At 64.3% G+C, this 112557-nt stretch carries 112 protein-coding genes (2 of these 112 only partly in view); 53 read left to right on the plus strand and 59 right to left on the minus strand.

From position 1 onward, the window contains the following. Together IQ25_RS08010 and rpe are read right to left on the minus strand one after the other, a co-directional pair. Window positions 1-1603, minus strand: the 5' portion of a protein-coding gene (locus IQ25_RS08010) for a heparinase II/III family protein (RefSeq protein WP_181447204.1). It extends 296 nt beyond the left edge of the window; the window shows 1603 of its 1899 coding nt (coding positions 1-1603); the start codon lies at window positions 1601-1603; the stop codon falls past the left edge of the window. A 1-nt stretch (window position 1604) separates the two neighbouring features. Further along, window positions 1605-2276: a ribulose-phosphate 3-epimerase gene (gene rpe, locus IQ25_RS08015; RefSeq protein ID WP_144904582.1), complete on the minus strand. Its 672-nt coding sequence runs from the start codon at window positions 2274-2276 to the stop codon at window positions 1605-1607. A gap of 342 nt (window positions 2277-2618) precedes the next feature. Here rpe and IQ25_RS08020 point away from each other — a divergent pair, with 342 nt between their 5' ends. After that, window positions 2619-3113: a DUF2141 domain-containing protein gene (locus IQ25_RS08020; protein WP_144904584.1), complete on the plus strand. Its 495-nt coding sequence runs from the start codon at window positions 2619-2621 to the stop codon at window positions 3111-3113. 34 nt (window positions 3114-3147) lie between these two features. Here IQ25_RS08020 and IQ25_RS08025 read toward each other — a convergent pair whose 3' ends face one another. From IQ25_RS08025 to IQ25_RS08045, 5 genes are all read right to left on the minus strand, one after another. Continuing rightward, window positions 3148-3906, minus strand: coding sequence for a phosphocholine cytidylyltransferase family protein (locus IQ25_RS08025; RefSeq protein WP_144904586.1), 759 nt, complete (start codon window positions 3904-3906; stop codon window positions 3148-3150). Between the two features lie 93 nt (window positions 3907-3999). After that, entirely contained in the window at window positions 4000-5100 is a 1101-nt protein-coding gene (locus IQ25_RS08030) for an inositol-3-phosphate synthase (RefSeq protein WP_144904588.1), read from the minus strand. A gap of 276 nt (window positions 5101-5376) precedes the next feature. Continuing rightward, a complete protein-coding gene (locus tag IQ25_RS08035; RefSeq protein WP_144904590.1) occupies window positions 5377-6060 on the minus strand; it encodes an HAD family hydrolase in 684 nt (227 codons plus the stop codon). Further along, a complete protein-coding gene (locus IQ25_RS08040) occupies window positions 6057-6776 on the minus strand; it encodes a phosphocholine cytidylyltransferase family protein (protein WP_144904592.1) in 720 nt (239 codons plus the stop codon). Before IQ25_RS08040 ends, IQ25_RS08035 begins: the two co-directional genes overlap by 4 nt. Window positions 6777-6957: 181 nt before the next feature. Beyond that, complete coding sequence (locus IQ25_RS08045) at window positions 6958-8055, minus strand: CDP-alcohol phosphatidyltransferase family protein (RefSeq protein ID WP_144904594.1); 1098 nt, start codon at window positions 8053-8055, stop codon at window positions 6958-6960. A 144-nt stretch (window positions 8056-8199) separates the two neighbouring features. Here IQ25_RS08045 and IQ25_RS08050 point away from each other — a divergent pair, with 144 nt between their 5' ends. After that, entirely contained in the window at window positions 8200-9132 is a 933-nt protein-coding gene (locus tag IQ25_RS08050; protein ID WP_144904596.1) for a CDP-alcohol phosphatidyltransferase family protein, read from the plus strand. Here the strand turns inward: IQ25_RS08050 and IQ25_RS08055 are convergent. Together IQ25_RS08055 and IQ25_RS08060 are read right to left on the minus strand one after the other, a co-directional pair. Next, on the minus strand, window positions 9129-10631 hold the full coding sequence (locus IQ25_RS08055; protein WP_144904598.1) for a lipopolysaccharide biosynthesis protein: 1503 nt from the start codon (window positions 10629-10631) through the stop codon (window positions 9129-9131). The two genes, IQ25_RS08050 and IQ25_RS08055, sit on opposite strands and share 4 nt — an antisense overlap. A gap of 82 nt (window positions 10632-10713) precedes the next feature. Continuing rightward, a complete protein-coding gene (locus IQ25_RS08060) occupies window positions 10714-12036 on the minus strand; it encodes an MFS transporter (protein ID WP_246415721.1) in 1323 nt (440 codons plus the stop codon). 144 nt (window positions 12037-12180) lie between these two features. On the opposite strand from IQ25_RS08060, the gene IQ25_RS08065 reads away from it, so the two are divergent. Then, on the plus strand, window positions 12181-12807 hold the full coding sequence (locus tag IQ25_RS08065) for a class I SAM-dependent methyltransferase (protein WP_144904600.1): 627 nt from the start codon (window positions 12181-12183) through the stop codon (window positions 12805-12807). 16 nt (window positions 12808-12823) lie between these two features. On the opposite strand, the gene IQ25_RS08070 is transcribed toward IQ25_RS08065, so the two are convergent. Then, window positions 12824-13645 (minus strand): glycerophosphoryl diester phosphodiesterase membrane domain-containing protein, encoded by an 822-nt coding sequence (locus tag IQ25_RS08070; RefSeq protein WP_144904602.1) that lies wholly within the window; start codon window positions 13643-13645, stop codon window positions 12824-12826. Between the two features lie 98 nt (window positions 13646-13743). Here IQ25_RS08070 and lipB point away from each other — a divergent pair, with 98 nt between their 5' ends. Together lipB and IQ25_RS08080 are read left to right on the plus strand one after the other, a co-directional pair. Then, complete coding sequence (gene lipB, locus IQ25_RS08075) at window positions 13744-14415, plus strand: lipoyl(octanoyl) transferase LipB (protein ID WP_144905045.1); 672 nt, start codon at window positions 13744-13746, stop codon at window positions 14413-14415. After that, a complete protein-coding gene (locus IQ25_RS08080) occupies window positions 14412-14693 on the plus strand; it encodes a hypothetical protein (RefSeq protein ID WP_144904604.1) in 282 nt (93 codons plus the stop codon). Before lipB ends, IQ25_RS08080 begins: the two co-directional genes overlap by 4 nt. Here IQ25_RS08080 and IQ25_RS08085 read toward each other — a convergent pair. Both IQ25_RS08085 and IQ25_RS08090 read right to left on the minus strand, forming a co-directional pair. Then, window positions 14676-15557, minus strand: coding sequence for an HpcH/HpaI aldolase/citrate lyase family protein (locus IQ25_RS08085; protein WP_144904606.1), 882 nt, complete (start codon window positions 15555-15557; stop codon window positions 14676-14678). The genes IQ25_RS08080 and IQ25_RS08085 overlap by 18 nt on opposite strands. 25 nt (window positions 15558-15582) lie before the next feature. Beyond that, entirely contained in the window at window positions 15583-16689 is a 1107-nt protein-coding gene (locus IQ25_RS08090) for an alkene reductase (protein ID WP_144904608.1), read from the minus strand. A 73-nt stretch (window positions 16690-16762) separates the two neighbouring features. Between IQ25_RS08090 and IQ25_RS08095 the strand changes: the two genes are divergently transcribed. Beyond that, window positions 16763-17656 carry a DMT family transporter gene (locus tag IQ25_RS08095; RefSeq protein WP_144904610.1) on the plus strand — a complete coding sequence of 298 codons (894 nt, stop codon included), beginning with the start codon at window positions 16763-16765 and terminating at the stop codon, window positions 17654-17656. Between the two features lies 1 nt (window position 17657). Here IQ25_RS08095 and nadA read toward each other — a convergent pair whose 3' ends face one another. The 6 genes from nadA to IQ25_RS08125 form a co-directional block, all read right to left on the minus strand. Beyond that, on the minus strand, window positions 17658-18656 hold the full coding sequence (gene nadA, locus IQ25_RS08100) for a quinolinate synthase NadA (RefSeq protein WP_144904612.1): 999 nt from the start codon (window positions 18654-18656) through the stop codon (window positions 17658-17660). Window positions 18657-18712: 56 nt separating this feature from the next. Further along, a complete protein-coding gene (locus IQ25_RS08105; RefSeq protein ID WP_144904614.1) occupies window positions 18713-19444 on the minus strand; it encodes an adenylate cyclase in 732 nt (243 codons plus the stop codon). Between the two features lie 77 nt (window positions 19445-19521). Then, window positions 19522-20178, minus strand: a complete 657-nt coding sequence (locus IQ25_RS08110) for a DUF4230 domain-containing protein (protein ID WP_144904616.1) — start codon at window positions 20176-20178, stop codon at window positions 19522-19524. Then, complete coding sequence (locus IQ25_RS08115) at window positions 20160-21077, minus strand: MBL fold metallo-hydrolase (RefSeq protein ID WP_407070588.1); 918 nt, start codon at window positions 21075-21077, stop codon at window positions 20160-20162. The genes IQ25_RS08110 and IQ25_RS08115 overlap by 19 nt, the downstream gene beginning before the upstream one ends. A gap of 79 nt (window positions 21078-21156) precedes the next feature. Further along, window positions 21157-21699, minus strand: coding sequence for a DUF1465 family protein (locus IQ25_RS08120; protein WP_258536984.1), 543 nt, complete (start codon window positions 21697-21699; stop codon window positions 21157-21159). Between the two features lie 70 nt (window positions 21700-21769). After that, window positions 21770-21967 (minus strand): YdcH family protein, encoded by a 198-nt coding sequence (locus tag IQ25_RS08125; RefSeq protein ID WP_144904618.1) that lies wholly within the window; start codon window positions 21965-21967, stop codon window positions 21770-21772. A gap of 233 nt (window positions 21968-22200) precedes the next feature. Between IQ25_RS08125 and IQ25_RS08130 the strand changes: the two genes are divergently transcribed. The 6 genes from IQ25_RS08130 (at window position 22201) to ftsH (ending at window position 30084) form a co-directional block, all read left to right on the plus strand. After that, window positions 22201-22359: a DUF465 domain-containing protein gene (locus IQ25_RS08130; protein WP_144904620.1), complete on the plus strand. Its 159-nt coding sequence runs from the start codon at window positions 22201-22203 to the stop codon at window positions 22357-22359. Window positions 22360-22508: 149 nt separating this feature from the next. Further along, window positions 22509-24782, plus strand: coding sequence for a phosphoenolpyruvate--protein phosphotransferase (gene ptsP, locus IQ25_RS08135; RefSeq protein ID WP_144904622.1), 2274 nt, complete (start codon window positions 22509-22511; stop codon window positions 24780-24782). Between the two features lie 149 nt (window positions 24783-24931). Beyond that, a complete protein-coding gene (locus IQ25_RS08140) occupies window positions 24932-25936 on the plus strand; it encodes a helix-turn-helix domain-containing protein (RefSeq protein ID WP_246415702.1) in 1005 nt (334 codons plus the stop codon). Between the two features lie 105 nt (window positions 25937-26041). Then, window positions 26042-27064 carry a tetratricopeptide repeat protein gene (locus tag IQ25_RS08145; RefSeq protein WP_144904623.1) on the plus strand — a complete coding sequence of 341 codons (1023 nt, stop codon included), beginning with the start codon at window positions 26042-26044 and terminating at the stop codon, window positions 27062-27064. Between the two features lie 76 nt (window positions 27065-27140). Continuing rightward, window positions 27141-28028 (plus strand): tRNA lysidine(34) synthetase TilS, encoded by an 888-nt coding sequence (tilS, locus tag IQ25_RS08150; protein ID WP_258536985.1) that lies wholly within the window; start codon window positions 27141-27143, stop codon window positions 28026-28028. Window positions 28029-28149: 121 nt separating this feature from the next. Next, on the plus strand, window positions 28150-30084 hold the full coding sequence (gene ftsH / locus IQ25_RS08155; protein WP_144904626.1) for an ATP-dependent zinc metalloprotease FtsH: 1935 nt from the start codon (window positions 28150-28152) through the stop codon (window positions 30082-30084). 66 nt (window positions 30085-30150) lie between these two features. Here the strand turns inward: ftsH and IQ25_RS08160 are convergent, their stop codons facing one another. After that, window positions 30151-31272: a DUF3667 domain-containing protein gene (locus IQ25_RS08160; protein ID WP_258536986.1), complete on the minus strand. Its 1122-nt coding sequence runs from the start codon at window positions 31270-31272 to the stop codon at window positions 30151-30153. Between the two features lie 53 nt (window positions 31273-31325). Here IQ25_RS08160 and IQ25_RS08165 point away from each other — a divergent pair, with 53 nt between their 5' ends. Genes IQ25_RS08165 through IQ25_RS08180 form a run of 4 tightly spaced genes read left to right on the plus strand, consistent with a single transcriptional unit; the run spans window position 31326 to window position 34769 of the window. Then, window positions 31326-32879: a M23 family metallopeptidase gene (locus IQ25_RS08165; RefSeq protein WP_258536987.1), complete on the plus strand. Its 1554-nt coding sequence runs from the start codon at window positions 31326-31328 to the stop codon at window positions 32877-32879. A 58-nt stretch (window positions 32880-32937) separates the two neighbouring features. Beyond that, window positions 32938-33930, plus strand: a complete 993-nt coding sequence (gene hemB / locus IQ25_RS08170) for a porphobilinogen synthase (protein ID WP_144904627.1) — start codon at window positions 32938-32940, stop codon at window positions 33928-33930. Between the two features lie 4 nt (window positions 33931-33934). After that, window positions 33935-34504, plus strand: a complete 570-nt coding sequence (locus IQ25_RS08175; protein WP_144904628.1) for a gamma carbonic anhydrase family protein — start codon at window positions 33935-33937, stop codon at window positions 34502-34504. Next, complete coding sequence (locus IQ25_RS08180) at window positions 34485-34769, plus strand: DUF167 domain-containing protein (protein ID WP_144904629.1); 285 nt, start codon at window positions 34485-34487, stop codon at window positions 34767-34769. Before IQ25_RS08175 ends, IQ25_RS08180 begins: the two co-directional genes overlap by 20 nt. 10 nt (window positions 34770-34779) lie before the next feature. Here IQ25_RS08180 and IQ25_RS08185 read toward each other — a convergent pair whose 3' ends face one another. From IQ25_RS08185 to IQ25_RS08205, 5 genes are all read right to left on the minus strand, one after another. Further along, complete coding sequence (locus tag IQ25_RS08185; protein WP_144904630.1) at window positions 34780-35418, minus strand: YoaK family protein; 639 nt, start codon at window positions 35416-35418, stop codon at window positions 34780-34782. Between the two features lie 35 nt (window positions 35419-35453). Next, on the minus strand, window positions 35454-35861 hold the full coding sequence (locus tag IQ25_RS08190) for a group II truncated hemoglobin (protein ID WP_144904631.1): 408 nt from the start codon (window positions 35859-35861) through the stop codon (window positions 35454-35456). A 72-nt stretch (window positions 35862-35933) separates the two neighbouring features. Further along, on the minus strand, window positions 35934-36122 hold the full coding sequence (locus IQ25_RS08195; RefSeq protein ID WP_144904632.1) for a hypothetical protein: 189 nt from the start codon (window positions 36120-36122) through the stop codon (window positions 35934-35936). Window positions 36123-36184: 62 nt separating this feature from the next. Further along, complete coding sequence (locus IQ25_RS08200) at window positions 36185-37780, minus strand: cisplatin damage response ATP-dependent DNA ligase (RefSeq protein ID WP_144904634.1); 1596 nt, start codon at window positions 37778-37780, stop codon at window positions 36185-36187. Continuing rightward, the gene (locus IQ25_RS08205) at window positions 37780-38796 is read right to left on the minus strand and encodes a ligase-associated DNA damage response exonuclease (RefSeq protein ID WP_144904636.1); all 1017 of its coding nucleotides are present in this window, start codon (window positions 38794-38796) and stop codon (window positions 37780-37782) included. Before IQ25_RS08205 ends, IQ25_RS08200 begins: the two co-directional genes overlap by 1 nt. A gap of 133 nt (window positions 38797-38929) precedes the next feature. On the opposite strand from IQ25_RS08205, the gene IQ25_RS08210 reads away from it, so the two are divergent. After that, window positions 38930-39445: an EF-hand domain-containing protein gene (locus IQ25_RS08210; protein WP_158637710.1), complete on the plus strand. Its 516-nt coding sequence runs from the start codon at window positions 38930-38932 to the stop codon at window positions 39443-39445. Between the two features lie 60 nt (window positions 39446-39505). Here IQ25_RS08210 and clpA read toward each other — a convergent pair whose 3' ends face one another. Beyond that, entirely contained in the window at window positions 39506-41869 is a 2364-nt protein-coding gene (gene clpA / locus IQ25_RS08215) for an ATP-dependent Clp protease ATP-binding subunit ClpA (RefSeq protein ID WP_144904641.1), read from the minus strand. A gap of 168 nt (window positions 41870-42037) precedes the next feature. Further along, entirely contained in the window at window positions 42038-42274 is a 237-nt protein-coding gene (locus IQ25_RS08220) for a DUF1192 family protein (RefSeq protein WP_338113535.1), read from the minus strand. 74 nt (window positions 42275-42348) lie between these two features. Here IQ25_RS08220 and IQ25_RS08225 point away from each other — a divergent pair, with 74 nt between their 5' ends. After that, window positions 42349-43347, plus strand: coding sequence for an NAD(P)H-quinone oxidoreductase (locus IQ25_RS08225; RefSeq protein WP_144904643.1), 999 nt, complete (start codon window positions 42349-42351; stop codon window positions 43345-43347). Window positions 43348-43469: 122 nt separating this feature from the next. Here IQ25_RS08225 and IQ25_RS08230 read toward each other — a convergent pair whose 3' ends face one another. The 3 genes from IQ25_RS08230 to IQ25_RS08240 all read right to left on the minus strand — a co-directional run bounded on the left by IQ25_RS08230 (window position 43470) and on the right by IQ25_RS08240 (window position 45847). Then, on the minus strand, window positions 43470-44174 hold the full coding sequence (locus IQ25_RS08230) for a DUF1013 domain-containing protein (RefSeq protein ID WP_144904645.1): 705 nt from the start codon (window positions 44172-44174) through the stop codon (window positions 43470-43472). A 142-nt stretch (window positions 44175-44316) separates the two neighbouring features. Further along, window positions 44317-44721, minus strand: coding sequence for a bactofilin family protein (locus IQ25_RS08235; protein ID WP_407070589.1), 405 nt, complete (start codon window positions 44719-44721; stop codon window positions 44317-44319). Then, window positions 44675-45847 (minus strand): peptidoglycan DD-metalloendopeptidase family protein, encoded by a 1173-nt coding sequence (locus IQ25_RS08240; protein WP_144904646.1) that lies wholly within the window; start codon window positions 45845-45847, stop codon window positions 44675-44677. The genes IQ25_RS08235 and IQ25_RS08240 overlap by 47 nt, the downstream gene beginning before the upstream one ends. A 252-nt stretch (window positions 45848-46099) precedes the next feature. Here IQ25_RS08240 and IQ25_RS08245 point away from each other — a divergent pair, with 252 nt between their 5' ends. From IQ25_RS08245 to IQ25_RS08285, 9 genes are all read left to right on the plus strand, one after another. Continuing rightward, window positions 46100-47377 carry a glutamate-5-semialdehyde dehydrogenase gene (locus tag IQ25_RS08245; protein ID WP_144904648.1) on the plus strand — a complete coding sequence of 426 codons (1278 nt, stop codon included), beginning with the start codon at window positions 46100-46102 and terminating at the stop codon, window positions 47375-47377. Further along, a complete protein-coding gene (locus IQ25_RS08250; protein ID WP_144904650.1) occupies window positions 47341-48045 on the plus strand; it encodes a nicotinate-nucleotide adenylyltransferase in 705 nt (234 codons plus the stop codon). The genes IQ25_RS08245 and IQ25_RS08250 overlap by 37 nt, the downstream gene beginning before the upstream one ends. Window positions 48046-48154: 109 nt before the next feature. Next, complete coding sequence (gene rsfS / locus IQ25_RS08255) at window positions 48155-48562, plus strand: ribosome silencing factor (protein WP_144904651.1); 408 nt, start codon at window positions 48155-48157, stop codon at window positions 48560-48562. 170 nt (window positions 48563-48732) lie between these two features. Then, window positions 48733-49158: a 23S rRNA (pseudouridine(1915)-N(3))-methyltransferase RlmH gene (locus tag IQ25_RS08260; RefSeq protein ID WP_144904653.1), complete on the plus strand. Its 426-nt coding sequence runs from the start codon at window positions 48733-48735 to the stop codon at window positions 49156-49158. An 8-nt stretch (window positions 49159-49166) separates the two neighbouring features. Beyond that, entirely contained in the window at window positions 49167-50381 is a 1215-nt protein-coding gene (locus IQ25_RS08265; protein WP_144904655.1) for a murein hydrolase activator EnvC family protein, read from the plus strand. A gap of 131 nt (window positions 50382-50512) precedes the next feature. After that, on the plus strand, window positions 50513-51856 hold the full coding sequence (locus IQ25_RS08270; protein WP_144904657.1) for a S41 family peptidase: 1344 nt from the start codon (window positions 50513-50515) through the stop codon (window positions 51854-51856). A gap of 13 nt (window positions 51857-51869) precedes the next feature. Beyond that, window positions 51870-52352 (plus strand): disulfide bond formation protein B, encoded by a 483-nt coding sequence (locus IQ25_RS08275; RefSeq protein ID WP_144904659.1) that lies wholly within the window; start codon window positions 51870-51872, stop codon window positions 52350-52352. 1 nt (window position 52353) lies between these two features. Continuing rightward, window positions 52354-52863, plus strand: coding sequence for a demethoxyubiquinone hydroxylase family protein (locus IQ25_RS08280; protein ID WP_144904660.1), 510 nt, complete (start codon window positions 52354-52356; stop codon window positions 52861-52863). A gap of 81 nt (window positions 52864-52944) precedes the next feature. Continuing rightward, a complete protein-coding gene (locus IQ25_RS08285) occupies window positions 52945-53520 on the plus strand; it encodes a hypothetical protein (RefSeq protein ID WP_144904662.1) in 576 nt (191 codons plus the stop codon). Window positions 53521-53573: 53 nt separating this feature from the next. On the opposite strand, the gene fabI is transcribed toward IQ25_RS08285, so the two are convergent. Genes fabI through IQ25_RS08300 form a run of 3 tightly spaced genes read right to left on the minus strand, consistent with a single transcriptional unit; the run spans window position 53574 to window position 56395 of the window. Next, a complete protein-coding gene (gene fabI, locus IQ25_RS08290; RefSeq protein WP_144904664.1) occupies window positions 53574-54377 on the minus strand; it encodes an enoyl-ACP reductase FabI in 804 nt (267 codons plus the stop codon). Continuing rightward, window positions 54374-55420: a YihY/virulence factor BrkB family protein gene (locus tag IQ25_RS08295; RefSeq protein ID WP_144904666.1), complete on the minus strand. Its 1047-nt coding sequence runs from the start codon at window positions 55418-55420 to the stop codon at window positions 54374-54376. The genes fabI and IQ25_RS08295 overlap by 4 nt, the downstream gene beginning before the upstream one ends. Window positions 55421-55435: 15 nt before the next feature. Then, window positions 55436-56395, minus strand: a complete 960-nt coding sequence (locus IQ25_RS08300; RefSeq protein WP_144904668.1) for a DnaJ C-terminal domain-containing protein — start codon at window positions 56393-56395, stop codon at window positions 55436-55438. A 223-nt stretch (window positions 56396-56618) separates the two neighbouring features. Between IQ25_RS08300 and pdxH the strand changes: the two genes are divergently transcribed. The 3 genes from pdxH to IQ25_RS08315 are packed head-to-tail and all read left to right on the plus strand — an operon-like array spanning window position 56619 to window position 59045. After that, entirely contained in the window at window positions 56619-57230 is a 612-nt protein-coding gene (gene pdxH, locus IQ25_RS08305; protein ID WP_258536989.1) for a pyridoxamine 5'-phosphate oxidase, read from the plus strand. Window positions 57231-57240: 10 nt separating this feature from the next. Then, the gene (locus IQ25_RS08310) at window positions 57241-58233 is read left to right on the plus strand and encodes a cation diffusion facilitator family transporter (protein ID WP_144904672.1); all 993 of its coding nucleotides are present in this window, start codon (window positions 57241-57243) and stop codon (window positions 58231-58233) included. Continuing rightward, on the plus strand, window positions 58230-59045 hold the full coding sequence (locus IQ25_RS08315) for a PhzF family phenazine biosynthesis protein (protein ID WP_144904674.1): 816 nt from the start codon (window positions 58230-58232) through the stop codon (window positions 59043-59045). Before IQ25_RS08310 ends, IQ25_RS08315 begins: the two co-directional genes overlap by 4 nt. A 12-nt stretch (window positions 59046-59057) precedes the next feature. On the opposite strand, the gene IQ25_RS08320 is transcribed toward IQ25_RS08315, so the two are convergent. After that, window positions 59058-60182, minus strand: coding sequence for a serine hydrolase domain-containing protein (locus tag IQ25_RS08320; protein WP_144904676.1), 1125 nt, complete (start codon window positions 60180-60182; stop codon window positions 59058-59060). Between the two features lie 32 nt (window positions 60183-60214). Here IQ25_RS08320 and IQ25_RS08325 point away from each other — a divergent pair, with 32 nt between their 5' ends. After that, window positions 60215-60586, plus strand: a complete 372-nt coding sequence (locus IQ25_RS08325; protein WP_144904678.1) for a hypothetical protein — start codon at window positions 60215-60217, stop codon at window positions 60584-60586. Window positions 60587-60590: 4 nt separating this feature from the next. Here IQ25_RS08325 and mnmA read toward each other — a convergent pair whose 3' ends face one another. Next, entirely contained in the window at window positions 60591-61730 is a 1140-nt protein-coding gene (gene mnmA / locus IQ25_RS08330; protein ID WP_144904680.1) for a tRNA 2-thiouridine(34) synthase MnmA, read from the minus strand. A gap of 528 nt (window positions 61731-62258) precedes the next feature. On the opposite strand from mnmA, the gene sciP reads away from it, so the two are divergent. The 5 genes from sciP (at window position 62259) to IQ25_RS08355 (ending at window position 69115) form a co-directional block, all read left to right on the plus strand. Then, window positions 62259-62558: a CtrA inhibitor SciP gene (gene sciP / locus IQ25_RS08335; RefSeq protein WP_144904682.1), complete on the plus strand. Its 300-nt coding sequence runs from the start codon at window positions 62259-62261 to the stop codon at window positions 62556-62558. 347 nt (window positions 62559-62905) lie between these two features. Next, complete coding sequence (locus IQ25_RS08340; RefSeq protein WP_144904684.1) at window positions 62906-64075, plus strand: efflux RND transporter periplasmic adaptor subunit; 1170 nt, start codon at window positions 62906-62908, stop codon at window positions 64073-64075. A gap of 9 nt (window positions 64076-64084) precedes the next feature. Then, window positions 64085-67264, plus strand: coding sequence for an efflux RND transporter permease subunit (locus tag IQ25_RS08345; RefSeq protein WP_144904686.1), 3180 nt, complete (start codon window positions 64085-64087; stop codon window positions 67262-67264). A gap of 58 nt (window positions 67265-67322) precedes the next feature. Continuing rightward, window positions 67323-68585: a DUF445 domain-containing protein gene (locus IQ25_RS08350; RefSeq protein WP_407070590.1), complete on the plus strand. Its 1263-nt coding sequence runs from the start codon at window positions 67323-67325 to the stop codon at window positions 68583-68585. Continuing rightward, window positions 68582-69115, plus strand: a complete 534-nt coding sequence (locus IQ25_RS08355) for a GNAT family N-acetyltransferase (protein ID WP_144904688.1) — start codon at window positions 68582-68584, stop codon at window positions 69113-69115. Before IQ25_RS08350 ends, IQ25_RS08355 begins: the two co-directional genes overlap by 4 nt. On the opposite strand, the gene IQ25_RS08360 is transcribed toward IQ25_RS08355, so the two are convergent. The 4 genes from IQ25_RS08360 to IQ25_RS08375 all read right to left on the minus strand — a co-directional run bounded on the left by IQ25_RS08360 (window position 69099) and on the right by IQ25_RS08375 (window position 74452). After that, on the minus strand, window positions 69099-70766 hold the full coding sequence (locus tag IQ25_RS08360; RefSeq protein ID WP_258536990.1) for an ATP-binding protein: 1668 nt from the start codon (window positions 70764-70766) through the stop codon (window positions 69099-69101). The two genes, IQ25_RS08355 and IQ25_RS08360, sit on opposite strands and share 17 nt — an antisense overlap. Window positions 70767-70927: 161 nt before the next feature. Continuing rightward, window positions 70928-72571, minus strand: a complete 1644-nt coding sequence (gene groL / locus IQ25_RS08365) for a chaperonin GroEL (RefSeq protein ID WP_144904690.1) — start codon at window positions 72569-72571, stop codon at window positions 70928-70930. Window positions 72572-72620: 49 nt separating this feature from the next. After that, window positions 72621-72908 (minus strand): co-chaperone GroES, encoded by a 288-nt coding sequence (gene groES / locus IQ25_RS08370; protein ID WP_144904692.1) that lies wholly within the window; start codon window positions 72906-72908, stop codon window positions 72621-72623. Between the two features lie 167 nt (window positions 72909-73075). Continuing rightward, complete coding sequence (locus IQ25_RS08375) at window positions 73076-74452, minus strand: MATE family efflux transporter (protein WP_144904694.1); 1377 nt, start codon at window positions 74450-74452, stop codon at window positions 73076-73078. 192 nt (window positions 74453-74644) lie between these two features. On the opposite strand from IQ25_RS08375, the gene IQ25_RS08380 reads away from it, so the two are divergent. Further along, window positions 74645-76060, plus strand: coding sequence for an ATP-binding protein (locus IQ25_RS08380; RefSeq protein WP_246415700.1), 1416 nt, complete (start codon window positions 74645-74647; stop codon window positions 76058-76060). Between the two features lie 71 nt (window positions 76061-76131). Here IQ25_RS08380 and rplL read toward each other — a convergent pair whose 3' ends face one another. The 6 genes from rplL to IQ25_RS08405 all read right to left on the minus strand — a co-directional run bounded on the left by rplL (window position 76132) and on the right by IQ25_RS08405 (window position 78968). After that, on the minus strand, window positions 76132-76503 hold the full coding sequence (gene rplL / locus IQ25_RS08385; protein WP_144904696.1) for a 50S ribosomal protein L7/L12: 372 nt from the start codon (window positions 76501-76503) through the stop codon (window positions 76132-76134). Window positions 76504-76566: 63 nt separating this feature from the next. After that, entirely contained in the window at window positions 76567-77079 is a 513-nt protein-coding gene (gene rplJ / locus IQ25_RS08390) for a 50S ribosomal protein L10 (RefSeq protein WP_144904697.1), read from the minus strand. 288 nt (window positions 77080-77367) lie between these two features. Further along, the gene (locus IQ25_RS08395; RefSeq protein WP_144904699.1) at window positions 77368-77595 is read right to left on the minus strand and encodes a helix-turn-helix domain-containing protein; all 228 of its coding nucleotides are present in this window, start codon (window positions 77593-77595) and stop codon (window positions 77368-77370) included. Then, complete coding sequence (locus IQ25_RS08400) at window positions 77595-78206, minus strand: DUF2975 domain-containing protein (RefSeq protein WP_158637711.1); 612 nt, start codon at window positions 78204-78206, stop codon at window positions 77595-77597. Before IQ25_RS08400 ends, IQ25_RS08395 begins: the two co-directional genes overlap by 1 nt. Beyond that, entirely contained in the window at window positions 78154-78300 is a 147-nt protein-coding gene (locus tag IQ25_RS21000; protein ID WP_158637712.1) for a hypothetical protein, read from the minus strand. The genes IQ25_RS08400 and IQ25_RS21000 overlap by 53 nt, the downstream gene beginning before the upstream one ends. 215 nt (window positions 78301-78515) lie before the next feature. Further along, window positions 78516-78968, minus strand: coding sequence for a hypothetical protein (locus IQ25_RS08405; RefSeq protein WP_144904703.1), 453 nt, complete (start codon window positions 78966-78968; stop codon window positions 78516-78518). A 238-nt stretch (window positions 78969-79206) separates the two neighbouring features. Here IQ25_RS08405 and IQ25_RS08410 point away from each other — a divergent pair, with 238 nt between their 5' ends. From IQ25_RS08410 to IQ25_RS08425, 4 genes are all read left to right on the plus strand, one after another. Further along, the gene (locus IQ25_RS08410; RefSeq protein WP_144904704.1) at window positions 79207-79455 is read left to right on the plus strand and encodes a hypothetical protein; all 249 of its coding nucleotides are present in this window, start codon (window positions 79207-79209) and stop codon (window positions 79453-79455) included. A 421-nt stretch (window positions 79456-79876) separates the two neighbouring features. Next, complete coding sequence (rpoB, locus tag IQ25_RS08415) at window positions 79877-84052, plus strand: DNA-directed RNA polymerase subunit beta (protein ID WP_144904706.1); 4176 nt, start codon at window positions 79877-79879, stop codon at window positions 84050-84052. Window positions 84053-84142: 90 nt separating this feature from the next. Then, window positions 84143-88426, plus strand: a complete 4284-nt coding sequence (rpoC, locus tag IQ25_RS08420; protein WP_144904709.1) for a DNA-directed RNA polymerase subunit beta' — start codon at window positions 84143-84145, stop codon at window positions 88424-88426. Window positions 88427-88603: 177 nt separating this feature from the next. Further along, a complete protein-coding gene (locus IQ25_RS08425) occupies window positions 88604-90406 on the plus strand; it encodes a methyl-accepting chemotaxis protein (protein ID WP_144904710.1) in 1803 nt (600 codons plus the stop codon). A 60-nt stretch (window positions 90407-90466) separates the two neighbouring features. Here IQ25_RS08425 and glpX read toward each other — a convergent pair whose 3' ends face one another. Further along, on the minus strand, window positions 90467-91459 hold the full coding sequence (gene glpX / locus IQ25_RS08430) for a class II fructose-bisphosphatase (RefSeq protein WP_144904712.1): 993 nt from the start codon (window positions 91457-91459) through the stop codon (window positions 90467-90469). A 205-nt stretch (window positions 91460-91664) separates the two neighbouring features. On the opposite strand from glpX, the gene IQ25_RS08440 reads away from it, so the two are divergent. Further along, the gene (locus IQ25_RS08440) at window positions 91665-92135 is read left to right on the plus strand and encodes a hypothetical protein (protein WP_144904716.1); all 471 of its coding nucleotides are present in this window, start codon (window positions 91665-91667) and stop codon (window positions 92133-92135) included. Between the two features lie 14 nt (window positions 92136-92149). Here the strand turns inward: IQ25_RS08440 and IQ25_RS08445 are convergent, their stop codons facing one another. After that, the gene (locus IQ25_RS08445; protein WP_144904719.1) at window positions 92150-93457 is read right to left on the minus strand and encodes a homoserine dehydrogenase; all 1308 of its coding nucleotides are present in this window, start codon (window positions 93455-93457) and stop codon (window positions 92150-92152) included. Between the two features lie 85 nt (window positions 93458-93542). Next, on the minus strand, window positions 93543-94436 hold the full coding sequence (locus IQ25_RS08450) for a hypothetical protein (protein WP_144904721.1): 894 nt from the start codon (window positions 94434-94436) through the stop codon (window positions 93543-93545). Window positions 94437-94782: 346 nt separating this feature from the next. Between IQ25_RS08450 and IQ25_RS08455 the strand changes: the two genes are divergently transcribed. The 4 genes from IQ25_RS08455 to IQ25_RS08470 all read left to right on the plus strand — a co-directional run bounded on the left by IQ25_RS08455 (window position 94783) and on the right by IQ25_RS08470 (window position 97415). After that, complete coding sequence (locus tag IQ25_RS08455) at window positions 94783-95445, plus strand: energy transducer TonB (RefSeq protein WP_144904723.1); 663 nt, start codon at window positions 94783-94785, stop codon at window positions 95443-95445. A gap of 82 nt (window positions 95446-95527) precedes the next feature. Beyond that, window positions 95528-96283: a MotA/TolQ/ExbB proton channel family protein gene (locus IQ25_RS08460; RefSeq protein ID WP_144904726.1), complete on the plus strand. Its 756-nt coding sequence runs from the start codon at window positions 95528-95530 to the stop codon at window positions 96281-96283. Between the two features lie 118 nt (window positions 96284-96401). Beyond that, on the plus strand, window positions 96402-96929 hold the full coding sequence (locus IQ25_RS08465) for an ExbD/TolR family protein (protein ID WP_144904728.1): 528 nt from the start codon (window positions 96402-96404) through the stop codon (window positions 96927-96929). Window positions 96930-96974: 45 nt separating this feature from the next. Further along, a complete protein-coding gene (locus IQ25_RS08470; RefSeq protein ID WP_144904729.1) occupies window positions 96975-97415 on the plus strand; it encodes an ExbD/TolR family protein in 441 nt (146 codons plus the stop codon). Between the two features lie 972 nt (window positions 97416-98387). Here the strand turns inward: IQ25_RS08470 and IQ25_RS08475 are convergent. Together IQ25_RS08475 and IQ25_RS08480 are read right to left on the minus strand one after the other, a co-directional pair. Next, complete coding sequence (locus IQ25_RS08475) at window positions 98388-98735, minus strand: arsenate reductase (protein WP_144904731.1); 348 nt, start codon at window positions 98733-98735, stop codon at window positions 98388-98390. Next, window positions 98732-99043, minus strand: a complete 312-nt coding sequence (locus tag IQ25_RS08480; protein WP_144904733.1) for an antibiotic biosynthesis monooxygenase family protein — start codon at window positions 99041-99043, stop codon at window positions 98732-98734. Before IQ25_RS08480 ends, IQ25_RS08475 begins: the two co-directional genes overlap by 4 nt. Window positions 99044-99118: 75 nt before the next feature. Here IQ25_RS08480 and aroC point away from each other — a divergent pair, with 75 nt between their 5' ends. Together aroC and IQ25_RS08490 are read left to right on the plus strand one after the other, a co-directional pair. Next, window positions 99119-100186, plus strand: coding sequence for a chorismate synthase (gene aroC, locus IQ25_RS08485; protein WP_144904735.1), 1068 nt, complete (start codon window positions 99119-99121; stop codon window positions 100184-100186). An 88-nt stretch (window positions 100187-100274) separates the two neighbouring features. Beyond that, a complete protein-coding gene (locus tag IQ25_RS08490; RefSeq protein WP_144904737.1) occupies window positions 100275-101594 on the plus strand; it encodes a dicarboxylate/amino acid:cation symporter in 1320 nt (439 codons plus the stop codon). Between the two features lie 3 nt (window positions 101595-101597). Here the strand turns inward: IQ25_RS08490 and IQ25_RS08495 are convergent, their stop codons facing one another. From IQ25_RS08495 to dapB, 3 genes are read right to left on the minus strand one after another with little or no spacing between them, the layout of a single operon-like run. After that, a complete protein-coding gene (locus IQ25_RS08495; RefSeq protein ID WP_144904739.1) occupies window positions 101598-102002 on the minus strand; it encodes a DUF6491 family protein in 405 nt (134 codons plus the stop codon). Then, complete coding sequence (gene nth / locus IQ25_RS08500) at window positions 101999-102709, minus strand: endonuclease III (RefSeq protein WP_144904741.1); 711 nt, start codon at window positions 102707-102709, stop codon at window positions 101999-102001. Before nth ends, IQ25_RS08495 begins: the two co-directional genes overlap by 4 nt. Window positions 102710-102728: 19 nt before the next feature. Next, entirely contained in the window at window positions 102729-103457 is a 729-nt protein-coding gene (dapB, locus tag IQ25_RS08505) for a 4-hydroxy-tetrahydrodipicolinate reductase (protein WP_144904743.1), read from the minus strand. A 35-nt stretch (window positions 103458-103492) separates the two neighbouring features. On the opposite strand from dapB, the gene IQ25_RS08510 reads away from it, so the two are divergent. Then, entirely contained in the window at window positions 103493-104206 is a 714-nt protein-coding gene (locus IQ25_RS08510) for an NAD-dependent deacylase (protein WP_144905068.1), read from the plus strand. A gap of 70 nt (window positions 104207-104276) precedes the next feature. Beyond that, window positions 104277-104684 carry an acyl-CoA thioesterase gene (locus IQ25_RS08515; protein WP_144904745.1) on the plus strand — a complete coding sequence of 136 codons (408 nt, stop codon included), beginning with the start codon at window positions 104277-104279 and terminating at the stop codon, window positions 104682-104684. Here the strand turns inward: IQ25_RS08515 and IQ25_RS21480 are convergent. The 4 genes from IQ25_RS21480 to ubiG all read right to left on the minus strand — a co-directional run bounded on the left by IQ25_RS21480 (window position 104587) and on the right by ubiG (window position 106514). Further along, the gene (locus IQ25_RS21480) at window positions 104587-104820 is read right to left on the minus strand and encodes an SEC-C metal-binding domain-containing protein (RefSeq protein WP_221236713.1); all 234 of its coding nucleotides are present in this window, start codon (window positions 104818-104820) and stop codon (window positions 104587-104589) included. The two genes, IQ25_RS08515 and IQ25_RS21480, sit on opposite strands and share 98 nt — an antisense overlap. Window positions 104821-104980: 160 nt before the next feature. Beyond that, window positions 104981-105367 carry a hypothetical protein gene (locus tag IQ25_RS08525; RefSeq protein ID WP_144904749.1) on the minus strand — a complete coding sequence of 129 codons (387 nt, stop codon included), beginning with the start codon at window positions 105365-105367 and terminating at the stop codon, window positions 104981-104983. A gap of 223 nt (window positions 105368-105590) precedes the next feature. Beyond that, window positions 105591-105773, minus strand: a complete 183-nt coding sequence (locus IQ25_RS08530; RefSeq protein ID WP_144904751.1) for a hypothetical protein — start codon at window positions 105771-105773, stop codon at window positions 105591-105593. A gap of 3 nt (window positions 105774-105776) precedes the next feature. Beyond that, window positions 105777-106514 carry a bifunctional 2-polyprenyl-6-hydroxyphenol methylase/3-demethylubiquinol 3-O-methyltransferase UbiG gene (gene ubiG, locus IQ25_RS08535; RefSeq protein ID WP_144904753.1) on the minus strand — a complete coding sequence of 246 codons (738 nt, stop codon included), beginning with the start codon at window positions 106512-106514 and terminating at the stop codon, window positions 105777-105779. A gap of 84 nt (window positions 106515-106598) precedes the next feature. Here ubiG and IQ25_RS08540 point away from each other — a divergent pair, with 84 nt between their 5' ends. Further along, window positions 106599-107855: an aspartate kinase gene (locus IQ25_RS08540; protein ID WP_144904755.1), complete on the plus strand. Its 1257-nt coding sequence runs from the start codon at window positions 106599-106601 to the stop codon at window positions 107853-107855. 95 nt (window positions 107856-107950) lie between these two features. On the opposite strand, the gene IQ25_RS08545 is transcribed toward IQ25_RS08540, so the two are convergent. Beyond that, complete coding sequence (locus IQ25_RS08545) at window positions 107951-108625, minus strand: pentapeptide repeat-containing protein (RefSeq protein ID WP_144904757.1); 675 nt, start codon at window positions 108623-108625, stop codon at window positions 107951-107953. 306 nt (window positions 108626-108931) lie between these two features. On the opposite strand from IQ25_RS08545, the gene IQ25_RS08550 reads away from it, so the two are divergent. Together IQ25_RS08550 and IQ25_RS08555 are read left to right on the plus strand one after the other, a co-directional pair. Then, window positions 108932-109942: an NAD(P)H-dependent flavin oxidoreductase gene (locus IQ25_RS08550; protein WP_144904759.1), complete on the plus strand. Its 1011-nt coding sequence runs from the start codon at window positions 108932-108934 to the stop codon at window positions 109940-109942. A 4-nt stretch (window positions 109943-109946) separates the two neighbouring features. Beyond that, window positions 109947-111191 (plus strand): TCR/Tet family MFS transporter, encoded by a 1245-nt coding sequence (locus tag IQ25_RS08555; RefSeq protein WP_144904761.1) that lies wholly within the window; start codon window positions 109947-109949, stop codon window positions 111189-111191. Here the strand turns inward: IQ25_RS08555 and IQ25_RS08560 are convergent. After that, a complete protein-coding gene (locus IQ25_RS08560) occupies window positions 111164-111799 on the minus strand; it encodes an HNH endonuclease (protein WP_144904763.1) in 636 nt (211 codons plus the stop codon). The two genes, IQ25_RS08555 and IQ25_RS08560, sit on opposite strands and share 28 nt — an antisense overlap. A gap of 174 nt (window positions 111800-111973) precedes the next feature. Next, window positions 111974-112557: the 3' portion of a M20/M25/M40 family metallo-hydrolase gene (locus tag IQ25_RS08565; RefSeq protein WP_144904765.1), read on the minus strand. Its footprint extends 835 nt past the window's final position; only the last 584 of its 1419 coding nucleotides appear in the window; the start codon falls outside the window, past its right edge; its stop codon occupies window positions 111974-111976.

Raw genomic sequence — 112557 nt, forward strand, 5'->3', positions numbered from 1 at the left:
CCTCGCCGCGCAGTTCGGTGCCATCGTCGCGCAGGATCAGGATGCGGCGGTGGACCAGACCGTAGCGCCCGACATAGCCGTTGTGGCTCGCCTCGATCCGCGTTGCACCCGGCCCGGTGCCTTCGGCTGAAAGCGTCCTCCGATCGACTTCCACTTCCGAAACGCCCGATCCCAGACGCCCGTTGATCAGCACCGCCGTCGAATTGAAATCGTCGATCGTCAGCGTCGAATGCGCCGCCGTTGCGCGCAGGCCCTGTTCGAGCCGCAGCGGAATCAGGCCGCCCGCAAAAGCCGCGCCGCCGCAATTGACGATCAGCCGCTCAGGTCCGTGGCTGAATTCGAAGGCCAGCGTGGAGGCGCAGCCATCGCGGGTGTGGCGGGCGACTGGCGGCGGCCCGGCATCGAACTGCAGCACCGCCTTGCCCGCGCTCGTGCGCTGGTATCCCCACTGCCGCGCATCGCGCAAAGGCCGCGTGCGCACGCCGCTGGCACGCACGACCTGTTCGATCCGCTCGGCAGAAACCGCGCCCGCGCCCTGCCAGTTGCCCAGCGCGCCATCGCCGTGGAGCAGCGCCAGCAGTGGCGGCACCAGCAGGGTCAGCATCGTCTGGATCTGCGGCAAAGGCTCGGCCCGCACCGCCTCGTAGCAGGCGCGCAACGAGACCAGCAGTTCGATCGCCTCGATCTGGCAGAGCGGGCTACGCGACAGCACGCCGCCATCGTCGCCCACCAGTTCGCCCAGCGCGCGCACCAGCCCGGCCTCGCCATAGAGGCGACGCGGCTTGCCATCGGCCATGAGCAGGCCCACCGCCACCAGCGCGCACCAACCCGCCACTTCCGAAAGCCGGTCGTCCGCCTTGCCCACCCGCCGGTCGAGCCAGCGCGCGGTATCCTCGATGGTGTGCAGCACCCTGGACCGGAACGCGCGGTCCTGTCCCGACAGCAACAGCGGCGCATGGACCATCCAGCCCAGCAACCGGTGCCCGACGTTGCCCACGTCCCACGCAGGCGTCGGGTCCGGTTTGGGATTGGCGGCAAGCCAGGTGGCGAGGATGCGTTCGGCCACCTGAGCGCACTGCGCCCGCGTTCCACCCGATTCCAGATCGCGCAACCAGCGGAAGCCATGGACCATGCGCTCGAATGCGGGCGGCAGGCGCGGGCCTGAGAATGCCGTGTCGGCGATGGGAGACTTGAAGCCGTGGATCAGGAAATGCCCCGCCCGCAGCGCCTTGCCGGCAGCAGGATCGCCCGGCAGGGGCGGCGTGACGGTGGCGGTCAGCCGGGTCTTGCCCCGCTTGCGGAACGGATGAACCGCGCCTGCCGGAAGCCCCAGCCCATAGGCAAAGCGCACCAGCCTGTCGCCCGCACCCAGCGATGGCGGCGCGAAATCGGCGAGCGCGAGCGCGCGTCCCGGCTCGATGATCGAAGGGTCGGGCCGCTCTTCGTCGAGTGCAACGTAGCGCACCGCAGGCTCGTCACTGACAGGGGGCGTTTCGGCCAGCGGTTCCTCCTTCGTCGCATCAAGCGGGATGGCCCGTGAGCCAGCAGCGGACGAGTTGTCCGCCGGGCGGCTTCCGAGGTCGGGGAAGCCGCGCGTTGCCATCTCAGCCCTGCGCCTCGCCCAGCGCCTTCAGCGCCGCAATGTTCGCGGCATATTGCGAAGGCCCGCCCTTGAATGATGCGGTCCCGGCAACCAGCACGTCTGCGCCCGCATCTACGCAGGAGCGGATGGTGCGCGTATCCACGCCGCCATCGACTTCAAGGTGAATGTCCCGGCCCGACTTGTCGATCATCTTGCGCACTGCCTCGATCTTGCGAAGCTGGCTCGAAATGAAGCTCTGCCCGCCAAAGCCGGGGTTCACGCTCATTATCAGGACCAGGTCGACGTCGTCGATCAGGTAATCCAGCATCTTGGCAGGCGTTCCCGGATTGAGCGAAACGCCCGCCTTCTTGCCGAGGCCCTTGATCGCCTGCACCGTGCGGTGGATGTGCGGCCCGGCTTCGGGATGGACGGTGATGATGTCCGCCCCGGCATCGGCGAAGGCCTGCAAGTAGGCATCGACCGGCGAGATCATCAGGTGCACGTCGAACGGCTTGGTCGTGTGCGGACGCAGTGCCTTCACCACCATCGGCCCGATCGTGATATTGGGCACGAAATGGCCGTCCATCACGTCGACATGGATCCAGTCGGCCCCGGCAGCATCGATGGCGCGCACTTCCTCGCCCAGTCTGGCGAAGTCGGCGGAAAGGATCGACGGCGAAATCAGCGGAGTCATCTGGTTCTTCCTGCGACGGGTGGCAGGCAGATTGCGCACGCACAGGCGCTCAGGCTACGGCCACCCCACGCCTTGCGCTTACCTTTCGCGAATCGGGCGAACAAGCGTTTTGCGGGTCCTTATCCACACGGAATGTCCCGGATTGGATGGGGTTGGTTTCCTGAACGCTTGGCGCGCACGAAATTCAGCCGTTATTCACGGCACGAATCGTACTTAACGGATGAGAAATCTGCCGGTAATGGTCCGGTGGGGCAGGTAATCAGCGCTGCACCACGGTGCAGCAAGGAGCTATCCGGAAGCGCGGATTACCTGAAAGACACATCGAAATCGGGGCTTTTGAACATGACCAAGCCGAGACGGTTACGCGCCGCGGCCGTGATTACTGCCAGTGCTTTTGCTGCAATTGTCGGCGGTAGCACGGCTGCAAGCGCCAATGGCCCCAACTGCGCCGGGCCTGTCAGCGATACTTACATCAACGTGACGATCGACGGCGTGCGCAACGGCAACGGATTGATGGCGGTCACGCTCTATGCGGACGAGCCACGCAAGTTCCTTGTCAAGAAGGGCTCGATGTACGTTGGCCGCGTTGATGCCACGGCGCCCGAGACGCGCATGTGCCTCTATGTGCCCAAGCCCGGCGTCTATGCGCTGGCGGTGTACCATGACGAGGACGCGAGCAAGAACCTGAAGCGCAGCGGCGTCCTCGGCCTGCCCGAGGAAGGCTTCGGCTTTTCCAACAACCCGCCGACGATCGCCAGCATCCCCTCGTTCCGCTCGGTACGCCTGAATGTCTCGAAATCGGGCCTATCGACCCGAATTCATCTCAAGTACCCTTGAGGCCGGTGCGGGAGCGGCAACGCTCCCGTTCTGGTCACTCGCCCGCAGGTACGCCGATATCGGCGAAGGTCCGCGCGAGGTGCCATGGCGCAAGCTCTTCGGCGAGCGCGTGCGCACGTGGGTCGTCCACGTCCATCCACCACGCATCCTCGATATCCATTGTCCCCGCACGTCCCGCGTCGGCCAGGCGCTGCATGCCGTCGGACAGGCTCCCGGGCTTTCCCTCGGCGATGGCATCACGGATTGCCAGCGCGAGTTCGGGCGTGGCGAGGAATGCGCCACAGTCGACCGCATCATAAGGTGTGATGGTCTTGCCGATGGCGGTGATGCGGCCTTCGTCGTCCATCCGCACCCAGGTCGCGTCATCGGGATCGACCAGCGGATTGTCGACGCGGCGGTCGACCGCCAGCGTCACCCCGCGATCCGGGCCATCCTCCAGCATCAGCCGTTCGAGGATGTCGGCGTCGAACATGTGATCGGCCATCATCAGCAGGTAGTTGCCGTCGCACCGTGTCGCGCCGGCCATGACCGAATGGCCGTTGGGCGTGGACCAGTTGCTCAGCCGCACCGGCACGATCTCGATCCCGGCGCGCAGCGAAAGATCGGCGAGGAAAGCCTCGAGCATGTCGGCATGATGGCCGGTCACCACCACCACCCGGGTCACCCCAGCCAGCATCGCCTGGCGCACGCCGATCTCGATCAGCGGCACGCCCGCAACGGGAGTGAGCGGCTTCGACGGCGAAAGCTCGGCAAGGCGGCTGCCGTATCCGGCAGCGATGATCAGGGCATCCATGGTCGATCCGGGTAGAGGTTTCGCGCACAAATGAAAAGGCCGACCAGACGCAGAGTCCGGTCGGCCTTTTCGATTTTGCGGAAAAGCGGTCGCTTATTCGGCGGCCAGCTTCTCGACCGACGCGTACTCGTCAACCATCTGAGCGGCGACGTCGTCGTTGAACTGCTGCGGCGGGTGCTTGCAGAAGTAGGCCGACGGACCGATCAGGGCACCGCCCTCACCGCGCTCGAGCGCAACCTTGCAGCAACGAATCGCGTCCATGACGCAAGCGGCCGAGTTCGGGCTGTCTTCAACCGAAAGACGCAGTTCCAGATTCATCGGAACGTTGCCCCACTGCTGGCCTTCCATGCGGATGAAGCACAGCTTGTTGTCCTTCTGCCAGGGAACATAGTCCGAAGGACCGACGTGGATGTTCTCGTCCTCGAGACGCGTGGCGAGCATGGCCTGCACTGCTTCGGTCTTCGATTCCTTCTTGCTGCCCAGACGCTGGCGGTCGAGCATGTTCATGAAGTCGGTGTTGCCACCGGTGTTGAGCTGGTAGGTGCGCTCGACGTTCACGCCGCGGGCGGCGAAGAGGCTGGAGAGCACGCGGTGGACGATGGTTGCACCGACCTGCGCCTTGATGTCGTCGCCGACGATCGGGATGCGCTTCTCGCGGAACTTCGCTTCCCATTCCGGGGTCGAAGCGATGAACACGGGCATGCAGTTGACGACGGCAACGCCGGCTTCAAGTGCGCATTCCATGTAGAACTCGGTGGCTTCCTGCGACCCGACGGGGAGGAAGTTGAGGAGTACTTCAGCGCCCGAATCCTTCAGAGCCTTGACGATGTCGGCCTGGGTGGCTTCGGGCTGGTCGGCCACGATGAAGCCCTTTTCACCGACCGAGGTCATGTGCGCGGCAACGCCGTCGGACACGCGACCCATGATCACCTTGGCGCCGGTCTGCGGCACGTTGGGCTGGAACACGGTGGTGTTGTTCGGAGCGGCGAAGATGGCTTCGGCAATGTCCTTGCCGACCTTGCGCGCGTCAACGTCGACGCCGAGCACGAAATCGACGTCACCGGCGCCATAGCCGCCAATGCGGTCGTGGATGAGGCCCTGCGACGAATTGTTGTTGCGATAGTAGGCTACACCCTGCACCAGCGAACTAGCGCAGTTGCCCACGCCGATCACGGCGACCTTGATTGGCTTCATGAATAACGATCCCTTCAGACAGGCGCCCTGAGGCGGCTGTAATCAAACTGACTCAAAATACCGAAATGCCGTCGAATGCAAGCCGATTCCTCAGTCCGTCACGACGAAGCGGGGAATGGCAGGTCGATAAAACCCACCTTGATCCTCGCTCCCTACTCGCAATCCCGCCACCTGCACTGCACCAAAGTACGGGCGCGCAGGCTACAGCAAGTTCCGATGGGACGCGGCCCTTAACCGAAAAATGCGGCCTGCGATAGTGCGTTTCCACAAGAGGGCTCAGATCACGGCAACCGATGCCCCGATCGTGGCAATATGGTCACCAAGGTCTTCCAGCGAGGCCAGGGTCCGGGTTCCCGGCACAGCCCTCTCGAAATCCTCCTGCGAGAACGCGTCGGTCAGGAGGGCCCGAAACCGGACTCCTGCGGCGGCCGCGATGTGGGCGTCGTTCGGTGAATCTCCGGTGAACAGAAATCCGGTGCGGCTCACGCCGAAACGCTCTTCCAGCCTCCTGAAGTGCGCCTCGCCCTTGGCAAAGCCGGGATCGCCGGCATTTGCGGCGCGATATCCGAGCGCGCAATCCACCGGCCAGTCACGCGCCAGACGCTCGACATAGCATTCGAGATTGTTCGAAGAGATCGCGACGAGAAAGCCCGCATCGCGCCAGCCCTGCAGCAGCGCAGCGGTTTCGGGCGCGATGGCGATGCCGGTCAGGTAGCCATCCTTCCACTGCTCGAAGCGCTCGGCCACCGGATCGGTGTCCTGGCCGGGGTAGAGTTGGCGCAACTGCCGCTCGAACGGCAGCCCCGATGTGGCAAAATAGGATTTGCGCGCCTGATCGAAGGGCGTGCCGAACGCTTCCTCCATCAATTGCGCGGCGCGATCGGCATAGTCGTCCATCGTCGGGACCAGGGTCCCGTCGAGATCGAACACCAGCACCTTGACCTTGCTATCGACGCTCACGCAATCAGGCTTTCACGGGCGATGGCAAGGTCTTCGGGCGTATCCACCTCGAACCACTTGAGCCCGGACAGCCAGCAGACCTGCGGCGCGCTCTGCGGGTCTTGCGCCAGTTCGTGGAGCACCATCTCGACCGAGGCGCTGGCAAGATCGCGGCTGGCAAGGACATGGTCGAACGCGGCCCAGTAGGTTGTCTGGCTGTCCGCGCCGATCCGGGTCGTGCCTATATAGGCGCCGTCGTACTTGGGCAGCGTCTTGGAGATCGCGACGAGCGCACCGTCCTTCTCGATCACCTTCATCTCGTCGGGCAGCACCGGCCGCTCGCGCTCGCAGGCAATCGCAATGCCAGCGTCTGCCCTGGGCGCGAAGTGCCGGGTGTACATGTCGGCGGGAAACAGGTGGTCGGCGTTGGTCAGCACGAACGGCGCATGGCCGATCAGCGGACGCGCGGCGCCGAGAGAGGTCAGGTTCCCGGCCTCGAGCATGGTGTTGCGCACGGTGCGTACCGGCGCGTCCGGCCAGTGCGCGGCAATGTGGTCCTCGATAAGATGGGCGCGGTATCCGGTGACGACGATGACCTCCTCGACAACGGCGAGGAGCGCTTCAATCGCGAAATCGAGGCAAGTGCGGCCTGCAACGGTCATCAGCGGCTTGGGCAGGGACTCGGTCGCATCGCCGAGCCGGCTTCCGCGGCCCGCAGCCAGGATAACACCCTTCATCGATTCCCTCGGTTCCCAGTTGCGGTCGGACGCGTGCAATTTGGGGGAAGGTGGCCCGTCGCGCAAGGGGTGGGGCTAATTGCACCCGCCATGCACCCCCAAAGCCTGCGGGAGTTGCCGCTTTGCCCCCGAGAGTTGCCCGTCCGCTCCCGAGAGTTGCGGTAGAGTTGGAGACGTGGATTCAGAGCTGTCGCATGTGTGGCGGGAGCAGCGATCCCTCGCTGTCCCGGGCGATCAGTGGTGCACACCAGGCCACTGCGCCGAGCCAGATGCACAGGCCACCCAGGAGCATCCCGGGCAGGAGCCAGGCAAGGCCAAGCAGGCAGAACACGCAGGCGACCATCACATAGACATCGCGCTTGAACAGCCGCTCCAGCGTCAGCGTGACCGTCTGCAATACCGGCCGACCGTCAAGCTTGCGCTCCAGCGCTGCGCGCAGAACGTCGAAGCTGCCGCGCCTTGGTCCCATGCGTACAAGGATGCTCATGGCGATTATGCCGCTGACCAGCAGGACCACGCAGGCAAGCGCAATCCACGCGTAATCAATACCATAGGTGCGGATCACGCCGGTCATCAGCCCGATCACGAAGCCGAGATTGGCCACCATATCGCAGGCGGTATCGAGCAGCGCGCCACGTCGGCTCATCGCCCAGGAAACGCGGGCAATGTCGCCATCGACGCAATCGGTGACCGAAACCGCCTGGAACAGGAAGCCGCCAAGCGCCAGCCATTCGACGCCGCCCTGGCCGAGGATCACCGCCATGACCATGGCCAGCGCCAAAGTGAACCAGGTGATCGGATCGGGCCCGAGGCCCAGCTTCATCGCCACGGCCGACATGCGGAACGAGATCGGCCGGTTGATCCAGCGGCCGACCGGGCCTTCGGTTGGCTTGAGCGTCGCGCGTAGCAGCGCCAAGACCGTGGCGTGGTCGCTCGGCTCCCGGATAAGGCGCGGATCGCCCGGCGCGAGAACCAGCGCGGGATCATCGCGCAACGCTTCGAGCGCGGCCCTGGTAGGCTGGGCTTCGGCGGGCAGGTGCGCGGTACCGGTCGGCAGAGGCGTTCCGGGCACGACCACGGTGACCTGCGGCAAGGGCCGCGCGCGCATCGAAAAGCTGCGGCGCCAGTCCTCATCGACCGGTGCGTCGGCGACGATCGTAATGGTCTGTGCGCCGACCAGATCGGCCAGAATCACCCCTCGCGCGATTCCGCTTATCCCGCCGATGCGTCGGCGCAGATAGGAACTTGCTGGAATCGCGACAGAAAACGAGGTATTCAAGCGTGTCTGCCTTGCCGAGAGCACTTCAGGCCCTTTCCTCGGCCTATAGACACGGCTACCTGTTGCGCCAAGACGGCACACGCGGGCGGGCTGATCGGGAGCGCTGCCCGTGTCCTGCAGGCAACGGATTAAGGGGTCGCATCAGTGAACGCGGGAAATCGGACCGGGGCAATCGAGCGGCCCAAGCGTCCGCGTGAATTGCAGGACGGGCTGAACTATCACCTCTACCATCCGCTGGCATGGCGGCTGGCAAGGCTGCTGGCGCACACCCCGCTGACCCCGAACATGGTCTCGGTATTCGGCGGCCTTCTCGTCGTTGCCGCGGGCGTCGTCTATTTCAACATGGATTCGACCGGCGGCACATGGGCGCTGGGCTGGCCGATGGGCGCGATGCTGGGCATGGCGCTGCACATGAGCTGGCACGTGGTCGATGGCGCGGACGGCGATCTCGCGCGGATCACCGGCAAGTCCAGCCCGATCGGCGAGATGGTCGACGGCATCTGTGATTATGCCAGCCACATCGTGCTCTACGTTCTTCTGGCCTTCGTGTTGACGCGCCAGATCGGATCGGGCCCGGCCTGGGCGTGGACGCTGGGCGCGGGCGCCAGCCACATCGTCCAGTCCAACCATGTCGAGGTGCAGCGCCGGTTCTACCAGTACTGGACCTATGCGGTTCCGTGGCTGAACAACGCCAAGGACAATCAGGCGGGCCTTTTCGGCAGCCAGTCGCTGTTCTCGCGTCTTTTCGAACCGATTGCACGGGGATACCTGTTCCTTGCTGCGGGCATGACCCCGCATGCGCGCCGGATCGACGAAGCGGTCCGCCAGTCGCTTGCATCTGACGACAAGCCGAGGCTCGATGCGATCCGGGCCGAAGTGGCGCGCGAACAGAAGCCGCTCCTGAGCTTCCTCAAGCTGCTCGGACCCAATCCGCGCGCTATCGTGCTGGGACTGGCAATGATCGCCGGAAGCCCGGTCTACTACTTCTTCTATCAGGTGGTGGTGCTGAACCTGCTCCTGCTGATCTCGGTCCAGCTGCACAACCGCGCGGCACAGCGCACTGCGTCGAGAATCTAGCTGACGCGGTAACGGTCGAGCGAGAGCACGCCCGGGTGCGCCTTGCGCCAGAGGGCGACGAAGGCACCGTAGAAGACCAGCGCGATCAGCGGGGCGAGTGCCTTGATCACCATCGGATGGGCGCCTGCCAGGGCCGTGCCCGCCGCAAGCCCGCCAAGCCAGAGGCCGAGGAGGACAGATGCGCCTGCAGCCAGCATCGGGATGCCAGCATGAAACGGGTGCGGACGCACGCCAAGCCCTGAAAGCCAGTGCCTGCGGATGAACGAGGCGACGAGCGCGGCCAGCAGCATCGCCAGGCCTGCGCCGAAGATTCCGTATTCCGGGGTGAGCAATGGAATCGTGATGCCCGCGATCAGGATCAGGATCAGGTTGACTTGCAAGGCGAGGGCAGGGCGGCGGTAGTAGAGGATCAGTTCCGACACGCCGAACGCGCCGTTGACGGTTTCAGCCAGAACCATCGCCAGCAGCGCGGCGTAGCTCCCGGCATAGTGCGCGCCGAACAGGTCGAGCAGCGCCTCGCCGGTTGCCGCCATGAGCAGGACGACGGCGAGCTGGAACGTGAGGATCACGCGCGTTGCCGCGGCGGTAGCCTTGCCGGTGGCGACATCGCCGTCAGCCATCATCGTGCGCGCGGTGAGCGGGGTGAGGATGCCGTCGAAGGCCTGCCGCACTTGCAGGATCGGCGTGCGCAACTGGCGCAGCACGCCATAGACGCCGACCGCCGCATCGCCAAGCAGGAAGCCGACGAGATAGAGATCGATGCGCTGCGCCAGCGTGGTCAGGAAATCGCTGCCACTGGCGGGTACAAGCGAACGAGCGCGGGCCAGCAGCGCGGCAGGATTCGGTCGCCAACGGCGCAGGTGCAGCGAGCCGAGGCAGTGGCGCGCGCTCCACACAGAGAACAGCGCCAGCGCAATCGAACCGGCCCAATAGCCGAAAACCATCCCGGTCTGTTCGAGACCGAGATACCATGCTCCAAACGCGACCGCGGCCAGCACGTATGGCTCGACGAGGCCGCGCGCGAGCACTTCGTAGCGCATCTTGTGGGTCCAGCGCGTGGCGGCCAGCGCGATGTCGCCGAAGATCTGGCCGAGCACGGCAGGGGCGATCAGGGCGAGGGCAAGGCGCAACTCGTTGGAGACAAGCCGATCGGGCAGGGCCTGAGCGCCGAAGACAAGCACTGCCGAGACGAGCACGCCGGCAAAAAGGGCAAGCAGCAGAGCATCGAGCAGGACATGGGTGGCAAGGCGCAGGTTTTCGCCTGTCGTCGCTTCTTCGAGCCAAGGGAAGATCATGCGCTTGAGGCCGAGGCTGGCGACCGGCACGGCCAGTTCGACCATGGCACTGGCCATGGTGAAGACGCCAAAGCTTGCCGCGCCATAGAGCCTCGCGCCAACATACAGGAACGAGGCGCGTGCGGCGAAACGGATGACGAAGCTCAGCGCGTTTGAACCCGCGCCGCGCGCAATTACCGTCTGGGAGCCTCGGGACGCGGTCATTTCGCTGCGGCGCTTGGCGGGTAATGCCCTGATTGGCAAGAGCACGGCGGTTGTCGAGAAGCAGCAAGCGCCAGATCCAGGATCAGACCTTGTCCTTCTCGAGGGCGAAGATGCAGAGCACGACGACCAACAGCGACAGTGCTTCCATCACGCCCCATGCCAGCCACTGCGAGTGGCTGTAGAGCCAGACGCCGATGGCCGGCGCGGCGATATAGGCCGCGCCATTGGCCGAGGTGACAATGCCGGCGGACTGGCCCTGTTCTGCGGGCGAGACGGCAAGGCTGGCACCCGAGGTGAAGCCGGGACGGAACAGGCCGAAGCCGATCGAGGCAATGGCGAAGCCGACCGCGATGGTGTGGAGATCGCGACCGGTAGCGACCGGGATGATGCCGACGGTCGCAAGGCCCATGCCCCAGAGCGTCGAAGTGCGTGGCCCGAGCCCGAGCATGGGGATGAGGCCCCATTGTGCGAGCAGGGTGGCCACCGCGCCCGACATCAGCACAAGGCCGATGGGCCCGGCACCGGCATCGGGATTGCCGCGCAGGCCAAGCCGGTCGAGCAGCAGGAAGCCGATGACGCCGAGCAGCATGGCCTGGGCATGCCCGCCAATTAGGCCCGCGGCGAGCCAAGGACGCAGGCGGCGGTCGGTCCAGCGCAGACGATCGGCGCCTGCGTGCTGCGGTTCGGCTTCGGGCAGTTCGTCGGGCGTACCGTCAGGTTGCTCCTCGACCATGCGCGGATTGGACGAAGCGCTGAAGGGAGCGGCCATGACCTCGCCACGCCCGGCAAAGCGCGGGTCGTCATTTGGCAGGCGCGTGCGCAGCAGCACCAGAACTACCACGCCGAACAGCGCGAACAGGGCGAACGGGCCGACCAGGCCAAGTCCGGGGAGAATCAGCAGCGGCGCAAGGGCAGGGCCGAGCACGGTGCCGAGACCAAAGCTTGAGGCGACCAGCGACAGTGCCTTTGTGCGATCGGCCCGCCCGGTGCGGCTGGCGACATAGGCCTGCACGGCTGGCGGTGCGGCCGAACCGAAGCCGCCGTAAAGCGAGCGGGCAATGGCAAAGAGCCCCATGGTCATGCCGGCGCTCAACCAGCCATCGAGCCCGAAGTGCAGGACCATGCCGCACAGCGCGAAGGACAATATGAAGCCCAGCACGCCAAGCGCCATCATCGCCTTGCGCCCGCGCCGGTCCGAACGGCGCGCCCAGAACGGGGCCATCATCACCCACAGCAGGGCCGACCACGAATAGGCAAGGCTCACCCAGACGTCGGCAATGCCAAGCCGCGTGCCGATCGAGGGCATGACCGATTGCATCGCGGTATTGCCTGCAGCGGTGACCAGCATGACCGCAAAGAGCAGCGCCATGCGCTCATTCGACACGCGAATCGGGCCATCGGTCATGCCGTTGTGCTTTCCCGGCGGCGCGCCATTGTCCACGACTGGTTCATCCAATCCTGACTAGTGTCCGCTAACGGTGCTTGCAATGGCAGGCCAAATTTGCGACCCGCTTGGGCCAGCTTGACCGGCAGAGGACCATTTCCTGCAATGACTTCGACCCAAGTGGCGCGTGAGCCTCTTCTTCAGCGGGCAAAACGCAAGGCAGAGCGTGTGCTTGGTCCGGCCGGAATATTCTTCAAGGGCTTCCTCAAGCACCCGGCCATGGTCGGCGCGATCGTGCCCTCGTCCAACCGCACGATCGAGCGCGTGCTCTCGGTGGTGGACTGGGAAGAATGCCGCCTTTTCGTCGAATATGGCCCCGGCGTGGGCACTTTCTGCCGTCCGGTTCTGGAAAAGCTGCGCCGCGATGGCCGGCTGATCGTGATCGACACCAACCCCGATTTCATCGCCTATCTGCAGAAGACGATCGGCGACAGCCGCTTCATCGCGATCCATGGTTCGGCAACCGACGTGGAGGACATCGTCAAGGCGCATGGCTTTGACCATGCCGACTACGTGCTGTCGGGCCTTCCGTTCTCGAACCTGCCCGAAGGCGTTGGCCCTGCGATCATGGGAGCGACGCATCGCGTGCTGCGCCCCGGCGGCGCGTTCCTCGTCTATCAGTACACCGCTCGTGCGCGCGATCTGATGAGCCAGTTCTTCCGCCGCATCGACAAGGGCTTCGAGCCGGTCAACGTGCCCCCTTGCGTGATCAGCTGGGGCTGGAAGGAATAGGTCGGACGCTCGGCCTTCAGTCGAAGACCGAAGTGATTTCCGCCGTCGGGTCTCCGGCCATCTGGCGGTAGACCGCTGCCAGCATTGCCACGAAATAGACGAGCGCCGCAGCGGTGATCGCGCTTGAGACGGCAGCGGTCAGCACGCGCTGCAGTTCACCACCGGTGGTGAGCACCAGAACCACGCCGACCAGCATCATGGCCAGGCCATAGACCACCGCGAAGACCAGTCCTGCAAGGATGAAGAAGGCGAGCAGACGGCCGGAATTGCCCCGGGTCAGCTCCCACGAGCGGCGCAGGGCGGCGACCGGATTGCGCTCGGCCTCGATCGCCAGCACCGGGGCGACGAGCGCCATGCGCAGGCTGCACCACACCATCGCAACGAAGACGGCGAGAATGACGATCGCGGCAATTGCCTGCACGCCGGTCAGCGCAGCAGCGCTCACCAGCACGAGGAAAGCCATGCCGAGCGCGCCGCCGACGATGATCTGGGCGAGGACGTAGGGCCCGAGCGCCTTGAAACCGCGCCCGATGGCCTGGCCCACCGTGGGGCGCGCAGGGTCGGTCATCACAATGAGCATGGTCACCGTGCCTGCCATCTGCAGCAGGGTAACAATGATCAGCAGCGGCAGCGAAGAAGTCCACGCCTCGGCCATGATCTCCATCATTTCGCCCGGCGGCGTGCCGGGGGCCATCTGGGGTTCGGGCACGAAGATTGAGAAGGCGAGGGCGGGGAGCAGGAAGAACACCCCGGCAATGGCCATGAGCACGTCGCGGTTGGTGGCGACGAGGCGGGTGGCGGTCTTCCAGGCAAGGCTGCTGTCGAGGCGGGGGGTCATGAGCGGGTCAATAGCAGCGTGGCAGCGCTGCGTCGAACGTCAGTTTTTGGCAAAAGCGCCTCTTGCCACTGGCCAAGCGCTGCGCCATCTCGCAGGCCATGGCCTCACGCGACACGATCGAGATCCGCCGCGAATCCGCGCAAGTGCCCTATCGCGAGGCGCTTGACGCGATGGCCGCGCGCAACGCCGCGATTGCCGAGGGCAGCGGGCAGGAGCTGATCTGGCTGCTCGAGCATCCGCCGGTTTATACCGCCGGCACCAGCGCTTCGCCCGACGAACTGCTCGACCCGCGCTTCGAAGTGGTCGAGGCGGGGCGTGGCGGACGCTATACCTATCACGGGCCGGGACAACGCATCGGTTACGTCCTGCTGGACCTGCGCAAGCGCGCGCGGGACGTGCGCGGCTTCGTCCATGCGCTGGAAGGCTGGGTGATCGATACGCTGGCAGACTTCGGCGTCGAATCATGGCGGGCTGAGGGGCGCGTCGGCATCTGGACGAAGGGTGCTGACGGGCGCGAGGCCAAGATCGGCGCCATCGGCGTGCGCATCCGCCGCTGGGTTACGATGCATGGCTTTTCGGTCAATCTCTCGCCTGACCTTTCGCACTTCGGCGGCATCGTGCCCTGCGGGATCGACGAGTTCGGCGTGACGAGCCTTGCCGCGCTCGGCCGCGATGTTACACCTGCGCAGTGGGACGAGGCGCTGCTTGCGCACCTTGACCGCTTTCTCGAACGTCTGGACACCGCCTGTCCGCCTCCGGAGGCTGCATGATCATTCGCTCAATTGCTCTCGGACTGTGCCTGATGGCGTGCGCCTGCGGCAAGAAGGCGGACGAGGCCGCGACCAGTGCCGCGGGAGCAGAAGTGCTGCCCGGATCGATCTCGGACGCCATGATCGACCTCGACACTTCGACAGCCTCTCCGCCGATGGCTGCGGTTCATGTCGAAAAGAAGAAGGCGGCGCCCGATGCGAGCGAGGCGGCTGCCGACGAGGCCGTCGCAGAACCGGCAGCCGAGGCTGCGCCTGCAGATTCAGCCGATACCCAGTAGCTGCTTTGCCATCCTGAGGTGGGGCTGGTCGACCATGCGGCCGTTGTACTGCAGCGTTCCGGCATAGGGATTGGCGGAAAAGAGCGCGACGATGGCGTGGGCTTCTGCCAACTCCTCCTCGCTTGGCGCAAAGGCGGCGTTGATCACCGGCACCTGTGAAGGATGGATCGCGAGCATCCCGGTAAAACCATCGGCCTTCGCGGATTCGGCGGCGCGACGGGTGCCGTCCTCGTCGCGGAAATCATCGTGTAGGGTATCGATCGCCCAGACGCCCTTCGCATGGGCGGTCAGCAGGCATTGCGCGCGGATGAAGCGGAAAGCATCGGTCCACGCACCTGAAGCATCGCGCTTGCGGCTGGCGCCGAGCACGGCGGACAGGTCCTCCGCCCCCCAGGTCAGCCCGGCGAGGCGTGGCATCGGTGCATCGACGTATGATGTGATCGTGAGGGCCGATTTTGCCGTTTCGCTGACCAGCGGCAGGATCTTCGTCGCACCGTTGGGCAGGCGGTTGCGTTGTTCGAGTTCGTAGATTTCGGCGGCAATCATGCGGACCTGTTCGGGCCCTTCGCACTTGGGCAGCATCACGCCATCGGGCGCGCCTGCCATGACCACGGCCAGATCGTCGCGCCACAGGCCGGTGTCGATCGCGTTGATCCTGACCCACCGGGCGACGGGGCGGTTCTCGGTCACGTGCTGGCGGTGGATAGCGAGCCAATCGCGGGCGAGGACGCGGGCCTGCGGCTTGGCCGAAGGGGCCACCGCGTCTTCGAGATCGACGATCACCGCATGCGCGCCCGTCGTCATGGCCTTGCCCAGCTTCTTCTCGCTGTCACCGGGAACAAAGAGCCATGATCTTGGCGGCATGCGGCATTACTCCATCTGAGCGTTTCTAGTTGGCCGGAGCGGTCTCCTCCGCCAGCGTCGGGTAGTCGATATAGCCGACCTCGCCCGGGAAATACCACGTCTGTGGCACCCCCTTGTTCGGATTGATGTGCGCTCCGACACGGATGCGCTCGACGAGGTCGGGGTTGGAGATGAACGGACGACCGAAACTGATCGCGTCGGCACGTCCCGAGGCAACGTCTGCGGCTGCCGCCTCAGGCGTGTAGTCGCTGTTGAGGACCAGAGGCCCGGTGTAGATCGAGCGGATCAGCGCGTCCTGCTTGGGCACATTGGTCGATCCGAAGGTTCCGTCGGGTCCCGGCTGGCGCAGCTCGAGGAAGCCGATACCAAGCTCTTGCAGCACGCGTGCGGCTTCGCCGAAAGTCGCGGCAGGGTTGCTGTCGTCCGCCCCTTGCGATTCGCCGTTGGGCGAAAGGCGTACCGAGACACGCTCCTTGCCCCAGATCGAGATCAGGCGCTCGACGACTTCGCGCAGCAGGCGCACGCGGTTCTGCGGGCTGCCGCCGTAATCGTCATCGCGCAGGTTGGTGCCATCGCGCAGGAACTGGTCGATCAGGTAGCCATTGGCGGCATGAAGCTGCACGCCATCAAACCCGGCCTTCTTCGCATTTTCGGCAGCGCGGGCATAGTCGTCGAGCAGGCGCGGCATTTCATCGAGGCGCAAGGGGCGGGCGGTGGCGAAGTCCTGCTTGCCTTCGGGCGTATGCGCCTGGCCCGGCGCACGCGTGGCCGATGCCGACACCGGAGGCTCACCGCCGAGGAAGTAGGGATGAACGATACGGCCCATGTGCCAGAGCTGGAGGATGATCCGTCCGCCCGCTTCATGCACGGCCTGCGTCACCGGCTTCCACGCTTCAGTCTGCTCGTCGCTCCAGATGCCCGGAGCACTGGGCCAGCCAAGGCCTTCGCGGCTGATGCCGGTGGCTTCGGAAATGATCAGACCCGCACTCGCGCGCTGGCGGTAGTACTCCACCATGATCGGCGTTGGCACGCTGTCACCAGTGGCGCGGCCGCGGGTGAGCGGGGCCATGACGATACGGTTGGGCGCTTCGATTGCGCCAAGGTTCAGGGGCTGAAACAAGGGCTCGTGCATGCTAGGGGCCTCTTTCGTGAAAAGATCGGCGAACGTTCTAGGTTTCGCTTTGCAACTGGATTAGGCGGCGCCGATGACGAATTCAAGTGACGCGGCCTTGTCATTTCGCCCCAGTCCCAAGCATTTCCTTGCCCTGCTGACAGGAAACGTTGCGCTGGCGCTTGGTCCCTGGTTCGTGCGCATTGCCGACAGTGGCCCGGTTTCTGCAGGATTCTGGCGACTGGCGCTGGCCTTGCCCTTGCTAGGGCTGTTCGCGTGGCGCAGCGGAGAAAAGTTGTGGGGTTACCGGACGAAGGACTGGTGGCTCATCATGGGTGCCGGCGTGGTCTTCGCACTCGATCTAGCCAGCTGGCACGTGGGAATCGAACGGACGAAGCTGGGCAACGCCACGCTGTTCGGCAACTCAGGCAGTGTGATCCTGATGGTCTGGGGCCTGATCACCATGCACCGCCGCCCGCACTTGCGCGAGTTTGCTGCCGTGGCGATGGCGCTGGGCGGGGCAGGGCTGTTGCTCGGGCGCTCGATGGAGATCGATGCGCGCACGCTGGCAGGAGACCTCTTCTGCATTCTCGCCGGGCTGTTCTACGTTGTCTACATCCTGCTGGTGCAGGACGTGCGCGAACGTCTCAAGCCGTGGAGCTTGCTGTTCTGGTCGAGCCTTGCCGGGTGCCCGATCATGCTCGGCACGGCGCTGGCGATGGGCGAGCCGGTGCTGGCACACAACTGGTGGCCGCTGATCGGACTGATGCTGGCGAGCCAGATCGTCGGGCAGGGGCTGCTGGTCTATTCGCTCGGCCACTTCCCGCCACTGGTGATCGGGCTCGTGCTGCTCACCCAGCCTGCGGTCTCGGTCGTCGTCGGCTGGATTTCGTTCGGCGAAGTTCTGGCACTGCCCGATGCCGTCGGCATGGCGCTGGTCGGCGCGGCACTGGTGCTGGCGCGGCTGGGCGAGGGAAAGCCTGCCTAGCTCACCCCCCGAAAGGCTTTGCCCCAAGATCGCCCAAACCCACCGTGCCGCTGGCCATGTCGAGCATGCGGTCGAGGCTCCTTTTGGCGGCGAGGCGCAGGTCCTCGGCCATTTCGATGCGGGGCTTCAGGTCGCGCAGGGCGAGGTAGAGCTTTTCCATCGTGTTGAGCGCCATGTAGGGGCAGATGTTGCAGTTGCAGTTACCGTCCGCGCCCGGCGCACCGATGAAGGTCTTTTCCGGGATTGCGAGCTGCATCTGGTGGATGATGTGCGGCTCGGTCGCCACGATCAGCGTATCGCCGGTGAAGGTCTTGGCGAACTGCAGGATGCCGCTGGTTGAGCCGACATAGTCGCAATGGTCGATGATGTGCGGCGGGCATTCGGGGTGCCCTGCCACCGGCGCGCCGGGGTGCTGTGCCATGAGCTTGAGCAGCTCTGTTTCCGAGAACGCCTCGTGCACGATGCACACGCCCGGCCAGAGCAGCATCTCGCGCCCGAACTTGCGGTTGAGATAGCCGCCGAGGTGACGGTCGGGCCCGAAGATGATCTTCTGTTCGGGCGGAATCTGGGCGAGGATCGTCTCTGCGCTCGATGACGTCACGATCACATCGGACAGTGCCTTCACCTCGGTCGAGCAGTTGATGTAGGTCAGCGCGATATGATCGGGGTGAGCCTCGCGGAACGCCTTGAACTTGTCAGGCGGGCACGAATCTTCAAGGCTGCAGCCTGCGTCGAGGTCTGGCAGGACGACGATCTTGTCAGGCGAAAGGATCTTGGCGGTATCGGCCATGAACTTGACGCCGCAGAATGCGATGACGTCAGCATCGGTGGCGGCTGCCTTGCGCGAGAGTTCGAGACTGTCGCCCACGAAATCGGCGAGGTCCTGAATTTCCGGGCGCTGGTAATAATGCGCGAGGATAACCGCGTTGCGCTCCTTGCGCAGACGGTCAATTTCGGCGCGCAGGTCGAGGCCGGAAAGGTTCAGGGGCTGGGCAGTCATCGCGTCACGTCCTCCCGCCCGCTTGAGCTTGCGGGCGAGAGGGGGACTTAGGGACCTCAGCCCGCTGCGGCAATACCTTCAGCGAGCGAAACGAACGGCGGGAAGACTGAAAGGCCCATTACCACCGCCGTCACCGTCACCACGGCCAGGGCAACGAGTCGCGTGGCGGGGTGCAGGGTGCCGGTCTGCTTGAGATCATGCCGGGCAACGATCGCGACCACGCCAAGCTGGAGCGACATCTGGATGATCGGGGTCAGCACCGGGCCGAGGATCGGTGCTGGAACGAGCCTGCCGAACGCGGGCTCCATCACCATGATCGTGGCACCGAACATCAGCCGGCGGTGCCATTGGGTGTGCTTGCGCAGGGCAATGCCTGCCCCGACCATAACGGCAAAGGCGGTTGCCTCGATATGCGTCAGGGCAAGAAAGAAGGCGTTGGTGAAGAACGGCGGGACGCGGTGCAGTTCGATCGCCATGCGGCCGGTGAACATGCCAAGTCCGGCGATCACCAGCACAAGAGCGAAGCTTATCCATCCCAGCTTGCGATGCAGGCCGATGTTCTGGCTGCTGGCCAGCAGGTTCTGCGTGACGAACAGGCCAAGCCAGGACAGCATCGCCACGCCGTGGAGGTGTACCCAGATCGGAACGGTGCTGGGCGAAACGAACCCGCGCAGTGCCCATTGGGCAAAGCCGAAGACGATGAAGGCCGCAATGCCGATGGCCATGCGGGTAAAGAAGCGCTGGTCGCGCGAATACGGATAAGCGGTATTGATTGCGGCGGTAGCCATCTCGAGTCTCCACCAGTCCCGGTGCGCCCGCTAAGAGATTCGCACAGGATCGGCGGTGACGCCAGTCACACCTGCAACTACTTTGCGTCGAAGCTAACCTCGACCTTGGCCTTGCCGTAGCCCGCGACCTGCAAGGGGATCGACAGGTTCTGCGAAATGGCCTCTTTGGCGGCCTGACGGGCGAGGTTCATCAGTACCGGGTTTGCCGCCTGTTGCACCGCCTGCGCTTCGGCAAGGCGGGTGTTGTCGCGGGTCAGCTTGTCCTGCGCGTCGCGGCTGATCCAGATGCCGTCACGCAGATACTGGGCGCGCGCCTCGTCGAGATTGGGGCGGCTGACCGTGAGTGGCGGCAAGCGCACCGAGAGGGTCTGACCTTCCGCGTTCCACGAAAGCCGGTCCTTGCCGACGGAGGCGAGGTTGATCGTGTAGTCGACGCGCGCGGGGATCACAGCGACCTGCTTGGCGTTCACGAGGCCGAACAGGCGGGAATCGTTGCTCGATACGACCGGAGCCAGTTCCGCGCTGAACACTGTCAGCTTGTCCTGCTTCTCGAACGCGACGAGACTGGTAGCGAGGGGGTCGCCAAGATCCTCGGGCTGCCACCACTTCCACGCGAAGAACGCGGCGGCGGCCAAGGTCACGATGAACAGCCCCCATGGGAGGAGCGAGACGCGGGCCAGCGAAGGCGAGGGTCGGGTCTGGGGCGGTTGGCCGGTCAGGTGGTGATCATCCATGTCTCATCCTCAACCCGCACCCGGCCCCGCTGTTCCAGATCCATGAGGTGAGCCAGCACCGAGCGGCCTGCAGCACCGTGCAGGCGCGGGTCGAGCCCCTTGTACATCGCGGCGACGAATTCGGGGATCGCATGGGCTCCGGCGTCTTCGAGCAGGCGCAGGATCTGGCGTTCGCGCTGGCGGCGATGGCCGAGCATGCCGCGGACCAGCTGGCGCGGATTGTCGATCTGGGGTCCGTGCGCGGGGTAGAGCACGCGGTCTTCGCGGTCGTAGAGCTTCTGCAGACTGGCCATGTAGGCGGCCATGTCGCCATCGGGCGGAGAGACGACCGAGGTTGACCAGCCCATCACATGATCGCCGGTAAACAGCGCGCCGCTTTCGACCACGCTGTAGCACAGGTGATTGGAAGTGTGGCCGGGCGTGGCGACGGCTTCGAGCGTCCAGCCATCGCCCGCAATGCGCTCGCCATCGGTCAGCACGCGATCGGGGCGGTAGTCGGCGTCGAAGGCGGCGTCGGCGCGCGGGCCGTCATCCTCGAGCGTGAGCGGGGCGCAGCCGATGATCGGCGCGCCGGTCGCTGCCTGCAACGGACGCGTAGCGGGGCTGTGATCGCGATGCGTGTGGGTGCAGACGATGGCTGCGATCCGGGCATCGCCCACCGCGCGCAGGATTGCCTCGACGTGGCCCTCGCTTTCCATGCCGATCCGGTCGTCCATGCCGAACGGGCCCGGATCGATCACCGCGACGTCGGCGCCCGCGCCGACGAGGTAGGTCTGCGTCCCGGTGAAGGTATAAGGCGAGGGGTTGGGGGCAAGCACGCGGCGGACCAGTGGTTCGAGCTGCTCGGCAAGGCCCACGGGCCATTCGCTGCGATCGGGTATGGGGGGCATCTGCGCCATGCCGTGTGCTATGGGGATTGCGAGCGGTGCATGCAACCACGCAGGCCCAAGCTTCTGGCTTAGCGTTCAGGCAGTGCGTTCAGGCCGCGCTTGTCGTTTCCTGTACGGCGCGGGCAAGGCGTTCGCGCAATCGCTGGACGGCTCCCGCGCTCGCGACGCTTTCCGAACGCCATGCCTGTTCGAGGCGCTGGATGCGTTCGTAGAGGCGCTCGCTCTCATGAACCAGCGTCCGCACGTCTTCGGGCAGGGACGTGACAACGTCGGGATCGCTGGCGGGGAAGTTGGCGATCAGCCGGCCGTGGCGACGCAGCTGCAGTTCGGAAAGCTCGCCGGCGAAATGGGCGCGGTGGTTTAGCAGCCAAGCGAGGCAATGCATCACCCGTGTCGTCGTGCGCAACGCCTCGCAGCTGACCTGCACCCGCTGCAGGTCCTCGTCGGCAAGGCCTGAGCCCGCCGTCTCGTGCCGCAGTCGCTCGAACCGCACGCGCACCGTATCGGCAAGGCCGAGGGCCTGCACGTGAAGCGCTTCGACAATGCGCGGGTTGAGGCTCTGCATCAGGGGCATGACAAGCGCATAGTCCTGTGACCGCGCATTCGCCAACACCGCTCGACCGCTGTACATGTCCCAAAACCTGAACGTTTCTTAACGGGACAGGTCACCAATCCGGGATATTCGATTCAAGTGGTTGATTTCAGGCGATGATGTCCGGGATCAGGTAATCCTCGATCATCGCGATCTGGTCTTTCAGCAGCAATTTGCGCTTCTTGAGGCGGGCGATCTGCAACTGGTCACGCACCCCATTGAGAGACAGCGCATCGATGGCGGCGTCGAGGTCGCGGTGTTCGATACGCAGCGCCGCAAGCCGCTTGCGCATTTCCTCTTCGGTCACGTTACGCCAAACTCCTTCGACCCGGTGAACCGGTGCTTGCGCAAGCTCTACGGTCGATCCCGTAAACCTGCACGCTCCGACGCGGTTTGACTTGCAAGATACGGCGATTGTGGGAGCATGACAACGCGCCGCCTGAACGAGTCGGGCACAACACCGATCAAGGCGTCGCCGCCCCCGCACGGGGCAGGCCTGTGCGGGTATCTGACGGGGCTTTCCCCTTAGGAGGACAACGCATGGAATCGACGCATCTCAGCGCACTCCAGATGAAGCATGCCGGACTTGAAAGACAGATCCAGATGGAAATGTCCCGGCCCCTCCCCGACGATACGCTGGTGGCCCAGCTCAAACGCAAGAAGCTGAAGCTGAAGGAAGAACTTTCCCGGCTCAATTGAGCGCCACTGAAGAGGCAAGTGCAGAGCCGCCCCGAAAGGGCGGCTCTTTTGCGTTTTGCGACGCGCATAGCTATCCACTCGATCATCGCTGCCGTATCGGATTGCGCGCAACATTCCCAAAGGGCGCGCACTAGGCTAATCCCTGTCCCATGCTCACCGCCGTGACCGCCGCCCGCCAGATTCTCACCTCCCTTCACGAGGTCATGGCCTCGCGTGCCGGTGCGCAGGCCAAGCTCAACCAGATCGTCGAAGTGATCGGCAACAATCTCGATTCAGAGGTCTGCTCGATCTACCTCCTGCGCGAAGGCATGCTCGAGCTCTTCGCCACCCGCGGCCTCAACCAAGCGGCAGTCCACGTGACGCGGCTTGCCGTGGGCGAGGGTCTGGTCGGCACGATCGCGGGCAATGTCGAGACGCTGAACCTTGCCGAAGCCGCCGCGCACCCGGACTTCGCATTCCGCCCTGAAACCGGCGAGGAAAAGTTCCACTCCTTTGCGGGCGTGCCCATCGTGCGGCGCGAACGGGCCGTTGGCGTGGTCGCCGTCCAGCACGTCGAGCCGCGCCGCTACGAAGAGGTCGAGATCGAGGCGCTGCAGACCGTGGCGATGGTCCTGTCGGAACTCATCGCCAATGCCGAGCTTATCGACGACGAGGAATCGCTGGGCGTGCCCGCCCACCTCACCGGGCCGGACCGGCTCAAGGGGCTGACGCTGGTGAAGGGCCTCGCCAGCGGGGTCGCCGTTTTCCACCAGCCCCGCGTGACGATCGAGCACGTCGTGGCAGAGGATACCGAGGCCGAGCGCCAGCGCGTCTATCTCGCCTTCGACAAGATGCGTGAGCAGATCGACCGGATGGCGAGCCAGGCCGAGTTCGGCGTGGGTGGCGAGCACGAGGAAGTGCTCGAGACCTACCGCATGTTCGCCTACGACGAAGGCTGGTCGCGCCGGATCAACGAGGCGATCGATTCAGGTCTCACTGCCGAAGCCGCGATCGAGCGTGTCCAGCAACGCACCAGAATGCGCATGCGCCAGATTGATGATCCGCTGCTGGCAGACCGCATGCATGATCTTGAAGACCTGTCGAACCGGCTCCTGCGCACGGTCTCGGGGCAGGTCGGAACGGCTGCAAGCATGGGGCTGAAGGGTGATGCCATCCTCATCGCCCGCAATCTCGGCCCTGCCGAACTGCTGGAATATGACCGCCGCCGGTTGAAGGGCGTTATCCTTGAGGAAGGCTCGCTCACTGCTCACGTGGTGATCGTTGCCCGCGCCATGGGCATTCCGGTAGTTGGGCGGATGCGCGCGCTTCGCGGCAAGGTGCGCGAGGGCGATCACCTGCTGCTCGACGGTGACCAGGGTGTGGTCGACGTCCGCGCATCGCCCAGCCTGATCGAGGCGTTCGAAGCCCGCTTTGCCAAGAATCGGGAGCGCCAGGCCCATTACGCCACCATGCGCGAGGTCGAGCCGTTCACGCGCGACGGCACGCGAATCACCGTGCTGATGAACGCCGGCCTGCGCGACGATACGCCGATGCTGGGGATGACCGGGGCGGACGGGATCGGCCTGTTCCGGACCGAGTTCCAGTTCCTGGTGTCGGCAACGCTCCCCTCGCGCGAGCGCCAGACCCGGCTCTATCGCGACGTGCTTGACGCCGCCGGTGACAAGCCGGTGGTATTCCGCACGGTCGACATCGGCGGAGACAAGGTCCTGCCCTATCTGCGCCACAACGATGGCGAGGCCGAAGAGAATCCGGCGATGGGCTGGCGGGCGCTGCGCGTCGCGCTCGAACGCGATGGCCTGCTGAAAGTGCAGGCGCGCGCGCTGCTTGAAGCGGCAGGCGGACGCACGCTCAACGTCATGTTCCCGATGGTGACCGAGCCTTGGGAGTTCGATGCGGCCCGCGCCGTGTTCGAAAGCCAGCTGGCTTTCCTGCGCCAGCGCAAGAAGACCCTGCCAGAGGCGATCCGCTATGGTGCGATGCTCGAAGTTCCGGCGCTGGCCGAATGCCTCGACATTCTGGCGCCGAGGCTGTCGTTCCTGTCGATCGGCACGAACGACCTGACGCAGTTCCTGTTCGCAGCCGATCGCGCCAATCCCAAGCTCGCCGAACGCTACGACTGGCTGAGCCCTGCCATCCTGCGCTTCCTGCGCCGCGTGGTGAACACGCTTGCCCCGTTCGGCACCGACGTGACGGTGTGCGGGGAAATGGGTGGGCGCCGTCTCGAGGCACTGGCCCTGCTCGGCCTTGGCATCACCCGTCTCTCGATCACGCCTGCCGCGGTCGGGCCGGTCAAGGAATTGGTGCGCAAGATCGACGTGAACGAGATTCGCACCGCGATGAACGGCTGGCTGTCCGAGCCCCCTGCCGACTTGCGCTCTGCCATTGCGGAATGGGCGTTTTATCGCGGGATCGAGTGTGATTGACGCTTGACGGCGATGCGACTGGCACCGCCAAAAGTGCGTTTCGTCGCCGAATTCCGCCATTCTTCATCGAAGGGCGTTGACTTTCACGGCATTGCAGCGAAGCCTTGTTAAAGGGTTGCTAAGCACAAGTTGAAGACGGGAGCCACGCCTTGGCTGAAGCCGGCGGTTTGCAGGACATTACCAATGCCGATGCCACGCACATGCCCGCCGGGGAGCCCGGTCGGTTGCGCGTGAAAGACACGCTGCGCGCCGCACGCGAAGCTGCAGGTCTCGATATCAAACAGCTTTCCCAGATGACGCGTGTCACCTCGCGCCATCTCGAGGCGATCGAGACGGGTGACTATGCATCACTGCCGGGACGACCATATGCTCTGGGCTTTGCCCGCAGCTATGCCCGCGCGGTCGGGCTGGACGAGAAGGCGATCGCCGAAGCGGTACGCGCCGAGCTCAATACCCAGGCGCCGCCCCCTCCGCCACGTGTAATCAACCAGTTCGAAGTCGGCGATCCGATAAAGACGCCTACGCGCCTCACCGGCTGGCTCGCCACAGGCCTTGCTGTGGCGATTGCGCTGGCTGGGTTGGTGTTCTGGCGCAGCTATTACCTTCCCTCTGCTGAACTGCCCTCGCTGGTCGGGCCCGAGCAAGCCGCGCCAGCGGCCGCACCGTCTGCGGTTGCTCCGGTCACCCCGCCAGTGCCTTCCGGCCCTGTCGTCTTCACGGCCACTGAAGACCGCATCTGGGTCAAGTTCTATGACGGGCAGGGAAAGCAGATCCTCCAGAAAGAACTGGCCAAGGGTGAAAGCTTCACCGTTCCCGCCGATGCGCAGGACCCGAAGCTGTGGACAGGACGGCCCGATGCGCTGTCGATCACGATCGGTGGGCAGGCAGTTCCGCGGATTGCCGAGAAGGAGGGCATCGTGAAGGACGTGCCCGTCACGGCCTCGGCGCTGCTGGCCCGCACTGCGGCACCAGCACCGGCGGTTACGGAGAATGCCGCGTCTGCGACGACCCAGCCTGCAACACAAAGGCCGACGGTTTCGCGCCGCCGTGTGGATGCTCCGGCAGCCAATACTCCAGCCGAAGCATCGGCACCGGTGGCTGCGCCGCCACCGACCGCCGCCACAACGGCGCCTGCATCCACGACCTTGCGCTGACACCGTCTCGACTTGGCGGCATTGATCGGGCAATCTCTGGTTAACGGCTGACCAGCGCTCGCGGGATCGTGCGCCGCTGTACCGGGCCGCTGTACGGGAATGACCATGACCATGACACTTCGGCGCGCCGCGCCGCTTGCCGCTCTACTTCTGGGACTTGCTGTCCCGGCTGCCACGCCGCTTCTCGCGCAATCGGCTGCCCCTAAGGCCTCAGCTGCTTCCGCCGATCCGGAAATGCGACTGCGCCGGATCGAGGCCGAGATCCGCGCGATGCAGCGCAAGGTGTTCCCAGATGGCGCAGGCAAGACGTTCGTGCCCGAAATCACCCCCGGTCAGGCTGCAGCGACACCGTCGGGCGCTCCTGCATCGTCTGCGGTGAGCGATATCCTTGCGCGGATGGATGCAGTCGAAGCACAGATGTCGCGCCTGACTGCACAAGTCGAGGAAAGCCAGAACCGGACCACCAAGCTCGAGGAGCGGCTGGCGAAGCTCGAGGCCGATGCGGCGCCGCCTGTCGCTCCGGTGGCGGAAGCTCCTGTCCCGCAAGCAACTCCGGCGCCGGCGCCCGTTGCCACGGCGGCGCCTGCCACGCCTGCGCCAAAGCCCGTAGTGACACATCCGGCAAAGACTGCGGCAACGGCACCGGCCAAGCCCGCCGCTACGCCTTCCGCCAAGCCGCTGACGCCTTCGGCCGCGCGCGTTGCCGCCGTCCAGGCAATCGAGAAGCCCGCGACAGCGGACGCGGGGATGGACGAATACAACTACGGCTTCCGCCTGTGGGAAGCCAAGTTCTATCCCGAGGCGCAGCAGCAGCTGCAGATCTACGTCGATCGCTATCCCAAGCACGGCATGATCAGCTTCGGTCGCAACCTGCTGGGCCGCGCCTGGCTGGATGACGGCAAGCCCGGCACCGCAGCGCAGTTCTTCCTGCAGAACTACCTTGCCGACAAGAAGGGTGCACGCGCACCCGACAGCCTGCTCTATCTCGGCATTGCCATGGTCAAGCTGAAGGACACCGAGAAGGCTTGCGGTGCCTTTGCCGAACTGGCTGCGACTTACCCGGATGAGATCGCCGGTCGACTCAAGGGCCAGTATGATGCAGCGCGCGGCTCGGTGAAGTGCAAGTAATGGACTCGGGAATAGCCTGACCGCTGCTGCTGCGCGCTTTGCCGCGCAGTGGGCTGCGGTTTCCCCTGAAGGATGCGTGGGCCTTGCCGTATCGGGCGGGCCGGACAGTCTCGCCATGCTGTTGCTGTTCCACGAAGTTGCGCCGCGCGACTTCTGCGTGGCGACGGTCGATCACGGCTTGCGGCCAGAAAGCGCGAGTGAAGCCGCGATGGTGGCGCGGCTCTGTGCCGAGCGTGGCATTCCCCACGATACGATCCCGATTGCGCTGGCCAAGGGCAGTGCAGTGCAGGAACGCGCGCGGGCAGGGCGTTATCGCGCAATGGCAGACTGGATGCGCGAACTGGGTTTGACAGCTCTGGTCACGGCCCATCACGCCGACGATCAGGCCGAGACCATGGTCATGCGGCTCAACCGGGGCGCGGGTTTGCGCGGACTTGCCGCGATGCGCAGCGTGTCCGCAGTGCCCGGGGCTCCCGATCTGCCGCTACTGCGCCCGCTGCTCGGCTGGCGACGGACGGAACTGGCAGGCATCGTGGAAGTGGCAGGGATTGCCCCCGCGCTTGATCCTTCGAACCATGACGCCAGCTACGAACGGGTGCGGGTGCGTGAAGCCATGACGTCAAGCGATGCGTTCGACGCCAACGGCTTCGCGGCAAGCGCTGCCCATCTCGCCCAGGCCGATGAAGCGATCGCGTGGTCGGTGGACCGGCTGTGGGATGCGGCGCAGGTTGCTGCGGAAAGCGTTGACGTTGCTCCGCCAAAAGACCTCCCTCGCGTGCTGGCCTTGCGCCTGCTCGAACGCGTGATGGAACACTTCGCTGTGTCGTCGCCACGCGGCGGGGATCTGGTCCGCTGGCTCGAATCGCTCGACGCGGGCGGGGTGGCTACGTTGGCCGGTATCAAGGCAGATGGCCGGGGAGGGACGTGGCGTTTCACGCTTGCGCCAAAGCATCGGAGCGCATGAACTTGCCCGTGCGGTACAGGTCGCTGAAAAACCATAATTGCGTTATATTGTGATTCATCGGGCCAACCCTACATTGGCTCCATACCCGCCCGCGTCCCCGGGCGATTGCGGAAAGACAGCGATGAACGACGACCAGCCCCCGGGCAATCCGTGGATCAAGAGCCTCCTTGTCTGGGGCGGGATTTTCCTTGCACTCCTGCTGGTGGTCTCGATGTTCGGCTCGCGCGTCGATACGACCGCGACGACCATTCCCTATTCGGCTTTCCGCTCGCAGGTGGCCGAGCAACAGGTCCGTTCGGTCGAGATTTCGCCGGATCGGATTACCGGGACGCTCAAGAACGGCGGGCAGTTCACCACAATTCCGGTGCCCGGCGATTCGGACCTGCCCAAGCTGCTGGCCGACAACAACGTGCAGTATGCGGGCAAGGCGGCCGAACAGCCGAACATGCTGATGTACATCCTGTTCAATTCGCTGCCGTTCCTGCTGATCCTCGGCGTTGCCTTCTTCGCGCTGCGTCAGATGCAGAAGGGCGGCGGATCGGGCGCGATGGGCTTTGGCAAGTCCAAGGCAAAGCTGCTCACCGAACGCTCGGGCCGCGTCACTTTCGATGACGTAGCCGGCATCGACGAAGCGCGCGAGGAACTGGAGGAAATTGTCGAGTTCCTGCGCGATCCTTCGCGTTTCTCCAAGCTCGGTGGCCAGATCCCCAAGGGCGCGCTGCTGGTCGGTTCGCCCGGCACCGGCAAGACACTGCTTGCCCGCGCGATTGCGGGTGAAGCGGGCGTGCCGTTCTTCACCATTTCAGGTTCGGACTTCGTCGAGATGTTCGTCGGCGTCGGTGCAAGCCGCGTGCGCGACATGTTCGAGCAGGCCAAGAAGAACGCGCCCTGCATCGTGTTCATCGACGAAATCGATGCGGTCGGTCGTCACCGTGGCCATGGCCTCGGCAATTCGAACGACGAGCGCGAGCAGACGCTGAACCAGCTTCTGGTCGAAATGGATGGCTTCGAGGCCAACGAGGGCATCATCATCATCGCGGCGACCAACCGCCCCGACGTGCTCGATCCTGCGCTGCTGCGTCCGGGCCGCTTCGATCGCCAGGTCGTGGTGCCGATCCCCGATATCGAAGGCCGCGAAAAGATCCTCTCGGTCCACATGAAGAAGGTGCCGCTCGCGCCTGACGTCAATCCGCGCACGATTGCGCGCGGCACGCCGGGCTTTTCGGGCGCGGACCTTGCCAATCTGGTCAACGAAGCCGCCCTGCTCGCCGCGCGCCGGAACAAGCGTCTCGTCGCCATGCAGGAATTCGAGGACGCCAAGGACAAGGTCATGATGGGCGCGGAACGCCGCTCCATGGTGATGACCGACGACGAGAAGAAGATGACCGCCTATCACGAGGCCGGCCATGCCATCGTCTCGGTGCAGGAACCGGCTTCCGACCCGATCCACAAGGCGACGATCATCCCGCGCGGTCGCGCGCTGGGCATGGTCATGCGCCTGCCCGAGCGTGACAGCTATTCCTACCACCGCGACAAGATGCACGCGAACCTTTCGGTCGCCATGGGTGGCCGCGTGGCCGAAGAGCTGATCTTCGGGCATGACAAGGTGTCATCGGGCGCTTCCTCGGACATCCAGTACGCCACTTCGCTGGCGCGCTCGATGGTGACCAAGTGGGGCATGTCAGACAAGCTCGGCCCGCTTCAGTACGAAGACCAGCAGGAAGGTTACCTCGGTATGGGCGGCTCTGCCCGCCTGTTCGCTTCGGACGAGACCAACAAGCTGATCGACAGCGAGATCCGCGGTCTTGTCGACGGCGCCCACGCGCGGGCGACCGACATCCTCAAGACCAACGAGGACAAGCTGCACCTCCTCGCCCAGGCCCTGCTCGAATACGAGACGCTGACCGGCGACGAGATCAAGGACCTGCTCGAAAGCGGCAAGCTGGACCGCCCGCAAAGCCCGAGCGGCCCTGCCCGCCCTGTCTCGGCCCAAGGCTCGGCCGTGCCGCGCGCGGGGCGGAAGTTCGGCGGTTCGGCGAATCCGCAGCCAGCCTGAATCAAGCTTGATCGAAATGCGAAAGGGCGGGGGGCGACCTCCGCCCTTTCCATTTGCGCGACTGCCTTATCCGCCCGCCTCGACGAGGATGATGATTGCGAACAGCATCATCGCCAGAAATGCAAACATGCTGAGAAACCAAGTGCGCCACCACGCGCCAAACCACGTAAGGCCATAGGTGTCGCGCAATTGCAGCAACATATGGATCGGGGGAATTGCTGTGAGCACCGCGATATTGGCAATGCCGAGACTGTTCCCGATCGTCGCCATGATGCCCAGCAGGGTCATGAAGCAAAGCGAATAGGTGACGAATACGGTGTGGTCGTAAAGGCCGAAGCGGCGATTGAAGGGAAACAGCAGCCACAGGAACGGCACCGAGATCGGGATCAGGGCCCAGCTCAGCTTGTAGCTGTAGTTCTGCACCTTGTAGAGCGCGAGGCCGGGATTGGCCTTGGCCTTCTTCACCGCCTCGTTGATCCAGCCGATGTCGCTCGCCGTTTCAAGGCCGCTGGTGTCGACGTTGGCCACGTTGATCCCGCTTGCCTTGACCTGTTCCAGTCCGGCGATGTTCTTGCGCGTTTCGGCGATGGCTTGATCGATCTTCGCCAGATGCTCGGCATCGCCCATGGCTGCGGCCCGTTCGGCCTCTAGCGTGACCAGATCCTCGCGTTCCTTCTTCAGACTCTGCTCGACCGTCGTGTTGACGCTGGCCCCGATGTCCCCGCCCAGCGAATTGATCGTGGTGAACAGCAGGAACACGCAGAACAGGAACAGCGCGATCGGCGAGACGTAAGAGGCGCGCTTGCCGTCGATGTACTCGCGGGTCAGCTTGCCGGGCTTGGCCACCAGCATGGGCAGCGTGCGCCAGATCTTGCCTTCGAAGTGGAACACGCCGTGGAGCAGGTCGTGAAAGAAGGCGCCTAGCGTCTTGTGGACGTGAGCGGCCTGTCCGCAGGCGTGGCAATGGCTGCCGACGAGCGTCGTGTTGCAGTTCAGGCAGGCGGATTCGTGGGTGTGACCATCATTCCGATATTCGCCTGCTGTCGGCTCCAAGGTGCGCGCCGCTGCAAGCGCCCCTGCCATGTCGCCGAGTGTTTCGGTTCCGCTCAATGCCATTCCCCCTGTATCGACTTCAGCATAACGATCCTGAGCAGGCCCTGCCACATCCTTGAGACGTCTCGATTTCACCGAACATTAACCTTGAACGTGCAGTCCGGAGCCCAAGAGGGTAAGCAGCACACGTGTTCACGCCACGAGATCAGATGATGGCGCTCGCCGGAGCGGGTGGGGGGAGCGGCTTTGGCCAGCGCACTGCCCCGCCGCGTGCCCCTGTGCCACCGTCACGTGCGCGGCGTCTGCTAGGTACGGTCGAGCAGCGGCTGGCGCGGCACTGGCCTCGCCTGATGGCTCCGGTCGAGCGCTGGTTCGCAAAAGTCGATCTTGCGCCCGATCTTGCCGAGGACATCGGCAGCGCCCGCTGGTTTCGTGGCTTCGGCACGATGCTCGGGCTCGGGGCAGCGGCCGTGGCGATGTGGCCGGATTTCGCCCCGCTGCAGGCCGCGCCGCTGACCGTGCTCGACGAGGCAGCGCAGGCCGAATTGCGCGTGCAGGGCATCCGTCCGCTTGCGCTCGGGGCCGACAATGGTCGCCACATGACCGCGACTTCTGCGGTCATCCCGCTGGCGGCCGCACCCGAACGGCCCAGCATTGATCTGTCGGCCACGCTCGGCGCGGGCGACAGCTTCCCACGCATGTTGCAGCGCGCAGGCCTTGCCAGCACCGACATCGTCCGCATCATCGATCTGGTGGGGGGGCAGGTGAAGCCTGGCGCGATCCCCGAGGGCACGCGCTTCGCGATCAGGCTCGGCGCGCGCTCCAGCCCGGCCCAGCCACGGCCGCTCGAACAGCTGTCATTCCGCCCGCGCTTCGATCTTGCGCTGGATATAAGGCGCAGTGGTGGCGGGCTGGTACTGGCGACCAACGCCATCGCCGTGGATAGCTCTCCCGTGCGCATTCGCGGGATCGTCGGGGCGAGCCTTTATCGTTCGGCCCGTGCAGCCGGTGCGCCGCCATCGGCCGTGCAGGACTATCTGCGCACTGTCGACGAACACATGGCTTTCGAGGAAATTGCGCCTGGCGACGAGTTCGACCTTGTCTTTGCCAATCGTCGTGCCGGAACCGGCGAGCAGCAGGCGGGCGACCTGCTCTATGCCGGCGTGGTTCGCGCCGGAAAGCCGGTGCTGCAACTGCTGCGCTGGGGTAACGACGGCGCGTTCTATTCGCCTCAGGGCATGGCCGAAGGCGCGCAGGAAACGACCGGCTTCCTTGGTGCGCCGGTCAACGGCCGCATCACCTCGGGCTATGGCGCCCGCCGCCATCCGATCCTGGGCTATGTGCGCATGCATGCAGGGATAGACTTCGCCGCAAGCTGGGGCGCTCCAGTCTATGCAGCCACCGATGGCCGCGTGAGCTTTGCCGGATGGCACGGTGGGCACGGCAACTACGTGCGGCTAGATCATGGCGGCGGCATCGGCACCGGCTATGGCCACATGAGCCGCATTGCTGTGGCTCCGGGCATAAGCGTGCGACGCGGGCAGGTGATCGGCTATGTCGGCTCGACCGGCCTCTCTACCGGCCCGCACCTCCATTACGAGATGTATCGCGGCGGGCAGACGGTGAACCCGATGTCGATGACGTCGATCGTGCAGCGCGCGGCTGTCGACCCGGCGCAACTGGCGGCATTCCGCGCGAAGCTGGCGCAGATCACCGCCATCGGCACGAAGACGCTCCGATAAGCGTTGGCCTGCAGGTCTGCGATTGCAGGCGGGCGAATCAAGCACTAGGCCTGCGTGCATGACCAGCTACCCGATGACTCGCCTGCGCCGCACCCGTGCCACCGCGTGGAGCCGCGCCATGCACCGCGAGGTGCTCGTCACGCCTGCCGACCTGATCTGGCCGCTGTTCGTGACCGAGGGGCAGGGCGTCGAAGACCCGATCCTTTCGCTGCCCGGCGTATCGCGCTGGTCGGTCGATGGGATCGTCGCGCGGGCGAAAGAAGCGGTAGCGCTCGGCATTCCCTGTCTTGCCCTGTTTCCCAACACCCAGCCTGACAGGCGCAGCGAGGACGGCAAGGAAGCCTTGAACCCGGACAACCTGATGTGCCGCGCGATCCGCGCGATCAAGGATGCCTGTGGTGGCGATATCGGCGTGCTGACCGACGTTGCGCTCGATCCCTATACCAGCCACGGGCAGGACGGCCTGATCGACGAGGCGGGCTATGTCCTCAATGACCAGACCGTCGAAATGCTGGTCGGGCAAAGCCTTAACCAGGCGGCAGCGGGCGCAGACATCATCGCGCCATCGGACATGATGGACGGCCGCATCGGCGCCATCCGCGAAGCGCTGGAAGGCGCCAGCCACACCAACGTGCAGATCATGTCCTATGCTGCCAAGTACGCCTCGGCGTTCTATGGCCCGTTCCGCGATGCTGTGGGGTCAAGCGGGCTGCTCAAGGGTAACAAGAAGACCTACCAGATGGACCCGGGCAATGCAGAGGAAGCGCTGCGAGAGGTGGAAATGGATCTTGCCGAAGGCGCGGACAGCGTGATGGTCAAGCCGGGCCTGCCTTACCTCGACATCGCGTGCCGCGTTAAGGAGACCTTCGGCGTGCCCGTCTTTGCCTATCAGGTGAGCGGCGAATATGCGATGATCGAGGCTGCCGTTGCAGTCGGTGCCGCCGATCGCGATGCGATGGTCCTTGAAACGCTGGTGGCGTTCAAGCGTGCAGGCTGCTCTGGCGTGCTGACCTATCATGCTGCGCACGCCGCACGGCTGATGGGGTCTTGAGGCGATGACCAAGTACCCCGACGTTTCGATCATTCCGCTCAACGGAAAGACTCCCCGCATCCACGAAAGCGCCTTCATCGCGCCGGGATGCAGGATCATCGGCGATGTCGAGATTGGGCCGGACGTGTCCATCTGGTATAACTGCGTGCTGCGCGGCGACGTCAATTTCATCCGCATCGGCGCGCGGACGAACATTCAGGATGGCAGCGTCATCCATGTCGACAGTCCTGCACCGAACAAGCCCGATGGCTTCCCGACGATCATCGGCGAGGACGTGCTGGTCGGCCACCTTGTCATGGTCCACGGCTGTGTGATCGAGGATCGCGGCTTTGTCGGGCTCGGCGCGATCGTGATGAGCGATGCCCACATCGAGAGCGACGGCATGCTTGCTGCGGGCGCGATGCTGACGGGTGGCAAGCGCGTGTTGTCGCGCCAGTTGTGGGGCGGTCGTCCGGCCAAGTACATGCGCGATCTCGACGATGCTGCCATCACCGACATGCAGCGCGGTGTGCAGCATTATGTGCAAAACGGGCAAGCCCACAAGGCAGCTGTTCTTGGCACGCCCGAAGGCTGATCTGCCATCGGCGCAGGCCTTGCGCGCTCTCGCAGATGATGAAGGGCGCCTCGCCGTGCGGGTGACACCCGGTTCTCGCAGCGAAGGCATCGAGATCGTGGAGGGGCGCGTGGCCGTGAAGGTGCGTGCCAAGCCCGAGGACGGCAAAGCCAGTGCCGCCGTTCTCGACTTGCTGGCGCAGGCGCTTGAAGTTGCGCCGTCGAAGGTGGAAATGTTGCGCGGCGCAACTTCGCGCGAAAAGCTCTTCAGGGTACCGCCGGAATAGAAACGAGGGGCTAGCTCTCTGACGGCACCTTGAAGGCAATTGCCACCATCAGTGTGCCCCAGGCGCTGGCAATCCACAGGCAGGCCATCGGCAGGCGATCCTGCAGGAATGCGCCGAGCACCGCGCCAGCCAGCAGTCCCATCCACAATTGCGCCCACGAGGTCCAACGGCCTTGCCGCTTGCCTGATATCTGTCCTGCCAGCCCGATGCCGAGCTTGACCAGTGCGCCGGTCATATACGTGAGGCCCACGGTCACTTCGCCATCGCGTTGAAACGTGTTGTTGAGCGCGCCCATGGCGAGAACCAGGCACCCCATCATCAACACGTGATGATCAAAGGCACGGGCGAGTGACGCGGCGAGCAGCAGCAGCGTGACGAACGCGAGCACCGCGGGCTTGCGCAAGACTCCCGCGCGCTCTGAAACGAGCGCACCACCGGTCACGCCGGTAATGAACCCAATGATCAGCAGCGCGGGCACAAGGGCGTGGGTGGGTGCCGTGCCGAGTGCAACGCCAAGCCGGGTGGTATTGCCCGACATGAACGAGACGAAATACCCATCCGCAGAGAGGAAGCCGACCGAGTCCACGAACCCGGCCATGGCGGCAAGGGCAATGGCAAAGGCGCGGCGCTGGCGGTCGTTGAGGATCACGGCAGCCTTCTAGCGTGCCTGCGACGTGCTGTGAATCAATTGCGTGCCATGCCGCGCGCCATCTGCCCCAGGACCTGGCTCAGCCCTTCGGCAATCTCGCGGTCCTCGGGCGCTACGTCAGCAATGGCGCGTGCCATGCATTCGGCCCATTGGCCTGCCGTTTCGCGTGTGATCGGGAAAGGTTTGTGCATCGACATCATGCATTTTCCCGGATGCGCTTCGAACCAGTCCCGCGGGCCACCGCTCCATCCGGCAAGGAAACCGGGAAGCGATTCGCGCATGGGGCCAAGGTCAGGTGCGTGCATTTCGCGCAACGCCTTATACGCAGGGTCAATATCCATGAGATCGTAGAAGCGGTCGGTGATGCGGCGCAGCACGGCGGTGCCGCCAAGGCGTTCGTAGGGACTGGTGGCACGGGGATCGACAGGGGCTTGGGCGGCCAAGGGCAGGGCTCCGGGTCAGAGTTCTGGAGCCTCGTTCCTGCCAGCAGTGTGCGAAAGTGGCATTGACCGGGATCAATCCCGTTGCGGAATGGCCTTTGCTGCAAGGCCCGCTGCCATGCCGCCAAGCACTGCGCCGATCGCCCAGTTTGTCGCCACAGCATCCCACTGCCGGTATCGCGTCCATTGGCTTCCGGTGCGCAACGATGTCCATGCAAGGCGACCCAGCGCATAGGCGGGCGCGGCGAGCAGAAGGTTTGCCATTATCGTTCTCTCCCAGACATTGATCGGGAACCGGCAATTCCGCTGCGTGGTTCCGCGAGGGCTCAGTCGGCAATAAGCCCCTTGAGTGTATCGAGCCGATCGGCCTCGTGTGCTGGCTTGTCGGTGCGGATGCGGCTGATGCGGGGAAAGCGCATTGCAACGCCCGACTTGTGGCGCTTGCTGGCATGGACCGAATCGAAGGCGACTTCGAACACCAGCGACTTGTCGGTTTCGCGCACCGGGCCGAACTTGGCGACGGTATGCTGTCGCACATGACGGTCGAGGAATTTGAGTTCCTCGTCGGTGAAGCCGAAGTAGGCCTTGCCCACCGGCAGCAGTTCTGCCCCAGCATCGGGATCGCCGTTCCAGCATCCGAAGGTGTAGTCGGAATAGAATGACGATCGCTTACCGGACCCACGCTGCGCATACATCAGTACGCAATCAATCAGCAGCGGATCGCGCTTCCACTTGTACCAGAGCCCGGTTCGTCGCCCAGTGACGTAGGGCGAATCGCGGCGCTTGAGCATGACGCCCTCGATAGCCTCGTCGCGTGCCCGGGCGCGGATTTCGGCAAGCTCGTCGAAATCCTTCGCTTCGATCACCTGAGATATGTCGAAACGGTTCTGGTCGAGCTTCGGCACAAGTGTTTCCAAGCGCGCGCGCCGCTGTTCCCACGCCCATTCGCGCAAGTCCTCGCCGTCCTCGATCAGCAGATCATAGAGGCGCACGAATGCGGGATAATCCGACAGCATCGCCTTGGAGACGGTCTTGCGACCGAGGCGCTGTTGCAGCGCGTTGAAACTCGCCGCCCCGCCCGTCTCGCCACCTTGATGCGCGCCACGCACAAGCAATTCGCCATCAAGCACGCAGGGCCTGTCCAGCGCTGCGGTCACTTCGGGGAATGCGCCCGATATATCGTCGCCACTACGTGAATAGACCCGCGTCTCGCCCGCGACGTGCACGATCTGCACGCGGATGCCGTCCCACTTCCACTCTGCAGCGAATTCGGCAAGGTTCAGGCTTTCCGCTTCGAGCGGATGGGCCAGCATGAACGGCCGAAACAGCGGCAGCAGGTCGGTTCGCGGCGGCGCAGCACCGTTCGCGGCCCAGTCGAACAGTGGCAGGTACGGGGGCACCTGCCCGTGCCAGTATTCCTCGACGTCCTCCACGCTCACGCCGAACGCCTGCGCGAAGGCCACTTTTGCCAGCCTTGCAGATATACCGATGCGCATGGCGCCAGTTGCAAGCTTCAGAAGTGCATAGCGACCCTTGACGTCAAGACGGTCCATCAAGTCGGTAAGGATTGTCGGAGCAGTGCTGCGCGTGGTGGCATGCAGCATGTCTATCACCTCAGCCACCGAAGGTGCTGGCATCCGATCGCCTGCTGACTCGGGCCAAAGCAGGCTGGCCGTTTCGGCAGTGTCGCCCACGTAATCGCGGCTGAGCGTCCACAGCACGGGGTCAATCCGTTCTGCCATGAGGGATCGGATCAGGCTGGCTTTCACCGCCGGGAAGTCCAGCCCGTCGGTCAGCGCCGCCAACGCCCAGCCCCGATCAGGATCCGGCGTCTCGCGCAGATAGTCCGCCAGAAGCTCAAGCTTGGCATTTCGTGAAGGGGTAAGGACAAGGGCGTCCAGCAGGGCGGCAAAGCGCTCCATCAGTCGTCCTCGTCCTCATAACCAACCAGCGCCAGCGCACGCGCTTTTCGCTGTGTCAGTTCGCACCAGCGCAACAGCGCTTCCTCACGACCGTGGGTGATCCAGGTTTCGGCAGGGTTCACCTGTGCGATGGTCTGGGTCAGTTCGTCCCAGTCGGCATGGTCCGAGATGATCAGTGGCAGTTCGACATTGCGCTGCCTTGCCCGCTGCCGCACGCGCATCCAGCCTGACGCCATGGCGGTGATGGGATCGGGAAGACGGCGGCTCCAGCGGTCGTTCAGGGCAGACGGCGGGCAGACGACGATGCTGTTCGCCAACGCCGCCTTCGGCACACCAGCCACAGCTTTAAGATCGCCGAGGTCTATGCCGTGGTCTTCATAAAGTCGGCACATGCGTTCCATCGCGCCATGCAGCCAGATCGTTTCGCGGTAACCGGCAGCGCGCAGTTCCGCGATTACCCTCTGAGCCTTGCCCAGAGCGTAGGCACCGACCAAAACGCAGCGGCCCTGATCGTTCTCCCGCGCGGCGAGGAGCTTTGCCATTTCACCTGCAATCGGGGGATGGCGGAAAACGGGCAAGCCGAACGTGGCTTCGGTGATGAACACGTCGCAGGGCGTCACCTCAAACGGTGGGCAAGTTGGATCGGCACGGCGCTTGTAATCGCCCGTGACGATCACTCGTTCACCGGCATGCTCCAGCAGGATCTGTGCGGAGCCGAGAACGTGGCCCGCCGGGATGAACGTGGCACGCACTCCGCCGGCAAGCTCCAGCGTTTCCCCATAACCAACCGGAGCAGCACGAACTTCGTTCTGCGCCTCGACGCCATAGCGCAGTTGCATGATCGCCAGAGTCTCAGGCGTTGCCACAGTTCTCGCATGTCCGCCGCGGGCATGATCGGCGTGCCCGTGGGTTACCAGCGCGGTCTCCACAGGTCGCGCCGGATCAATCCACACGTTTGCCGGCGCAACGTGGATGCCCATCGGCTCTGCCCTGATCCACGAAAATGCTGCGGCCATGTCGGAACAATGGCGGGCCCACGTGATTCGTTCCAGATGGACAAAAGCCGCAGAGGCGAGGTGCGGGACAGGCGAGGTTCAGGTGACGCCACTAGCCTTGCCCGCTTGCAGTCAGACGATCAGGGAGACGACCATGCTCCGCAAAGGCACGTTCCTCCTCGCTCCCCTTTGCGCGGCATTGCTGCTCACCGGGTGCGACGGGAAGGAAAAGGAGACCGGTCCCGATGTCTCCCCCACAGCGTCCATTCCTGCGGTGGCTGCGCCGGAACCGCCGGTGACGGCTGTCCCACCATCGCGCAACCCTCTGTCCAGCTTCGATGGGCTTGACGCCGCGCACGATGGAAGGATCTCGAGCGCCGAGTATGCCCAAGGTGCCCAGAGCCTGTTCGAGATGATGGACATGCAGCATGACGGCAATCTCGACCTGCAGGAGCTTCAGGCCGGAGCCGCGATGCTGGTCGAGATCGACGGGCTGAAGCCGCAAGCCTTGCTTGACGCGGTCGATACCGACCATGACGGCAAGCTGACCCTGTCCGAATGGATGGCTTTCAACAACACGCGTTTCACACTGATCGACGCCAATGGCGATGGCATGATTGACCGTGCCGAATGGGAAGCGCCGCATCCACCTTTGCCACAGGCAAGATAGGCAAAGCAAAGGGGCGACACCTTGCGATGCCGCCCCCTCTATTCACACTGAAAGCCGGACTTATTCGGCTTCGTCGGCGCTGGGCTCTTCGGTTGCGGCGGAACCCGCCTTGCCCTTCTTCGCCTTTTTCTTGACCAGTTTGGGCGCAGCCGGGGTCAATTCGAACGACAGTGCGTCATCCTTCAGGCTGACATGGACTTCGCCGCCATTGGCAAGCTTGCCGAACAGCAGTTCCTCGGCCAGCGGCTTCTTGACCTTCTCCTGGATCAGCCGGGCCATCGGGCGAGCACCATAGAGCTTGTCGTAGCCCTTCTTGGCCAGCCAGCTGCGAGCGTCGGCATCGAACTGGATGTGGACGTTCTGATCGGCCAGCTGCAGTTCGAGTTGCAGCACGAACTTGTCGACCACGCGGCTGACAACTTCGGGCGGCAGATAGCCGAACGGCACAATCGCATCGAGGCGGTTGCGGAACTCGGGGGTGAACATCTTCTTCACCGCTTCATCGCCCGCGTCCGCCTTCGACACGTCGCCGAAGCCGATGCCCTGACGCGCCATGTCCGAAGCGCCCGCGTTGGTGGTCATGATCAGGACCACGTTGCGGAAGTCGACGGTCTTGCCGTGGTGGTCGGTCAGGCGGCCGTTGTCCATCACCTGCAGAAGGATGTTGAACAGATCGGGGTGGGCCTTCTCGATTTCGTCAAGCAGCAGGACGCAGTGCGGCTGCTGGTCGATGGCATCGGTGAGCAGGCCGCCCTGGTCAAAGCCGACATAGCCCGGAGGCGCACCAATCAGGCGTGAGACCGAGTGTCGCTCCATGTACTCCGACATGTCGAAGCGCTGCAGCGGGATGCCCATGATCTGGGCAAGGCTGCGCGCGACTTCGGTCTTGCCGACGCCGGTGGGGCCCGAGAACAGGAACGAGCCGATCGGCTTGTCCGCATCGCGCAGGCCGGCACGGCTGAGCTTCATGGCGCTGGACAGGACCTCGATCGCCTTGTCCTGACCGAACACAAGGCGCTTGAGGTCGCGGTCGAGATGCTCGAGCACCTTCTTGTCGTCCGAGCTGACCGATTTGGGCGGGATGCGCGCCATCGTCGCGATGACCTGTTCGATCTCGCGTGCGGTGATGGTCTTCTTGCGCTTCGAAGGCGGCACCAGCATCTGCATCGCGCCCACTTCGTCGATCACGTCGATCGCCTTGTCTGGCAGCTTGCGGTCGTTGATGTAGCGTGCCGACAGCTCGACCGCCGTCTTGATCGCGTCGGGGGTGTACTTGACCTTGTGGTGCTCCTCGAACGCGGTGCGCAGGCCACGCAGGATCTTGATCGTGTCCTCGATGGTCGGCTCGTTCACGTCGATCTTCTGGAACCGGCGCAGCAGGGCGCGGTCCTTTTCGAAGTGGTTGCGGAACTCCTTGTAGGTTGTGGACCCGATGCAGCGGATCGTCCCGCCCGAAAGCGCGGGCTTGAGCAGGTTCGAGGCATCCATCGCGCCGCCGCTGGTCGCGCCGGCACCGATCACGGTGTGGATCTCATCGATGAAGAGGACCGCGTGCGGCATCTTTTCGAGTTCTGAGACAACCTGCTTGAGGCGCTCCTCGAAGTCACCGCGATAGCGCGTGCCGGCGAGCAAGCTGCCCATGTCCAGCGAGTAGATCACCGCCTCGGACAGCACTTCGGGAACGTCGCCCTCGACGATCTTGCGCGCAAGGCCTTCGGCAATCGCCGTCTTGCCCACGCCCGGATCGCCCACGTAGAGCGGGTTGTTCTTCGAGCGGCGGCACAGGATCTGGATCGTGCGATCCACTTCGGGGCCACGCCCGATCAGCGGATCGACCTTGCCGTTGAGCGCCTTCTCGTTGAGGTTGACGCAGAACTGGTCGAGCGCCGTTTCCTTCTTCTGGCCCTTGGCGTCGGCCTTCTCTTCCTGCTGCTTGGGGGCCTCTTCTTCGGCGCCCTTGGGCGTTCGCCCTTCGACCTGACGGCCGCCCTTGCCGATGCCGTGGCTGATGAAGCTGACGGCATCAAGACGGCTCATGTCCTGCTGCTGGAGGAAATAGACGGCGTAGGAATCGCGTTCGGAGAACAGCGCGACCAGCACGTTCGCCCCGGTCACGGTATCCTTGCCCGAGGACTGCACGTGAAGAATGGCGCGCTGGATCACCCGCTGGAACCCGGCGGTCGGCTGCGGATCGGCCTTTTCCTGCGTCTTTAGCGACTGATATTCCTGGTCGAGGTACTGGCGCACCACGTCACCCAGATCGCCAAGGTCCACGCCGCAGGCCTGCATGACCTGCGCCGCATCCGGATCATCGATCAGGGCCAGCAGGAGATGCTCGAGAGTCGCGTACTCATGGCTGCGCTCGGACGCATTGGCGAGCGCGGTGTGCAGCGTTTTCTCGAGACTCTGGGCGAAACTGGGCATGTTGCGGCTACTTTCTGGCTGGCGCCGATGGGTTCCCTGAAGGGGAGAGTGCACACGCGTTATTAACCATGGCTAAACCACGTGTGAGGGTGAAGACAGATGTCCTGAAGACATCGTCATATCCGGCGATATGGTTACGCCCTCCGGCAAAAGGAAGGGCGTCGCAAATCATCCCGCTTCACCTGAAGGCGGGGGCTTTCCGAACAGGGCTTCTGCAGCGGCGCGATGGGCGCTGGCCTTGTCGCGATGCGCCACCGTACGCATGATTTCCAGTTCGAGTAGGCGAATCCGCTCGTTCAGTTCATCGTGCGAATAGGGGTCGAGCAGCTCCGTTGCCAGCTGGCTGGCCAGATCCCCTTTCGGGCGAGGGCGCTCGTCTAGGTCCATTGCGGTCAGTTTGTGCACTGCAATGCCTTGCTGTCAACGCCTTGCATGTCTAGCCAGAGGCAAATTGGTATTCACAGGGGCTAGGTCGGCAGATGAGCGGCATTCCTGCAACAATGACGGCAATCGGCTGGGATGCTCCCGGCGGGCCGGAAGTGCTTCGTCCCGAACAGGTTGCGGTGCCCGTACCGGGACCGGGGCAGGTGCTGGTCAAGGTCGCCTTTGCAGGCGTCAACCGGCCCGACGTGATCCAGCGTCAGGGCTTCTATCCGCCGCCGCCCGATGCCTCGCCTCTGCCGGGGCTGGAGATTTCGGGCCAGGTCGTCGCCATGGGCGAAGGCGTGACTTGGCCGTTCACTGGTACGATGGTCTGCGCGCTGGTCGCTGGCGGTGGCTACGCGGAATATTGCATCGCCGAAGCCGCGCAGTGCCTGCAGGTCCCGACCGGCCTTTCGCCGGCCGAGGCTGCGGCCATTCCCGAAACGCTGTTCACCGTCTGGCACAACGTGTTCGAACGCGGCATGGCGGCTCCGGATGAGACGATCCTCGTCCATGGCGGCACCAGCGGTATCGGTTCGATGGCGGTCCTGCTGGGCAAGCTGTTCGGCGTGACGGTGATCGTCACCTGTGGTGGGGCCGAGAAGTGTGCGCAGGCGCTTTCGATCGGTGCAGCCCATGCGATCGACTACAAGACCACCGATTTCGTCGAGGAAGTCTGGCGCATTACCGACGGCCGCGGTGTCGACATGGTGCTCGACATGGTTGCGGGCGATTATGTTGCGCGCAACATCAAGTGCCTAGCCGACGATGGTCGCCATGTTACCATCGCGGTGCAGGGCGGAATCAAGGCCGAACTCAACATGGCCGAGATCATGCGTCGCCGCATCACCCTGACCGGCTCGACCCTGCGCCCGCGTTCGAAGGCGTTCAAGGCCGCGCTCGCCTCCGAGATTCGCGAGACCGTGTGGCCGCTGGTTGCCGCAGGTGAACTCCGCCCGATCATGGACCAGACGTTCCCGCTGGCAGAGGCGGCAGCAGCCCACGCGCGGATGGAACAGGGCAGCCACATCGGCAAGATCGTCCTGGCAGTCTGACGCTATCCGACCTTCGTCATCCCCACCTGCGCGGGGATGACGATGTTGAGGACGGTTCCTGCACAAGAAAAAGGCCGCCCTTTCGCAAGAGCGGCCTTTTCATTTCGGAAATTACCCCAGCCTCAGCTGTCCGAGATACCCTCGGCGCGGCGTGCGGCAAGCCAGGCGGCGGCTTCGGCTTCCTGCGCGGCTTCCGATGCGGCCTTGGCCGTAGCATCGCGCTCGGCGCGCAGTTCCTCGATCAGCGCGTCGCGGTCGGTGCCAAGGCGCAGGGCTGCTTCGCCGTTGTCCTCGATACCGGCCTTCTTCGCGGCCTTGGCCACCAGCGAATCCAGTTCGCGCTGCGAGCACAGGCCGAGCGTGACCGGGTCCTTCGGGTTGATGTTCGAGATGTTCCAGTGGCTGCGATCGCGGATCGCAGCGATGGTCGTGCGGGTGGTGCCGATCAGCTTGCCGATCTGCGCGTCCGAAACCTCGGGGTGGTTGCGCAGGATCCACGCGATGCCGTCCGGCTTGTCCTGACGCTTCGAGACCGGCGTGTAGCGCGGGCCCTTGGTGCGGCTGACCGAGATCGGCGCACGCTGCATCTTGAGCTTGTACTCGGGGTTGGCCTGACCCTTGTCGATCTCGGCCTGATTGAGTTCGCCCGAGTGGATCGGATCGCGCCCGGTGTACTTCTGCCCGGCCAGATCATCGGCCATCGCCTGAACTTCGAGGATGTGAAGGCCGCAGAACTCGGCGATCTGCTCGAATGTCAGCGCGGTATTGTCGACGAGCCACGACGCGGTGGCGTGCGGCATCAGCGGATACGTGGGCTGGGTGCTCACGGACAATCTCCCGGAAGAGGGACGCCGCAAATGCGGGTCACCTGAAAAGCGGATACAATAAGGGCCGCCCCTTGCGGAGCGGCCTTGAACGGGGTCGATGTAAGCCGGTATTGGCGAATCGGCAAGTTTTGTTTTGGAACTCTCAGCTCACCAGCGTGAGCGAAGGCTCCTCGCCCACATGGACGCGATGGGCAAAGCGACCATCGACCTGCGCGCCCTGTTCGATGGTCAGTGCGTCATAGCTCACGTCGCCATGAATGCGCGCGGTCTTGAGGATCACAAGTTCACCCGCTTCGATCGAGCCGTGAACCGTGCCGGATAGCCGTGCGCTTTGCGCCTTGATCGCGCCGGTCACGGTGCTCTTCTCGCCCTGCACGAGCGCGGCGCAGGTGATGTCGCCCTCCACGCTTCCGTCGATGTGCAGGTCTGCGCTGGCCGAAAGATCGCCTTTCACGGCAACATCGGCGCCCAGGACGGAGAAGGTCGCGGCCATCGTCGTGTTACTCCCCTGCTGGGTGCGCACTTCCGGCGCGGATTTCCTGAACATGCCTGTTTGCCTCAAGGAACGGGCGCGGGTTGACCGGACGGTCGTTGATCCGCACTTCGAAATGGAGATGGGGCCCGGTCGAGCGCCCGGTGTTGCCGATCTTGCCGATCTCGCCACCGGCCTCGACCTTCTGGCCAAAGCGTGCGCCGGTGCGCGACATGTGGGCATAGCGCGTCATCAGGCCGTTGCCATGGCTGACTTCGACGACATTGCCATAGCCCTGACGCTGGCCGACGAAGCTGACCGTCCCGGCCGCAGCGGCATAGATCGGTGCGCCGACCGGTCCGCGGAAATCGAGGCCTGCATGGAACGCGGGGCCACCGGTGAACGGGTCGGAGCGATAGCCGAAGCCGCTCGAGATGTATTCTAGGCTCGCGGGCAGGGTGTTCGGGATGCGGCGGAGGCCCTTTTCCAGCGCCGCCATGCGCTCAAGGCTCGCGCCGAGCCGGGCAAAGCGCGGATCGACCGTGTCATCCCTGCCGCTGAACAGACGAATCAAGGGACCGCCCTGTCCCTCGCGGGCCGAGGCGCGCAGCATCGCGGGATTGAGCCCGACGCGGCGGATCGCCATCTCAGCCTGCGCCGCGCGGGCATCGGCAAAGCGGGTGAGCCGCTCGATGAAGGCCAGCTGGCGCGCCTCGATTTCGGCGAGTCCCTTCGCTTCGGGCAGCTCCATGGAAATCTTGCGGACGGTCTTGCTCGCCTCGCCGCTGCTGTCGGACACGGTGCCTTGCGGCAGGTCCTTGGGCAGTTCGCCAATCGTGCCTTCGATGGCCTTCTCGATGAAGTCCTGTCGGCGGTTCAGATCGTCAGCCACGCCTTCCAGCCCGCCGCGATACTTGTTCACGCGGCTTTCCGCAGTTGCGACGGCGGCTTCACGCTCGAGCAATTCGGCGCGGTCACGCGATGCGGTGAACTGGGAAACCAGCGTCGCCGCCAGGATCACGAGCCAGAGCAACACGGTCCCGGCAACGGCGCCTGCTACGGTCATTTGCAGGCGCGAAGAAATCCGGATGAAGCGGACATGCCCTTGCGAGCGCATGAAGAACTCGCGCTCAGGAAACCAGCCACGGACGCGGGCAGTTACATCAGCCACGGCTGGCACAGCCGCAAAGCGGGCAGGCATTTTCGATGGCACAGGCAGGCGACCCCCGAGTCGTTATTCACGTAGTTTGGTTAATGCAGTTCCCGTCGCGGCGCGGACTAGCCGCCGGGTTCCCGGCTGGCGAATCGGAATCCCGCCAAGCGCGGTGAGTCGTGTGAGTCGCCCGATGAATCGATTGAATCGCGGTGATGTTGCGCACGCCTGGCATGATTACGGCCTTCGAGTCGCCCCCTGCAGATGACAGCGTCAGGCCACGGTGCTAGGGGCTGCCCCATGTCTGCTGCACCCGCTCCCCAGCCCGAATCCGTGACCGATCTGGTCGAAGGCCTCGCCCATTCTGCCCGCAAGGCGCAGCGCGTGCTGGCACGGATGGATTCGCCGGCCAAGGAGCAGGCCCTCAAGCTCGCCGCTACGGCTCTGCGCGCGGCAGAAGCTGACATTCTGGCGGCAAACGCCCGCGACATGGCCAATGGCGAAACCAACGGCCTGACCGGCGCAATGCTTGATCGGCTCAAGCTCACGCCCGAGCGCCTTGCCGGGATGGCCGATGCGGTCGAACAGGTCGCCAGCCTTGCCGATCCGGTCGGGGAAGTGATTTCCGAGGCCGCGCGTCCCAACGGCATGGTCCTGCAGCGCCTGCGCATTCCCGTTGGCGTCATCGGGATCATATACGAAAGCCGCCCCAACGTGACCGCCGATGCCGCCGCGCTCTGCGTGCGCTCGGGCAACGCCACGATCCTGCGCGGCGGGTCCGAGGCTGTCCATTCCAACCGCGCGATCCACAAGGCGCTGGTGGCGGGACTGGTTGAAGGGGGCGTGCCTGCCGAGGCGGTGCAGCTCATGCCCACGCAGGATCGTGCCGCCGTCGGCGCGATGCTGGCGGCTGCCGGGCTGATCGACATGATCGTGCCGCGCGGCGGCAAGAGCCTTGTCGCCCGCGTGCAGGCAGATGCCCGCGTGCCGGTGCTGGCCCACTTGGATGGCATCAACCACACGTTCGTTCACGCCGCTGCCGATCCCGCCATGGCCAAGGCCATCGTGCTCAATGCCAAGATGCGCCGCACCGGCATCTGTGGGGCGATGGAAACGCTGCTGATCGATGCGACCTATCCCGATCCGCACGGTCTCGTCGAACCGCTGCTCGAAGCAGGGTGCGAGTTGCGCGGGGATGCACGTGCCCGCGCCATCGATCCGCGCATCGCTTTGGCTGCTGCCAACGATTGGGATACCGAGTATCTGGACGCGATCCTCTCGGTCGCTGTGGTCGATGGCCTTGATGCCGCGCTCGCGCACATCGCCGCACATGCATCGGGCCATACCGATGCGATCGTGACCGATGACCAGGCCGTGGCCGACCGCTTCCTTGCCGAAGTCGACAGCGCGATCGTCATGCACAACGCCTCCAGCCAGTTCGCCGATGGCGGCGAGTTCGGCCTTGGGGCCGAGATCGGCATTGCCACCGGGCGCCTGCATGCGCGTGGCCCCGTCGCGCTGGAAGGCCTGACCACCTACAAGTGGCTGGTGCGCGGCGCAGGACAGGTACGGCCCTGAACAGTCCTGCCGCACCTCTGACCGGCCTGTTCGGCGGCAGCTTCAATCCCGCGCACGGCGGCCATCGCCGCGTCACGCTCTTCGCAATCGAGGCGCTCGGGCTCGATGAGGTGTGGTGGCTGGTCTCGCCCGGCAACGTGCTAAAGCCGGTCGAGGGCATGGCCCCGCTTGAAGCGCGGCTGGCCTCAGCCATTGGAATGAGCCGTAACGCACCGATCCGCCCGACGGCGATCGAACGCGAACTTGGCACGCGCTTCTCTGTCGATACACTGCGCGCGATCAGGCGCCGTTATCCCAAGCGCCGATTCATCTGGTTGATGGGCGCGGACAATCTTGCCCAGTTCCATAAGTGGAAGCACTGGCGGCAGATCGCGCGCGAGATGCCGATTGCGGTGATCGCGCGTCCGGGTTATGATTCGGATGCCTTGGCAAGCCCTGCCATGGCCTGGCTGCGCCGCTGGCGTCAGCGGCCCGGACAGTTCGTTTCCGGCGCAATGCGGAGCGCTCCGGCGCTGACCATTCTTCGCTTCGATCCTGACCATCGGTCGGCCAGCGCGATTCGCGCCCATGATCCGGATTGGTCTCACCGCATGTCCACTGCGGCCCTGCGCGATGCGGTCTCGTATCGTCCAGTAAAAGGATCGACTGAAAATCGAGGAAAATCCTGACCGCGCAATGCCTTGCTTGCCCTTCCACCATAGGGTGGAGTGGCGAAACTCTTGCGCGTTCCAACCGTTATCCCTTGACTCTTGAGCCACGGAGGCCATTTCGCGCGACATGACCAGCGTTCAACCGCTGTCGGCCAAGGCCGGCACAGCACCCAAGACCACCGATACTTCGGCTCCCTACACGCCCGCCGCGCTGCACGATCTCGTGCTGCAGTCGCTTGACGACGATCAGGCGCAGGAGGTCGTTTCGATCCCGCTTGAGGGCAAAAGCTCGGTGGCCGATTACATGGTGATCGCCTCGGGCCGTTCGACCCGTCAGGTCGCGTCGATGGCGCAGAAGCTGGCCGAACGGATCAAGCACGGCGGCTTCGGCCACGTGCGGATCGAGGGTCTTCCGGCCGCCGACTGGGTGTTGATCGATGCTGGCGACGTTGTCGTCCATCTGTTCCGCCCGGAAGTGCGCACGTTCTACAATCTCGAACGCATGTGGGCCTTCGGAGACGCTGGCGCGGCGTAATTTGCGGTACGCCCTTGGCATCCGCCAGGGGCTTGCGGCACCAGCCCACTCCCCCGGCCCGACCACCCAGAGCCTACCCGGTGAGGTGATCGTGTCGGAGGAGCGGACTGGTGCCGCTGCTTTTTCGCCAAGGGATTCTCTTGTCGCCGATTACCCGCTAGACCCTGCTCATGTTGCTCCACGTCATCGCTCGCGGAAAGATTGGCCGTTCGCCCGAGGCGGAACTGGTCGACCGTTACGCCAAGCGCATTTCTTGGGGCTGGAAAGTCAGCGAGCTGCCCGACCGGGGTGGAACCATACCCGCGCCATCGCAGACTCCTTCGCGAACCGTGGCGCTTGATGAACGGGGCAAGCAACTCACCTCCAGCGAATTTGCCGCGATCCTCGGACGCTGGCGCGACGATGGCGTGCGCGAGACGCGGTTCCTGATTGGTGCGGCGGACGGGCATGATGATCCTTTGCGCGATTCCGCCGATCTCCTGATCGCTTTCGGCAAAGCCACCTGGCCGCACATGATGGCCCGCGCCATGCTGGCCGAACAGCTCTGGCGCGCCACCAGCATTCTCGCTGGCCATCCCTACCATCGCGAGGGATAGCTGGCGGCATGACGTCACGCTTCCTCTTCACCGCCAGCCTTTTGGCCCTTGCCGGGCTGGCCGGCTGGCAGGCGACCGCACAACAGGGCACGCCCTATGCAGATGCGGGGGAGGCCGGTGAAGTCCTGCGCCGGGCGGGGCAGGCGCTGTCCCAGTCCCGTGCCCGTGCCGAGCAGCTCGAACAGGCCGCGCGCAAGGCCGTGGCCGAGGCGGACCGGACGGCTCAGGAGGCCGCTGCCGTCGCCGCGCGCATCCAGCAGTCCGAAGCCGAGATCCAATTGGCGCAGGCAAAGATCACGCTGATCGATCGCCAGCGCGAACTCCTGCGTTCCCGCATGGCCGAGCGGCAGGAGCCGGTCGTGCGGCTGACCGCAGCGCTGCAGATGATGGCCCGCCGACCGCTCGCCTTCAGCCTCGTCCGCGCGGAGTCCTTGCGCGATACGGTGCACCTGCGCGCGGTGATGGAGACCATGCTCCCCGAAGTCCGCCGCCGCACTGCGGGCCTTCGCGCCGAAATCCTGCGTGGCCGCCGCCTGCAGGACGAGGCGCGCCTCGCCGCGACGCAGCGGCGCGAGAGCGAGAAGGGCCTCGCCGCCCGCCGCATCGAACTCGCCGCACTCGAAAGCCGCCAGCGCCTGGCATCGCGCGCCGCACAGGGCGTGGCGAGCCGCGAGACCGACCGAGCTCTCGCGCTGGCCGAGCAGACGCGCGATCTTTCGGCGCTCATGTCCCGCCTCGAAGCTGATGGTGCACTGCGCCAAAGCCTCGCCGCACTCCCCGGTCCGGTCCTGCCGCCCACACGACCCGGCGAAGTGCTCCGAGCGATCGAGGCGCCTGTAACGCTTGCGACAACGGGGGCACCGAATCTCCCTTGGATCATGCCCGTCTCCGGCCGACTTGTGACCGGATACGGCGAAAAGTCCTCCACCGGGCTGACCACCGGCGTTGCCCTGGCCCCGACAGGCGGCGCGCAGGTGGTATCGCCCGCCGATGGTCGCGTTGCCTTTGCCGGACCCTATCGCGGCTACGGGCGGATCGTGATCATCGAGCATTCGGGGGGCTGGACCACGCTCGTCACCAATCTCGGCCAGATTGCCGCGGGCGTGGGCGAGAAGGTGCTGCAAGGCTCGCCCATCGGCACTGCCGGACCCGGACGCCCGGTGCTGACGGTCGAGCTGCGCCGCGATGGAACGCCGGTCAATCCACTCGATCTGCGCGGCTGAAGTCGGCGCTGGTCGAACCATATCGGTGGTTCATGGCGCTTGCCCTGTCCCAAAACCTCATCTGGCGTTAATTCATCGCCGGATATAGAACCGTTCCAATGCTTGCCTCTTCGCGAAAGGCCCCCGGGCACATGAAGTTCGCCCCCTTCCTGCGCGCAACCGCGCTCGTCACAGCCGTCGCGCTGATTCCGGTGGCGACCACCGGCCTTGCCGCGGTCGATGCAAAATCCGGCCCGGAATTCGGCAAGCTCATGGCTGTTTATGAGCGGATCAAGTCCAACTATGTCGAGCCTGTTGACGACGACAAGCTGCTCAAGGGCGCGATTGATGGCATGCTCGCCACGCTCGATCCGCACAGCGCCTATCTCGACGCGCGCGATTTCGAGAACCTGCGCACGCAGACCGAAGGCTCCTACGGCGGGCTCGGCCTGTCTGTCACCATGGACGACGGCGCGGTCAAGGTCATCGCGCCGACCAAGGGCAGCCCCGCCGATCTCGCCGGGGTCAAGGCGGGCGACTTCATCACCCATCTTGATGGCAAGCTGATCTACGGCGGCTCGCTCGATGAGGCGGTTGATCAGATGCGCGGCGTTCCCGGCACCCAGATCAAGCTCAGCGTGTTCCGCCCCGGCCGCGACGAGCCTTTCGACGTCACGATCACCCGCAAGATCATCGAGTTGAAGCCCGTCGAACTGGAACTCCAGGGCAACGTCGCGGTGATCTCGGTCTCCAGCTTCAGCGCCGATGTCGGTGCCTCGGTGCAAAGGGCATGGAACGATGCCAAGGCGAAGACCGGCGGCAAGGTCACTGGCCTCGTGCTCGACTTGCGCGGCAATCCGGGCGGCTTGCTCGATGAGGCCGTGGCGCTTTCCGACCTGTTCCTCGATCACGGCACCATCGTTTCGCAGCGCGGTCGCTATGCCCGCGATACCGAAGTCTATCCTGCCGAGATCGATACCAAGGGCGACATCGCCAAGGGCGTGCCGATGATCGTGCTGATCGACGAAGGCTCGGCTTCGGCCTCCGAAATCGTGGCGGGCGCACTGCAGGACCAGCACCGCGCCGTGGTCATGGGCCAGCGTAGCTTCGGCAAGGGCAGCGTCCAGACGCTGATCCCGCTGACTCGCGATACCGCCGTGAAGATCACCACCGCGCGCTACTACACGCCTTCGGGCCGCAGCGTGCAGGAAGGCGGGATCGATCCGGATATCGCCGTGCCGCAGATTTCCGACCCTGACCTGCGCAAGCGCCAGCTGCGTTCCTACCGCGAAAGCGACTTGCGCGGCCACCTGATCAACGAGATCAAGCTCGACGACAAGGATCTCGAAAAGGACAAGGTAGAGGACCCGCGTTTCAAGATGACGCCGGAGGAACTCAAGGCCAAGAACATCAAGGACTTCCAGCTCTATTACGCAGTGCAGACTTTGGGCAGGACTGTTCCGGGTAGCGCTCTTGCCGCCAAGCTGAAGCGGTAATAGGGCACGGCCCATGACCCCGCAGCAGTCCCGTACCGCCGCCTATGCGCTCACCCTGATCGTGCCCGCAGCCCTGATGGGTGGCGCACTGATCTCGCAGTTCGTGTTCGGGCTTTATCCGTGCCAGATGTGCTGGTGGCAGCGCTATCCGCACATCGCCGCGATCGTGTTGGCGCTTCTGGCGCTGACCATGAAAGGGAAGGGTTCCGGCGATCTTTCTGTAACCCTCGCTGCCATTGCCATCGGCATCTCCGGCCTGATCGGTGGCTTCCACGCAGGTGTCGAATATGGCTGGTGGGAAGGCGTCACCGCTTGCTCGACCGTTGCAGGTGGCGGCAATCCGCTTGATGCGATCATGAATGCTCCGGTCGTGCGGTGCGACGTTGCCCCTTGGGACCTCTTCGGGATCAGTCTCGCAGGGTTCAACTTCCTGATCTCGATGACTGGCGCGATCCTTGTCTTCGCGCTGCTCGGCAAGGGCCGCAAGGGAACCTGACATGTCAAAGACCGCTGAAATGCTTCGCGTCGATCAGGCCGGCGAATTCGGCGCGACCCGGATCTACGCAGGCCAGCTTGCGGTCATGGGCAATCGCGGTCCCCATTCGGCAGAGATCGCCGCGATGGCCGAACAGGAAGCCGGGCACCGTGCCAAGTTCGATGCCCTGCTTGCCCGGCGCGGCGTGCGCCCCACCGCGCTGCAGCCGGTATGGTCCGCTGCCGGGTTCGCCTTGGGCGCTGCCACCGCGCTGATCGGCCCGGAAGCCGCCATGGCCTGCACCGCCGCGATCGAGACAGAGATCGACCGGCACTATACCGAACAGCTCGAGGAACTCGGCGACGAGGACCCCGAACTCGCCGGGATGATCCGCGAATTCCGCGACGATGAGCGTGAGCACCGCGATGCCGCGCTGGCGGCAGGCGCGGAGAAGGCCCCGGCATACCCGCTGATGTTCCACGCCATCCGCCTCGGTTGTCGTGCAGCCATCGCGCTTTCCAAGCGGATTTGATACATCGCAGGGAACGCGCGGGCTTCATCTACCATTCAGTGCCCATACCCCCTATATCGGGGTGTGCCTGACCGGAGACATATGATGAAGCGCCTGATCCCTGCCGCCTTGCTGCTTTCTAGTGCGCTTGCTGTCCCTGCTCTTGCGCAAGGCGCCGATCAGGGCCTGATCGATCCGGCAGGTGAGAAGGTCAACCAGCTGATTGTCTATGGCGACGATCCCTGCCCCAAGTCCGAAGGTAACACGATCACCGTCTGCGCACGCAAGGAAGAGGAAGAGCGCTTTCGCATTCCCAAGCCGCTGCGCGACAATCCCAACGCCGCAGTAAACCAAGCATGGAGCCAGCGGGTCAAGGCTTACGAAACGGTCGGCAACTTCGGCACAAATTCGTGCTCTGCCGTGGGTGCAGGCGGTGCCACCGGCTGCCTCAGCAAGCTGATCGACAAGGCCTATGCCGAAAAGCGTAACAGCACCGACGTCCAGTTTGGCAAGCTGATCGAAGAAGAGCGCGCGAAGCGCCTCCAGACCATCGATGCCGATGCCGCAGCAGAGCAGGGCCGGGTAGAGCAGATCGAAAAGGAATACGAAGCCCGCCTGAAGCGCGAGCGCGAACAGGCAGGTGAGCAGGCCACGCCACCAGCGCCAGTGCAGCCCTAAGCTTTCAACTTCGTCATTCCCGCCTGCGCGGGAATGACGAGGCCTGGTTCAAATCACCCCAGAGCGATATCCGGCGCGTCTTCCTGCTTCATGCCGACCGTGTGATAGCCCGCATCCACGTGATGCGTCTCGCCGGTTACGCCCGATGAAAGGTCGGACAGCAAATAGAGCCCAGCGCCACCGACGTCCTCGATAGTCACGTTGCGGCGCAGCGGACTGTTAAGCTCGTTCCACTTGAGGATGTAGCGGAAGTCACCGATGCCGCTGGCGGCCAGTGTCTTGATCGGGCCTGCCGAGATCGCGTTGACGCGCACGCCCGCCGGTCCGCAATCGTTGGCGAGGTATTTCACGCTGGTTTCCAGCGCCGCCTTGGCCACGCCCATGACGTTGTAGTGCGGCACGACCTTTTCGGCGCCGTAGTACGTCAGCGTCAGGATCGAACCGCCATTCGGCATCATCTCGACCGCGCGCTTGGTCACGGCGACCAGGCTGTAGGCCGAGATGTTCATCGTCATCAGGAAGTTGTCGAGCGTGGTGTCGTAGAACTTTCCGCGCAGCTGGTTCTTGTCGGAATAGCCGATGGCGTGGACGATGAAGTCGATCGTCGGCCACTTCGCCTTCAGCGTTTCGAAAGTCTGGTCGAGCGCGTCCATGTCGGACACGTCGCATTCGATCAGGAAGTCGCTGCCAAGGCTGGCTGCCAGTGGGCGCACACGCTTTTCCAGCGCTTCGCCCTGATAGGAAAAGGCCAGTTCTGCGCCATGTTCATGAAGCTGCTTGGCAATGCCCCAGGCGAGCGACTTGTCATTGGCGAGGCCCATGATCAGGCCGCGCTTGCCTTGCATAAGTCCGGTCATGCGTTCTCGTTCTCGCTTCTTGTCTCGTTCCCGGCGCGGCCCTTTTGAACCCGCGCACGATCGTCGGCCTGTCCCAGCATGTCGCGCTCTTCCGGCGTTTCGGCAAGTGCGGCGTTGAGTTCGGCCCCCACGACCATCCCTAAGCCGACCAGCCAGAAAAAGAAAAGGGCGATCATCACCCCGGCAAGGCTACCGTAGGTCAGATCGTATGAGAAAAATGTGCGTAGCGCGGTGGGAAGGGCTGTGGTCACCGCGATCCACCAAGCCGTAACGAACAGCGCGCCCGGCCACTTCGGATAGTCACGCCCGCGATAGGCGCCCGGGGTCAGCGAGATGAACAGCAGCCACAGAGCGCCGTAAAGCACGGCGGCAGGCACGAAGCGCGACAGCGAAAGACTGCCGACGAACGAACCGAACTGCGGCAGGAAGGCTTCGATCACTTCCTGCGCGGCACCGATCAGCACTTGCGCGAAGATCGCCAGCAGGATCAGCACGACCGACCCAATCGTGATACCGGTTGAAGCAAGGCGATAGCGCCAGAAGGCATGTTCCCAGCGCGTGCCATAAGCCCGGCGCAGGATGTCCCGGATCGTCTCGACGAGGCTGCCCACTGTCCACAGGCCGACAATGCCGCCGACCCAAAGCAGCCAGCCGGTCCGAGCCTCGATCACGCTGCGCGCAACCGGCTCGATCGTGGTGGCTACCACCGGAGGCAGGGCGATCAGTACCGTGTCGATGGCAGCGGATCGCTGGCTGGCTTCACCGATGAACGAGAACAGCGCGGCGCCGGTGATGAAGAACGGAAACAGCGCGATCACGATCATGTAGGCAAGATTGCCGGCATGGATCGAACCGTCGTTGAACACGCCGATCCACACGCGCTTGACCACTTCCCATGCGCGGCTCCCGGGTCCGAGCCGCTCACGCGCCTCGGCAAGGCCGGAACGCCAGCGCAGCGCCTCGCGACGCCGCGCTTCCGGCGACAGGTCGGGAAGGTCGACGAGCGGACGGGCCCCCGGCGGTGTTGGGCCGGGAGCGTTCATGCCGGGAGCGTGTCCTCAGACACCAAGTTTGCCACGAAGGTTGCGCATGTCCGCCCAACCCTCGAGACGTGCTTTCAGGTCCCCGTCATCTGCTGGAAGATCAATCTGCAGCGTGACCAGCTGATCGCCGCGCGTGCCGTCCTTGCGGCTGAAGCCCTTGCCCTTGAGGCGCAGCGTGCGCCCGCTGGAACTTCCCGGCGCGACGGTGAGCATCACTGCACCGTCGACCGTCGGCACTTTCACCTTGCTGCCATTCAGCGCTTCGGAAAGGCTGATCGGCAGGTCGAGGCGGATATTGTCACCGTCGCGCTCGTAGAACGGATGGCTGCCGATCTCGATCGTGACTATGGCATCGCCGTTGCCGCCCGGCCCCGACTCGCCCTTGCCGCCAAGACGCATCTGCTGGCCGTTCTCGAGCCCCGCAGGGAGCTTGAGGTCGACCGTCTTGCCGTCTGAAAGGGTGATGCGCTGGTTGGCGCGGGTAGCCGCATCGACGAACGATACCTGCAACCGGTAGTTGACGTTGGCACCCTTGGGCGGAGGACCGCGGCGTGCGCCGCCCATTCCGCCCATGCCACCGCCACCCATGCCCCCACGGCCACCGAACAGGCCCTCAAAAATGTCGCCGATGTCGATGCCTTCCGGCCCGCCGCCGAAGCCGCCCTCGAAACCGCCATCGTGGCGGAAGCCGCCCTGGTTGCCGCGAAACCCTCCGCCGCCACCGCCGAAACCGCCACCGAACGGGCCCATCGGATTTCCGTCGGCATCGATCTCGCCACGGTCGAACTTCGCGCGCTTGTCCTTGTCCGACAGCAGGTCATAGGCGCGGGTGACCTCGGAGAATCGCTCCGTGGCCTTGGGATTGTCCTTGTTTGTGTCCGGGTGCAATTCCTTGGCCAGCTTGCGGTAAGCGGACTTGATGTCCTTCTCGCTCGCGCTGCGCGGAACTCCCAGGATCGAATACGGATCTGCCATGGCGTCCTAGCTAGGGCGCGCAAGGCCTGCCCGCAAGGTTGGCTTTCCTACATTGCTCTGGAGGAGTAGGCCGGAGCCATGCAATTGATCCCGGTCATTGAGAAGCGCCAGAGTTCCAGCAAAGGCACGGACCTCGACGAGCGCGGAAATGACGCCACTTCAGGCCTCCCATCGTTATGCTCTGGACAGTGTAAACAGCGTAAACCCCTTTCAGGAAACTCCCGTGAAGTCTGAACAGAACTCCGACGCGATTCCCCATGCCGATCCCTTCGCGATCTTCGAATCGTGGTTTGCTGAGGCGCAGAAGAGCGAACCCAACGACCCCAACGCCATGGCGCTCGCAACGTCGACGTCCGATGGGCACCCCTCGGTGCGCATGGTGCTCCTGAAGGGCCACGGCCCTCATGGCTTCGTGTTCTACACCAACTTCCTCAGTCGCAAGGGTGGCGAGCTGGCTGCGAATCCCAACGTCGCGCTGCTGTTCCACTGGAAGTCGCTACGTCGCCAGATCCGCATCGAGGGCGCGATTGCCGAGGTTACACCGGAAGAGGCCGACGCCTATTTTGCCAGCCGTCATCCCGAGTCGCGGTTAGGCTCGGCAGCGTCGGAACAGTCTCGTCCTCTGCAGGACCGGCAGGTCTATCTGGATCGAGTCGCGGCGCTGCGCGAGCAGTATCCCGATGGCAACGTGCCGCGCCCGGCGCACTGGTCGGGTTACCGCGTGACGCCTGTTGCGATCGAGTTCTGGCAGGACCGCGACTATCGCCTGCACGAACGCCGCCGCTTCGTCAGCGATGGCGCAGGTGGCTGGACCAGCACCCTGCTTTACCCCTAAGGCGCCCACCATGGACATGACCCGCGCCGACACGCACAACGACCTCAACCGCAAGGCCGCTCTCGCCAGCATTTCTGTGGCGATGCTGCTTGTGGGGTTGAAGGTGTGGGCAGTACTGTCGACCGGGTCGACCGCGATGCTCGGATCGCTGGCGGACACCGCGCTCGATCTGGTGGCAAGCCTCGCCACCCTGCTCGGCGTATGGATCGCCTCGCAGCCCGATGACCACAACCACCGCTTCGGACACGGCAAGGCCGAGGCGCTGGCGGCGATGTTCCAGGTCGTGCTGATTTCGATCTCGGCCATCGGCCTAGCCTTCCGCGCGGTCGGCCAGTTTCTCGGCCAAGCGCAAGTGGCAGAAGCCGAATCGGGTGTGATCGTCTCGACCATTGCACTTGCGGCAACTTTTGCCCTGCTCGCCTATCAGCGCCACGTCATCCGCCAGACCGGCAGTCTCGCGATCAGCACTGACAACGTCCACTACAAATCGGACCTGTTCCTGAACCTTGCGGTGATCGCGGCCCTCGTCATCGATACATATATCGGGATCAAGGGTGCCGACGCGGTCTTCGCCTTCGGCATCGCGCTCTGGCTTGGCTGGGGCGCGTGGGGCGCGTCGCAGGAAGCGATCGAGCAGCTGATGGACCACGAATGGCCGCTGGAAAAGCGCGAGCGCTTCCTCGAAGTCGTTGCCCAGCATCCGGAACTCAAGGGCCTGCACGATTTGCGCACCCGCACCAGCGGCAACCGCGATTTCGTCCAGTTCCACGTCTGGGTCGACGGACGCATGACCGTGACCGAGGCGCATCGTGTTATGGATGAGATCGAGGACAAGCTGACAGCGGAGTTTCCCGGCGTTGAAATCCTCATTCATCCTGATCCGGAGGGGTTGGTCGACGAGGACATGATGGGAGCGGAAAACCTGCTCAGCCCCGGTCCTGACGGCACCAGCCCCGCCATCCTTGCTCAAGGTTCACCAACCACGGGAGCGCCTGCAGCGTGAGCGATTCCAGAGTCCCCTACTTCCACGTCGATGCCTTCACCGCCCGCGCCCTTGGCGGCAATCAGGCGGCGGTGATGATGCTCGAGGCCTGGCCCGACGATGCCACCCTGCAGGCAATCGGCGCGGAAAACATGTTCGCCGAGACCGCGTTCCTCGTGCCGGACCACACCGGATCGGCGGATTTCGAGCTGCGCTGGTTCACACCTGCGGTCGAAGTTGCGATGTGTGGCCACGCTACGCTGGCATCTGGCCATGTCGTGCTGGCGCAGGATCCGATGCGCGGGCGGGTGACCTTTGCCACGCGCAAGGCGGGCATTCTCGAAGTGGCTCGGGACGGCGCTCGCTATGTCCTGTCTCTTCCGGCGGTGCCGACCGCACCGGGCGCTTTCGATGAAGCGGTGCCACTGCTCGGACCGGGCCAGCCGACCGAGGTGTGGCAGTGCGATGGCTACAATCTGTTCCACTATGCCACTGCGGCTGAAGTCCTTGCCCTTGCTCCCGATTTCAAGGCGTTGCTTGCGTTCGGCGACGTGCAGTTCATCGCCACCGCTACCGGAGCGGGCCACACTTCGGGAGCGGACATCGTCAGCCGCGTCTTTGTGCCCGGCGGCGGGATCGACGAGGATGCGGCGACAGGGTCTGCTCATGCCGCGCTGACGCCGTTCTGGGCGGCCAGGTTCGGCCGCAACACCTTCAGCGCCCATCAGGCATCGGCGAGGGGCGCGGACTTCGCCTGTCGTCTCGAAGGGGACCGCGTGCTGCTGGGCGGCGATTGCGTGACCGTGGTCGAGGGGCTGTTCCGTCTGCCCTGATGCTGTCAGGCCTTAACGGTACAGCGAGACGATATCCGCCAGCCCGTCGACAACCGGCGGTAGATTGTCGTCCTGCGTCTTGCCGAGGCGGACGACGGTCAGGCCACGGCTCGGGCTGACCATCACGTATTGGCCGAGATGGCCGATGCACGCGAACAGGTCCTTGGGTCCGCGATCCGGGAAGAGCGAGGCATCGCCGTTCGTCGGCGTGCGATTGAGCCAGATCTGTGCGCCGTACTGGGCCTCGCGTGGAGAAGGCGTGACCATGAACTCGATCCACTGGCGCGGAATGATCTGTGCGCCCTTGACCGATCCCTTGTTGCGCAGGAACTCGCCGAACTTGCCCCAGTCGCGCGCGGTGCCGTGTATCAGCGATCCGCCAACAAGCGTGCCCGAAGCGTCGAATTCAGGGAGCATCGACTTCATGCCCGCCGGTTCGAACAGGCGGGTGCGCAAGTAGTCGGCCACGGCATGGCGGCGGCTTTCGGGATCGGCCGCAGGGCTGAGCACGCGCGCCGCGAGGTCTGCGAGGATCACGCTGGTCGCGGTGGAATACTCGAACTTGCGTCCGGGTTCGGCCTCGAGCGGCTGGTCCTCGGCATAGCGCGCCATGTCGTCGCGCCCGTCGAGGAACAGCATGCGCACCTCGTCCGCTTCATAGACGGGATCTATTGCCTCGGCATGGCGCAGGCCCGAGCGCATCTGCAGAAGCTGCCGCACGGTGATCTCGCCGCGCGGGTCGCCGGGGCGCTGCCATGCCGGCACAGGAGCCGACTGGTCGAGCCGCAGCCGTCCATCCGAAACGAGCATCCCGATCATCACGCCGGTGACCGACTTGGCCATCGACCAGCTCACGAACCGCGTGTTCTCGTGGTAGCCCTCTGCATAGCGCTCGGCCACGATGCGCCCGTTCTTCATCACGATCACCGCGCGCGTCTCGCCCATTTCGGGCGCGAACAGCGCATCGACTGCGCGGGCGAGCTTCTCGCGATCAACGCCGGGCTCCTTGACCACCGCCTTCAGCGCAGCTTCGGACACCGGCGGCGGGCCATCTGGCGCATTCGTCCCCTGCGAACATCCCGCCAGGACTGGCAGCAGCGCAAGGCTGAGGATAAGGGAGAGCGAGCGGCGGGCCATCGGGCCAGTCCTTTCGTCCAGAATCGGTATCCATGGCAACCGGCAACCACAGTTCCCCCACAGCTCCGTCGCTGACCATCGCCCCGCGCCGCAACTGGCGTCTACGCGCTGCGCTGATCGTGGCCGTGTTGCTGGTGGCCTTGCTCGCCACGTTCTGGTCCTCGATCCGGGGCTACGGACAGACCGGGGCGAGCTACGGCGCGCGCGTTGCGTGCTCGTGCCGCTATGCCGGTGGCCGAACGCTTTCGGATTGCCGGAAGGACTTCGAGCCGGGAATGGAGCTAGTGACCCTCAGCGAGGACGCCGAATCGAAGAGCGTGACTGCCCGGTTCGCGCTGATGTTCGCCCAGACTGCAACTTATCGCGAAGGTTCGGGCTGCGTGCTCGAGCCTTGGAAACGCTGAGGCCTCAGTCTTCCCAGCGCTCGGTCGAATCGATCCAGCCGCCGCCGACCACGCGATCGCCGGCATAGACCACCGCCGCCTGCCCGGGGGCGACCCCGTATTCGGGCTGGAGGAAGCGGATGCGCGCGCTGGCGCCTTCACCGAACCGGCCTTCAAGCGTGACCGGCACGGGCTTTGCCAGCGAGCGCACCTTTGCCGTCAGCGGACCGTCAGGGAGGGGGCCGATGCGGTTTGTCTCAGTGATAAGGGCGCTCCCCACGGCCAGCATCGGGCGCGGGCCGACAAGGACGCGACGCGATGGCGCGTCGAGGCCGACAACGTAGAGCGGTTCGGGCTGGCCGCCGATCTCGAGGCCACGGCGCTGGCCCACGGTGTAATGGATGATGCCGCGATGGTGGCCGAGCACTTCTCCACTGGCAGCATGGACGATCTCGCCCGGTGCATCGCCTTCGGGGCGGACGGCGCGAACGATCTTGGCATAGTCACCATCGGGCACAAAGCAGATGTCCTGGCTGTCGGGCTTGGCCGCGACGACCAGCCCCATCTGCTCGGCCATCCGGCGGGTCTCGCTCTTGGGCAGGCCTCCCAGCGGGAAACGCAGGAAATCGAGCTGCGCTTCGGTCGTGCCGTAGAGAAAGTACGACTGGTCCCGTGCAGGATCGAAGGCGCGGTGCAGTTCGGCGCCAGCCGGGCCCATGACACGGCGGACGTAGTGCCCGGTCGCAAGGCAATCGGCACCCAGTTCGCGCGCCATGGCCAGCAGGTCCGTGAACTTGGGCCCCATGTTGCAGCGGACGCAAGGAATGGGAGTGCGGCCATTGAGGTAGTCGTCGGCAAACCGCTCGACCACCTCTTCGCGGAAGCTCGATTCGTGGTCGAACACGTAGTGGGCAATGCCGAGGCGGTCGGCGACAGCTCGGGCATCGCGGATGTCGTCGCCCGCGCAGCATGCACCCTTCCGCCCGGTAGCAGCGCCGTAGTCGTAGAGCTGGAGCGTCACGCCGATCACTTCGGCACCTGTTGACGTTGCAAGACCGGCGACCACGGAGCTGTCGACTCCGCCCGACATGGCAACGACGATTCGCCGGGCCGAAAACGGTCCGGGCAGGTCAAAAAGGTCAACGGGAGCCAAAGTATCGGGCATCGCGCGCCCATAGGCGCTTTTGCTCGGAAGGGCAAAGTGCCCGTGTTGTCGGGGTCTCATGCGGGTTGAGGCGTCCCTTGCGCGATGAACAAATGCTAAATTGGCCCTTTACCGGACCTTAGCCATCTCCTGCCTAGAAGCGTGGCATGGACATGAGCTTCAACGATCCCGGCGGGTTTGCCACAGGTGAGGGCGCCATCGGGCTGCGCCCATTGACGTGGGACGGGCTGTGTGCACGCATTTCCGCTGCTCAGGATTTGCGCCGGGCCCTAACATCTGTTGCGACAAGCCATGGGATGAATGCGTCAGGCGCTGCTACTCCTGTGAGCGGAAGCTTCCACAGGCAGACTGCAGCCTTCATTGCATCGGGAATTCAGGGCGTTCCGCCGCACACGGGGGCAGGTGAACGCGTCGTTAACCCAAACTCTTCAGCGAATGGCAAAGCGAACCCGGGCACACCAGAAAGCCTGATTACAGACAGCCTGGATACAGGGGCGCGGTCCGGCCGCGCCGAAGCATGAGATTCATATGATCGAGAACCAGAAAATCCGCCCGGCACAAGTGATCGGCCCGCTCGGAGAGCCGCTGACGATCGACAGTCTGCCGCCGCCAAATACGACCCGCTGGGTCGTGCGCCGCAAGGCCGAAGTCGTGGCGGCCGTCAATGGCGGGCTACTGACGATCGATGAAGTCTGCGAGCGTTACAGCCTGACGCTTGAAGAGTTTGCCTCGTGGCAGCGGGCGGTTGACCGCTCGGGCATGCAGGGCCTGCGCGTGACACGAATACAGCATTATCGTGATCTCTACGAGCGCCAGCTCAAGTACTGATTGCGCCCACCAGCTCCATCCGCAACGGCCGTTTCCACCCGGAAGCGGCCGTTGTTCTTTTTGGGCGTCTTTCTTGCGCCGCAGCATCCTTGCAAAAGTGGCTCCCCGAATGAGAGAAATGCGTTACAAAAAGTTACAGGTGCAAGAAAGACACGGTCCGAATTTGGGCATAAGTCCTTTGTCGAGACGGAATTGCACCTCGTCGGAAGCAGGTCTATTGCACTCGCTTGGCCTGCCAATACGGCGGGGCCGCGTGCTTGCGGCAAGTGCGTTGCAAATGTAACACACCTACTCGAGTTTGAAGGGGCCGGCCCTCGCCCCGCCATGGGACGAAGGCAGTGACGAACATGAACTACGAAACGACGATCAACGCCGACGGACCGCTCTCACCCGAATTTTCAGGAGGCGAGGGCGAGCAGGGCAACTCACGCCGCCTCTGGATCATCGGAGCGCTGATTGCTGCCGTTCTGGTCGCTGCGTGGTTCTTCATGCACCGTGGCAGTGATGCCGCTGCTGACAGCAAGGGTGCGCAGGCGCAGGTCGTGACCGTGGTGGTCCCGGGTGCGACGACGATCACCGGCACGATCACCGCCAGCGGCACGATCGCAGCCCGTCGCGAAATGCCGGTCGGCGTTGCTGGTGAAGGCGGGCAGATCGTCAGCGTGCTGGTCGATGCGGGTGACTGGGTGAAGGCGGGTCAGGTGCTCGCCGTCATCGACCGCTCGGTGCAGAGCCAGCAGATCGCGAGCCAGGCTGCCAACGTTGAGGTCGCCGCGGCGGACGCGCGCCTCGCTCAGGCCAATCTCGACCGTGCGCTCAAGCTGGTAGAGCGCGGATTCATTTCGAAGGCGGACGTGGACAGGCTGACGGCAACGCGCGATGCGGCCGTGGCCCGGGTCCGCGTGGCGCGGGGAAGCCTCGGTGAACTGGGTGCGCGCGCGGCACGGCTCAACATCGTAGCCCCTGCTTCTGGCCTCGTGCTGACCCGTGCGGCAGAGCCGGGACAGATCGTCAGTTCGGGAAGCGGCGTGCTGTTCTCGATGGCGCGTGACGGTCAGATGGAGATGCAGGCTCGCCTCGCCGAAGCCGATCTCGCCCGGCTGGCCGTCGGTGCTTCGGCCAAGGTCGTCCCGACAGGCTCGGAGCGTACGTTTGATGGTCAGATCTGGCAGCTTTCGCCAACCATCGACCAGACCAGCCGCGAAGGCATCGTCCGCATTGCCCTGCCTTATGATCTTGCGCTGCGCCCGGGCGGCTTTGCCACGGCCACGTTGGCATCGGGAACCGTGACCGCTCCGGTTCTGCCGGAATCAGCGATCCTCAGCGATGACAAGGGCACCTTCGTCTACGTGGTCGGCAGTGATAACAAGGCGGAGCGCCGCCCGGTCAAGACCGGCGAGGTGAGCGCGCAGGGCATCACGGTTATCGAGGGACTGTCGGGTCGTGAGCGCGTGGTGCTGCGGGCAGGCGGCTTCCTCAACCCGGGCGACAAGGTCCAGCCGGTCGTTCAGAAGTAAGGGCTGGCGATGAACTTCCAGAACATCTCGGCCTGGTGCATCCGCAACCCGGTCGTGCCCATCGTCCTGTTCCTCGGGCTGACGCTTGCAGGCATTGTTTCTTTCATGGGAATGAAGGTCCAGGACAACCCGGACATCGAGTTCCCGATCGTCATCGTCCAGATCTCGCAGCCCGGTGCCGCGCCGACCGAGATCGAGAACCAGATTACCCAGCGCGTCGAATCTGCCGTGCGGTCGATTGCCGGCGTCGATACCTTGACGTCCACCGCATCGGAAGGCAGCAGCCAGACGCAGGTGCAGTTCAAGATCGGCCAAGACATCAACGCGGCGGTCAACGAGGTCAAGAACAAGGTTGACCAGATCCGGTCCGACCTGCCCGAAGGCATTCTCGAACCGCAGGTGTTCAAGGTCGAAACGTCGTCGAACCCGATCGCCTACTATGCGGTCGTGGCCGACGACATGACGATCGAGCAGCTGTCGTGGTTCATCGACGATACCATCGCCAAGCGTCTGCTGACCGTGTCCGGCATGGCTGAAGTCAGCCGCTCGGGCGGCGTCAATCGCGAGATTGCCGTCACGCTCAACCCGGCGAAAATGACCGCGCTTGGCGTGACCGCAAGCCAGGTCAACGCAGCGCTGCGCCAGGTCAACATCAATGCGGCGGGCGGCAAGACGGAAGTTGCCGGATCACGCCAGTCCGTGCGCGTGCTGGGCAATGCCAAGACGGCCTATGACTTGTCGCAGACCGAGATTTCACTCTCGGGCAACCGCACGGTGCGACTGGCCGACGTCGCCGACGTGCGCGACGCCTACAGCGAACTCACATCCATCGCCAAGTTCAACAAAAAGGGCGTGGTGACCTTCTCGTTCTCCCGCGCGCGCGGCGAATCCGACGTCTCCGTCTACGACGGGGCGCTGGAGGAAATGAAGAAGATCGAGGCAGAGCAGGGCGGCAAGATCCACTTCGAACTGCTGTTTACCTCGGTCATCCAGACCAAGGACCAGTATCGCTCGTCGATGAACGCGATGGTCGAAGGCGCGGTGCTGGCAGTCGTCGTGGTCTTCCTGTTCCTGCGTGACTGGCGTGCGACGATCGTCTCGGCTCTGGCGATTCCGCTTTCTTCGATACCCACGTTCTGGGTTCTCGACCTGATGGGCTTCACGCTCAACCAGATGTCGCTTCTGGCCCTCGGCCTGGTCGCAGGTGTGCTGGTGGACGATGCGATCGTGGAGATCGAGAACATCGTCAGGCACATGCGAATGGGCAAGTCCGCCTATCAGGCTGCCATCGATGCTGCCGATGAGATCGGCCTCGCGGTGGTTGCCACCACATTCTCGATCGTTGCGGTGTTCTTCCCCGTGGCGCTCATGCCTGGCGTGTCCGGACAGTTCTTCAAGAACTTCGGCCTCACCGTGGTCATTTCAGTTCTGTTCTCCCTTCTCGTCGCACGCATGATCACGCCGATGGTCGCGGCCTACTTCCTGCAGGCGCATGGCGAGGCCGAGCACGGCGGCGGGCCGTGGATGGACAAGTACATGAAGGTGCTGGGCTGGTCGCTCGACACCTCGAAGGCAGCAGCCTACCGCGCCAGGCATCCGCGCCGCCGCTTCCTCGCGCGCTTGCACGATCACCGCATCTGGATGATGGGCATCGGCATTGGCGCTTTCGCCCTGACGATCGTCATGTTCGCCTCGATCCCGGCGCAGTTCTTTCCCGATGCAGACAGCGATTCGAGCACCGTATCCATCGAAATGGTGCCGGGGACGACGCTGCAGCAGACCGAGCGCAAGGTCTCGGAAGTCGTGGCCTTGCTGGCAAAGCAGCAGGAAGTGGAATCGCAGCTCGCATCAGTGCGCGAGGGACGAGCCAACATCTACGTCAATCTCCGCCGCGACCGGGTGAGGACCAGCCTCGATTTCGAACGTGAGCTGACGCCTCAGTTGCAGGCGGTTCCGGACATCCGGGCCAACTTCCAGGCGCAGGGCCCCGGTGGTCCAGGCGGCGGTTCAGGCCGTCCGATCAGCATCATGCTGGCAGGCTCCGATCCGGACCTGCTGCAAAGGACTGCGCAGACGCTGGTCGACCAGATGGGCACGCTGCCGCTGCTGGTTGCTCCGCGCATCAGTGCCGACTTGCGGCGCCCCGAAGTGATCATCAAGCCGCGGCTCGACCTTGCTGCCAACCTTGGCGTCACGACACAGGCGCTGAGCCAGGTCATACGCATCGCGACCCAGGGTGAGATTGACCAGAACAGCGCCAAGTTCTCGCTGTCCGACCGCCAGGTTCCGATCCGCGTGAAGCTGCCCGAATCCTCGCGCCGCGATCTGTCGACGATCGAGAATCTGCCGGTGCCCACGGCCTCCGGCGGTTCGGTCCCGCTTTCGCGGGTGGCGGAGATCGGCTTCGGTTCCGGGCCAACCCAGATCCAGCGCTACAACCAGAGCCGCCGCGTCTTTGTCGGTGCAGACTTGCGGCCCGGCGTGATCAAGGGCGATGCGATGGCAGCCATCGCCAAGCTGCCGATCATGCAGAACCTGCCGCAGGGCGTTTCGAACACGGCAGCAGGCGAGGACAAGTTCCAGGCCGAGCTGATGAAGAACTTCGGAATCGCTGTCGCCTCGGGCATCCTGCTTGTGTTCTCGGTGCTTGTGCTGCTGTACCATCGTTTCATTTCGCCGCTGGTCAACATGGGCTCGTTGTTCCTCGCCCCGCTTGGTGGGTTGCTGGCGATCTGGCTGATGGGTCAGGCCCTGTCGCTGCCGGTGTTCATCGGCATCCTGATGCTGTTCGGCATTGTCGCGAAGAACTCGATCCTGCTGATCGACTTTGCGATCGAGGAAATGGCAACGGGCAAGGACAAGTTGGCTGCCATTACCGAGGCGGGTCACAAGCGCGCGCAACCGATCATCATGACGACCGTGGCAATGGTCGCAGGCATGATCCCGACGGCCGTATCCGTGGGCGGCGATGGTGGATGGCGGGCACCGATGGGCGTTGTCGTGATCGGAGGGCTTACCTTGTCGACCGCTCTGACCCTGCTGATCGTTCCGGCAGGTTTCAGCCTCGCCGATGGCGTCGAGAAGCGCATCGGGCCATGGCTTGCCCGCAAGGTCTTGGGGTACCAGCCGAATGACCGGGCGGACTCGGAGCGGAACGAACCCGTGCGCGAGGCATTACCCGCGGAGTGATCGCAACAACGCCCGAGCCAGCCGGGGCAAGACTCCGGGCCAGCGCGGAATTCACCGCATGACGTCCGGTCGCCTTGCTCCTGGGCTTAAGAGCCCGGCGGATCGTGCGCGCCGGATGCGGGTGGTGGCAACGTCCCTGCTGCTGGCCATGGCCGTGGTCTACGCCCTGACTCGCCATTACGAAGGTCTCCATCCCGCGCTGGGCTTCGTCCGCGCGTTCGCCGAGGCTGCGATGGTCGGTGGCTTGGCTGACTGGTTTGCGGTGACCGCGCTGTTCCGTCATCCGCTCGGCCTGCCGATACCGCACACCGCGATCATCCCAGAGAACAAGGACCGCATCGCCGAGACGATGGCAGCGTTCCTGCAGGCCAATTTCCTCACCCCTCAGGTGGTCGCGCGCCGGATGGGGGCGGTCAACGTGGCCTCAGCCGCTGGCAGCTTCCTTGCCGACCCGCGTACCGGTGAAAGCCGCTTGCGCGATGGTGCGGCGGGATTGCTTGCCGACGTGCTGGAATCGCTCGACCCGGAGGAGCTCGGCGGTCTCGCCAAGGGTGCCTTGCGCGCGCAGTTGGAGAAGCTCGAGCTTGCCCCCCTGCTCGGCCAGCTCCTCGGCGCGGCGATTGCCGACGGTCGGCACATGCCGGTGATCGAGAGCCTGATCCGCAAGGCGGCTGAGACGATCGAGGCCAATGAACCTTTGATCCAGGCGACGATCCACGAGCGTGCGAACACCATCCTGCGCTGGACGGGCCTCGACGAGAAGCTCGCCAACGCGATCCTTGATGGCCTCTACAAGCTGCTGGCCGAGACGCTTGTGGTTCCCGAACATCCCTTGCGCCGCAAGATCGAGGAAGGGCTTGAAACCCTCGCGCACGATCTCATCCATGACGCAGAGCTGCGCGCGAAGGTCGAGCAGATGAAGCACGAGGTTCTTGCCAATCCCGCGTTCGGACGGTGGCTCGATGGTCTGTGGGAGCGGGGCCGCACGCGCTTGCTGCAGATCGTGCGCAATCCGCGCGGAGCGCTGGGCGGACAGTTCGGCGCGAGCCTTGCCGAACTTGGCGGCGCGCTGAAAGACGACGTTCGCCTGCAGCGCGTGGTCAACCGTTTCGCGCGGCGGACCATGGTCGGCGTTTCCACGCGCTACGGCGCCCAGATCGTCCGGCTGGTGTCGGAGACGGTCAAGCGCTGGGATGCGCGCACGGTGACGGACCGGATCGAGGGCGCCGTGGGTCGCGATCTCCAGTTCATCCGCATCAATGGCACGCTTGTCGGCGGGCTCGTTGGCCTCACGCTTCACGCACTGGATCTTGCGCTGTGAACCCTGTCATCGAAACCGCCCGCCTGACCCTCTCCGAACCGGGGCGCGAAGACTATGTGCTCCTGCGTGATCTGGTGTCTGACCCTGAAGTGCACCGCTTCCTCGGACCGCGGCCGGAAGACCCGACCACCGACATGTTCTCGCGGGCCCTGCGCGCAGCAGGCTCGTGGCATTTCTACGGCTACGGCCTGTTCCTTGCACACGAAAGGGCGACAGGCAGCTTCGTCGGCCAGCTCGGCGTGTTCCACTCCATGCGTGGCTTCGGCAAGGGCATGGACGATGTGGTCGAAGCGGGATGGATCGTCGCGCGCGAACACTGGGGCAAGGGTTATGCAAGCGAGGCGATGGAAGCGGCGCTCGCGTGGGTTGAACAGGCGCACGGCGTGTCTCGTGTTGCCTGCATGATCGAGCGCGGAAACGATGCCTCAGTGGCCCTCGCTGAACGGCTCGGCTTCGTCAGATATGGTGAGCACGAGATCGACGAAGACGTGGTCGTCGACCTGTTCGAGAGGATCAGCCCTCGGGGCTGACGTCGCCGAGCAGCCTCGCGGCGCGGCGCTGCAATTCGTCGATCGGGAAGGGCTTGGTCAGGACATCTACCCCCTGCTCCATCGCATCCTTCTGGAGCACCACGCTGTCGGCATAGCCCGTGACGAAGAGGACGCCGAGGCCGGGAATGCGGCGGCGGGCTTCATCGGCGACCTGGCGGCCATTGAGACCGCCCGGCAGCCCGACGTCGGTGACGAGCAGGTCGATCCCTTCGTGACGATCCAGCAATGCCAGCGCTGCCGCGCCATCGGCGGCCTCGATGCAGTTGACGTTGATCAGGCCGAGACCATCGACGATCATCATGCGCACGGTCGGCTCGTCGTCCACCACCAGCACGGTTGCACCCGGCAGCGCTTGGGGCGACCGGCACGTGCCAGCAGGTACCGGGGCCTCGGCCTCTGCATCGTGGCGCGGAAGATAGATTCGCACTTGGGTGCCGTGACCCGGCGTCGAGCGAATGCGGACGAGCCCGTTGCTTTGCCGCGCAAAGCCATAGACCATGGAAAGGCCGAGGCCGGTGCCCTGTCCCGTCGGCTTGGTGGTGAAAAACGGTTCGAACACGCGGTCGAGGTCTTCGGCGGAAATGCCAACGCCTGAATCGCCTACCGTGATGGTCACGTAGTCGCCCGCAGCAAGGCCGCGCTTGTCGGCTTCCTCATCGCACAGCGTGACGTTCAGCGTGGAAATCGACAGTCGGCCGCCGTCGGGCATCGCATCGCGAGCATTGATGCACAAGTTGAGAAGCGCGTTCTCGAGCTGGTTGGCATCGACGAGCGCGGGCCAGAGCGAGGGGGCGAGGTCGGTCTCGACGGTAATCGCTGGCCCCATGGTGCGGCGGACAAGATCGATGAACTCTTCGACCAGACGATTTGCAGGCGTCGCACGTGGCGAAAGCGTCTGTCGCCGGGAGAACGCGAGCAGGCGATGGGTCAGCGCGGCCGCACGCTGCGCGGCCCCGAGACCGGCTTCGACATAGCGCGGAACCTCGCCAGCGCGGCCCTGCTCCACGCGGCGACCGATCAATTCGAACGAACCGGTGATCCCCGCGAGCAGGTTGTTGAAATCGTGCGCGAGGCCTCCGGTCAATTGGCCGACCGCTTCCATCTTCTGCGCCTGGCGCAGGGCGCTCTCGGCAACTTCGCGCTGGGCGAGAGCGTCAGCCACGCGCTGTTCCAGCGTTTCATTGAGCTGGTGCAGTGCGCCTTCGGCGGTGACACGTTCGGTCACGTCCTTGAACAGTACCGCCACGAGCCGGTCCTCGAAGCCGCCAATCCGGAAGGATGACACCTCGAGATGTCGTGCGGTGGCGACCAGTTCATTGCGGAACCGGATCGGCTCGCCGGTGTGGAGGACCTTTCCATAGAAGGCGATCCAGTCGTCCGCCTCGTCCGGAACCATCTGGCGCAAATACTGCCCGACAACATTGGGTATGCCGGTGTGGCGCTCGTAGGCTGGGTTGGCGAGCACTTGGACATAGTCGCTCAACGGGCCGTGCGGGCCATCGACGAATTCGATCACGCAGAACCCGTCTTCCATGTTCTCGAACAGGATGCGGTAAATCTCGCGATCGATTGCTGCGCCACGGGAGGGCCCCGAAGCCGGGATTGTCGCTTCCGCAAACCCGTTCTTCACGGGTGGGCCAGTGTCGGGTTCGTGACGCAGACGGAATTCATCGCTTCTCAAACGCAGCCCATCGCGACTGGTTCCCGGAAATCTTGCAGCCGGATGAACGAAAAGGGCCGGAAGGATCGCTCCTTCCGGCCCGATTTCTGTCAGCCAGAGCTTGCGTGGACTTAGAAGTCCATGCCGCCCATGCCGCCCATGCCACCACCCATCGGCGGCATCGCGGGCTTGTCGTCCGGACGCTCGCTGATCGCCGCTTCCGTGGTGATCAGCAGGCCCGAGACCGAAGCTGCGTCCTGAAGCGCGGTGCGCACGACCTTGGTCGGGTCGATAACGCCAGCGGCCTTCAGGTTTTCGTAGACGTCGGTCGAGGCGTTGAAGCCCTGGTTCTCGTCGTTCTCGCGCAGCAGGTTGCCAGCGACAACCGCACCGTCGTGACCAGCGTTCGCGGCGATCTGACGCAGCGGGGTCTGGATCGCGCGGCGCACGATGTCGATGCCCTTGGTCTGGTCGTCGTTCGCGCCCTTGAGGCCTTCGAGAGCCTTGGTTGCGTAGAGCAGTGCAGTACCGCCACCGGGGACGATGCCTTCTTCAACGGCCGCGCGGGTTGCGTGCAGCGCGTCGTCGACGCGGTCCTTGCGCTCCTTCACTTCGACTTCGGTCGCACCGCCGACCTTGATGACGGCAACGCCGCCAGCAAGCTTGGCCAGACGCTCCTGCAGCTTCTCGCGGTCGTAGTCCGAAGTGGTGACTTCGATCTGCGCACGGATCTGCTCGACGCGAGCCTTGATGTCTTCGGCCGCACCGGCGCCGTCGACGATCGTGGTGTTGTCCTTGTCGATAGTGACCTTCTTGGCCTGGCCGAGCATGGCGAGCGTGACGCTCTCAAGCTTGATGCCGAGGTCTTCGGAGATCATTTCACCGGCGGTCAGCGTGGCGATGTCGCCCAGCATCGCCTTGCGACGGTCACCGAAGCCCGGAGCCTTGACGGCAGCGATCTTGAGGCCACCGCGCAGCTTGTTGACGACGAGGGTCGCCAGCGCTTCGCCTTCGATGTCTTCGGCGATGATGAGGAGCGGACGGCCCGACTGCACAACCGCTTCGAGGATCGGCAGCATCGCCTGGAGCGACGAGAGCTTCTTCTCGTGGATCAGGATGTACGGGTTCTCGAGTTCGACCGTCATCTTTTCCGGGTTGGTGATGAAGTAGGGCGAGAGGTAGCCGCGGTCGAACTGCATGCCTTCGACGACATCGAGTTCGAATTCGAGGCCCTTGGCCTCTTCCACGGTGATCACGCCTTCCTTGCCGACCTTTTCCATCGCTTCGGCGATCTTGTTGCCGACTTCAGCATCGCCATTGGCCGAGATGATCCCGACCTGTGCGATTTCCGACGAACCGGTAACCGGGGTCGAGCGCGCCTTGAGGTTCTCGACGACCTTGGTCACGGCGATGTCGATGCCGCGCTTCAGGTCCATCGGGTTCATGCCGGCGGCAACCGCGGTCATGCCTTCGCGAACGATCGCCTGGGCAAGAACGGTCGCGGTGGTGGTGCCGTCACCGGCTGCGTCGTTGGCCTTCGAAGCCACTTCGCGCAGCATCTGGGCGCCCATGTTCTCGAACTTGTCCTTGAGTTCGATTTCCTTGGCGACCGAAACACCGTCCTTGGTGATGCGGGGTGCGCCGAAGCTCTTGTCGATCACGACGTTGCGGCCCTTGGGGCCCAGCGTGACCTTGACGGCATCAGCGAGAATGTCGACGCCGCGCAGAATGCGTTCGCGGGCGTCACGGCCGAACTTTACGTCCTTGGCTGCCATGTTGAATTCCTTTGGATTTCTGGATTGGTAAGTCGGAAAATCCGGATGATCAGCCGATCACGCCGAGGATGTCCGATTCCTTCATGATCAGCAGGTCTTCGCCTGCGACCTTGACTTCGGTGCCCGACCACTTGCCGAACAGGACGCGGTCGCCGACCTTGACGTCCATCGGGGTGATCGTGCCGTTTTCGGCGCGCGCACCGGTGCCGACGGCGACGATTTCGCCTTCAGCGGGCTTTTCCTTGGCGCTGTCAGGAATGATGATCCCGCCAGCAGTCTTTTCCTCGGCTTCGACGCGGCGTACCAGCACGCGGTCGTGCAACGGACGGAACGACATGGGTTTCTCCCTCTTCCATACTAAAAAACGGGGCTTGGCACTCTCAGGTGGAGAGTGCCAGCGGGCGGGATATGGGAGCATGGCCGTGGGGCGTCAATGGTCTTGCGCGAGATTCTTTTCACGCTGATGAACGGATCGCTCAAGACCCGCCGGGCCGCCCCCCCAGGTCAGGCGGGAAGCAGGCCGAGCTTGGCCCGCATGCTCCAGCGCCAGTGGAGCAGGGCAGCAACGAAGATCAGGCCGACCAGCAATCCGATCCACACGCCTAGCCCGCCGATGTCGGTAAACAGGCCCAGCCACAGCGCGGTGCCAACGCCGGGCACCCAGTAGCCAAAGATCGCGATCAGCATCGGCACGCGGGTATCCTGAAGTCCGCGCAACTGGCTCGCGCCTACGGCTTGCGCGCCGTCGAACAGTTGGAAGGCCGCCGCCACCATCATGTATTGCAGGGCCAGCACCACGACGCGCGCATTCTCGGGCGCTGCAGGGTCGATGTAGAACCTGAGCAACTGCAACGGGAACAACAGCATGATCCCGGCCGAAAGCGCCATGAAGCCGATGCCGAGCTGGGTGGCGACCCTCCCGGCCAGCGCGATCGCGGCATTGTCACGCGCGCCATAGGCCAAGCCGACGCGGATCGTCGCGGCCTGGCCGACGCCGAACGGCACCTGGAAGGCGATTGCCGCGAACTGGAGCGCCAGCGTGTGCGCGGCTAGCTCGACTTCGCCAATGCGGCCCATCGCGAAGGCCGCGCCGTTGAACATGCCCGCCTCGGCAATGATCGTCCCGCAGATCGGCAAGCCGATGCGCAGGACATCGGCAAAGCGCTTCCACTCCGGCTTCCACCAGCGTCCGAAGAACCGATAGCGTCGCAAGCGACGATCGAACTGGATGACGAGCACGAAAGCCGCCAGCATCGCCGTGCTCGTCACTACGCTCGAGATCGCCGAGCCGAGCAGGCCCAGTTCGGGCGCGCCGAGGTTGCCGAACACAAAGATCCAGTTGCCGAGCGCATTGATCGCCACGGCCATGCCGGTGATTGCCGTGCCGATGCCCGGCCGTCCGAGCGTTGCCACCACCGTGCGCAGGAGTGCGGCCAGCACGGCGGGAATCGATGCCCACATCAGCACCTGCAGGAACGGCACCGCGCGGGCAATCACGCCGGGGTCCTGCCCGGTGATCCGCATCAGCGGTCCGCCAAGCAGGCATACGCCCATGGCCACTACAGCTGCCAGCAACCCCGCCCATGCCGCCATCCGTACCGTGCGGCGTACCTCGCGCACGGCATGGCGGCGCTGGCCGAGTTCAGCCGCGATCAGCGGCGATGCTGCGCCGACGAGGCCGGTCAGCGACCAGACGAGCAGGCCGAACAGCGAAACCGAGAGCGATGATGCCGCCAGGGCTTCGGGTCCAAGCCGTGCGACAAAGACCACGTCGACAGCGAAGACTGCCATCTGCAGCAGATTGGCACCGACCAGCGGCGCGGCGAGCCGGAGCATCGCGCGCATTTCATCGATCCAGCGGTGGGGCGGCTTCTCGAACATCGCTGGCGGCATAGGGGGCACAACGCCACATGGGAAGGCGTCTTCGAGTCGCGCCATACTTCAGGCGAAAATGCATTGGCCACCCTTCACCAAGTCGCTGACATGCGTCGCTTTGTCGTTTCAAATGTCACAAATGATGTCCGGACGGCCGCAGCGGTTGACCGCCCTGCCGGGGGGTGACAGCGTCCCGGCATGGAGAGAATTGCCGATCTGGCAGCCGGGGCGCGCGTGGGCCGCAAGCCGGGAGGGCAAAGGGCCGGTGGCTGGCGCCGCCTGCGCGGACTTGCCGAGATGCATCCCCCCCACGGCCCCAACCTGTCGCGTCTTGCGGTTCGCGCGGCAACCCTGCTGCTCGTCCTCGCGGCGGTCCAGGCCGTGGCAAGCCTCGCTTTCTACGATGTCATCGACAAGGAAACGCTGCGCGAAGACCACGCGCGGCGCGTGGCCGAACTGCTGGTGGTCAGCAACCGGCTGCACGAACTCTCGCCCGAGACCCTCGGGACGACGATGAGCACCAGCCATCTCGAGATTGCGCTCGCGGACCGGCCTCAGGCTATACCCGGTCGCGAGGAAGAGGGCGTCGCGGAAATCCGTCGCTACATCCTGCGTTGGGAGCCGGGTCTCGGACGGCAGCGGATCATGCTTGGGCTTGAACCATCACGTTTCGGCTACGGAAATCTCGTCGGGTCGATGCAACTGTCCGACGGGCGCTGGCTGAACTTCCGTTCTCTCGACGTGACCTCGGGCTGGCCGATCGCCCTGCGCGCAACGATCCTGACCCTGATCACCGCAGTTGTCGGCTTTGCTCTGGCGCTGTGGTCGCTGCGGATCATCACGCGACCCTTGCGGGAACTCACCGACGCGGCCGAAGCGATCGGCAAGGGGCAGGTGGTGCCGGTGCGCGAAAGCGGGCCGGACGATCTGCGCAGCCTTGCCCGTTCGATGAACGGGATGCAGGCGCGCATCGCCGGGATGCTCGAGGATCAGGCGCGCTCGTTCGAAGCCATCAGCCACGATCTGCGCACCCCGCTCTCGCGCGTGACGATTGCGGCAGACCTGATCGATGACGCGGAAATCGCAGGCCTCGTCCGCGATTCCACGCACGAGATGGAAGCGATGCTGATGTCGCTCCAGCAATACCTGCGGGCGCAACACCTCGCCGCCGAGCCGGTCATGATGGATCTTGGCCTTGCCATTACCGATCTGGCGCTGGGAGCCTATGACGGCAAGGTGGACGTCGACGTTGCTCCTGGCGCGGTGGTGCGCACCTGGCGCGAACCGCTGCTGATGGCGCTGAAGCCGCTGGTCGAGAATGCGGTGCACCATGGCGGCAGCGCACGGATCGCGGTACGGCCCGATGGCGAAGGGCGCTGGACGATCACCATTTCGGACTCAGGCCCCGGCATTCCCGAAGACCAGTTCGAGCGGATTCTCGCCCCGTTCTACCGGATCGACGAAGCGCGCGCGCGCGATACCGCGGGCTTCGGGCTGGGCATCCCCACGGCGCACCGCCTGCTGCAGCGCTTCGGCGGCGCGCTGTCGTTCGCGCGGGCCGAGGGTGGGGGGCTGTCGGTGACGGTGAGTGTGCCGGTAGCGCCGGACGCGTGATCGACAAAAGAAAAGGGCGACCTGCGAAGGCCGCCCTTGTCCGTAACTCTGTCCGGTAGACCGGAAGAAGATTACTTGATTTCGACGGTGCCGCCGGCTTCTTCGATCTTCTTCTTGATGTCTTCGGCTTCAGCCTTCGACACGCCTTCCTTGATGGCCTTGGGAGCCGATTCAACGAGGGTCTTGGCTTCGGTCAGGCCGAGCGAGGTGATCGCGCGGACTTCCTTGATGACCTGGATCTTCTTGCCACCGTCGCCGGTGAGGATGACGTCGAATTCGGTCTTCTCTTCAACCGCTTCGGCAGCAGCAGCAGGAGCTGCAGCGACGGCAACGGCAGCAGCGGCGCTGACGCCCCATGCTTCTTCGAGAGCCTTGGCAAGGTCAGCGGCTTCGAGGACGGTCAGCTTCGAAAGTTCTTCAACGAGCTTGGCGATATCGGCCATGGTATTTCACTCCTGATTTGGTGGCGTCCGGCGACTGCGCCGCCGGGCGGAATTCGAACAATCTTATGCGGCTTCCTTGGCGTAGGCGCCGAAGACGCGGGCCAGCTTGGCTGCCGGAGCAGTCGTGAGCTGGGCGATCTTCGTGGCCGGAGCCTGGATGAGGCCGATGAGCGTGCCGCGCAGTTCGTCGAGGCTGGGCATGGAGGCGAGTGCCTTGACCCCGGCTTCGTTGAGAACCTGCGAACCCATTGCACCACCGACGATTTCGATCTTGTCGGTGGTCTTGGCGAACTCGACCACTGCCTTGGCGGCAGCAACCGGATCGACGGACGCCGCGATTGCGGTCGGGCCGGTGAACAAGTCAACCAGACCTTCGTAATCGGTGCCCGTGGCGGCAAGCTTGGCAAGACTGTTCTTCGCAACCTTGTAGGTCGCGCCCGCTTCGCGGATCTTGTTGCGCAGGGCAGTGGACTGGGCCACCGTCATGCCGAGGTTGCGGGTGATGACCACCGCGCCGGCCTCGTTGAAGACTCCGCTCAGGAAGGCGACCGATTCGGCTTTCTGCGAACGATCCATGCCTAACTCCTTCACAAATGACCGAACCGGATACCGGCGCGGTCGGCTACGTTTGTCGATGGCCCGAAGACCACCGGCGAGTCCGTGACAAGGGAAGGAGATGCGCCCTGAAGCGCGGGAGGCGCCACGTTCCATCGAGGAGCGAGGGGCCAGAAACTCTTTTCCCCGTCTAGGTTGGAGATTAAGTGCGGACGAATTCCGCACACCAACTGTCTCGGACGGATGATCGGCGAAACCAAAAGAGGCCCACCGGTCGGGGCGGGCCTCTGGCGGATTCGGCTCTGGAAGTCAAGCTTCGGGGCTATCTGTGCCTTCCGGTTCGTATCCGAGCACGTCGCCGGGCTGGCAATCCAGCTCCCGGCAGATCGCCTCGAGCGTGGAGAAGCGGATGGCCTTGGCCTTGCCGGTCTTGAGGATCGAGACGTTGGCCAGCGTCAGGTCGATGCGGTCGGCCAGCTCGGTCAGGGTCATGCGGCGGGCGTGGAGCAGGTCGTCGAGTTTGACATTGATCGGCATCACACGGTCCCTTCCAGCTCTTCGCGCATCTGCGCACCGGTGCGGAACACGCGGGCAAGGATGAACAGGACCAGGGCGAGCAGCAGGCCGTTGGTCGAGAATTCGGCATCAATGTTCATCGAGGTGATACCCTTTGCCGCTTCCTCGACCTTGGTGCTGAGGAAGTCCACAGGTAGTGTCAGCACCTGTACAATGACGGAGAGCCAAGCCATCGCCCGCAACCGTTCGGCGTTGACTGGGCTGAACGGATCACCCTCCTCGACTGTTCCGACGATGGCGCGAAGAGTCGAGACGAAGCGGTGCATGGCTGCAAGCATCGCGGCGATCAGCGGGAAGATCACCAGAATGAGCCAATACGTGGACTCTGCTGCGCCAGCCTTAGCGAGCTTTTCGGCAACCATGCCATGCAAACCAATGACGGCAGTGAAGCCAATGCCGAGGCCAACCATACCAATAATGATGAAGATCAACATGAAGGTGAGCAAACCCTTGGCCAATACCAGCAAGGGATCATTTTGGATTTTAGGCATGGTGTTTCCTTCCTGTTGTGCGAGACGGTCAGGCGGCCAGCGGAAGCTGGTACGTCGCCGTGACCGGACCTTCGGCGACAACGAGCGAAGTCCTGTCCACCGTCGGCAGCCACAGCTTGGCAGCCAGCAGCAGCGAGAGGATCGCGGCGGCGGTTTGGGGGATGAGGCGGGACATTGATCGTTCTCCGATATGGTCAATATCGAAATTCAATAAATCTGATTCGCCTTATCGTCAATCAATAATATTGCAAAACGATATGAACCTTATCGTTTTCCGGTTGGATCCTTTCGTGGGCACAAAAAAGGAGCCGTTCCGTCCTGGAGGGTGGACGGAACGGCTCCCCTTCACCGCGACGTGGCGGACGGGTGAAGTTACTTAAGGCTCAAGCCTCAGACGTAAGCGTAGTCTGGCCTCACATCAGCGCGCTCCTGAGCGGCGGGCGTGGAGGCGTTCGCAACTGCCAGCACGTCGCTGCGGGCCGCCATAGACTGCACCATGATCCTGGCGCGGCGGCGACGGGCCTTGCGCGAGGTGAATGGGTTGGCCGCATCCGGCGGCGATGCCACGATGCGTTCGATCAGGGCTTCACGTTCGGTCTGCGTCGCTACGCGAGCGGGCGTCACGCCATACGTCGGCTCGGCCGGACGCGGCGGGGCGAGGAGTTCGCTAACCCGACGCTCCGGCCCACCTGCCGGACGCGTGACGACGGGCGGCACGAAGTCTACATCTTCCTCGTAGGGGCGGCGACGGCGGCGCAAGGCCAGAGCCGCGCCACCAACGACGAGCAAGGTCGCTGCCGCGCCAACCGGTACGGCCCAATCGTTGTCCGACTCAGGCTGCACGACAGCCGGGGACAGTGGAGGCGGTGGGGCTGCGGGCGCCTCCTCTGCCACCGGGGCCGGTGCCGCAGGTTCTGCGATTGGAGCCGCCGGCGCGCGCGCTTCGTTCGAAGGGGCGGCCGGGGGCGTCTCCGCTCGCGTCGCCGCGCGTCTCGGCGGCGCAGATTCAGAGCGGACCGGTGCTGCCGGGGCCGGCACTGCCGTAGTCGGAGCTTCGACCGGCGCAGGCGCGACTGTCGGAATGACAATCGTCGGCGTCACAGCGGAGGGCGTGGGCGTGGTTGGAGCGGGAGTCGACACGGCGGGTGCGTCCGTAACGGGCACTGTCACATCCTGTGCATGCGCCATTCCTGCAGAAAGCATCAGCATGGCTGAAATCGCCATGGTGTTGCGGGGCGATATGGTGTGGAACTTAGTCATGTCCGGAAAACGCGACGAAATGCGATTCGGGTTCGCTATTGTCGATGAATCGAGCCATTCATGCCTGTGAGCTGCGGTAATTTAAAAGTCGCGCAAGATTGTTTCATCTATTCTGAACAACGGTTCATCCCGGCGACGTATTTCTTGTGGACTTGTCCCAACCTTTACCATTGCAAGACTGTGGTGCCAGCGGAGCAGATCCAGAGCGTCGTGAACGTCCCGCCTCCCATGGCCCTTTGACTTAACCGGGCTGCGCTTCTATATAGCCCTCACGTCTGACGCTTCGAGCAAGGCCGTCCCATGCGCAGGGGATGGCTCGGGAAGGAAGCGGAAGGGCTATCCATCTGACGCAAAAGGCTGCGGGCCATGGCTTCCGTTGAACGGGGTGCTGTGCGCTGTGCGGCCTTTTCCCGTTTGGTGGCGCACCCCTTGCGTGTGGCAGGATTTTCGCCGGTTTTCCGGCAGTTTTTGAGAAGAGGCTCGTAACCTTTATGGCTACCAAGGCGACGTCTACCAAGGCGCCCGGCCGTCCCGGCGTGAAGAAGCGGATCCGCAAGATCTTCGGTGACATCCACGAAGTCGTGCAGATGCCGAACCTGATCGAGGTCCAGCGCGAATCGTACGAGCAGTTCCTCCGCTCCGATCCGTCGACGGGCTACGTCTCGGGTCTGGAAAAGACCCTGCGTTCGGTCTTCCCGATCCAGGACTTCGCCGGCACCGCCAGCCTCGATATCAAGGAGCGCGACGGTTACGTCCTCGAAGCTCCGAAGTATGACGTGAACGAATGCCGCCAGCGCGGCATCACTTATGCCGCGCCGATGAAGGTGACGCTCAAGCTCGCGACCTTCGAGGTCGATGCCGAGACCGAGACCAAGTCGCTCATCGATATCAAGGAGCAGGACGTCTACATGGGCGATATCCCGCTCATGACCGAGAACGGGACGTTCTTCATCAACGGCACCGAGCGCGTGATCGTCTCGCAGATGCACCGTTCGCCGGGCGTGCTGTTCGACCATGACCGCGGCAAGACGCACTCCTCGGGCAAGTACCTCTTCGCTGCCCGCGTGATCCCCTACCGTGGTTCGTGGCTCGATTTCGAATTCGACGCCAAGGACATCGTCAACGTCCGTATCGACCGCAAGCGCAAGCTGCCGGTCACCGCGCTGCTGCACGCGCTCGGCCTTGATGACGAGGCGATCCTCCATCACTTCTACGACACCGTGAACTGGGCGCGTGCCGAAGGTGGCTGGAAGGTGCCCTTCGTGCTCGAACAGTGGCGCGGATCGAAGCCGATGTTCGACATCGTCGACGCCAAGTCCGGCGAAGTGATCTTCCCTGCCGGCCAGAAGATCAGCCCCCGCGCTGCCAACAAGGCGGCCAAGGACGGTCTCGAAGCCCTGCTCATCCCGACCGAGGAAATCTTCGGCCGCTACGCCGCACGTGACCTGATCGATGAATCGACGGGCCGCATCTGGATCGAAGCCGGTGACGAAGTCTCGCCTGAAAACCTCGACCTGCTCGACAAGGCCGGGATCGACACGCTCGAACTGCTCGACATCGACCACGTCTCGACAGGGCCCTGGATCCGCAACACCCTGAAGGCCGACAAGGCCCCCGATCGCGACCACGCGCTTGCCGACATCTATCGCGTCATGCGCCCTGGCGAGCCGCCGACGCGCGAAACCGCAGAAGCGCTGTTCGACGGCCTGTTCTTCGATCCTGACCGATACGACCTCTCGGCCGTGGGCCGCGTAAAGCTCAACATGCGCCTTGGCCTCGACGCTGAGGACACCATCACCACGCTGCGCACCGAGGACATCCTCGCCGTGGTCAAGGAACTGGTGAACCTCAAGGACGGCAAGGGCGAAGTCGACGACATCGACAACCTCGGCAACCGTCGCGTCCGTTCGGTGGGCGAACTGCTGGAAAACCAGTACCGCGTCGGCCTGCTGCGCATGGAACGTGCGGTCAAGGAGCGCATGTCCTCGGTCGACGTCTCGACCGTCATGCCGAACGACCTGATCAACGCCAAGCCTGCCGTCGCCGCCGTGCGCGAGTTCTTCGGTTCGTCGCAGCTCTCGCAGTTCATGGACCAGACCAACCCGCTCTCCGAAGTGACGCACAAGCGTCGCGTCTCGGCGCTCGGGCCGGGTGGTCTCACGCGTGAGCGTGCGGGCTTCGAAGTCCGCGACGTTCACCCGACGCACTATGGCCGTATCTGCCCGATCGAAACGCCGGAAGGCCCGAACATCGGTCTGATCAACTCGCTCAGCACCTTTGCGCGCGTCAACAAGTACGGCTTCATCGAAACTCCGTACCGCAAGGTCATCGACAACAAGGTCACGGGCGACGTGATCTACCTGTCGGCGATGGAAGAGCAGAAGCACACCGTCGCGCAGGCTTCGGCCGAATTGACGGCAGACGGTTCGTTCGTCGAGGAACTCGTCTCGGCTCGCCAGAACGGCGAATTCGTGATGAGCCCGCGCGATCAGGTCACCCTGATGGACGTTTCGCCCAAGCAGCTCGTCTCGGTTGCCGCCTCGCTTATTCCGTTCCTTGAAAACGACGACGCCAACCGTGCGCTCATGGGCTCGAACATGCAGCGTCAGGCCGTTCCGCTGATCAAGGCGGACGCCCCGTTCGTCGGCACCGGCATGGAAGAGACCGTGGCGCGCGATTCGGGCGCCGCGATCTCGGCCCTGCGCTCGGGTGTGGTCGACCAGGTTGACGCCACCCGTATCGTGATCCGCGCCTCGGGCGATATCGAACCCGGCCAGTCGGGCGTCGACATCTACCGCCTGCAGAAGTTCGAACGCTCGAACCAGTCGACCTGCATCAACCAGCGTCCGCTGGTGAAGGTGGGTGATCTGATCGAGAAGGGCGACATCATCGCCGACGGTCCCTCGACCGAGTTCGGCGAGCTGGCGCTGGGCCGCAACGTGCTCGTCGCGTTCATGCCCTGGAACGGCTACAACTACGAAGACTCGATCCTGATCAGCGAACGCATCGTCAAGGAAGACGTCTTCACCTCGATCCACATCGAGGAGTTCGAAGTCATGGCCCGCGATACCAAGCTCGGGCCTGAAGACATCACCCGCGACATCCCGAACGTCGGCGAGGAAGCCCTGCGCAACCTCGACGAAGCGGGCATCGTCTACATCGGCGCGGAAGTTCACCCCGGTGACATCCTCGTCGGCAAGATCACCCCGAAGGGTGAATCGCCGATGACGCCGGAAGAGAAGCTGCTCCGCGCGATCTTCGGTGAAAAGGCCAGCGACGTGCGCGACACCTCGCTTCGCCTGCCCCCGGGCGTTGCCGGCACGATCGTCGACGTTCGCGTCTTCAACCGTCACGGCATCGAGATCGACGACCGTACCCGCGCCATCCAGAACGAGGAAATCGAGCGCCTCGCCAAGGACCGTGAGGACGAGCGCGCCATTCTCAACCGCGCAACCTTCAACCGCCTCAAGGACATGCTGCTCGGCCAGGTTTCGGCAGCAGCGCCCAAGGGCATCAAGAAGGGCGAAGTCATCGACGAGCAGGTGCTTGCCGATGTCGAGCGCTACGAATGGTGGAAGTTCGCGGTTGCCGATGATGCGCGCCAGCAGCAGCTGGAAGCGGTCAAGGCGCAGTACGACACCGCTGTGAAGGCGATCCAGGAGAAGTTCGAGGACCGCAAGGAAAAGCTCGAGCGTGGTGACGAACTCGCCCCCGGCGTGCTCAAGATGGTCAAGGTCTTCGTCGCGGTGAAGCGCAAGCTGCAGCCGGGCGACAAGATGGCCGGCCGTCACGGCAACAAGGGCATCATCAGCCGCATCCTGCCGCAGGAAGACATGCCGTTCCTCGAGGACGGTACGCCTGTCGACTTCGTGCTCAACCCGCTGGGCGTGCCTTCGCGCATGAACGTCGGGCAGATCTTCGAAACGCACCTTGGCTGGGCCGCCCGCGGTCTTGGCAAGCGCATCGGCGCGGCTCTCGATTCATGGCGCGAGGCCAACCCGAACCCCGAAGCCGGTCAGCCGCCGGAAGCGGTGCGCGAGCTGCTCAAGGAGATCTACGGCTCGAACTACACCGACGAGATCGACGCCCGCAACGACGAGCAGATCATCGACTTCGCCCAGTCGGTCCGCCTCGGCGTGCCGATGGGCTCGCCGGTGTTCGACGGCGCGGTCGAAAAGGACGTGACCGACATGCTGCGTCTGGCCGGGCTCGATGAATCGGGTCAGGTCACGCTGTTCGACGGTCGCACCGGCGATGCCTTCGACCGCAAGGTGACCGTGGGCATGAAGTACGTGCTCAAGCTGCACCACCTTGTCGACGACAAGATCCACGCCCGTTCGATCGGGCCGTACTCGCTCGTCACCCAGCAGCCGCTGGGTGGTAAGGCGCAGTTCGGTGGCCAGCGCTTCGGCGAAATGGAGGTCTGGGCGCTCCAGGCCTATGGCGCGGCCTACACGCTGCAGGAAATGCTCACGGTGAAGTCGGACGACGTGGTCGGCCGCACCAAGGTCTACGAAGCGATCGTCAAAGGCGACGACACCTTCGAGGCCGGCATTCCCGAAAGCTTCAACGTGCTCGTCAAGGAAATGCGCTCGCTCGGCCTCAACGTCGAACTGTCGTCGATCGACGACACCGACGACGACGGTCTCGCGCAGGCGGCGGAGTAAGGATCACGGGCGGCGGCTCGTCCGCCGCCCTCCCCTTCGCAAAGAAATTCACGTCCAACGCCTCGTCATGAGGCAAGGGAACGGCACCAAATGAACGACCTGACCAAATTCACCAACCAGATCGCCAAGCCCGAGACCTTCGACCAGATCCAGATCGGTCTGGCGAGCCCCGAGCGCATCCGCAGCTGGTCCTTCGGCGAGATCAAGAAGCCGGAAACCATCAACTACCGCACGTTCAAGCCCGAGCGTGACGGCCTGTTCTGCGCGCGCATCTTCGGCCCCGTGAAGGACTACGAGTGCCTGTGCGGCAAGTACAAGCGCATGAAGTACAAGGGCGTCGTCTGCGAAAAGTGCGGCGTCGAAGTCACCGTGACCAAGGTGCGCCGCGAGCGCATGGGCCACATCGAACTGGCCGCGCCTGTCGCGCACATCTGGTTCCTCAAGTCGCTGCCCTCGCGTATCGGCCTGCTGCTCGACATGCAGCTCAAGATTCTTGAGCGCATCCTGTATTTCGAAAGCTACGTGGTCACCGAGCCGGGCCTGACCCCGCTCGAGAAGTACCAGACGCTGACCGAGGACGAACTGCTCGACGCGCAGGACGAGTATGGCGAAGACGCCTTCTCGGCCGGCATCGGGGCCGAGGCCGTCAAGCACATGCTGATGAACCTCGATCTCGAGCAGGAGCGCGACGATCTGATGGAAGAGCTGCGGACCACCAAGTCCGAGCTGAAGCCCAAGAAGATCATCAAGCGTCTCAAGGTCGTGGAATCGTTCATCGATTCAGGCAATCGTCCCGAATGGATGATCCTCGACGTCGTGCCGGTCATCCCGCCCGAACTGCGCCCGCTGGTGCCGCTCGACGGTGGCCGCTTCGCGACCTCGGACCTCAACGACCTCTACCGTCGCGTCATCAACCGCAACAACCGCCTCAAGCGCCTGATCGAGCTGCGCGCGCCGGACATCATCGTCCGCAACGAAAAGCGCATGCTTCAGGAAGCCGTTGACGCGCTGTTCGACAACGGCCGCCGTGGCCGCGTCATCACCGGCGCCAACAAGCGTCCGCTGAAGTCGCTGTCCGACATGCTCAAGGGCAAGCAGGGCCGCTTCCGCCAGAACCTGCTCGGCAAGCGCGTCGACTATTCGGGCCGTTCGGTCATCGTGACCGGTCCCGAACTCAAGCTGCACCAGTGCGGCCTGCCGAAGAAGATGGCGCTCGAACTGTTCAAGCCGTTCATCTACGCGCGTCTTGATGCCAAGGGGCTGTCGATGACCCTGAAGCAGGCCAAGAAGTGGGTCGAGAAGGAGCGCAAGGAAGTCTGGGACATCCTTGACGAGGTGATCCGCGAACACCCGGTCATGCTGAACCGTGCACCTACGCTGCACCGTCTCGGCATCCAGGCGTTCGAGCCCGTGCTGATCGAAGGCAAGGCGATCCAGCTGCATCCGCTCGTCTGCTCGGCCTTCAACGCCGACTTCGACGGTGACCAGATGGCCGTCCACGTGCCGCTCTCGCTGGAAGCCCAGCTCGAAGCGCGCGTGCTGATGATGTCGACCAACAACATCCTCTCGCCCGCCAACGGCAAGCCGATCATCGTGCCTTCGCAGGACATGGTTCTCGGCATCTACTATCTGTCGATGGACCGCGCCGGAGAGCCGGGCGAAGGCATGATGCTGGCCGACATGGCCGAAGTGCATCAGGCGCTCGAGTGCAAGGCGGTCACGCTCCACTCGAAGATCATCGCCCGCGTTCCGCAGACCGACGAGGACGGCAAGCAGTACCTCAAGCGTTTCGAAACGACGCCGGGCCGCATGCTGATTGGCGAATGCCTGCCCAAGAGCCACAAGGTTCCGTTCGAGATCGTTAACCGCCTTCTGACCAAGAAGGAAATCGGCGACGTGATCGACCAGGTCTATCGCCACACCGGCCAGAAGGACACGGTGCTGTTCGCCGACGCCATCATGGCGCTGGGCTTCCGCCACGCGTTCAAGGCAGGCATCTCGTTCGGCAAGGATGACATGATCATCCCCGACAGCAAGGATGCGCTGGTTGCCGAGACCAAGGAACTCGTTGCCGACTACGAGCAGCAGTACCAGGACGGCCTCATCACCCAGCAGGAAAAGTACAACAAGGTGATCGACGCCTGGAGCCGTTGCGGCGACCAGGTGGCGAACGCCATGATGGAAGAGCTGAAGTCCTCGCCGATCGATCCCGAGACCGGCCGTCAGAAGCCGATCAACGCGATCTACATGATGTCGCACTCGGGCGCTCGTGGCTCCCCGGCGCAGATGAAGCAGCTTGCCGGTATGCGCGGCCTTATGGCCAAGCCTTCGGGCGAGATCATCGAGACCCCGATCATCTCGAACTTCAAGGAAGGCCTGACCGTCCTTGAATACTTCAACTCGACCCACGGTGCCCGTAAGGGCCTCGCGGACACCGCGCTCAAGACAGCGAACTCGGGTTACCTGACCCGTCGTCTGGTCGACGTGTCGCAGGACTGCGTCGTGATCGAGGAAGACTGCGGCACCGAACGTGCGCTGGAAATGCGCGCGATCGTCCAGGGCGGTTCGACCATTGCCTCGCTTGGCGAGCGCATCCTTGGCCGTACCCTTGCCGAAGATCTGATCGAGGCGAAGTCGGGCGAAGTGATCGCCGAAAAGGGCGAACTGCTGGACGAAGCCGCGATCGCCAAGATCGAGGCCGCTGGCGTGCAGTCGGCCCGCATCCGCTCGCCGCTGGTCTGCGAAGCCCAGCAGGGCGTCTGCGGCAAGTGCTATGGCCGTGACCTCGCTCGCGGTACGCCGGTCAACATCGGTGAAGCTGTCGGCGTCATCGCCGCGCAGTCGATCGGTGAGCCGGGCACCCAGCTGACCATGCGTACCTTCCACATCGGTGGTGCGGCGCAGGTCAACGAGCAGTCGCACCTTGAAGCGATCTCCGACGGTACCGTGGTCTATCGCGACATCCCGACGATCACCGACAAGCGCGGCCGTCGTCTGTCGCTGGCCCGCAACGGCGAAATCGTGGTCATGGACACCGAGGGCCGTGAGCGCGCGATCCACCGCGTGCCTTATGGTACCCACCTGCTGCACGAGAACGGCGCGATCATCTCGCAGGGCGATCGCCTTGCCGAGTGGGACCCGTTCACCCTGCCGGTGATCACCGAAAAGCCGGGTATCGTACGCTATCAGGACCTTGTCGACGGCAAGACCCTGACCGAGGCGACCGACGAAGCCACTGGCATGTCGAGCCGCGTCGTCACCGAGAACCGTGCCGCCGGCCGGGGCAAGAAGGAGGACCTGCGTCCTCGCCTGACCCTGCTGGACGACGATTCGGGTGAAGCAGCACGCTACCTGATGGCACCGGGCACGACGCTCTCGGTCGAGGACGGCCAGAAGGTCGAAGCGGGTGATATCCTTGCCCGTGCTTCGCGCGAAGCCGCCAAGACCCGCGACATCACCGGCGGTCTGCCGCGCGTTGCCGAACTGTTCGAGGCCCGCAAGCCGAAGGACAACTCGATCATCGCCAAGATCGCAGGGCGCATCGAATTCGTGCGTGACTACAAGGCCAAGCGCAAGATCGCGATCATCCCGGAAGAGGGTGAACCGGTCGAGTACCTCGTGCCGAAGAGCCGCGTGATCGACGTGCAGGAAGGCGACTACGTCAAGAAGGGCGACAACCTGATTTCGGGTTCGCCCGATCCGCACGACATTCTGGAAGTGATGGGCGTCGAGGCTCTGGCCGAATACCTCGTCGCGGAAATCCAGGAAGTCTATCGCTTGCAGGGCGTGAAGATCAACGACAAGCACATCGAGGTGATCGTTCGCCAGATGCTGCAGAAGGTCGAGATTACCAACGGTGGCGACACCACCCTGCTGCCGGGCGAACAGGTCGACTACGAGGAAATGCTCGAGACCAACGCGAAGCTCGAAGAAGGTCAGGCTCCTGCCGAAGGCAAGCCGGTCCTGCTGGGCATCACCAAGGCCTCGCTGCAGACGCGTTCGTTCATCTCGGCGGCATCCTTCCAGGAAACCACCCGCGTGCTCACGCAGGCGGCCGTGGAAGGCAAGAAGGACTCGCTGATCGGTCTCAAGGAGAACGTGATCGTCGGCCGTCTCATCCCCGCCGGTACCGGTGCGGGCATGAACCGCCTGCGCGTCGCCGCCTCCTCGCGCGATGCGGCGCTGCGTGCGTCCTACCGCAAGCTCCAGGAATCGCTGATCGCTCCGGCGACGGCAGCCGAAGAGCACGCGGCAGAACTGGCGCAGGGCCCGGAAGCTGCGATCGGTGACGATCCGCTGGCAGCGGTCGAGGGTGAAACCCACGGCACCGACGCAGACGCCGGTGACTACCTGATCGAAGGTGACGAAGCGTAAGTTTCATCACCGGGTTCATGAATAACGCTAAATGAAAGGCCCCGCCGGCACAGCCTGGCGGGGCCTTTTTCATGCCAACCTTCTGCAATCGACCGTAAACGCCACTATCCGGTACAAACGGCCAAATTAACCCGGCTGCTTCATGGCATATCCACTACAGTCATGAGGAGCACCGGCATGATCAGCGAGCAGACCTCGCGTGGCACCAGAGTAGTCGTGGGCCTGATACTGGTCGCGATCATTATCGTGAGCATTGCCGTAAGCTATATCCGCTTCGGTGGACCGCTGCATCGCCAGAACCTGCTGCAGGACGAGCTTCTCGCCGACATCCTTCCGCCGCCAGCGTTCGTCGTCGAGCCCTACCTTCACGCAACCTGGGTCCTGACCGATCCCGGTCATGCTGCCCGCGCAAAGGCGGAGCTTGCCGAGGAACGTGCGCTCTTTGAACAGCGCAAGGCCTACTGGAAGACGGCGCCGATCCCGGAGGAACTGCGCGCCGAAGTCGACGCGACAATCGGGACAGCGGATTCATTCTGGTCGGCCATAGACAAGCGCTACCTCCCTGCGCTGGATGCCGGGAACCTGGATGTGATGAAGCAGGTCCATCACGACGAGCTCGCACCGGCCTACCAGAAGCAGCATGACGCAGTGGAGCGCCTGGTCGAACAATCGACCGTCTATCGCACAGAGCTGATGGACCATGCGAATCGCCTTGTCATGATCTTGATCGTCGCATTTGCCGCGATCGCGCTGGCGGTCCTTGGCATCATCATCCTGGCCACAAGGACGATCCGCCAACGCGTCGTCGCGCCGCTCGTGGAAACCGCGGAAACGATGCAGCGCATGGCCGACGGGGACTACCGGACCGAGGCCAGCGGTGCCGATCGCGATGACGAGATCGGCATCATGGCCCGCGCCATCGCTGTGTTCCGCAGCAATGGGATCGCCCGCCAGAAGGCACAGGAGGAGCAGCAGGCCGTCGTGGCTGCGCTTTCGGCGGGGCTTGACTGCATGGCGCGCCAGAACCTCGAATATCGCATCGAGCAGACTTTTCCCGAAGGCTACGAAGAACTGCGGGCCAACTACAATAGCGCGGTCGAGGCACTGGCTCTGGCCATGCGCACCGTGCGGGTCGGTGCGGCCAGCGTGATGACTTCGATCGCCGAAATCCGGGATGCCAGCGACGACCTTGCCCGCCGCAACGAACAGCAGGCGTCCAGCCTCGCGCAGACAGCTTCGGCCATGCGGAGCGTCACCGGAAGCGTGCGTGACACCGCTCTTGGGGCGAAGGACGTCCACGGCGCGATCAACTCCGCGCATGGCGAGGCGAGCAGCGGCGGTGACGTGGTGCGTCAGGCGGTTGCCGCCATGGCCGCAATCGAAGCCTCGGCGCAGGAAATCGGCAAGATCATCTCGGTCATTGACGGGATCGCCTTCCAGACCAACCTTCTCGCGCTCAACGCCGGGGTCGAAGCCGCCCGCGCTGGGGAATCTGGCAAGGGCTTTGCGGTCGTGGCGACCGAAGTCCGCGCGCTGGCCCAGCGATCGGCGGAAGCCGCACAGAACATCAAGACACTGATCGAGACCAGCACCAGCCAGGTCGGCGAAGGCGTCCGCCTCGTGGGCGAGACAGGCACCCGGCTGACCGGCATCGTTGACCAGATCGCAGCGGTCGATGTTCTGGTGTCGCAGATCGCCCAGTCAGCCGCGCGTCAGGCGGAAAGTCTCGAGCAGGTCAACGCCGAAGTCGCCGCCATGGACCGGATGACGCAGGCCAACGCGGCGATGGTCGAGGAATCGTCAGCCGCCACGCGCAGCCTGTCGGCGGAAGCCGAGCGCCTGACCACTCTGGTTTCGACGTTCCGGACGCGCGATGTCGACCATCGCCCCGGCCAGATCAGCAATCCGCACAACCTGCGCCGGACCTCTGCCCTCCAGACAGAACGCACCGTTCCCACCGTTGTCCGTTACGGCACCTGACGCAAGAAAGGCCGGATACTCTGTCGAGCACCCGGCCTTCCGTCTGTCTGATATTGAAGATCAGCGGCCCTTGCGGTGCTCGCCCTTGACCCAGCGGACGGTGCCCGAGGAGGCGCGCATTACGACGCTTTCGGTGGTCATGGTGCCGTTCTTGTGGACCTTGACGCCTGCCAGCAGCGAGCCGTCGGTCACGCCGGTGGCAGCGAAGATGCAGTCGCCCTTGGCCAGTTCGATCAGGTCGTACTGCTTGTTCAGGTCCTCGATGCCCCACTTGCGGGCGCGGGCCTTCTCGTCCTCGTTGCGGAACAGGAGGCGACCCTTGAACTGCCCACCGACGCAGCGCAGCGCGGCTGCTGCCAGCACGCCTTCCGGTGCGCCGCCGGTGCCCATGTACATGTCGACGCCGGTGTCCTCGTTGGTCACCGCGATCACGCCCGCCACGTCGCCGTCCGGAATGAGCTTGATGCCGCAGCCGAGCGCGCGCAGCTCGTCGATCAGAGCGGAATGGCGCGGGCGGTCGAGCACGCAGACGTTGATGTCGCCAGGTGCCACGCCCTTTTCGGCGGCAACGGCCTTGACGTTTTCGGTCGGCGACTTGTCGAGGTCGATGATGCCTTCGGGGTAGCCGGGGCCGACCGCGAGCTTGTCCATGTAAACGTCAGGCGCGTTGAGCAGGCCACCTTCTTCTGCGACGGCGAGCACGGCCAGCGCGTTGGGGCCGTCCTTGGCGGTGATCGTCGTGCCTTCGAGCGGGTCGAGCGCGATGTCGATCTTCGGCCCCTTGCCCGGGGCCGCGCCAACCTTCTCGCCGATGTAGAGCATCGGAGCCTCGTCGCGCTCACCTTCGCCGATCACCACGGTGCCGTCCATGTATAGCTCGTTGAAGGCAGCGCGCATGGCTTCGACCGCTGCAGCGTCGGCGGCCTTCTCGTCGCCACGGCCGATCAGGCGCGATGCGCCGATGGCGGCGGCTTCGGTCACGCGGACCATTTCGAGCACGAGAACGCGGTCGAGAACCTGGGATGCGGCGGGGATGATGGTCTTTTCGGTCACGATGGCTCCAGCTCAGACGGGTGGTACTGTAGTGCTCTACTACCAGATCGGTTCAGCCAGTGTGCATGATCTCACCGGCAAGACCGGCTCGACGCAGCCCGCAAGCTGTGCAAACGTATGCGCAAACATCACTGTGTCGCGCAAAGAGTATTGCATGGCACAGGTGACGCTGGTGTGATCTGGCACTAGACGCGAGGGAAGGGTCTTGTCGAGACAGAGAGTGGCAGTTCTGGCAGGCTTTGCGCTTCTTTTTGGCGCTGCGCCGCTTGCTGCGCAAGATTCAGCCCCCGCTCCGGCGCCGCCGGTTCAGGGCCCCACGATCACCGGCGCTGCGCAAAGCGATGCCGATGTCGCGCGTAATCTCCTGACCAACTCGCAGACGCAGCGGTGCAGGCCGATGCAGCGCTCGGACGGCACGATCGTCGTCTGCGGCGGCAAGGAAGCGAGCGAGCGTGAGCGCATTCCCCTGCGCGATGAAACCGACGGCGCGAAGTCGACCGATGACGGGTTGCCGCGCGCGCCAAATGTTTCGGGCCTGCGCGACTGCAGCCGCGGCTGCATCGGCCTGGGTGGCAAGCCGAACGAGATCTATCTGTTCGACATCAAGGCGCTGCCGCCGCCGCCGCCGGGATCAGACGCGGACCGCATCGCCAAGGGCGAGATTCCGGCGCCCTGAGAGCGCCGCGCGCTTCACTCGCCCAGAATGTGCATGACCAGCGGCGGTTCGGCGAGGACCGGTGAGCCTTCGAGCAGGCGCAGGGCCTCGGTGATTGCGCTTTCCGGGCCTTCGTGCGTGACCATCGAGACCATGACCGGGGCAGCGTCTGCGCCGCCCTTCTGGATCAGGCTCTCGATCGAGACGCCGGCATCACGCATGGCGGCGGTGATTTCGGCCAGCACGCCGGGCCGGTCGGCCACGGTGAAGCGGATATAGGCCTTGCCGGTGCGGTGGCCGACGTCGGCGGGAGCCGCGCGGTCAAGCTCGGCCACGGGGATCGAGAACGGTGCGCCGATGTCGCCACGGGCGATGTCGATGAGGTCGGCAACGACCGCGCTGGCGGTCGGTCCATCGCCCGCGCCTGCACCCTGAAACAGGAGCCGACCGACGAAATTGCCCTCAGCCACGACTGCATTTGTCGCACCATCGACATGCGCCAGCGGATGGTCCCGGTGGACCAGATGCGGGTGGACGCGCTGGAACAGGCGGCGGTTGCCGTCTGCGTCAATCTCGGTATCGGCCATGCCGATCAGGCGGATGAAGTAGCCCAGCGCGTCGGCCTGGGCGATGTCGGCCGCGAGTACGCGACGGATGCCCGTGGCTATGACCGGCTCGAAATCAACTGCAGTCCCGAATGCGATCGAGGACAGGATCGCCAGCTTGTGCGCCGCGTCGATGCCGTCGATGTCAAAGGTCGGGTCGCTCTCGGCATAACCCTTGGCCTGCGCTTCGGCGAGCACGTCGGCGAAGTCGCGCCCGGTGTCCTCCATGGTCGAGAGGATGTAGTTGCAGGTGCCGTTGAGGATGCCATAGACCCGCGCGATCTCATTCGCGGCAACGCCTTCCTTGAGGCCCTTGATCACCGGAATGCCGCCTGCGACCGCCGCTTCGAACTTGAGCGCGACCTTGGCCGCTTCGGCCTTGGTGGCAAGTTCGACGCCGTGGTGGGCGATCATCGCCTTGTTGGCGGTGACGAGGGCCTTGCCGGCCTCGAACGTGGTGCGGGCAAGCGCCAGCGCCGGACCATCGGCACCGCCAACCAGTTCGACCACGACGTCCACGTCCGGCCGCTCGCCAAGGATGACCATGTCGTCTTCCCAGGCATAGCGGGTGACGTCGAACCCGCGATCCTTCTGGCGATTGCGCGCGCTGACCGTGGTGATCACGATCGGCCGACCGGCGCGCCGCGCGATAAGATCGGCATTGGCCTCGATCAGCCGGATCACCCCGCCGCCAACCGTGCCAAGCCCGGCCAGCGCGATGCGCAATGGTTCGCTCATGTCATTCCCGTCCGCTGGAATCAGCTATCTGTGCGCGGCGGGCCTTAGGGGACATGGGCCATGCGGGCAACAGCCCGATTGCGCCTTAGCGCTCCACCGCAGGGCGAGTGCGCGTGCATTCGCCGAGCTGTCCTACGACGAAGGCGTAGTCCTCAGCCGCAGCGCGCACCTGCGCGGCACTGCCCGAAAGGCTCGCGCCGGGCGGCATCGAGGGCGGCAGGCTGCAGGCGAGGCGATACCACGTGAGCGTATCGCGTGCGGGCGGGCGCGCCGCCTGATCGACGATCTCGGACAGGCTCACGCCCCAGTTGCGCTCCATACCGGGCCTGCGAATGACCGAGATCGAAACGGGCGCGTTGTTTTCGGTCTGCAGGAAGACCTGCGTTTCTCCTTCGCCGACAAGGTTGCCCGGCACGTACAGCACCTCGCGCACGCCGATGACGCGCGGCGGGGCTTCGGGGGAGAGCATTTCGGTGAGGATCGCTCGCGTGCGCATCTCGGTCTCGCCCGACCATGCGATTTGCGCGCCGCCGTCGACAAGGCGCAGCTCGCCCGGCCGGCCTGCGACTGTGCGGGCGAAGAGGAGGACAACGGCCTTCGACAACTTGGGCACCTTGCCCTTCGCATCGAGCGGGACGTCGGCCAGATAACGCACGGTTTCGCCCATGGCCGGGCCAGTCAGTACGGTCTGCGTCCTTGCCTCGACGAGCAGGCGGGCCATGCCGGGGGCAAGACCCGGAGTCTGTTCGGGCTTGAGCCGCGATGTCTTCCTGACCTGCGCACGCAGCACAACCTCTGCCGCGTCAGCCATCGAGGCGAGATCAGCATAGGTCAGCGGGGTCGCGGTATGGGGTGTGACACCGCTGACATCGCTCCGAATCGGGGCGTTCTGCGCACGTGCGGAAGAGCCAGAGAATCCGGCAGTCAGCGCAACCGATGCGGCAATCAGGAGGGGGAACGGGGATAGGAAAGCTGGCATTACGGTATCTCCGGCACCATGCAGGCTTGCAAGGGCCCTTCGTTTCTGGCTGATTTCAGGCAGTGCAACCATGAATCACCAGTTAACGGATAAAGCATTTGCGCGCCTTTGGCTTCGCCGTTAAAGATGCAGCCGTTCGGGCAATCCAAAAACAAGCAGCCCGACGCTTGCCGCCGCCAAACCCCCTGGTTTGATGTCGGCGGACCGGGTTGCCGGCAGGGTGGATTGAAATTTGCTGGATTGGCCTTCGGGCAGGACGGTGATCCTGCGCGCGGGCTCCACCTTGGTCAGGGCCGTATTGCGCGTGCTCCGTGTCCGGGTGGGCGATCAGGAGTATTGGAGCTGAATGGCATACGCTGACCAACAGATGAGCGGTAACAAGATCACCGCGCTCATCGTCGTTGCGATTCTTCATGTCGCCGTTGGCTACGCACTCGTTACGGGGCTGGCTCAAGAGGCGTTCAAGAAGGTCAAAGAGGTGACCTCGGCGGTCAACATCGAGGAAGAGAAGCCGCCGGAGGAGCCGCCGCCGCCGCCGCCTCCGAAGGAGAACACGCCGCCACCGCCGATCGTCGCGCCTCCGCCGCCGATCAGCTTCAACGCGCCTGCTCCGCAGGTGCAGACGGTCAACGAAGCCCCCCCGATGCCGGCTCCCCCGGCGCCGGTCGCGCTTCCCGCGCCGCCTGCAGCTCCGCCCCCGCCCCGGTTCACGCCGAAGGCTGCTGTCCCCAAGGGTCAGCCGGGCAACTGGGCTACGTCGAACGACTACCCATCGCGTGCGCTTCGCGAAGAGCGTGAAGGCACCACGGGTTTCCGTGTCACCATCGGCACCGATGGCAAGGTTACGGACTGCCAGATCACCAGGTCTTCAGGCAGCCCCGATCTTGACGAGGCCACGTGTTCCAACGTCCGTCGCCGCGCGCGCTTCCAGCCCGCGACCGATGGCGAAGGGCAGCCGACCACGGGCTCGTACTCGAACTCGATCCGCTGGGTTATCCCGAAGGATTGATTCGCCTCACGGATTTGACACGGAAGTCCGGCACCTGACGGCTTTCACGCACTTTGATTTGAATTGAAGAGGAAGACTCGCAATGTTCATCTACGCTCTTGCTGCTGCCGCTGGCGCCGCAGCGCCGCAGAAGTCCTTCGGCATCAAGGAAGCGCTGTTTCCCAACGGCCAGCCCAACTGGATCGGCATCGCCACCCTCGTGATCCTCGCGATCATGTCGTTCGGCTCGTTCTACATCCTGTTCACCAAGCTCATGGAGCAGAACAAGATCATGGGCCAGTACAAGAACATCGGCACTTTCTGGCGCGCCCCTTCGCTGCGTGAAGGCGCAGCCAAGCTCGAGAAGAACTCGGCATGGCGCCAGATCGTCGACGACGGCATCGCCGCCGAAGACCAGCACTCGAAGATGACCGACGCCATGGAAGCCCATGACTGGCTGCACGGTTCGCTCGCCCGCTCGGAAGCGTTCGTGAACGCTCGCCTCGCCGGTGGCCTGCCGTTCCTCGCAACCGTGGGCGCTACCGCACCGTTCATCGGTCTGTTCGGTACCGTGGTCGGCATCTACAACGCGCTGATCAACATCGGTCTCGCTGGTTCGGCTTCGATCGACAAGGTCGCAGGTCCGGTCGGTGAAGCTCTGATCATGACCGCGCTTGGTCTGCTCGTCGCCGTTCCGGCCGTGCTTGCCTACAACTGGCTGCAGGCTCGCAACAAGAAGATCGCCGAACTGCTCTCGGGCTTCTCGACCGATCTGCTGGCGAACATCAACTCGAAGGGCGCTGTGAAGCCGGCTCTTCCGGCTGCACCGGCTACCCCGGCAGCACCCGTCAAGAAGTAATCAGAATTGGGCCGGACCAACCTCCGGCCCCTTTCCGGAAACGCGAGTCTCGGGCCGGAGGTGTCCCTCCTGATATCTCCGGCCTCCCTCGCGGCTAAGAACGGATAGGATGTAACCCATGGCAATGTCTGTAGGCGGCGCTGGCGGAGAAGAACGCCCGATGTCGGACATCAACACCACGCCGCTCGTGGACGTGATGTTGGTGCTGCTGATCATCTTCCTCATCGCGGTGCCCGTCGCGATCCAGTCGATCGAAAAGCTCAAGGTTCCCATTCTTGTCAGCGAGGAATCGCAGGACAAGGTCGAAAACCTGATGCTGTCGGTCGTCTCGACGGACGCTGCAGGCCGTAGCCCGAAGGAGCCTGGTTACGAGGGTTCTTCGCGCACCGGCCAGTGCCGCGTCTATTTCAACAACATCAGTCCGGTGGACAACCAGGAGCTGTACCAGCAGGCTTTCAATCGCCTCGATGCGATCGTGAAGCGTGAAGGCGGCGCCGCCAACATGGATCCGGAAAAGATCCCCGAAGTGCACATCCGTGGCGACGTGAATGTCCCCTGGAAGTGCATCGCCGGTGCGATTTATAACGTCCAGTCCGCTGGCTATCCGAAAGTCGGCTTCATCTCGACGCCGGTCGATCCGGGCTAAGCCCCGACCTTCGACTGGTCCAGAGAGCGAACAGGAGTACCAACCATGGCAATGAGCGGCGGCAAGGATGATGGCTCGCCGATGATGGAAATGAACACGACGCCGTTGATCGACGTCATGCTCGTTCTCCTCATCATGTTCATCATCACCATCCCGGTGGCCACGCATGCGGTGAACATCGACCTCCCGCAGCCGACGAACATCCCCAACGACGTCAAGATCGATCCGATCAAGAACAAGCTGGTTCTGACGGCGACCAACCAGATTCTCTGGAATGGTGCAGCCATCAGCGAAGGCCAGTTGGTCTCGATCATCGCTTCGACGAAGGGGATTGATCCCGAGCCGGAACTGCAGTTCCAGCCCGAGGAATACGCCAGCTACGAGATCGCGAACCGGATGATGAAGATCATCACCGACGCCAAGGTCACGAAGTTCGGCTTCGTCGGCAACGAGAACTTCGCCACCTTCGAAAAGGGCCCTGCATAAGGACCCTGCCGAATTTGGCTGAGATGAGGAGGGAGCGGTGCGAACCGCTCCCTTTTTGTTTGGGTTCTGCGCGAAGGTCTTCTTGTGGCGTTGCGTGATGTTGTCCGTCGATCGAGCCGGGCTGCCCCCCGCTGCGACTAACTTCACTGTGTCACCCAAGTCTCGCGGCCCTCCCGCCTGCGGGAGGGCTTGAATCTCCCCCCATCCCGCAAGCGGGAGGGGCCGGGGGTGGGCTTCGCGGACACGCGACAAAGCAGAACATCCGCTGGCGAATGCGGACCGGTTACGCCGGGGAAAGCACAGATCGCGCGACCGGTGCGGTGCCGTCGTGGCACGCGCGGGGAGGGCGCGGGACCGGTTGCGAGTGGCCGGGGGGCGGTTCCGAACCCCTGATCGGCTCAGCCTGAGGGCGGACATATGTGAAAAGACGAAGCTTTGGCAGCGGCTCGCGGGCTGCCTCGGCTTCTGGCAAGCGGCTGCGTGAAAAGAACCTGTCGTTTGTGCTGACACTGTCGCACAATCATGGCGGGTTCCGCATCCGCAGCGTCGCTCAGGGTTCGGCGCCGTGCTATCAGCCCTGGGTTGTCCTGTCTGTCCTTGGGTAACGACAGGTCTTGCCCGATGGGTCTTGGGCTTAACGCCCCACATTGAACCCGCAGCGCACCTGCCGCACCGATCGCGCCGGAGGCTTCGGCAAAAGCCTAACCCCCGAAGGGAGAGGAGCGGGATGGCCTTTTGCCCTCTCCTGACCTGTGGGCGAGGCACTTAACCTATATGGTTCGTTTTGTCAAGATGGGTTGTGATCGCAGGCGTTTGGAGCGCGACCGTCGTACTTGTCGTCGTTCCGGACTTGATCCGGGACCCCGCTCCGTCCGGGGAGGCGGCGTTGAATAAATGTGGGACCCCGGGTCAAGCCCGGAGCGACGGTGAGGTAGCCGAGGGTGCGTATGGGGCCGCGTCAGTGGATGGCGTTCAGCCTAATGCAGCCGACCATTCCGCTTCCTTGAAGCCGACGAGCAAGCCAGCGGGGTGCTCAACAATGGGCCGCTTGATGACCGAAGTGTTCTCGGCCAACACGGCGGGAGCGCCGTCTCCTGAAAGGGCCGTTTTCTGGGCATCGTCAAGCTTGCGGTAGGTCGTGCCCGCCTTGTTCACGATCTTGTCGAGTCCGGCCTTGGCGATCCAACCAGCGATCCGGGCCGGATCTGCGCCCTGTTTCTTGTAGTCATGGAAGGTGTAGGCAAGGCCCTTGGCGTCGAGCCAGGTTCGGGCCTTCTTGACCGTGTCGCAGTTGGGGATGCCGTAAAGGGTGATGCTCATGTGTCCTGCCTGTCGAAGCGGTGCACGCGGGTCGGCGTGCCGGCGAAGAGAGTGTAGTTCTCGTAGTACTCGGCGCGGCCCTTGCCCTGCATTTCGGCGTGGTGGGCCACGCGGCGCCATGCGAGGGCTGCGGCCTCATCTTCCCACTCGGACAGGGCGATCACCTCGCCATCGTCGGCAGTGTAGCTCTTGAAGCCGAGATAGCCCGGCTGCTGCGCGGCAAGCCGCTCCATCGCCTCGGCATCGGCCGAATAGGCGGCGGCATCGATATCGGCGCGCTTGCGGTTGCGGAAGACGACGAGGAACATGGGCTGTGCGATAGCGCGATGGCATGCGCGCCGAAAGGTGGACTTTTCTGCGCATCCCCGGCAAAGGCGTGGCCCATGAGCCTTAACAGCTTCGGTCACCTGTTCCGTTTCACCACCTGGGGCGAAAGCCACGGGTCGGCGATTGGCGCCGTGGTTGACGGTTGCCCTCCCGGCCTTGCCATCAGCGAGGCGCAAATCCAGCCGTTCCTTGATGCGCGCCGCCCCGGTCAGTCGCGCTTCACCACGCAGCGGCAGGAGCCGGACCAGGTCCGCATCCTGTCTGGCGTGTTCGAAGGCAAGACGACCGGAACGCCGATCAGCCTGATGATCGAAAACGTTGACCAGCGGTCCAAGGACTATGGCGATGTGGCCAAGGCCTATCGTCCCGGCCATGCCGACTATGCCTATGACGCCAAGTACGGCTTCCGCGACTATCGCGGCGGCGGTCGATCCTCGGCGCGCGAGACGGCCTCGCGCGTGGCGGCAGGCGCGGTGGCGCGTCTGGTGATCCCCGAGGTCAAGATTCTTGCCTGGGTCAGCGAGATCGGCGGCGACAGGATCGACATGGATCATTTCGATGCCGACGAGATCGGCCGCAACCCGTTCTTCTGCCCGGATTCGTGGGCAGCGGCACGCTGGGAGAAGCTGGTCGACGATGCCCGCAAATCCGGTTCGTCGCTGGGCGCAGTGGTGGAATGCGTTGCAACAGGCGTTCCGGCCGGTTGGGGCGCGCCGCTCTATGCCAAGCTCGATGCGGAACTCGCCCACGCGATGATGGGGATCAACGCGGTCAAGGGCGTGGAAATCGGCGACGGATTTGAAGCCGCGCGCAATACCGGCGAAGGCAATGCCGATCCGATGCGGCCCGGCTCTGGGGCGCCTGAGTTTCTTGCCAACCATGCGGGCGGGATCGCGGGCGGCATCTCAACCGGGCAGCCGGTGACGGTGCGCGTGGCGTTCAAACCGACATCATCGATCCTCACGCCGATGCCGACCATCACCCGAGAGGGCGAGGCCACCGAACTGTTCACCAAGGGGCGTCACGATCCCTGTGTCGGCATTCGCGGGGTTCCGGTGGTCGAGGCGATGATGGCGCTGGTGCTGGCGGACCAGAAGCTCCTGCACCGGGGTCAAGTCGGTTAAAAGCAGGGCGTTAAAAAGCGTGGGGCGGTTGAGCCGCGCCTGAAACGTCGTTAGTCTCCTATGCAACAAAATTGCGGGAGCATGTTTCTTGGCCAAGCGCCTTACCCTCTACATCGTGATCGGCATGGTGCTCGGCATTCTCGTCGGGTACGTTCTCAACACGAGCTACCCGCAGGGCGATGCGACGCTGGCGCAGATTGCTGACACGCTGAAGCTGCTGCCCGACATTTTCCTGCACCTTATCAAGATGATCATCGCGCCGCTGATTCTGGCGACGCTGGTGACCGGCATTGCCGGGATGGGCGACAGCGCGGCGCTTGGCCGCATCGGCGGGCGGGCGCTTGCGTGGTTCATCACCGCCAGCCTGATCTCGATTGGTCTGGGGCTGCTGCTGGTCAACCTGTTCAAGCCGGGCGTCGGGCTGGAATTCACCGCTGCGGGTCCGGTGGGTGATCTGGCGACGGCGGACTTCACGCTGCGCCACTTCGTCCTCGAGATTTTTCCGACCAGCGCCCTTGATGCGATGGCCAAGAACAACGTGCTGCAGATCCTCGTGTTCTCGATCTTTGCCGGCGTGGCGCTCTCGGCCATCGGCGAGACCGGCGCGCCGATCGTGCGCGGGTGCGAAGCGCTGGCGCATCTGATGCTGCAGATCACCGACTACGTGATGCGCATGGCGCCGCTGGCGGTGTTCGGCGCGCTGGCCTCGGTCATTGCAACCAAGGGCCTTGGTATCGTCGTCACCTACGGCGTGTTCGTCTCGGAGTTCTACTTCGGGCTGCTTCTGCTTTGGGTCATCCTGCTGACGCTGGGCGGCATTTTCCTCAAGGGCCGTGTTATCATGCTCGCGCGCTACATCCGCGAGCCGTTGTTGCTGGCGTTCTCGACCGCGAGCTCGGAATCCGCGCTGCCCAAGCTGTTCGAGCAGCTGGACCGCTTTGGCGTGCCGCGCCGCATTTCGGGCTTCGTGCTGCCGCTGGGCTACAGTTTCAACCTCGACGGTTCGATGATGTACACCAGCTTTGCGACGATGTTCATCGCGCAGGCCTATGGCATCGAGCTTTCGATCGGGCAGCAGATCGCCATGCTGCTGACGCTGATGGTGACTTCAAAGGGCATTGCCGGGGTGCCGCGTGCGAGCCTTGTGGTCATCGCGGCGACGCTGACGCAGTTCGGCCTGCCGCTAGAGGGCATTGCACTGCTGTTGGGCGTGGACACCTTCCTCGACATGGGGCGGACGGCCACCAACGTTGTCGGCAATGCGGTGGCGACGTCGGTCATCACCAAGTGGGAGGGCATGCTGCAGCCGCCGATGGACCCCGATGCCGAGCCGCCGCACGCGCCTGCGAACACCGTGGCAGATGGGCGCGCGGGGCTGAATCTCGATCCGATCAATTACGAGACGTAGCGGCTACTTCTCCAACTCGACCGGGGTGAATTCGCCAAGCCCGCAGGCACCCCGGTTGATCGGGCCGGGGCCGGCGGTGTTGGTGATCACCGTGATGATGTCGACGTTGCAGAGCTGGGTGAGCGAGGTCGAGTAGGAGAACGCACGTTCGAAGCCGAGGCTGAAGCAGCGGTTGGGCAAGGTGTTGCGATACCATTGGTTGCCGTTGGTGCGGAAATCGATGGTCCAGTCATCGCGCACCTGGCTTTCGCGGATGGTCTGGAGCCCGATGCAGTTGACCGGCTTGCCGACGACTTTCGCTTTCGGGATGTCGGCGCGGTGGCCGTCATTGCCCTGCTTGGCGTTGGCAGTGCATCCGGCCACGGCCAGCGTGAGGCCTGCGATCAGAAACGGAGTCATGCGCTTCATGCCTTGCTCTCCTTCCTTGTCCTGCGACTTGCGGGAGCCTTTGCCTTCCTTGCCGCCGGTGGCTTGGCTCCCTTCTCCAGAACCTTGCCCTTGAAGCTGCAAAGATCAACCACCCCACAATGCCAGCATTCGGGTGTCCGCGCCTTGCACACATAGCGTCCGTGGAGGATCAGCCAGTGGTGCGCGCCGACGCGAAACGGCTGGGGAACCTTTTTCTCCAGCCCCTTCTCAACGGCGAGCGGCGTCTTTCCCTTCGCGAGACCGGTGCGGTTGCCCACGCGGAAGATATGCGTATCGACCGCAAAGGTTTCCGCGCCGAACGCGCAGTTCATCACCACGTTTGCCGTCTTGCGCCCGACGCCGGGCAGCTCGGTTAGCAGGTCGCGGTCTGCCGGAACCTCGCCGCCGTGCTGGGTTACGAGGATTTCGGCCATGGCCATGACGTTCTTCGCCTTGGAATTGAACAGGCCGATGGTCTTGATGTGTTGCTTCAGGCCCTCCTCGCCGAGATCGAGCATGTCCTGCGGCGTCTTGACGATGGCGAACAACTTGCGCGTCGCCTTGTTGACGCCGACGTCGGTCGCCTGCGCCGAAAGGGTGACGGCGACGAGCAACTGATAGACGTTGCCGTATTCGAGTTCTGTCTCGGGCGAGGGGTTGGCCTCGGCCAGGCGGCGGAAGAATTCGAAGATGTCCGCCGTCTTCATGTCAGAGCCCCAGAACCCTTCACAAGCCAAGCACCTCGGGCATGGTGTAGCGGCCCGGCGCCTTGCCGATGATCCATTCCGCCGCGCGGATCGCGCCCTTGGCGAAGATGCCGCGGTTTTCGGCGAGATGCGAGAACGTCAGGCGTTCGTTGTCGGCGAGGAAGTGGACCGAGTGGTCGCCCGCGACCGAGCCGCCGCGCAATGCTGCAAAGCCAATGGTGCCGGCCTTGCGTGCGCCGGTGATGCCATCGCGACCGCGCACGGCTTCGTCCGCAAGATGCACGCCCCGGCCCTTCGCCGCAGCTTCACCCAGCAAAAGCGCCGTGCCCGAGGGCGCATCGACTTTCATGCGGTGGTGGGTCTCGACGATCTCGATGTCCCAGTCCTCGCCCAGACGTGACGCGGCTTCCTGAACGAGATGGGAAAGCAGGGTGACGCCCAATGAGGTGTTGCCCGTCTGCAGCACGGGAATACTGACTGCTGCCGAATCGATCAGCCAGTGGTGGCGTTCCTCGAGGCCGGTGGTGCCGATCACGATGGGCACGCCGGTGTGGATCGCGGCGTCGAGATTGAATTCGAGCGCGCCGGGGGCGGAGAAATCGACCAGCACGTCGCTTGCCTGCGCGAGCGCGAGGGGATCACCGCCCTTGTCGATCCCGCCGGCGAATTCGTGTCCGGCTGCTGTCACTGCTGCCTGCAGCGCATTGCCCATTCGTCCAGCGCTGCCGATGATTCCGATTCTGGTCATTGCCTACCCCTTGCGTCGCGTGCTTCATGGTCGCGATGAATCGTCCGCGCAATATCGTCATTCTCACCGGAGCCGGAATTTCTGCGGAGTCCGGCATCGATACCTTTCGTGGTGGGGGTGGGCTGTGGGAGCAGCACCGCGTCGAGGACGTGGCGACGCCCGAGGCTTTCGAGCGCGATCCCGATCTCGTCCTGCGCTTCTACGACATGCGGCGCGAGGCGATCCAGACGAAGGAGCCGAATGCCGCGCATCACGCGCTGGCCCGACTGGATCGGGAGTGGCCGAAGAAGGCGGGCGGCGAGGTTCTGATCGTGACGCAGAACGTCGACGACCTGCACGAGCGGGGCGGGGCATTGAACGTGCTGCACATGCATGGCGAGCATCTCAACGCCTGGTGCATGGCATGCGATGAGCGCCACCGCTGGACAGGAACGTTGATCGATCGTCCGCCGTGCCCCGCCTGCGGCGAGAGCGCCCTGCGCCCTGACGTCGTGTGGTTTGGCGAGGTGCCATACCGGATGGAGGACATCTATCAGGCGGTGTCCGGGGCCGACCTGTTCGTGTCCATCGGAACGTCAGGCGCGGTCTACCCGGCTGCCGGGCTGGTGCGATCCGCGCGGGACCTTGGCGTCCAGACGCTCGAACTCAACCTGGAACGCAGCCAGGGCTCGGCATGGTTCCACGAAACGCGGCTTGGGCCTGCGACCGAGATCGTGCCTGCATGGGTCGAGGAACTGCTTTCCAGTTAAAGTGTTGCTGGCGTGAAAAGGGTGACGCGGCGCCTGTCATTGGCGCGCGAATCATGTTACCTACATCAATGTGAGCAATGTGATCCCCCATCTCGTCCCGATTGCCGTGAAGCCCGCTGACATCGACTTCATGGGTCATGTCAACAATGCCTCGTACCTCAACTGGGTGCAGGACGCGGTGATCGATCACTGGCGCGCGCTCGCCCCTGCCGAAGCGGTGGCTGCGCACCTTTGGGTCGCACTGAAGCACGAGATCACCTACCGTCGCCCGACCTTTCTCGACGACCAGGTGATAGCTCACGTGATCCTCGAGAAAGTGCAGGGCGCGCGCGCGTTCTACGAAACGATCATCAAGCGCGGCGAGGAAGTCCTGGCCGAGGTCAAGTCCAGCTGGTGCTGCCTTGACGCCGAGACGCTGCGCCCTGCGCGACTGGCGCGCGATCTGGTCGAGAAGTTTCTTCCCGCATCCGCAGGCTGAGTGTCAGCGCCAGTAATCGCGCCGCAAGGCGCCGTCGTAACGGCCAGAGCGCAGGCAGCAGGACTTGAAACCTCTTCCCCGAACCGCAGGGGCAGGGATCCTGTCGACCGAGTCGTTCCAGCAGTTCGACGCTCATCGGATCGTCCGGGCTGCCCCTGACCGTGCGCAAGCCGCGCTTCACGCGCGTTTCGCTGGGGAAGCCCTTACGGCGCTTGGATGTCGGCTCGAAAGCAGGGCATGGTGTCGTGGTCTTTGATTTTCATGGTAACCTCCATCGTTGGAATTCTTGAGCCGCGTCAGTGGAGCTGCCGCGGCTCGGGCTTGGCAACGACCTGCCACCGATCCCGGTAGAGCAACTGGCCCGGATCGCGCGTCCACAGCCGGTGGACCAGCACGCCACACTCTTCGAGCAGGGCTGCCAGCGCATGGGCATGGCCCAGCATCTCGCGGGCATCGTCGCGAAACCAGCAGACGCCATCGGACCACCGCCGACCTTTTGCGACGACGGTGAACCGGTTCGGCACCGGTAGCCATTCATTGAACCAGTCCAGTTCGCGCCGAAGCGCGATCAGGGCAGGGGTATCCTCTTCCCGTTCCCACCACAGATCACAGGCGGTGCGGAACGGACCCGGTGCCACGCTGGCTCGCGTAACGGCACCGGGCGTCGTGAAACGCACGTACATTGGGGAATTCTCGCTCGCACGGCAGGGCGCAACCGCGCAGGCGGAGCGTCTCAACCGGTCATGTCAGGGAAATGTGAAGCGCGAAGAGTGCGCTTTTATGTCCTGCCTGGTGGCAGCATGCATGCAAACATCGGCTGCCTCCCGGCGATTGACTGCGCGGACCATCCGCAAGCAGAGCCCCGCGCAGATATCGGATTATGCAATAGCGCGCAAGAAGGCGCGCTCAGCGCAGCTTGGCGATGGAGAGGCTGTCGTTCTTGGCGCGCAGCTTTACCGATTCCTCGCTGCGGGTCAGGGCCTTGGCGATGGCCTTGAGCGCCATGCCATTGTTGGCGAGGGTGTGCAGTTTCTGGATCTCGTCCGCGGTCCAGGCCTGCTTGTGGCGTTCGAAGCGTTCGGCGGCCATGGTTCAGTCCTTCCGGGTCACGGTGGCGATGTAATTCAGCGCGAGGTCGTCCGACAGGTGCAGCCCGCGTGATACGCTCCAGGCGATGCCCATCGGATTGCCCATCTTCAGGCCTGCGGCATCGAGCAGGTCATGCAGTTCGACCGGCGTGATGAAATCGTTCCAGTGGTGGGTTCCCCGCGGCACCATGCCGAGGGTTTCAGCGCCTTCGACCAGCAGCAGGCGCGAACGCGTGGTGCGGTTGGGGGTGGAGAGGATCATCAGGCCGCCGGGCGCCAGACCTGCTTCGAGCGCGGCGATGAAAGCCGCCTTGTCGGCGACGTGTTCGATCACTTCCATCGAGGTGACCAGATCGTATCCGCCAAGCCCTAGCTGGCCGACATCACCGCAGCGATAATCGATGGCTAGGCCGGATCCTTCAGCGTGAAGTCGAGCGGCGGCAATGTTTTCCTCAGCGGCGTCGACCCCGGTCACCTCTGCACCCAAGCGCGCAAGCGGTTCGCACAGCAGCCCCGCACCGCAGCCGACATCGAGCGCCTTGCGGCCTGCCAGTGGCTTCACCCCGCGCGAATCGCTGCCGAAGTGCGCGTCGATCGCATCGCGGATGAAGCCAAGACGCACCGGGTTCAGCTTGTGCAGCATGGCCGAGGAGCCCTTCGGGTTCCACCAGTCTGCCGCCAGCTTGCCGAAGTGGGTCGCTTCTTCCGGGCGAATGGTATTCGCAGAGGTTGCATTGCTCATATCACGTCCCTAAAGCGCCCGCGCTGCAAGGTCCACCGGCCTTGCGGGCAAGATTGTTACGCGCAAGACTTCAGGAGCAAGCCCTTGGCCCGCATCGTGATGAAATTCGGCGGCACCTCGATGGCCGGAACCGAGCGCATCCGCCGCGTGGCGCGCATCGTGCAGCGCCAGCAGGCAGCGGGGCACGAGGTTGCGGTTGTCGTCTCGGCCATGGCGGGAGAAACCGACCGCCTCGTAAACTTCTGCCGCGAGGCGAACCCGCTTTATGACCCCGCCGAATACGACGTGGTCGTGGCCAGTGGCGAGCAGGTGACTTCGGGCCTTCTGGCGATGCATCTGCAGGCGCTGGGCTGCAAGGCGCGCTCATGGCTCGGCTGGCAGCTGCCGATCCACACCGACGATGCCCATTCCAAGGCGCGCATCGAAGGCATTGATGCCGAGGCGCTGCTCGCCTCGATGGCATCGGGCGAGATCGCGGTGATTCCCGGCTTCCAGGGCGTGTCCGACAAGGGCCGCATCACCACGCTGGGCCGTGGTGGCTCGGATACTTCGGCCGTGGCCGTGGCAGCCGCGGTCAAGGCCGACCGCTGCGACATCTACACCGATGTCGACGGGGTCTATACCACCGACCCGCGCATCGTCGCCAAGGCGCGCAAGCTGAAGAACGTCACCTACGAGGAAATGCTCGAGCTGGCCTCGGTCGGCTCGAAGGTGCTGCAGACCCGCTCGGTCAGCCTTGCCATGAAGGAAGGCGTGCGCGTGCAGGTGCTGTCCTCGTTCATCGATGACGATGCGCCTGCTGCCGACACGATCCCCGGAACGATGATTGTCTCTGACGAAGAGCTTGAAGGACTCGATATGGAACGCCAGCTGATCACCGGCATCGCTGCCGACAAGAACGAGGCCAAGGTCACGCTGACCCGCATCGCCGACCGCCCGGGTGCCGTCGCCGCGATCTTCGGTCCGCTGGCTGCCGCCAACATCAACGTCGACATGATCATCCAGAACATCGCCAAGGACAAGGGCGAGACCGACGTGACCTTCACGGTTCCGATCTCGGACCTCGCTCGCACCCAGGCGCTGCTGGAAGAGCGCAAGGACACGATCGGCTACTACCGCATGCTGGCCAACAGCAAGGTCGCCAAGATCAGCGTCGTCGGTGTCGGCATGCGCAGCCACGCGGGCGTTGCCGCCACGATGTTCCGCTCGCTCGCCGATCGCGGGATCAACATCCAGGCGATCACCACCAGCGAGATCAAGGTCTCGGTGCTTATCGACGAGGACGAGACCGAACTGGCCGTGCGCGTGCTGCACACCGCCTACGAGATGGACGGGGAGTAAGCTGGGGGCGCCCTCCCGCCTGCGGGAGGGGTGATACAAGGCGCAACTTAGTCCCCCTCCCGCAAGCGGGAGGGGTTAGGGGTGGGCCAGCGATATTAGCGTATCAGCAGGCCCCAGCCCGACAGCAGCTGTTCGGCCTGTTCGCGCGAGATGACCGCGCCTCTGAACACCCGCGCGTCCTCGAGCTGAAGCCCGCCGAGGTCTGCGCCGCGCAGATCGGCGCCTGCAAACTGCGCGCCGTCGAGATTGGCTTCGCGCAAGGAGCAGCCTTCGAGCACAGCGCCGCGAAAGTCTGCCTTGGTCAGGTCCGCCTGCGCCAGATCGAGGCGCACCAGCTTTTCCTTGCGGAACGACAGGCCCGGCAGGCGCGCGCCGACGAGCAGCACTTCCTCGAAGACGAAGCCCATGCCCTTGGCCATGTGCAGATCCGCACCGGTCATGCGCGTGGAGACGAAGCGGGCTGAGCCGATGTTGGCGCGGCGGAACGCAGCGTTGTTGAAGTCGCAAGCCGAGATGCGGGCTTCCTCGAGGTCTGCGCCAGTGAGGTTGGCGAAGGGGGCCTTGCAGCCGCGCCACGTGGTCCGCATCAGCTTGGTGCCCGAAAGGTCGGCGTGGCGCAGCGAGCAGCGCTCGAACGTCCAGCCCGAAAGATCCAGCTTCGATAGGTCGGCCTCATCCAGATCGCATTCGACCAGATGGTGTGCGCCCTTGCCGATGAGCTTTGCGATGTCGGATCGGCCGAGCGTCTGCCCGGAAATGCTGTTCGTCATCGCTTGCGCTTAGGCGAAAGTATCTGCAGCGCCAAAGGAAACCCCGCCCTCCGGCCCGATCCGGAGCCGAAAGGCGGGGCGCGACCCGGGCCAGTCTGGAGATTGAGACGACCGGCTCTCGGGGCTCGGTGAGTGAGGGGGAACTCACCTGATGCGATCCTTCTATCAGACCGCACCCAATCGGGAAAACGGGTTAAATTGGCCAGAGTTATCGCATCTGGCGATCAAGGCGCAAAGTCCGGCCTTGTTGCCGCCCCAAAGCCGCCCTAAAGCGCGCGCCGGACTTTCGGACGGGATTCTCCACGCATGACTGCAACACCCAAGACATCAGCCCTGATGCGCCGTGGCGCCGAGTTTCTCGGCACGGAGCACGCGATCCTGTGCGGGGCGATGAGCTGGGTGTCGGAGCGCAATCTGGTCTCGGCGATCAGCAACGCCGGGGGCTTTGGCGTGATTGCCTGCGGGGCGATGACGCCCGAACTGCTGGACAACGAGATCGCCGCGACCAGGGCGTTGACGGACAAGCCCTTCGGCGTGAACCTGATCACGATGCACCCTGCGCTGTTCGACCTGATTGCGGTCTGCGCCAGGCACAAGGTCGGCCATGTCGTGCTGGCGGGCGGCATTCCGCCCAAGGGCAGCGTCGAGGCGATCAAGGAATTCGGCGCCAAGGTGCTGGTTTTCGCGCCGACGCTGGCGCTGGCCAAGAAGCTGCTGCGCTCTGGCGCAGACGCGCTGGTGATCGAAGGTTCGGAGGCAGGCGGCCATATCGGCCCGGTTTCGACCTCGGTGCTGGCGCAGGAATTCCTCCCCGCGCTGGCTGCCGATCACGTGGTGTTCGTGGCGGGCGGCATCGGCCGGGGCGAGATGATCGCCAGCTATCTGGAGATGGGCGCGAGCGGCGTGCAGCTTGGCACCCGCTTTGCCTGTGCGACAGAATCCATTGCACATCCGGCGTTCAAGGCCGCGTTCTTCCGGGGCAATGCGCGCGATGCGGTGGCCTCGGTGCAGGTCGATCCGCGCCTGCCGGTTATCCCGGTGCGCGCGCTCAAGAACAAGGGCACCGAGGAATTCACCGCCAAGCAGGTCGAAGTCGCCAAGCGGCTGGACGAAGGCATCGTCGACATGGCGCAGGCCCAGCTCGAGATCGAGCACTTCTGGGCCGGTGCCCTCCGCCGCGCGGTGATCGACGGCGATGTCGAGCGCGGTTCGGTCATGGCTGGACAGTCGGTCGGCATGGTAAACAAGGAAGAGCCAGTGGCCGAGATCATCGTCCAGCTCATGGCCGAAAGCGAGGAAGCGCTCTCGCGGCGCTGATCGCATGGCTGCAGGGCATCGCGCCTCGTTCGGGATCGTCTTTGCGATCGTGCTGATCGACATGCTCGGCTTCGGCATCGTCACGCCGGTGCTGCCGGGGCTGATCATGTCGCTCAAGCATGTCGTCGTCGGCACGGCGGCGGGGTACGCGGGCTGGCTGGGCGCGGGCTATGCGCTGATGCAGTTCATCTTCGCGCCGGTGCTGGGCAACCTGTCGGACCGCTACGGGCGCAGGCCAATTCTTCTGGCCGCCGTGTTCGTCCTCGGGCTGGATTACCTGCTGCAGGCGATGGCCCCGAACTTCGGCTGGCTGATCGCCGGGCGGCTGATCGCAGGCGTGACCGGAGCCAGCTTCTCGCCCGCCTATGCCTATATCGCCGACGTGACGCCGCCGGAAAAGCGCGCGGCGAACTTCGGCTTGATGGGCCTGGCCTTTGGCATCGGCTTCGTCGTCGGCCCGGCACTGGGCGGACTGCTCGGCTCGATCGATGCGCGCCTGCCGTTCTACACGGCGGCAGGTCTGGCGCTGGCCAATGCTGTTTTCGGATTCATCTTCCTCAAGGAATCGCTTTCGGCCGAGAACCGTCGCCCGTTCAACTGGCGACGCGCCAATGCGCTTACCTCGCTGCGGGCGCTCAAGGGGCAGAGCCCTACTGTGCTGTGGTTCGTGGCCGCGCTCGGCACATGGCAGCTGGCGCACATCGTATATCCCGCCGTCTGGTCCTACTTCGCGATTGCCGCCTATGGCTTCAGCGTGCGGCAGGTCGGCGTGGCGCTGGCGCTGGTCGGCTTCACCAGCGCGCTGGTGCAGGGCGTGGGGCTTAGGCTGTTCCTGCCCAAGCTGGGCGAGAGACGGGCGGTGATACTTGGCGTTGCGGGCCTGTGCGTGTCGGCCGTGCTCTATTCCACCGCGCAGACGACTTGGCAGGTCTATCTCGCCATCGCAGTGGGGGCGCTGCAGGGCTTCGTGCAGTCTCCGATTGCCGCGTTCAACAGCCGTGCGGTCGATGCGCGCAGCCAGGGCGAGTTGCAGGGAGCGGTCCAGTCGATCGGCTCCATCGCCGCGATCGTCGGCCCGCCGATGTACACGCAAGTGCTCGAGCGCTTCAGTGGCCCGGGGGCAGTGCTACACCTGCCGGGGATGCCGATCCTGCTGGCGGCGGCGATTTCGGTGGTGACGCTGGCGCTGTTCCTGAAGGGTGCGTCGTTGCTGGACCGCAATCAGCTTTCCAGTTCGACATCCCAATAGAGCCAGTCGCGCCAGGTTTCGTGCAGGAAATTCGGCGGGAAGGCGCGGCCGCGTTCCTGCAACTGCCACGTTGTCGGGCGGATCGCGCGGTTCATCAGCCGCATGTGCGCCTGTTCGGGCGTGCGGCCGCCTTTCCTGAGATTGCACGGCGCGCAGGCCGCCGCGACATTCTCCCACGATGTGCGCCCGCCAAGGCGGCGGGGGACGATGTGGTCGAAGGTTAGGTTCTCATGGCAACCGCAGTACTGGCACTGGAAACGGTCGCGCAGGAACAGGTTGAAGCGGGTGAAGGCGGGATACTCGCTCGGCCGAACGTACTGGCGCAGCGCGATCACCGAGGGCAGCTTCATGCCGAAGCCGGGGCTGTGCACCTCGCGCTCGTAGGTCTCGATGATGTCGACGCGTTCGAGGAACACCGCCTTGATCGCCGTCTGCCATGACCACAGGCTGAGCGGGTAATAGCTGAGCGGCGTGTAATCGGCGTTCAGGACCAGCGCGGGGCAGTTCGCCAGATGCCGGTCATTCTGCAAAACGTCGTTGAAGGCGGTGCTATCACCGCTATTGGGCCTGGCCGAAGCCGCCCGATCGATCAGCGCCTTATGGAGCACGTCCGGATCGCTTCCCTGCAGGCAAAGGCCGAACCACACACAGAATGTGGCGCGCCTCCGCAGGGGCAGTCATGGCTGAGCCTCGTGACCGCAGTGTTACGCATGTGCACAAGAGACACCTGCGCGAGTCCGCCGTCAAGAGGCTCTCGCGCAGGGTTTCCACAGGACGTTGGTTCAGAACGCGTAAGTGCGCACCAGTTCGTTCAGTAGATCGCGTCCGGTCATCGCGGACCTGACGGCAAGACGCTCGTTTAGGCCGTGGGTGCCGTTGCCATCGGGATCGCCGAACAGGCCCGGCGGGCCATAGCTCGGGATGCCGATGGCGCCGAGGAACACGCCGTCGGTGGCGCCTGTCGACATCATCGGCACCATGGGTACGCCGGGATAATACTTGGCAACCAGCTTTTCGGCTGGGCCAAGGATCTTCGGATCTAGCGGCGGTGCAACCGCATCCGGCCCGCGATTGTCGGTACGGGCCACGGTCATGCGCGGATCGGCGATGACCTCCTCGAGCGTCTTGCGCACTGCTTCAGCCGAAACGCCCGGGAAAATGCGGCAGTTGATATTGCTGCCTGCGCGCTGGGGCAGGGCGTTGTTGGCGTGGCCGCCATCGAGCAGGGTGGCGACGCAGGTCGTGCGCAGCATCGAATGGAACGAGCGGTCGGTGTTGAGCAGGGCCTCGGCGGCCTTGTCATCCGGGTTGGCGGCGATGGTGACCATGGCCTTGCCCATGTCGTCCGCGCGTGCCGCTCCGGCCT

This window comes from Novosphingobium taihuense (genome assembly GCF_007830315.1).
GTDB lineage: Bacteria > Pseudomonadota > Alphaproteobacteria > Sphingomonadales > Sphingomonadaceae > Novosphingobium > Novosphingobium taihuense.

Excerpts from the sequence above, each read along its gene's own strand:
- rpe (WP_144904582.1), bottom strand. The coding sequence starts at position 2,276 with ATGACTCCGCTGATTTCGCCGTCGATCCTTTCCGCCGACTTCGCCAGA.
- IQ25_RS08020 (WP_144904584.1), top strand. The coding sequence starts at position 2,619 with ATGACCAAGCCGAGACGGTTACGCGCCGCGGCCGTGATTACTGCCAGT.
- IQ25_RS08025 (WP_144904586.1), bottom strand. The coding sequence starts at position 3,906 with ATGGATGCCCTGATCATCGCTGCCGGATACGGCAGCCGCCTTGCCGAG.
- IQ25_RS08030 (WP_144904588.1), bottom strand. The coding sequence starts at position 5,100 with ATGAAGCCAATCAAGGTCGCCGTGATCGGCGTGGGCAACTGCGCTAGT.
- IQ25_RS08040 (WP_144904592.1), bottom strand. The coding sequence starts at position 6,776 with ATGAAGGGTGTTATCCTGGCTGCGGGCCGCGGAAGCCGGCTCGGCGAT.
- IQ25_RS08055 (WP_144904598.1), bottom strand. The coding sequence starts at position 10,631 with ATGACCGCGTCCCGAGGCTCCCAGACGGTAATTGCGCGCGGCGCGGGT.
- IQ25_RS08060 (WP_246415721.1), bottom strand. The coding sequence starts at position 12,036 with ATGACCGATGGCCCGATTCGCGTGTCGAATGAGCGCATGGCGCTGCTC.
- IQ25_RS08065 (WP_144904600.1), top strand. The coding sequence starts at position 12,181 with ATGACTTCGACCCAAGTGGCGCGTGAGCCTCTTCTTCAGCGGGCAAAA.
- IQ25_RS08070 (WP_144904602.1), bottom strand. The coding sequence starts at position 13,645 with ATGACCCCCCGCCTCGACAGCAGCCTTGCCTGGAAGACCGCCACCCGC.
- lipB (WP_144905045.1), top strand. The coding sequence starts at position 13,744 with ATGGCCTCACGCGACACGATCGAGATCCGCCGCGAATCCGCGCAAGTG.
- IQ25_RS08080 (WP_144904604.1), top strand. The coding sequence starts at position 14,412 with ATGATCATTCGCTCAATTGCTCTCGGACTGTGCCTGATGGCGTGCGCC.
- IQ25_RS08085 (WP_144904606.1), bottom strand. The coding sequence starts at position 15,557 with ATGCCGCCAAGATCATGGCTCTTTGTTCCCGGTGACAGCGAGAAGAAG.
- IQ25_RS08090 (WP_144904608.1), bottom strand. The coding sequence starts at position 16,689 with ATGCACGAGCCCTTGTTTCAGCCCCTGAACCTTGGCGCAATCGAAGCG.
- IQ25_RS08095 (WP_144904610.1), top strand. The coding sequence starts at position 16,763 with ATGACGAATTCAAGTGACGCGGCCTTGTCATTTCGCCCCAGTCCCAAG.
- nadA (WP_144904612.1), bottom strand. The coding sequence starts at position 18,656 with ATGACTGCCCAGCCCCTGAACCTTTCCGGCCTCGACCTGCGCGCCGAA.
- IQ25_RS08105 (WP_144904614.1), bottom strand. The coding sequence starts at position 19,444 with ATGGCTACCGCCGCAATCAATACCGCTTATCCGTATTCGCGCGACCAG.
- IQ25_RS08110 (WP_144904616.1), bottom strand. The coding sequence starts at position 20,178 with ATGGATGATCACCACCTGACCGGCCAACCGCCCCAGACCCGACCCTCG.
- IQ25_RS08115 (WP_407070588.1), bottom strand. The coding sequence starts at position 21,077 with ATGGCGCAGATGCCCCCCATACCCGATCGCAGCGAATGGCCCGTGGGC.
- IQ25_RS08120 (WP_258536984.1), bottom strand. The coding sequence starts at position 21,699 with ATGTACAGCGGTCGAGCGGTGTTGGCGAATGCGCGGTCACAGGACTAT.
- IQ25_RS08130 (WP_144904620.1), top strand. The coding sequence starts at position 22,201 with ATGGAATCGACGCATCTCAGCGCACTCCAGATGAAGCATGCCGGACTT.
- ptsP (WP_144904622.1), top strand. The coding sequence starts at position 22,509 with ATGCTCACCGCCGTGACCGCCGCCCGCCAGATTCTCACCTCCCTTCAC.
- IQ25_RS08145 (WP_144904623.1), top strand. The coding sequence starts at position 26,042 with ATGACCATGACACTTCGGCGCGCCGCGCCGCTTGCCGCTCTACTTCTG.
- ftsH (WP_144904626.1), top strand. The coding sequence starts at position 28,150 with ATGAACGACGACCAGCCCCCGGGCAATCCGTGGATCAAGAGCCTCCTT.
- hemB (WP_144904627.1), top strand. The coding sequence starts at position 32,938 with ATGACCAGCTACCCGATGACTCGCCTGCGCCGCACCCGTGCCACCGCG.
- IQ25_RS08175 (WP_144904628.1), top strand. The coding sequence starts at position 33,935 with ATGACCAAGTACCCCGACGTTTCGATCATTCCGCTCAACGGAAAGACT.
- IQ25_RS08195 (WP_144904632.1), bottom strand. The coding sequence starts at position 36,122 with ATGGCAAACCTTCTGCTCGCCGCGCCCGCCTATGCGCTGGGTCGCCTT.
- IQ25_RS08200 (WP_144904634.1), bottom strand. The coding sequence starts at position 37,780 with ATGGAGCGCTTTGCCGCCCTGCTGGACGCCCTTGTCCTTACCCCTTCA.
- IQ25_RS08205 (WP_144904636.1), bottom strand. The coding sequence starts at position 38,796 with ATGGCCGCAGCATTTTCGTGGATCAGGGCAGAGCCGATGGGCATCCAC.
- IQ25_RS08210 (WP_158637710.1), top strand. The coding sequence starts at position 38,930 with ATGCTCCGCAAAGGCACGTTCCTCCTCGCTCCCCTTTGCGCGGCATTG.
- clpA (WP_144904641.1), bottom strand. The coding sequence starts at position 41,869 with ATGCCCAGTTTCGCCCAGAGTCTCGAGAAAACGCTGCACACCGCGCTC.
- IQ25_RS08225 (WP_144904643.1), top strand. The coding sequence starts at position 42,349 with ATGAGCGGCATTCCTGCAACAATGACGGCAATCGGCTGGGATGCTCCC.
- IQ25_RS08235 (WP_407070589.1), bottom strand. The coding sequence starts at position 44,721 with ATGTTCAGGAAATCCGCGCCGGAAGTGCGCACCCAGCAGGGGAGTAAC.
- IQ25_RS08240 (WP_144904646.1), bottom strand. The coding sequence starts at position 45,847 with ATGCCTGCCCGCTTTGCGGCTGTGCCAGCCGTGGCTGATGTAACTGCC.
- IQ25_RS08245 (WP_144904648.1), top strand. The coding sequence starts at position 46,100 with ATGTCTGCTGCACCCGCTCCCCAGCCCGAATCCGTGACCGATCTGGTC.
- rsfS (WP_144904651.1), top strand. The coding sequence starts at position 48,155 with ATGACCAGCGTTCAACCGCTGTCGGCCAAGGCCGGCACAGCACCCAAG.
- IQ25_RS08260 (WP_144904653.1), top strand. The coding sequence starts at position 48,733 with ATGTTGCTCCACGTCATCGCTCGCGGAAAGATTGGCCGTTCGCCCGAG.
- IQ25_RS08265 (WP_144904655.1), top strand. The coding sequence starts at position 49,167 with ATGACGTCACGCTTCCTCTTCACCGCCAGCCTTTTGGCCCTTGCCGGG.
- IQ25_RS08270 (WP_144904657.1), top strand. The coding sequence starts at position 50,513 with ATGAAGTTCGCCCCCTTCCTGCGCGCAACCGCGCTCGTCACAGCCGTC.
- IQ25_RS08275 (WP_144904659.1), top strand. The coding sequence starts at position 51,870 with ATGACCCCGCAGCAGTCCCGTACCGCCGCCTATGCGCTCACCCTGATC.
- IQ25_RS08280 (WP_144904660.1), top strand. The coding sequence starts at position 52,354 with ATGTCAAAGACCGCTGAAATGCTTCGCGTCGATCAGGCCGGCGAATTC.
- IQ25_RS08285 (WP_144904662.1), top strand. The coding sequence starts at position 52,945 with ATGATGAAGCGCCTGATCCCTGCCGCCTTGCTGCTTTCTAGTGCGCTT.
- fabI (WP_144904664.1), bottom strand. The coding sequence starts at position 54,377 with ATGACCGGACTTATGCAAGGCAAGCGCGGCCTGATCATGGGCCTCGCC.
- IQ25_RS08295 (WP_144904666.1), bottom strand. The coding sequence starts at position 55,420 with ATGAACGCTCCCGGCCCAACACCGCCGGGGGCCCGTCCGCTCGTCGAC.
- IQ25_RS08300 (WP_144904668.1), bottom strand. The coding sequence starts at position 56,395 with ATGGCAGATCCGTATTCGATCCTGGGAGTTCCGCGCAGCGCGAGCGAG.
- IQ25_RS08310 (WP_144904672.1), top strand. The coding sequence starts at position 57,241 with ATGGACATGACCCGCGCCGACACGCACAACGACCTCAACCGCAAGGCC.
- IQ25_RS08320 (WP_144904676.1), bottom strand. The coding sequence starts at position 60,182 with ATGGCCCGCCGCTCGCTCTCCCTTATCCTCAGCCTTGCGCTGCTGCCA.
- IQ25_RS08325 (WP_144904678.1), top strand. The coding sequence starts at position 60,215 with ATGGCAACCGGCAACCACAGTTCCCCCACAGCTCCGTCGCTGACCATC.
- mnmA (WP_144904680.1), bottom strand. The coding sequence starts at position 61,730 with ATGCCCGATACTTTGGCTCCCGTTGACCTTTTTGACCTGCCCGGACCG.
- sciP (WP_144904682.1), top strand. The coding sequence starts at position 62,259 with ATGATCGAGAACCAGAAAATCCGCCCGGCACAAGTGATCGGCCCGCTC.
- IQ25_RS08340 (WP_144904684.1), top strand. The coding sequence starts at position 62,906 with ATGAACTACGAAACGACGATCAACGCCGACGGACCGCTCTCACCCGAA.
- IQ25_RS08345 (WP_144904686.1), top strand. The coding sequence starts at position 64,085 with ATGAACTTCCAGAACATCTCGGCCTGGTGCATCCGCAACCCGGTCGTG.
- IQ25_RS08350 (WP_407070590.1), top strand. The coding sequence starts at position 67,323 with ATGACGTCCGGTCGCCTTGCTCCTGGGCTTAAGAGCCCGGCGGATCGT.
- groL (WP_144904690.1), bottom strand. The coding sequence starts at position 72,571 with ATGGCAGCCAAGGACGTAAAGTTCGGCCGTGACGCCCGCGAACGCATT.
- groES (WP_144904692.1), bottom strand. The coding sequence starts at position 72,908 with ATGTCGTTCCGTCCGTTGCACGACCGCGTGCTGGTACGCCGCGTCGAA.
- IQ25_RS08375 (WP_144904694.1), bottom strand. The coding sequence starts at position 74,452 with ATGTTCGAGAAGCCGCCCCACCGCTGGATCGATGAAATGCGCGCGATG.
- IQ25_RS08380 (WP_246415700.1), top strand. The coding sequence starts at position 74,645 with ATGGAGAGAATTGCCGATCTGGCAGCCGGGGCGCGCGTGGGCCGCAAG.
- rplL (WP_144904696.1), bottom strand. The coding sequence starts at position 76,503 with ATGGCCGATATCGCCAAGCTCGTTGAAGAACTTTCGAAGCTGACCGTC.
- rplJ (WP_144904697.1), bottom strand. The coding sequence starts at position 77,079 with ATGGATCGTTCGCAGAAAGCCGAATCGGTCGCCTTCCTGAGCGGAGTC.
- IQ25_RS08395 (WP_144904699.1), bottom strand. The coding sequence starts at position 77,595 with ATGCCGATCAATGTCAAACTCGACGACCTGCTCCACGCCCGCCGCATG.
- IQ25_RS21000 (WP_158637712.1), bottom strand. The coding sequence starts at position 78,300 with ATGTCCCGCCTCATCCCCCAAACCGCCGCCGCGATCCTCTCGCTGCTG.
- IQ25_RS08410 (WP_144904704.1), top strand. The coding sequence starts at position 79,207 with ATGACAATCGTCGGCGTCACAGCGGAGGGCGTGGGCGTGGTTGGAGCG.
- rpoB (WP_144904706.1), top strand. The coding sequence starts at position 79,877 with ATGGCTACCAAGGCGACGTCTACCAAGGCGCCCGGCCGTCCCGGCGTG.
- rpoC (WP_144904709.1), top strand. The coding sequence starts at position 84,143 with ATGAACGACCTGACCAAATTCACCAACCAGATCGCCAAGCCCGAGACC.
- IQ25_RS08425 (WP_144904710.1), top strand. The coding sequence starts at position 88,604 with ATGATCAGCGAGCAGACCTCGCGTGGCACCAGAGTAGTCGTGGGCCTG.
- IQ25_RS08445 (WP_144904719.1), bottom strand. The coding sequence starts at position 93,457 with ATGAGCGAACCATTGCGCATCGCGCTGGCCGGGCTTGGCACGGTTGGC.
- IQ25_RS08450 (WP_144904721.1), bottom strand. The coding sequence starts at position 94,436 with ATGCCAGCTTTCCTATCCCCGTTCCCCCTCCTGATTGCCGCATCGGTT.
- IQ25_RS08455 (WP_144904723.1), top strand. The coding sequence starts at position 94,783 with ATGGCATACGCTGACCAACAGATGAGCGGTAACAAGATCACCGCGCTC.
- IQ25_RS08460 (WP_144904726.1), top strand. The coding sequence starts at position 95,528 with ATGTTCATCTACGCTCTTGCTGCTGCCGCTGGCGCCGCAGCGCCGCAG.
- IQ25_RS08465 (WP_144904728.1), top strand. The coding sequence starts at position 96,402 with ATGGCAATGTCTGTAGGCGGCGCTGGCGGAGAAGAACGCCCGATGTCG.
- IQ25_RS08470 (WP_144904729.1), top strand. The coding sequence starts at position 96,975 with ATGGCAATGAGCGGCGGCAAGGATGATGGCTCGCCGATGATGGAAATG.
- IQ25_RS08475 (WP_144904731.1), bottom strand. The coding sequence starts at position 98,735 with ATGAGCATCACCCTTTACGGCATCCCCAACTGCGACACGGTCAAGAAG.
- IQ25_RS08480 (WP_144904733.1), bottom strand. The coding sequence starts at position 99,043 with ATGTTCCTCGTCGTCTTCCGCAACCGCAAGCGCGCCGATATCGATGCC.
- aroC (WP_144904735.1), top strand. The coding sequence starts at position 99,119 with ATGAGCCTTAACAGCTTCGGTCACCTGTTCCGTTTCACCACCTGGGGC.
- IQ25_RS08495 (WP_144904739.1), bottom strand. The coding sequence starts at position 102,002 with ATGAAGCGCATGACTCCGTTTCTGATCGCAGGCCTCACGCTGGCCGTG.
- nth (WP_144904741.1), bottom strand. The coding sequence starts at position 102,709 with ATGAAGACGGCGGACATCTTCGAATTCTTCCGCCGCCTGGCCGAGGCC.
- dapB (WP_144904743.1), bottom strand. The coding sequence starts at position 103,457 with ATGACCAGAATCGGAATCATCGGCAGCGCTGGACGAATGGGCAATGCG.
- IQ25_RS08510 (WP_144905068.1), top strand. The coding sequence starts at position 103,493 with ATGAATCGTCCGCGCAATATCGTCATTCTCACCGGAGCCGGAATTTCT.
- IQ25_RS21480 (WP_221236713.1), bottom strand. The coding sequence starts at position 104,820 with ATGAGCGTCGAACTGCTGGAACGACTCGGTCGACAGGATCCCTGCCCC.
- IQ25_RS08525 (WP_144904749.1), bottom strand. The coding sequence starts at position 105,367 with ATGTACGTGCGTTTCACGACGCCCGGTGCCGTTACGCGAGCCAGCGTG.
- IQ25_RS08530 (WP_144904751.1), bottom strand. The coding sequence starts at position 105,773 with ATGGCCGCCGAACGCTTCGAACGCCACAAGCAGGCCTGGACCGCGGAC.
- ubiG (WP_144904753.1), bottom strand. The coding sequence starts at position 106,514 with ATGAGCAATGCAACCTCTGCGAATACCATTCGCCCGGAAGAAGCGACC.
- IQ25_RS08545 (WP_144904757.1), bottom strand. The coding sequence starts at position 108,625 with ATGACGAACAGCATTTCCGGGCAGACGCTCGGCCGATCCGACATCGCA.
- IQ25_RS08550 (WP_144904759.1), top strand. The coding sequence starts at position 108,932 with ATGACTGCAACACCCAAGACATCAGCCCTGATGCGCCGTGGCGCCGAG.
- IQ25_RS08555 (WP_144904761.1), top strand. The coding sequence starts at position 109,947 with ATGGCTGCAGGGCATCGCGCCTCGTTCGGGATCGTCTTTGCGATCGTG.